The organism is Serratia sp. NA_13 (assembly GCF_052691735.1).
Genome location: NZ_JBQZFV010000005.1, coordinates 1 through 115,343, shown reverse-complemented (window position 1 = coordinate 115,343; position 115,343 = coordinate 1). Strand labels below are relative to the sequence as shown.

92 protein-coding genes, 4 pseudogenes and 1 riboswitch (1 of these 97 running past the window's edge) are annotated in these 115,343 nt (G+C 55.1%); of the genes and pseudogenes, 47 read left to right on the top strand and 49 right to left on the bottom strand.

Annotated features, from left to right (window positions below):
- Window positions 1-779 carry the start of an RNase E specificity factor CsrD gene (csrD, locus tag ACUTSU_RS10325; RefSeq protein ID WP_445652110.1) on the bottom strand. The gene continues 1,153 nt to the left of window position 1, outside the view, so 779 of the gene's 1,932 nt are visible here — the first part of the coding sequence; it begins with the start codon at window positions 777-779; the stop codon falls past the left edge of the window.
- A gap of 294 nt (window positions 780-1,073) precedes the next feature.
- Here csrD and acuI point away from each other — a divergent pair, with 294 nt between their 5' ends.
- From acuI to ACUTSU_RS10250, 15 genes and pseudogenes are all read left to right on the top strand, one after another.
- Window positions 1,074-2,051, top strand: coding sequence for an acrylyl-CoA reductase (NADPH) (gene acuI / locus ACUTSU_RS10320; RefSeq protein ID WP_445652111.1), 978 nt, complete (start codon window positions 1,074-1,076; stop codon window positions 2,049-2,051).
- A 119-nt stretch (window positions 2,052-2,170) separates the two neighbouring features.
- Entirely contained in the window at window positions 2,171-3,172 is a 1,002-nt protein-coding gene (msrP, locus tag ACUTSU_RS10315; protein WP_445654113.1) for a protein-methionine-sulfoxide reductase catalytic subunit MsrP, read from the top strand.
- Window positions 3,173-3,772 carry a protein-methionine-sulfoxide reductase heme-binding subunit MsrQ gene (gene msrQ, locus ACUTSU_RS10310; RefSeq protein WP_445652113.1) on the top strand — a complete coding sequence of 200 codons (600 nt, stop codon included), beginning with the start codon at window positions 3,173-3,175 and terminating at the stop codon, window positions 3,770-3,772. It abuts the gene before it with no gap.
- Between the two features lie 241 nt (window positions 3,773-4,013).
- The gene (gene aroQ, locus ACUTSU_RS10305; protein ID WP_012147111.1) at window positions 4,014-4,466 is read left to right on the top strand and encodes a type II 3-dehydroquinate dehydratase; all 453 of its coding nucleotides are present in this window, start codon (window positions 4,014-4,016) and stop codon (window positions 4,464-4,466) included.
- 32 nt (window positions 4,467-4,498) lie between these two features.
- Window positions 4,499-4,963 carry an acetyl-CoA carboxylase biotin carboxyl carrier protein gene (gene accB, locus ACUTSU_RS10300; protein ID WP_261431556.1) on the top strand — a complete coding sequence of 155 codons (465 nt, stop codon included), beginning with the start codon at window positions 4,499-4,501 and terminating at the stop codon, window positions 4,961-4,963.
- Window positions 4,964-4,973: 10 nt separating this feature from the next.
- A complete protein-coding gene (gene accC, locus ACUTSU_RS10295) occupies window positions 4,974-6,323 on the top strand; it encodes an acetyl-CoA carboxylase biotin carboxylase subunit (protein ID WP_261112235.1) in 1,350 nt (449 codons plus the stop codon).
- A 267-nt stretch (window positions 6,324-6,590) separates the two neighbouring features.
- A complete protein-coding gene (locus tag ACUTSU_RS10290) occupies window positions 6,591-6,833 on the top strand; it encodes a YhdT family protein (protein ID WP_445652114.1) in 243 nt (80 codons plus the stop codon).
- Window positions 6,823-8,268: a sodium/pantothenate symporter gene (gene panF, locus ACUTSU_RS10285; RefSeq protein ID WP_445652115.1), complete on the top strand. Its 1,446-nt coding sequence runs from the start codon at window positions 6,823-6,825 to the stop codon at window positions 8,266-8,268. Before ACUTSU_RS10290 ends, panF begins: the two co-directional genes overlap by 11 nt.
- Before the next feature lie 12 nt (window positions 8,269-8,280).
- Entirely contained in the window at window positions 8,281-9,162 is an 882-nt protein-coding gene (prmA, locus tag ACUTSU_RS10280) for a 50S ribosomal protein L11 methyltransferase (protein WP_445652116.1), read from the top strand.
- Between the two features lie 114 nt (window positions 9,163-9,276).
- Window positions 9,277-9,478 (top strand): annotated as a pseudogene (locus ACUTSU_RS10275) (carbonic anhydrase family protein); the annotation flags it as partial.
- Window positions 9,479-9,819: 341 nt separating this feature from the next.
- On the top strand, window positions 9,820-10,785 hold the full coding sequence (gene dusB, locus ACUTSU_RS10270) for a tRNA dihydrouridine synthase DusB (RefSeq protein WP_174354411.1): 966 nt from the start codon (window positions 9,820-9,822) through the stop codon (window positions 10,783-10,785).
- A 21-nt stretch (window positions 10,786-10,806) separates the two neighbouring features.
- Entirely contained in the window at window positions 10,807-11,103 is a 297-nt protein-coding gene (gene fis, locus ACUTSU_RS10265; RefSeq protein ID WP_000462905.1) for a DNA-binding transcriptional regulator Fis, read from the top strand.
- A gap of 356 nt (window positions 11,104-11,459) precedes the next feature.
- The gene (gene lpxP / locus ACUTSU_RS10260) at window positions 11,460-12,380 is read left to right on the top strand and encodes a kdo(2)-lipid IV(A) palmitoleoyltransferase (protein ID WP_445652117.1); all 921 of its coding nucleotides are present in this window, start codon (window positions 11,460-11,462) and stop codon (window positions 12,378-12,380) included.
- Window positions 12,381-12,502: 122 nt separating this feature from the next.
- Window positions 12,503-13,201 (top strand): CTP synthase C-terminal region-related (seleno)protein, encoded by a 699-nt coding sequence (locus tag ACUTSU_RS10255; protein ID WP_445652118.1) that lies wholly within the window; start codon window positions 12,503-12,505, stop codon window positions 13,199-13,201.
- Between the two features lie 674 nt (window positions 13,202-13,875).
- Entirely contained in the window at window positions 13,876-17,820 is a 3,945-nt protein-coding gene (locus tag ACUTSU_RS10250) for an amino acid adenylation domain-containing protein (protein ID WP_445654112.1), read from the top strand.
- 37 nt (window positions 17,821-17,857) lie between these two features.
- Here ACUTSU_RS10250 and ACUTSU_RS10245 read toward each other — a convergent pair whose 3' ends face one another.
- Together ACUTSU_RS10245 and ACUTSU_RS10240 are read right to left on the bottom strand one after the other, a co-directional pair.
- A complete protein-coding gene (locus ACUTSU_RS10245) occupies window positions 17,858-18,544 on the bottom strand; it encodes an LrgB family protein (RefSeq protein ID WP_445652120.1) in 687 nt (228 codons plus the stop codon).
- Entirely contained in the window at window positions 18,537-18,959 is a 423-nt protein-coding gene (locus tag ACUTSU_RS10240; protein ID WP_445652121.1) for a CidA/LrgA family protein, read from the bottom strand. The genes ACUTSU_RS10245 and ACUTSU_RS10240 overlap by 8 nt, the downstream gene beginning before the upstream one ends.
- A gap of 135 nt (window positions 18,960-19,094) precedes the next feature.
- On the opposite strand from ACUTSU_RS10240, the gene ACUTSU_RS10235 reads away from it, so the two are divergent.
- Window positions 19,095-19,982, top strand: a complete 888-nt coding sequence (locus ACUTSU_RS10235) for a LysR substrate-binding domain-containing protein (RefSeq protein ID WP_445654111.1) — start codon at window positions 19,095-19,097, stop codon at window positions 19,980-19,982.
- Window positions 19,983-20,011: 29 nt separating this feature from the next.
- On the opposite strand, the gene ACUTSU_RS10230 is transcribed toward ACUTSU_RS10235, so the two are convergent.
- The 5 genes from ACUTSU_RS10230 to ACUTSU_RS10210 all read right to left on the bottom strand — a co-directional run bounded on the left by ACUTSU_RS10230 (window position 20,012) and on the right by ACUTSU_RS10210 (window position 25,107).
- The gene (locus tag ACUTSU_RS10230) at window positions 20,012-21,661 is read right to left on the bottom strand and encodes a Na+/H+ antiporter (RefSeq protein WP_062868858.1); all 1,650 of its coding nucleotides are present in this window, start codon (window positions 21,659-21,661) and stop codon (window positions 20,012-20,014) included.
- A gap of 184 nt (window positions 21,662-21,845) precedes the next feature.
- Window positions 21,846-23,207 carry an NCS2 family permease gene (locus ACUTSU_RS10225; protein WP_445652123.1) on the bottom strand — a complete coding sequence of 454 codons (1,362 nt, stop codon included), beginning with the start codon at window positions 23,205-23,207 and terminating at the stop codon, window positions 21,846-21,848.
- 336 nt (window positions 23,208-23,543) lie between these two features.
- Window positions 23,544-23,951 (bottom strand): VOC family protein, encoded by a 408-nt coding sequence (locus tag ACUTSU_RS10220; protein ID WP_445654110.1) that lies wholly within the window; start codon window positions 23,949-23,951, stop codon window positions 23,544-23,546.
- 47 nt (window positions 23,952-23,998) lie between these two features.
- Complete coding sequence (locus tag ACUTSU_RS10215) at window positions 23,999-24,667, bottom strand: glutathione S-transferase family protein (RefSeq protein WP_445652125.1); 669 nt, start codon at window positions 24,665-24,667, stop codon at window positions 23,999-24,001.
- Window positions 24,664-25,107: a lipocalin-like domain-containing protein gene (locus ACUTSU_RS10210; RefSeq protein ID WP_445652126.1), complete on the bottom strand. Its 444-nt coding sequence runs from the start codon at window positions 25,105-25,107 to the stop codon at window positions 24,664-24,666. The genes ACUTSU_RS10215 and ACUTSU_RS10210 overlap by 4 nt, the downstream gene beginning before the upstream one ends.
- Window positions 25,108-25,318: 211 nt before the next feature.
- Between ACUTSU_RS10210 and bhsA the strand changes: the two genes are divergently transcribed.
- A complete protein-coding gene (gene bhsA, locus ACUTSU_RS10205; RefSeq protein WP_445654109.1) occupies window positions 25,319-25,579 on the top strand; it encodes a multiple stress resistance protein BhsA in 261 nt (86 codons plus the stop codon).
- A 112-nt stretch (window positions 25,580-25,691) separates the two neighbouring features.
- Here the strand turns inward: bhsA and ACUTSU_RS10200 are convergent, their stop codons facing one another.
- Window positions 25,692-26,627 carry a LysR family transcriptional regulator gene (locus ACUTSU_RS10200; protein WP_445652128.1) on the bottom strand — a complete coding sequence of 312 codons (936 nt, stop codon included), beginning with the start codon at window positions 26,625-26,627 and terminating at the stop codon, window positions 25,692-25,694.
- A gap of 130 nt (window positions 26,628-26,757) precedes the next feature.
- On the opposite strand from ACUTSU_RS10200, the gene ACUTSU_RS10195 reads away from it, so the two are divergent.
- From ACUTSU_RS10195 to ACUTSU_RS10180, 4 genes are all read left to right on the top strand, one after another.
- On the top strand, window positions 26,758-27,507 hold the full coding sequence (locus tag ACUTSU_RS10195) for a 3-oxoacyl-ACP reductase family protein (protein WP_445652129.1): 750 nt from the start codon (window positions 26,758-26,760) through the stop codon (window positions 27,505-27,507).
- A 1,206-nt stretch (window positions 27,508-28,713) separates the two neighbouring features.
- Window positions 28,714-29,865, top strand: a complete 1,152-nt coding sequence (locus ACUTSU_RS10190) for an EAL domain-containing response regulator (RefSeq protein WP_445654108.1) — start codon at window positions 28,714-28,716, stop codon at window positions 29,863-29,865.
- 106 nt (window positions 29,866-29,971) lie between these two features.
- The gene (locus ACUTSU_RS10185; protein ID WP_445652131.1) at window positions 29,972-30,598 is read left to right on the top strand and encodes a response regulator; all 627 of its coding nucleotides are present in this window, start codon (window positions 29,972-29,974) and stop codon (window positions 30,596-30,598) included.
- Between the two features lie 2 nt (window positions 30,599-30,600).
- Window positions 30,601-34,218, top strand: coding sequence for a transporter substrate-binding domain-containing protein (locus tag ACUTSU_RS10180; protein WP_445654107.1), 3,618 nt, complete (start codon window positions 30,601-30,603; stop codon window positions 34,216-34,218).
- 132 nt (window positions 34,219-34,350) lie between these two features.
- Here ACUTSU_RS10180 and ACUTSU_RS10175 read toward each other — a convergent pair whose 3' ends face one another.
- The 4 genes from ACUTSU_RS10175 to ACUTSU_RS10160 are packed head-to-tail and all read right to left on the bottom strand — an operon-like array spanning window position 34,351 to window position 39,248.
- Window positions 34,351-35,397, bottom strand: a complete 1,047-nt coding sequence (locus tag ACUTSU_RS10175; RefSeq protein ID WP_445652133.1) for a fimbrial protein — start codon at window positions 35,395-35,397, stop codon at window positions 34,351-34,353.
- 19 nt (window positions 35,398-35,416) lie between these two features.
- Window positions 35,417-37,909 carry a fimbria/pilus outer membrane usher protein gene (locus tag ACUTSU_RS10170; protein ID WP_445652134.1) on the bottom strand — a complete coding sequence of 831 codons (2,493 nt, stop codon included), beginning with the start codon at window positions 37,907-37,909 and terminating at the stop codon, window positions 35,417-35,419.
- Window positions 37,910-37,923: 14 nt separating this feature from the next.
- Window positions 37,924-38,619: a fimbrial biogenesis chaperone gene (locus ACUTSU_RS10165; protein WP_445652153.1), complete on the bottom strand. Its 696-nt coding sequence runs from the start codon at window positions 38,617-38,619 to the stop codon at window positions 37,924-37,926.
- Between the two features lie 50 nt (window positions 38,620-38,669).
- On the bottom strand, window positions 38,670-39,248 hold the full coding sequence (locus ACUTSU_RS10160; protein WP_445652135.1) for a fimbrial protein: 579 nt from the start codon (window positions 39,246-39,248) through the stop codon (window positions 38,670-38,672).
- 637 nt (window positions 39,249-39,885) lie between these two features.
- Here ACUTSU_RS10160 and ACUTSU_RS10155 point away from each other — a divergent pair.
- Window positions 39,886-40,560, top strand: coding sequence for a helix-turn-helix transcriptional regulator (locus ACUTSU_RS10155; RefSeq protein ID WP_445652136.1), 675 nt, complete (start codon window positions 39,886-39,888; stop codon window positions 40,558-40,560).
- Window positions 40,561-40,726: 166 nt separating this feature from the next.
- Window positions 40,727-40,798: pseudogene (locus ACUTSU_RS10150) on the top strand (hypothetical protein); the annotation flags it as partial.
- A gap of 20 nt (window positions 40,799-40,818) precedes the next feature.
- On the opposite strand, the pseudogene ACUTSU_RS10145 reads toward ACUTSU_RS10150, so the two are convergent.
- From ACUTSU_RS10145 to ssb1, 4 genes and pseudogenes are all read right to left on the bottom strand, one after another.
- Window positions 40,819-41,135: pseudogene (locus ACUTSU_RS10145) on the bottom strand (transposase); the annotation flags it as partial.
- Between the two features lie 313 nt (window positions 41,136-41,448).
- Complete coding sequence (locus tag ACUTSU_RS10140; protein WP_445652137.1) at window positions 41,449-41,631, bottom strand: transposase; 183 nt, start codon at window positions 41,629-41,631, stop codon at window positions 41,449-41,451.
- Between the two features lie 25 nt (window positions 41,632-41,656).
- Window positions 41,657-42,235: a hypothetical protein gene (locus ACUTSU_RS10135; protein WP_445654106.1), complete on the bottom strand. Its 579-nt coding sequence runs from the start codon at window positions 42,233-42,235 to the stop codon at window positions 41,657-41,659.
- A gap of 212 nt (window positions 42,236-42,447) precedes the next feature.
- Window positions 42,448-42,984: a single-stranded DNA-binding protein SSB1 gene (gene ssb1 / locus ACUTSU_RS10130; protein WP_017894189.1), complete on the bottom strand. Its 537-nt coding sequence runs from the start codon at window positions 42,982-42,984 to the stop codon at window positions 42,448-42,450.
- Between the two features lie 277 nt (window positions 42,985-43,261).
- On the opposite strand from ssb1, the gene uvrA reads away from it, so the two are divergent.
- Together uvrA and ACUTSU_RS10120 are read left to right on the top strand one after the other, a co-directional pair.
- The gene (gene uvrA / locus ACUTSU_RS10125) at window positions 43,262-46,093 is read left to right on the top strand and encodes an excinuclease ABC subunit UvrA (protein ID WP_445652139.1); all 2,832 of its coding nucleotides are present in this window, start codon (window positions 43,262-43,264) and stop codon (window positions 46,091-46,093) included.
- A gap of 12 nt (window positions 46,094-46,105) precedes the next feature.
- Window positions 46,106-46,249: pseudogene (locus ACUTSU_RS10120) on the top strand (zinc-binding dehydrogenase); the annotation flags it as partial.
- 19 nt (window positions 46,250-46,268) lie between these two features.
- Here the strand turns inward: ACUTSU_RS10120 and maa are convergent.
- From maa to ACUTSU_RS10095, 5 genes are all read right to left on the bottom strand, one after another.
- Complete coding sequence (gene maa / locus ACUTSU_RS10115) at window positions 46,269-46,826, bottom strand: maltose O-acetyltransferase (RefSeq protein WP_445652140.1); 558 nt, start codon at window positions 46,824-46,826, stop codon at window positions 46,269-46,271.
- A gap of 163 nt (window positions 46,827-46,989) precedes the next feature.
- Entirely contained in the window at window positions 46,990-47,343 is a 354-nt protein-coding gene (locus ACUTSU_RS10110) for an MmcQ/YjbR family DNA-binding protein (protein ID WP_135318239.1), read from the bottom strand.
- A 4-nt stretch (window positions 47,344-47,347) separates the two neighbouring features.
- Window positions 47,348-47,764, bottom strand: a complete 417-nt coding sequence (locus ACUTSU_RS10105) for a secondary thiamine-phosphate synthase enzyme YjbQ (protein ID WP_017894193.1) — start codon at window positions 47,762-47,764, stop codon at window positions 47,348-47,350.
- Between the two features lie 122 nt (window positions 47,765-47,886).
- Window positions 47,887-49,080 carry an amino acid aminotransferase gene (locus ACUTSU_RS10100; protein ID WP_445652142.1) on the bottom strand — a complete coding sequence of 398 codons (1,194 nt, stop codon included), beginning with the start codon at window positions 49,078-49,080 and terminating at the stop codon, window positions 47,887-47,889.
- An 81-nt stretch (window positions 49,081-49,161) separates the two neighbouring features.
- Window positions 49,162-49,629 (bottom strand): Lrp/AsnC family transcriptional regulator, encoded by a 468-nt coding sequence (locus ACUTSU_RS10095; protein WP_012147140.1) that lies wholly within the window; start codon window positions 49,627-49,629, stop codon window positions 49,162-49,164.
- Window positions 49,630-49,843: 214 nt separating this feature from the next.
- On the opposite strand from ACUTSU_RS10095, the gene ACUTSU_RS10090 reads away from it, so the two are divergent.
- On the top strand, window positions 49,844-50,611 hold the full coding sequence (locus tag ACUTSU_RS10090; RefSeq protein ID WP_445652143.1) for a transporter substrate-binding domain-containing protein: 768 nt from the start codon (window positions 49,844-49,846) through the stop codon (window positions 50,609-50,611).
- Window positions 50,612-50,653: 42 nt separating this feature from the next.
- Here ACUTSU_RS10090 and alr read toward each other — a convergent pair whose 3' ends face one another.
- Both alr and dnaB read right to left on the bottom strand, forming a co-directional pair.
- Entirely contained in the window at window positions 50,654-51,733 is a 1,080-nt protein-coding gene (gene alr, locus ACUTSU_RS10085) for an alanine racemase (protein ID WP_445652144.1), read from the bottom strand.
- Between the two features lie 17 nt (window positions 51,734-51,750).
- A complete protein-coding gene (dnaB, locus tag ACUTSU_RS10080) occupies window positions 51,751-53,175 on the bottom strand; it encodes a replicative DNA helicase (RefSeq protein ID WP_012147143.1) in 1,425 nt (474 codons plus the stop codon).
- Window positions 53,176-53,352: 177 nt separating this feature from the next.
- Here dnaB and ACUTSU_RS10075 point away from each other — a divergent pair, with 177 nt between their 5' ends.
- Window positions 53,353-54,336: a quinone oxidoreductase gene (locus ACUTSU_RS10075; protein WP_445652145.1), complete on the top strand. Its 984-nt coding sequence runs from the start codon at window positions 53,353-53,355 to the stop codon at window positions 54,334-54,336.
- 302 nt (window positions 54,337-54,638) lie between these two features.
- Here the strand turns inward: ACUTSU_RS10075 and pspG are convergent, their stop codons facing one another.
- Both pspG and dusA read right to left on the bottom strand, forming a co-directional pair.
- Entirely contained in the window at window positions 54,639-54,857 is a 219-nt protein-coding gene (gene pspG / locus ACUTSU_RS10070; protein ID WP_261092792.1) for an envelope stress response protein PspG, read from the bottom strand.
- A gap of 159 nt (window positions 54,858-55,016) precedes the next feature.
- Window positions 55,017-56,027, bottom strand: a complete 1,011-nt coding sequence (dusA, locus tag ACUTSU_RS10065) for a tRNA dihydrouridine(20/20a) synthase DusA (RefSeq protein WP_445652146.1) — start codon at window positions 56,025-56,027, stop codon at window positions 55,017-55,019.
- 205 nt (window positions 56,028-56,232) lie between these two features.
- Between dusA and ACUTSU_RS10060 the strand changes: the two genes are divergently transcribed.
- Window positions 56,233-56,460: a hypothetical protein gene (locus ACUTSU_RS10060; RefSeq protein ID WP_445654105.1), complete on the top strand. Its 228-nt coding sequence runs from the start codon at window positions 56,233-56,235 to the stop codon at window positions 56,458-56,460.
- A 226-nt stretch (window positions 56,461-56,686) separates the two neighbouring features.
- Window positions 56,687-57,199 (top strand): zinc uptake transcriptional repressor Zur, encoded by a 513-nt coding sequence (gene zur / locus ACUTSU_RS10055; RefSeq protein ID WP_012147151.1) that lies wholly within the window; start codon window positions 56,687-56,689, stop codon window positions 57,197-57,199.
- A 109-nt stretch (window positions 57,200-57,308) separates the two neighbouring features.
- Here the strand turns inward: zur and ACUTSU_RS10050 are convergent, their stop codons facing one another.
- The 4 genes from ACUTSU_RS10050 to ACUTSU_RS10035 all read right to left on the bottom strand — a co-directional run bounded on the left by ACUTSU_RS10050 (window position 57,309) and on the right by ACUTSU_RS10035 (window position 60,558).
- Window positions 57,309-57,518 carry a CsbD family protein gene (locus tag ACUTSU_RS10050; protein ID WP_017894203.1) on the bottom strand — a complete coding sequence of 70 codons (210 nt, stop codon included), beginning with the start codon at window positions 57,516-57,518 and terminating at the stop codon, window positions 57,309-57,311.
- A 283-nt stretch (window positions 57,519-57,801) separates the two neighbouring features.
- A complete protein-coding gene (gene dinF / locus ACUTSU_RS10045; RefSeq protein ID WP_445654104.1) occupies window positions 57,802-59,166 on the bottom strand; it encodes an MATE family efflux transporter DinF in 1,365 nt (454 codons plus the stop codon).
- A 292-nt stretch (window positions 59,167-59,458) separates the two neighbouring features.
- A complete protein-coding gene (lexA, locus tag ACUTSU_RS10040; protein WP_012147154.1) occupies window positions 59,459-60,067 on the bottom strand; it encodes a transcriptional repressor LexA in 609 nt (202 codons plus the stop codon).
- 122 nt (window positions 60,068-60,189) lie between these two features.
- Window positions 60,190-60,558 carry a diacylglycerol kinase gene (locus ACUTSU_RS10035; protein ID WP_012147155.1) on the bottom strand — a complete coding sequence of 123 codons (369 nt, stop codon included), beginning with the start codon at window positions 60,556-60,558 and terminating at the stop codon, window positions 60,190-60,192.
- A gap of 149 nt (window positions 60,559-60,707) precedes the next feature.
- On the opposite strand from ACUTSU_RS10035, the gene plsB reads away from it, so the two are divergent.
- Window positions 60,708-63,173 carry a glycerol-3-phosphate 1-O-acyltransferase PlsB gene (gene plsB, locus ACUTSU_RS10030; RefSeq protein ID WP_445652149.1) on the top strand — a complete coding sequence of 822 codons (2,466 nt, stop codon included), beginning with the start codon at window positions 60,708-60,710 and terminating at the stop codon, window positions 63,171-63,173.
- 218 nt (window positions 63,174-63,391) lie between these two features.
- Here plsB and ubiA read toward each other — a convergent pair whose 3' ends face one another.
- Window positions 63,392-64,285 carry a 4-hydroxybenzoate octaprenyltransferase gene (gene ubiA / locus ACUTSU_RS10025; RefSeq protein WP_445652843.1) on the bottom strand — a complete coding sequence of 298 codons (894 nt, stop codon included), beginning with the start codon at window positions 64,283-64,285 and terminating at the stop codon, window positions 63,392-63,394.
- A complete protein-coding gene (gene ubiC, locus ACUTSU_RS10020) occupies window positions 64,282-64,806 on the bottom strand; it encodes a chorismate lyase (protein WP_445652842.1) in 525 nt (174 codons plus the stop codon). Before ubiC ends, ubiA begins: the two co-directional genes overlap by 4 nt.
- Window positions 64,807-65,471: 665 nt before the next feature.
- Here ubiC and ACUTSU_RS10015 point away from each other — a divergent pair.
- From ACUTSU_RS10015 to ACUTSU_RS10005, 3 genes are read left to right on the top strand one after another with little or no spacing between them, the layout of a single operon-like run.
- Entirely contained in the window at window positions 65,472-66,854 is a 1,383-nt protein-coding gene (locus ACUTSU_RS10015; protein ID WP_445654147.1) for an MFS transporter, read from the top strand.
- Between the two features lie 22 nt (window positions 66,855-66,876).
- Window positions 66,877-67,878 (top strand): LacI family DNA-binding transcriptional regulator, encoded by a 1,002-nt coding sequence (locus ACUTSU_RS10010; protein ID WP_445652841.1) that lies wholly within the window; start codon window positions 66,877-66,879, stop codon window positions 67,876-67,878.
- A 22-nt stretch (window positions 67,879-67,900) separates the two neighbouring features.
- Complete coding sequence (locus tag ACUTSU_RS10005) at window positions 67,901-68,884, top strand: nucleoside hydrolase (RefSeq protein ID WP_445652840.1); 984 nt, start codon at window positions 67,901-67,903, stop codon at window positions 68,882-68,884.
- Between the two features lie 55 nt (window positions 68,885-68,939).
- Here the strand turns inward: ACUTSU_RS10005 and malM are convergent, their stop codons facing one another.
- The 4 genes from malM to ACUTSU_RS09985 all read right to left on the bottom strand — a co-directional run bounded on the left by malM (window position 68,940) and on the right by ACUTSU_RS09985 (window position 73,351).
- The gene (malM, locus tag ACUTSU_RS10000) at window positions 68,940-69,848 is read right to left on the bottom strand and encodes a maltose operon protein MalM (RefSeq protein WP_445652839.1); all 909 of its coding nucleotides are present in this window, start codon (window positions 69,846-69,848) and stop codon (window positions 68,940-68,942) included.
- Between the two features lie 95 nt (window positions 69,849-69,943).
- Window positions 69,944-71,248, bottom strand: a complete 1,305-nt coding sequence (locus ACUTSU_RS09995) for a maltoporin (protein ID WP_445652838.1) — start codon at window positions 71,246-71,248, stop codon at window positions 69,944-69,946.
- Window positions 71,249-71,277: 29 nt separating this feature from the next.
- Entirely contained in the window at window positions 71,278-72,387 is a 1,110-nt protein-coding gene (gene malK, locus ACUTSU_RS09990; RefSeq protein WP_445652837.1) for a maltose/maltodextrin ABC transporter ATP-binding protein MalK, read from the bottom strand.
- Entirely contained in the window at window positions 72,380-73,351 is a 972-nt protein-coding gene (locus ACUTSU_RS09985) for an alpha-amylase family glycosyl hydrolase (RefSeq protein WP_445652845.1), read from the bottom strand. Before ACUTSU_RS09985 ends, malK begins: the two co-directional genes overlap by 8 nt.
- 359 nt (window positions 73,352-73,710) lie before the next feature.
- On the opposite strand from ACUTSU_RS09985, the gene malE reads away from it, so the two are divergent.
- The 3 genes from malE to malG all read left to right on the top strand — a co-directional run bounded on the left by malE (window position 73,711) and on the right by malG (window position 77,450).
- Entirely contained in the window at window positions 73,711-74,904 is a 1,194-nt protein-coding gene (gene malE, locus ACUTSU_RS09980; protein ID WP_445652836.1) for a maltose/maltodextrin ABC transporter substrate-binding protein MalE, read from the top strand.
- Between the two features lie 63 nt (window positions 74,905-74,967).
- A complete protein-coding gene (gene malF, locus ACUTSU_RS09975) occupies window positions 74,968-76,548 on the top strand; it encodes a maltose ABC transporter permease MalF (RefSeq protein WP_445652835.1) in 1,581 nt (526 codons plus the stop codon).
- Between the two features lie 11 nt (window positions 76,549-76,559).
- Window positions 76,560-77,450 carry a maltose ABC transporter permease MalG gene (malG, locus tag ACUTSU_RS09970; RefSeq protein ID WP_012147168.1) on the top strand — a complete coding sequence of 297 codons (891 nt, stop codon included), beginning with the start codon at window positions 76,560-76,562 and terminating at the stop codon, window positions 77,448-77,450.
- Window positions 77,451-77,537: 87 nt separating this feature from the next.
- Here malG and psiE read toward each other — a convergent pair whose 3' ends face one another.
- The gene (gene psiE / locus ACUTSU_RS09965; RefSeq protein ID WP_445652834.1) at window positions 77,538-77,945 is read right to left on the bottom strand and encodes a phosphate-starvation-inducible protein PsiE; all 408 of its coding nucleotides are present in this window, start codon (window positions 77,943-77,945) and stop codon (window positions 77,538-77,540) included.
- 221 nt (window positions 77,946-78,166) lie between these two features.
- Between psiE and ACUTSU_RS09960 the strand changes: the two genes are divergently transcribed.
- Complete coding sequence (locus ACUTSU_RS09960; RefSeq protein ID WP_445652833.1) at window positions 78,167-79,600, top strand: capsule assembly Wzi family protein; 1,434 nt, start codon at window positions 78,167-78,169, stop codon at window positions 79,598-79,600.
- Window positions 79,601-79,663: 63 nt separating this feature from the next.
- On the opposite strand, the gene pgi is transcribed toward ACUTSU_RS09960, so the two are convergent.
- Window positions 79,664-81,310: a glucose-6-phosphate isomerase gene (pgi, locus tag ACUTSU_RS09955; protein WP_017894221.1), complete on the bottom strand. Its 1,647-nt coding sequence runs from the start codon at window positions 81,308-81,310 to the stop codon at window positions 79,664-79,666.
- Between the two features lie 272 nt (window positions 81,311-81,582).
- Between pgi and ACUTSU_RS09950 the strand changes: the two genes are divergently transcribed.
- From ACUTSU_RS09950 to ACUTSU_RS09930, 5 genes are all read left to right on the top strand, one after another.
- Window positions 81,583-83,391 (top strand): cation:proton antiporter, encoded by a 1,809-nt coding sequence (locus ACUTSU_RS09950; protein ID WP_445652832.1) that lies wholly within the window; start codon window positions 81,583-81,585, stop codon window positions 83,389-83,391.
- Between the two features lie 52 nt (window positions 83,392-83,443).
- A riboswitch (Lysine riboswitch) is annotated at window positions 83,444-83,637 on the top strand.
- Between the two features lie 109 nt (window positions 83,638-83,746).
- The gene (gene lysC, locus ACUTSU_RS09945; protein WP_445652831.1) at window positions 83,747-85,114 is read left to right on the top strand and encodes a lysine-sensitive aspartokinase 3; all 1,368 of its coding nucleotides are present in this window, start codon (window positions 83,747-83,749) and stop codon (window positions 85,112-85,114) included.
- A gap of 163 nt (window positions 85,115-85,277) precedes the next feature.
- Window positions 85,278-86,195 (top strand): ketopantoate/pantoate/pantothenate transporter PanS, encoded by a 918-nt coding sequence (gene panS / locus ACUTSU_RS09940; protein ID WP_445652830.1) that lies wholly within the window; start codon window positions 85,278-85,280, stop codon window positions 86,193-86,195.
- A 381-nt stretch (window positions 86,196-86,576) separates the two neighbouring features.
- The gene (locus ACUTSU_RS09935) at window positions 86,577-88,253 is read left to right on the top strand and encodes a ShlB/FhaC/HecB family hemolysin secretion/activation protein (protein ID WP_445652829.1); all 1,677 of its coding nucleotides are present in this window, start codon (window positions 86,577-86,579) and stop codon (window positions 88,251-88,253) included.
- Between the two features lie 43 nt (window positions 88,254-88,296).
- Window positions 88,297-93,120 carry a hemagglutinin repeat-containing protein gene (locus ACUTSU_RS09930; protein WP_445654103.1) on the top strand — a complete coding sequence of 1,608 codons (4,824 nt, stop codon included), beginning with the start codon at window positions 88,297-88,299 and terminating at the stop codon, window positions 93,118-93,120.
- Between the two features lie 52 nt (window positions 93,121-93,172).
- Here ACUTSU_RS09930 and ACUTSU_RS09925 read toward each other — a convergent pair whose 3' ends face one another.
- The 6 genes from ACUTSU_RS09925 to ACUTSU_RS09900 all read right to left on the bottom strand — a co-directional run bounded on the left by ACUTSU_RS09925 (window position 93,173) and on the right by ACUTSU_RS09900 (window position 99,467).
- Complete coding sequence (locus ACUTSU_RS09925; RefSeq protein WP_445652827.1) at window positions 93,173-94,822, bottom strand: Na/Pi cotransporter family protein; 1,650 nt, start codon at window positions 94,820-94,822, stop codon at window positions 93,173-93,175.
- 126 nt (window positions 94,823-94,948) lie between these two features.
- Entirely contained in the window at window positions 94,949-95,941 is a 993-nt protein-coding gene (locus ACUTSU_RS09920; protein ID WP_445652826.1) for an ABC transporter ATP-binding protein, read from the bottom strand.
- A gap of 3 nt (window positions 95,942-95,944) precedes the next feature.
- Entirely contained in the window at window positions 95,945-96,730 is a 786-nt protein-coding gene (locus ACUTSU_RS09915) for an ABC transporter permease (RefSeq protein WP_445652825.1), read from the bottom strand.
- A 17-nt stretch (window positions 96,731-96,747) separates the two neighbouring features.
- Window positions 96,748-97,587: an ABC transporter permease gene (locus ACUTSU_RS09910; protein WP_445652824.1), complete on the bottom strand. Its 840-nt coding sequence runs from the start codon at window positions 97,585-97,587 to the stop codon at window positions 96,748-96,750.
- Between the two features lie 9 nt (window positions 97,588-97,596).
- Complete coding sequence (locus ACUTSU_RS09905) at window positions 97,597-98,394, bottom strand: alkaline phosphatase family protein (RefSeq protein WP_445652823.1); 798 nt, start codon at window positions 98,392-98,394, stop codon at window positions 97,597-97,599.
- A gap of 11 nt (window positions 98,395-98,405) precedes the next feature.
- Entirely contained in the window at window positions 98,406-99,467 is a 1,062-nt protein-coding gene (locus ACUTSU_RS09900) for an ABC transporter substrate-binding protein (RefSeq protein ID WP_445652822.1), read from the bottom strand.
- A 191-nt stretch (window positions 99,468-99,658) separates the two neighbouring features.
- Between ACUTSU_RS09900 and ACUTSU_RS09895 the strand changes: the two genes are divergently transcribed.
- Entirely contained in the window at window positions 99,659-100,384 is a 726-nt protein-coding gene (locus tag ACUTSU_RS09895; protein ID WP_445652821.1) for a UTRA domain-containing protein, read from the top strand.
- A gap of 74 nt (window positions 100,385-100,458) precedes the next feature.
- On the opposite strand, the gene metH is transcribed toward ACUTSU_RS09895, so the two are convergent.
- On the bottom strand, window positions 100,459-104,154 hold the full coding sequence (gene metH, locus ACUTSU_RS09890; protein WP_445652844.1) for a methionine synthase: 3,696 nt from the start codon (window positions 104,152-104,154) through the stop codon (window positions 100,459-100,461).
- A 197-nt stretch (window positions 104,155-104,351) separates the two neighbouring features.
- Between metH and iclR the strand changes: the two genes are divergently transcribed.
- The 4 genes from iclR (at window position 104,352) to ACUTSU_RS09870 (ending at window position 108,840) form a co-directional block, all read left to right on the top strand.
- On the top strand, window positions 104,352-105,182 hold the full coding sequence (iclR, locus tag ACUTSU_RS09885; RefSeq protein WP_445652820.1) for a glyoxylate bypass operon transcriptional repressor IclR: 831 nt from the start codon (window positions 104,352-104,354) through the stop codon (window positions 105,180-105,182).
- Window positions 105,183-105,436: 254 nt separating this feature from the next.
- Window positions 105,437-105,976: a gluconokinase gene (gene gntK / locus ACUTSU_RS09880; protein WP_445652819.1), complete on the top strand. Its 540-nt coding sequence runs from the start codon at window positions 105,437-105,439 to the stop codon at window positions 105,974-105,976.
- Between the two features lie 351 nt (window positions 105,977-106,327).
- Window positions 106,328-108,142, top strand: coding sequence for a phosphogluconate dehydratase (edd, locus tag ACUTSU_RS09875; RefSeq protein WP_445652818.1), 1,815 nt, complete (start codon window positions 106,328-106,330; stop codon window positions 108,140-108,142).
- 56 nt (window positions 108,143-108,198) lie between these two features.
- Complete coding sequence (locus ACUTSU_RS09870; RefSeq protein ID WP_445652817.1) at window positions 108,199-108,840, top strand: bifunctional 4-hydroxy-2-oxoglutarate aldolase/2-dehydro-3-deoxy-phosphogluconate aldolase; 642 nt, start codon at window positions 108,199-108,201, stop codon at window positions 108,838-108,840.
- A gap of 30 nt (window positions 108,841-108,870) precedes the next feature.
- On the opposite strand, the gene aceK is transcribed toward ACUTSU_RS09870, so the two are convergent.
- The 4 genes from aceK to metA form a co-directional block, all read right to left on the bottom strand.
- Entirely contained in the window at window positions 108,871-110,625 is a 1,755-nt protein-coding gene (aceK, locus tag ACUTSU_RS09865; RefSeq protein ID WP_445652816.1) for a bifunctional isocitrate dehydrogenase kinase/phosphatase, read from the bottom strand.
- A gap of 193 nt (window positions 110,626-110,818) precedes the next feature.
- Window positions 110,819-112,126 carry an isocitrate lyase gene (aceA, locus tag ACUTSU_RS09860; protein WP_445652815.1) on the bottom strand — a complete coding sequence of 436 codons (1,308 nt, stop codon included), beginning with the start codon at window positions 112,124-112,126 and terminating at the stop codon, window positions 110,819-110,821.
- Between the two features lie 47 nt (window positions 112,127-112,173).
- A complete protein-coding gene (gene aceB, locus ACUTSU_RS09855; RefSeq protein WP_445654102.1) occupies window positions 112,174-113,772 on the bottom strand; it encodes a malate synthase A in 1,599 nt (532 codons plus the stop codon).
- A gap of 388 nt (window positions 113,773-114,160) precedes the next feature.
- Complete coding sequence (gene metA / locus ACUTSU_RS09850; RefSeq protein WP_445654101.1) at window positions 114,161-115,090, bottom strand: homoserine O-succinyltransferase MetA; 930 nt, start codon at window positions 115,088-115,090, stop codon at window positions 114,161-114,163.
- Between the last annotated feature and the right edge of the window lie 253 nt (window positions 115,091-115,343).

Here is a 115,343-nt window from a genome sequence, read left to right as displayed (position 1 = left end):
AATCGCACCATCATGACAATGCCGTGCGAACCTTCCTCTTCCAGCTGTGTGGTCAGTTGGTTATCAAAGAACAATCGGTTGTTCAACCCGGTTTTGGCGTCCTGCGCGGCGAAAGCGCGGATCAGAGTATCGACCCGGCTGCGCTCCTCGCGCGCTTCCGCCAGATCCGCCAACAGGCGATCGAGCGCACCACTGACGTTCGCTGGCCATTCGCGCACGTCGCCCTGCATCACGCTCTCTCGTTCGCCGTTAAGAATACGGCGCGCACGGCGCTCCAGTCTGTCCTCTCCGTCGGCCTGATCGCGCAGCCAACGCAGGCTGAACAGCAAGATAACCACCATCACGACGATCGACAAAGAGACAGCCGCAGTGGATTGCAACGAACGCACGTCGCTGGCGAAAGGTTCAATATAGGTAATGCGTAGCGAAGCGCCGGGATGCTGCATCAGCGGCAGAGAAACCTGCCGGTAGCCGTTGAGCGATTCCCAGGGCTGTTTTACCGTTGTCAGATGATAAGAAAGGAGGTTACTGCGGCTGGTATCCACGCTGACGGCCACGATACCGAGCGGACGCATCACCAGCGGTAACCATTGTTCCTGTTCCTGTGGAGACCCACGCAGCATCGCCTGATCGAGCGAGGTCATCAGCGAATCGAAGCGGCGATCGAGCCTCTCCTGAGTGACATAGAAGTAACTGTATGAGCAGCCCAACAGCATCAAAAACATCGCCAGAGCAACAAGCAGGGTGATCAATGCAGAGAGCTTGGAGGTGAATCGCATCCCTGTGCCTTGTCCGTTATGGTTACGTGAATTTTCACCTTTGGTCGTATAAAGGCCCCGAATTCGCTCAAATGAATCCAACACAATACCCTGATTTTTAATTAGTCGCTGGCGTATCCTTGAAGATCATCGCCGGCAGTTCATGCCGCTAAAACTACCAAGCATCATCAACGAAGAAAACCTTCAATCACCATTTTTTGCCTTTTATCAGGACATAAATTTCTTATATGCATATAGTCAATTAAATCGGGCCCAGCCATCCATGACAAAATTGCAAACAAGAGGAAGAGTGACATGCGTGCACTGTTATTGGAACAACAAGACGATCAAACTCTGGCTCGCGTCAAAAATATCAGCAGCGACCAACTGCCCGACGGCGATGTCACGGTAGACGTTAATTGGTCCAGCATTAACTATAAAGACGCATTGGCAATCACCGGAAAAGGCAAAATCGTGCGCAACTTCCCAATGATACCGGGAATCGATTTCGCCGGTACCGTGCGCCAAAGCCGCGACGACCGTTTTAAAGAAGGCCAAAGCGTGGTGCTTACCGGCTGGGGCGTGGGTGAAAACCACTGGGGTGGTCTGGCTGAGCAGGCGCGAGTCTCCGGGGAATGGCTAGTGCCGTTGCCGAACGGACTCGATGAGCGTAAAGCGATGATCCTCGGTACCGCTGGCTTTACCGCCATGCTGTGCGTGATGGCGCTGGAAGAAGGTGGCATACACCCGGATGACGGCGACATTCTGGTCACCGGTGCCAGCGGTGGCGTGGGCAGCACGGCGGTCGCTATTCTGGCAGCGCTGGGCTATCACGTTACGGCCATTAGCGGCCGTGAAAGCAACACCGATTACCTGAAAGCGCTTGGCGCCAAGGAAGTGCTGTCGCGTGACGGTTATCTCGAAGCTCCGCGCCCGCTGGAAAAGCAACTGTGGGCCGGTGCGGTAGATAGCGTCGGCGACACTATGCTGGCGCGGGTTTTGGCGCAAATGAACTATAACGGCACGGTCGCCGCCTGTGGATTGGCCGGTGGGTATCACCTGCCGACCACGGTTATGCCATTTATTTTGCGCAATGTTCGTCTGCAAGGTATCGACTCGGTACACACTCCGTTGCATCGCCGTCAAACCGCCTGGGAACGCCTGGCCGGTATCCTGCCGGAAAGTTTTTACCAACAGGCCCCCCAGGAAATCACGCTGGAACAGACACCGGCCACGGCTGCCGCACTGTTGGATAACAAAGTTACCGGCCGCACCCTGGTAAAAATCCGCTGAGTCTGACGGCCCCCCAACGGGGGCCTATCCCGTCTGCGAAATTTCATATTTTCCCGCTGCCTCTCGCATAAGGCCTGGTTTCACGCCATGCTTACACCATAAATTGCGGAGAAAATACCATGAGCAAACAACGTAAATTAACTGAGGCCGATGTCACGCCCGAAAGCGTATTTTATCAGCGGCGTAAAGTGTTACAGGCGTTGGGCATCACCGCCGCATCCCTGGCCCTGCCGCTTAATGCGCAGGCCGATTTGCTGTCATGGTTTAAAGGCCACGATCGGCCCAAGGCACCTCCCGGTAAACCGCTGGAGTTCAGCAAACCTGCCGCCTGGCAGGCCCAACTGGCTTTGACGCCGGAAGATAAAGTCACCGGCTACAACAACTTCTACGAATTCGGTCTGGACAAGGCCGATCCAGCAGCCAATGCCGGCGGGTTGAAAACCGAAGGTTGGCAGGTACGCATCGACGGCGAAGTCGCCAAACCGATCACGCTGGACATCGATGATTTAATCAAACGCTTCCCGCTGGAACAACGCATCTATCGCATGCGCTGCGTTGAAGCCTGGTCGATGGTTGTGCCGTGGATTGGCTTTGAATTGGGTAAACTGCTCAAGCTGGCAGAACCCAACAGCAACGCGCGTTACGTCGCCTTCCAGACGTTGTACGACCCGGAGCAGATGCCCGGCCAGAAAGACCGCTTTATCGGCGGCGGGTTGAAGTATCCGTATGTCGAAGGGCTGCGTCTCGACGAGGCAATGAACCCGCTGGCGCTGCTGACCGTCGGCGTGTACGGCAAAACATTGCCACCGCAGAATGGTGCGCCGCTGCGCTTGATCACTCCATGGAAATACGGTTTTAAGGGGATAAAGTCGATCGTCCATATCCGCCTGGTGCGCGAGCAGCCCCCCACCACCTGGAATGAGTCGGCACCTAATGAATACGGCTTTTATGCCAACGTGAATCCGCACGTCGATCACCCCCGCTGGTCGCAGGCTACCGAGCGTTTCATCGGCTCAGGCGGTATTCTGGACGTTAAACGCCAACCCACCCTGCTGTTTAATGGTTATGCCGAGCAAGTCGCATCGCTGTACCGCGGCCTGGATCTACGGGAGAATTTCTAAGTGCGTTTGACTCCAACTCATATCAAAGGGATCAAAATCGCCATTTATCTGGCGGCATTTTTGCCCTTTCTCTGGCTGGTGCTGTCGGTGGATCAGGGTTGGTTCAGCGCCGATCCGGCCAAGGATATCCAGCACTTTACCGGCAGGATGACGCTGAAACTGTTGCTGGCAACCTTAATGATCGCCCCACTGGCACGCTATACCCGCCAGCCGCTGCTGCTCCGTTGCCGCCGTCTGGTGGGACTGTGGTGTTTTGCCTGGGGCACGCTGCATCTGATAAGCTATTCTACGCTTGAATTGGGGCTGAGCAATATTGGCCTGCTGGGGCGTGAGCTGGTTACCCGCCCTTACCTGACGCTCGGCATTATCAGCTGGCTGATCCTGCTGGCGTTGGCGGCAACCTCGACGTTGTGGGCCATGCGCAAACTGGGGGGCAAATGGCAGACGCTACATAATCTGGTGTATCTGGTGGCCATCCTGGCGCCGATTCATTACCTGTGGTCGGTCAAAACCTTTTCACCACAGCCCTTCATTTATGCCCTGCTGGCCGTCGTGCTACTGGCGCTGCGCTACAAGAAATTCCGCAATTGGTGGCGTTAAAAGGCGGAACTTTTCTGTGTTCTACCCCTCATAATGCGATAACACTCTCACCAGTTTGCAGGTTTTGGGTTGAATATCTTCGCTGATAAGACCAGTATTTAGCTGCGAATTGCTACGATATCGTTATAATGCCCGACCTTGTTTCTGTTCTCAGGGTGAATTTTCTCCTTAACAGGTGACAAATCGGTGACATCGGGTTATTTTCTACGATGATGGTTTTATTGCCGGAGATACCAGCACAATGGCGGATAAGTTTCACATTTTGCTTCTGAACGGCCCCAATCTGAATCTGCTGGGGACGCGTGAACCGGAGAAGTACGGCAGCACGACGCTAACAGAGATTGTTAACGGATTGGAAAACCAGGCATCCGCACTGGATATTACCCTGAGCCATCTGCAGTCTAACGCTGAACATGCGCTTATCGACTGCATACATCAGGCACGCGGCAACACAGATTTTATACTTATCAACCCTGCCGCGTTCACGCATACCAGCGTGGCGCTGCGCGATGCATTGCTGGCGGTGCAGATCCCGTTTATCGAGATCCACCTCTCCAACGTGCATGCCCGAGAGCCTTTCCGTCATCACTCCTACCTTTCCGATATTGCGGTGGGTGTGATTTGCGGCCTCGGCGCAGATGGCTACACATTTGCTTTACAGGCAGCGGTTAACCGTCTGTCGAAAACCCACTAATTGCTACGCAAAAAGAGTACGGAATCACACTCATGGATATTCGTAAAATCAAGAAACTGATCGAACTGGTTGAAGAATCAGGTATTTCTGAACTGGAAATCTCTGAAGGCGAAGAGTCAGTTCGCATCAGCCGTGCCGCCCCGGCACAGGCTTACCCAATGATGCCGCAGGCATACGCAATGCCGGCACAGCCGCAGCCAGCACTGGCTACTGCCGTTGCTGCAGCGCCAGCCGAAACTCCTGCAGCACCAGCGGCCATGAGTGGCCACATCGTTCGTTCTCCAATGGTCGGCACCTTCTACCGCACGCCAAGCCCGGATGCGAAAGCCTTCATCGAAGTTGGCCAGAAAGTGAATGCCGGCGACACGCTGTGCATCGTTGAAGCCATGAAAATGATGAACCAGATCGAAGCGGATAAATCCGGCGTGGTGAAAGCCATCCTGGTAGAGAACGGCCAACCGGTAGAATTTGACGAGCCACTGGTCGTCATCGAATAACGAGGCGAACATGCTTGATAAAATTGTTATCGCCAACCGTGGCGAGATCGCGCTTCGTATCCTTCGTGCCTGTAAAGAGCTCGGTATCAAAACCGTTGCCGTGCATTCCACAGCCGATCGCGATCTGAAACACGTACTGCTGGCTGACGAGACCGTATGTATCGGTCCTGCGCCATCGGTAAAAAGCTATCTGAATATCCCGGCTATCATCTCTGCGGCAGAAATCACTGGCGCAGTGGCGATCCACCCGGGTTACGGCTTCTTGTCTGAGAACGCCGACTTCGCCGAGCAGATCGAACGCTCCGGCTTTATCTTCATCGGCCCGAAAGCCGAAACCATCCGCCTGATGGGCGACAAGGTTTCTGCCATCAACGCCATGAAGAAAGCCGGCGTGCCTTGCGTACCAGGCTCTGATGGCCCGCTGACCGACGACATGGATAAAAACCGTGCCTTCGCCAAGCGCATCGGCTACCCGGTGATCATCAAGGCATCTGGCGGCGGCGGCGGCCGCGGCATGCGCGTTGTGCGCAGCGACAAAGACCTCGAACAATCCATTTCCATGACCAAAGCTGAAGCCAAAGCGGCTTTCAACAATGACATGGTTTACATGGAAAAATACCTGGAAAACCCACGCCACATCGAAATTCAGATTTTGGCAGACGGCCAGGGCAACGCCATCTATCTGGCCGAGCGCGACTGCTCCATGCAGCGTCGTCATCAGAAAGTGGTTGAAGAGGCACCAGCACCAGGCATCACCAGCGAAATGCGCCGTTACATCGGCGAGCGCTGCTCGAAAGCCTGTATTGAGATCGGTTACCGCGGTGCGGGTACTTTCGAGTTCCTGTACGAAAACGGTGAGTTCTATTTCATCGAAATGAACACCCGTATTCAGGTTGAACACCCTGTTACCGAAATGATCACCGGCGTGGATCTGATCAAAGAGCAGCTGCGTATCGCTGCCGGTCAGCCGCTGTCGATCAAACAGGATGAAGTGAAGGTTCACGGCCATGCGGTGGAATGCCGTATCAACGCCGAAGACCCGAACACCTTCCTGCCAAGCCCAGGCAAGATCACCCGTTTCCATGCGCCAGGCGGTTTCGGCGTGCGTTGGGAATCTCATATTTACGCCGGTTATACCGTACCGCCGTACTATGATTCCATGATCGGCAAACTGATCACTTACGGTGAAAACCGTGACGTGGCGATTGCCCGCATGAAGAACGCCCTGGCTGAGTTGATCATCGATGGCATCAAAACCAACGTTGAACTGCAGCAGCGGATCATGAGCGACGAAAACTTCCAGCATGGTGGTACCAACATCCACTATCTGGAGAAGAAGCTCGGTCTGCAGGAAACCTAAGGCAGGCAATCCACCTCGCCTGACAGAAGGCCGGCTAATCACCGGCCTTTTTCTTTATTATTGCCGACAAGGTATACGACTTGGCAAACCGATGCCTTGCCGTAAAATTCTCGGCCATTGGTATAGGGTATAGCCAAAATAATTCGAGTTGCATCAAGGCGGCAACGCAGTGAATCCCCAGGAGCTTACTCAGGTAAGTGACTGGGGTGAACGAGGAAAGCCAACGCTGAGGCAGCTTGAAGCATGACGGATATATTGGGGACACTGATGGAAACTCGTTTTATTCAAGCCCATCGCGAAGCACGGTGGGCACTCGGCCTGACGCTGCTCTACTTGCTGGCCTGGTCGTTGGCGGCCTATCTACCAGACAGCGCATCTGGTATTACCGGCCTGCCGCACTGGTTCGAAATGGCCTGTTTATTGGTGCCACTGCTGTTTATCGGCCTGTGCTGGCTGATGGTACGCGGCATATTCCGTGATATTTCACTGGAGGACGGCGATGCAAACTGAAGTCATTTTGCCGCTGGTCGCCTATCTGGTACTGGTATTCGGGCTGTCGGTCTACGCTTACAGCCGCCGTCAGACCGGCAACTTTCTTAGCGAGTACTTCCTGGGCAGCCGATCGATGGGTGGCTTCGTGCTGGCCATGACGCTGACCGCGACCTATATCAGTGCCAGTTCGTTTATCGGTGGCCCCGGTGCGGCCTATAAATATGGCCTTGGCTGGGTACTGCTGGCGATGATCCAACTACCGGCGGTATGGTTGTCGCTCGGGGTGTTGGGCAAGAAATTCGCCATTCTGGCGCGCCGCTACAACGCCATCACCTTAAACGACATGCTGTACGGCCGCTATCAAAGCCGTCTGCTGGTCTGGTTGGCCAGTCTCAGTTTGTTGGTGGCGTTCCTGGGGGCCATGACGGTGCAGTTTATCGGCGGCGCGCGCCTGCTGGAAACCGCTGCCGGCATCCCTTACGACACCGGCCTGCTGATCTTTGGCATCAGCATCGCGCTATATACCGCCTTTGGCGGCTTTCGTGCCAGCGTGCTGAACGATGCCATGCAGGGCCTGGTGATGTTGATCGGCACCGTGCTGTTGCTGGTGGCGGTGATCCACGCCGCCGGTGGTCTGCACAGCGCAGTGGACAAACTCCAGCAGATTGACCCGGCGCTGGTGTCGCCGCAGGGGGGTGAGCAGATCCTCAGCCTGCCGTTTATGGCCTCATTCTGGATCCTGGTGTGCTTTGGCGTGATTGGCCTGCCGCATACTGCGGTTCGCTGCATCTCTTACAAAGACAGTAAGGCAGTACACCGCGGCATCATCCTCGGCACCATGGTAGTAGCGGTGTTGATGTTCGGTATGCACCTGGCCGGTGCTCTGGGCCGCGCGGTGTTGCCGGATCTGAAGATCCCCGATCAGGTGATCCCAACGCTGATGATCACCGTGCTGCCACCGTATGCCGCCGGCATCTTCCTGGCCGCACCGATGGCGGCCATCATGTCGACCATTAATGCCCAACTGCTGCAATCTTCCGCCACTATTATTAAAGATCTCTACCTTGGCGTACGCCCGCAGCAAATGCAGAACGAACGCCTGATTAAACGCTTCTCCAGCCTGACCACGTTAATCCTCGGGCTTTTGGTGCTGCTGGCGGCATGGCGACCACCGGAAATGATCATCTGGCTGAACCTGCTGGCGTTCGGCGGTCTGGAGGCGGTATTCCTGTGGCCACTGGTGCTGGGCCTGTACTGGGAACGCGCCAACGCACAGGGAGCACTTAGCTCAATGGTGACGGGTGCGGTATGCTATACGCTATTGGCCAGCTTCAAGCTGCAACTGGCAGGGTTGCACCCTATTGTGCCTTCGTTGCTGCTTAGCCTGCTGGCGTTTTATATCGGTAACCTCGTCGGCGAAAAACGCCGGACGGCGTCATCATTACCCTCTTAAAAGAGAATTGTTATGCCTTGGATCCAACTCAAACTAAACACCACCGGCAGCCAGGCAGAAGACCTGAGCGACGCGCTGGTTGAAAGCGGCGCAGTATCGGTGACCTTTCAGGACACCCACGACAATCCGGTGTTCGAACCGCTGCCGGGCGAAACCCTGCTGTGGGGCGATACCGATGTGATCGGGCTGTATGATGCTGAAACCGATATGGTAGAAGTGGTGGCAATGCTGGAACAGCATCCGCTGCTGGGCGTTGGTTTCCGCCACAAAATCGAACAGTTGGAAGACAAAGACTGGGAGCGCGAGTGGATGGACAACTTCCACCCAATGCGTTTCGGCGAACGTCTGTGGATCTGCCCAAGCTGGCGTGACGTGCCCGAGCCGGATGCGGTTAACGTGATGCTCGACCCAGGTCTGGCGTTTGGTACCGGCACCCACCCAACGACGGCGCTGTGTCTGCAGTGGCTCGATGGCCTGGATCTGGCCGGTAAGACCATTATCGACTTCGGTTGCGGTTCCGGCATCCTGGCGATTGCCGCCCTGAAGCTCGGTGCAGCGCGCGCTATCGGCATTGATATCGATCCCCAGGCCATTCAGGCCAGTCGCGACAACGCGCAGCGTAACGGCGTTTCAGAGCGTCTGGAGCTTTATCTGCCAAAAGACCAACCTGCCGATCTGCTGGCCGACGTGGTCGTCGCCAATATTCTGGCCGGTCCATTGCGTGAGCTGGCCCCGCTGATCGGCTGCCTGCCAAAATCCGGCGGTTATCTGGGCCTGTCCGGAGTGCTGGCCACCCAAGCAGCGAGCGTGGCGCAAGCCTATGAAGATAAATTCACGCTCGACCCGGTAGCCGAACGCGAGGAATGGTGCCGAATTACCGGTCAACGTAAATAATTCCCTATTTGTCTTGCTAAAAACCACCGATAACTTAACAAGTTGCGGTGGTTTTTTTTCGCGCCGTGATTCTACTGATTTATCCTGATAAAAAGCGAGTGTATTCTGCTGCAAGCGCAGGCCTGGCGGCAGATGCCGACCGCCGTCGATCAAACCGCCTTGCTGACTACGCCCCCTTGCTCCGAAAGGTTAAGCTGGATGGTGCTGGATAAGTTTGTCACCGCTTCTGCCGAGCAGATCGCCCAATTCCACCGTAGTTCATCATGCAAACAATCGTCCGCTACAGGCGCTGAACGGCCGCGTTATCATCGACTAATAAATCCATTTCCAGCCGAAATATTTCCCCTGTGATTTCAGCGTAATTGTGCCCCTTCTCAACGCAATACCCTGACAAATGGCCTATATTGCTGCCGATATCCAGCTGAATCGAGACTCATTACAGATAAAATTCTGTCGTGTTGGGAATATTTTATCGAGCACTAATCGACCATTTCTCTTCAACTCATTGTTAAATATATATAATATTTTCATAGATCCTGACGAGGTGCATTTTTATTGCCGAATAGCGCCTGATTGGTCAAAGTTTGGCCTTTCATCTCAACGCAAAAATGCGTAATATACGCGCCCTTGCGGACACAGTATGGTTACTCTTTGTCTATGCGCATTGGACACCACCAGCTTACAAATTGCTTGATTGCGGCCCCGATGGCCGGCATTACAGATCGCCCATTTAGAGCCCTATGTCATGCAATGGGTGCTGGAATGGCTGTATCCGAAATGCTCTCCTCCAATCCGGAGGTGTGGCGGACGGATAAGTCGCGTCTGCGTATGGTCCATAGCGATGAACCAGGGATCCGTTCCGTGCAGATTGCCGGATGCGATCCGGATGATATGGCCGCCGCGGCACGTATTAACGTGGCCAGTGGTGCACAGATCATCGACATCAATATGGGGTGCCCGGCCAAGAAAGTGAACCGGAAGCTTGCAGGGTCTGCCTTGCTGCAGTACCCGGATCTGGTTAAACAGATCCTCCACGCGGTAGTTAACGCTGTGGATGTGCCGGTAACACTTAAGATCCGTACCGGCTGGGAACCCGAACACCGTAACTGTGTAGAGATTGCCCAACTGGCCGAAGACTGTGGTATACAGGCCCTGACTATTCATGGCCGAACCCGTGCCTGCCTGTTCAACGGCGACGCGGAGTACGACAGCATTCGGGCAGTTAAGCAGAGTGTTTCCATTCCGATTATCGCGAATGGCGACATTACTGACCCGCATAAAGCCAGAGCAGTGCTCGACTACACTGGGGCTGATGCCCTGATGATAGGCCGCGCTGCTCAGGGGAGACCCTGGATCTTCCGGGAAATCCAGCATTATCTGGACACTGGGGAACTGCTGCCCCCTCCGCCACTTGGCGAGGTTAAGCGTTTGTTGATAGGGCATATTCGGGAATTGCACGGCTTTTACGGCCAAGGCAAGGGATTCCGGATTGCTCGTAAGCACGTATCCTGGTATCTCCAGGAGCACGCCCCGAATGACCAGTTTCGGCGCACATTCAACGCCATAGAGGATGCCAGCGAACAGCTGGAGGCGTTGGAGGCATATTTCGAAAATCTTGCGTAACAAAAAAGAGCTGACAGAACTATGTTCGAACAACGCGTAAATTCTGACGTACTGACCGTTTCTACCGTGAACTCACAGGACCAAGTGACTCAAAAGCCTCTGCGTGACTCGGTGAAACAAGCACTGAAGAACTATTTTGCTCAACTGAATGGTCAAGACGTTAACGATCTGTATGAGCTGGTATTGGCTGAAGTTGAACAGCCACTGTTGGACATGGTGATGCAATACACCCGTGGCAACCAGACCCGTGCAGCCCTGATGATGGGCATCAACCGCGGTACGCTGCGTAAGAAATTGAAAAAATACGGCATGAACTGATACTAGTCAGTTGGCATGTTGAAAAGGCGCAACCTCGCAAGAGGCGGCGCCTTTTTCTTCTCTGGTGTTTTATCAAAAGCAGCCCAATGCGAATGAGAATATTCGCATGCCAATCCTCCTTATCAGGCCGTATTGTGTGTTACAATATACATTCCTGGAGCCGCCTTCGCGGGCCTGCAGCCATCCCTCCGAAGCCTGATAGCAGCACGAACCGCCCTTCGAGTGTAAAGATTTGGTCAATTATGGAATCTGGCTAAACGATAGTGATGTCTGGGTGTCTGAATGGTCGTAACGCAATTGAGTGGATCCTTGTGCGTTACAGATTGCTGCCCCTTTTAATGCATAAATGAGTTCATATGAAGCGTCCGCAAAAATTCAAAATGGCCCTGCTACATCCTCGCTACTGGTTTACCTGGTTCGGGCTGGGCTGTCTGTTCTTACTGGTTCAACTCCCCTACCCGCTGCTGCACAAGCTCGGTATATGGATGGGCCGCACCTCGATGCACTTCCTGAAACGCCGGGTTTCCATTACTCGCCGTAACCTGGAACTCTGTTTCCCAGACATGGACGTGGCGCAGCGCGAGCGCAAAGTGACAGGTAACTTCGAATCCCTCGGCATGGGCCTGCTGGAAACCGGCATGGCCTGGTTCTGGTCAGATAAACGCGTTAAGCGCTGGTTCAACGTTTCCGGTATCAATCATCTGAAAGCGGCACAGCAAAACCAACGCGGTGTGCTGGTGATTGGCGTGCATTTTATGTCTCTGGAGTTGGGTGGCCGTGCCATGGGGCTGTGCCAGCCGATGATGGCGATGTACCGCCCGCACAACAACAAAGCGATGGAATGGGCGCAAACTAAAGGCCGCATGCGTTCCAACAAGGCGATGCTCGATCGCAAAGACCTGCGCGGTATGGTTCAGGCTCTTAAGCGCGGCGAAGCCGTATGGTTCGCTCCGGATCAAGACTACGGCCCACGCGGCAGCGTATTCGCTCCGTTGTTCGCCGTCGATCAGGCCGCCACCACCAGTGGGACCTATATGCTGGCACGTATGGCCAAACCGGCGCTGGTACCGGTGGTTCTGATTCGTCGCGAGAAAGGTCGGGGTTATGATCTGCTGATCCAACCGGCACTGGAAAATTACCCCATCGGCGACGAAGTCGCCGCCGCGGCTTACATGAATAAAGTGGTGGAAAAAGAGATCATGCGCGCCCCTGAGCAGTATATGTGGCTGCATCGTCGCTTCAAAACCCGACCGGCCGGTACCCCCTCGCTGTATTGAGCCAACACCTGATTTTCCAAGCCCGGCCAACGCCGGGCTTTTTCGTGCGCCCTACTTATAAAACTGCGGATTGACGATCGGCTTTACTGTAATATCCTTTTTTACCCGCACAGGAAAAGGAAATGATGAAATCTCAAGTCCGCATTGCTCTGGTCGGTGACTACAAACCCGAAGCCATTTCCCACCAGGCCATCCCTATTGCTCTCCAGCTTACCGCCAGCCACCTTAATGTCGATATCCAATCCCACTGGCTGCCCACAGAAACCATTACCACCACTTCGGTACTGCAAGACTATGATGCGATCTGGGTGGTACCCGGCAGCCCCTATAATCATGACGACGGTGCCTTTATGGCCATCCGCCATGCCCGGGAGCAGAATATCCCTTTCCTCGGCTCCTGCGGTGGCTTCCAGTATGCTATTGTGGAATACGCCCGCAACGTCATGGGATGGCATGATGCCGGACATGCGGAAACCGACCTTGGCGGCAGGCTGGTGATTGCTCCACTGAGCTGTTCGCTGGTCGAAAAAAGCGGCACCATTCTTTTCCAACCCAATACGCTGACCGCACGAGCCTACGGCAAGCTGGAAACGCACGAAGGTTACCACTGCAACTTCGGCGTTAACCCGGAATTTGTCGCCGACCTACAGCAGCATCCGCTGATTATCAGCGGCCACGACAGCGAAGGTGACGTGCGTTCGGTCGAGTTGCCAGGGCACAGTTTTTACGCCGCCACGCTGTTCCAGTCTGAACGGGCGGCATTACGTAACGAGCTTTCCCCGTTGTTGGTGGAACTGATCAAGACCGCCGCAAGTATCTGACAGAGGCGGATGATAAGGGCCATACCGACATGGCCCTATTATTAATAATAGCTTTATCCCCGAGCGCAGCGAATTGACTTATTATAGGCACAAAGAATTCATTCCAATTTAATTTAAATGTCACCCTATCTTCACACTCAAAACAACCATCCGTGATAAGTAAACTCAAAAATAAAATTATTGGAAAAAATTATTATTTATTTCCAAATAATATATCATTAGGGCCACTGTAGATTAGCGTTATGTTTCCGACAGCCAATTACCTTTCGGCAGGTTTGAAGATGGACCATTGACGTGAAATTCAGCTACCAAGACCGAGATAGGCACCCATACCATCACTGTAAAAAACCGCAAAAAAATAAAAATCAACACATTGAAAAAAAACAATTAAAAGCCAAAAAACCTTAAAGGAAAGGGCTTTCCGGAAGGTGATGAATGTCGCATTCCAAACCACGAAATCCTATTTTTCATCTCCTGATTAATGACATTTAAAAAAACATACCAAGCAAAACATTAAAAACAAAATGAATTAAATAAATATAATTACATCAGATCGTTAAAAATAGTTAATGTTAAATTGGGCTAATTCACCATCACCTTTTATAATGTTCGAGTACTTACCGACTGCTCATTTATTTAAGTCGATTCTTTCATATATTTATGGAGGTGTTTCCGTGTCTGCTTATTCTCTCACGACGGTACAACAGGCCGTATGGCTTGATCAAAGTTTAAACCCTGATATTCCACTTTATAATGTCGGATGCTTATGGCGTGTAGAACGGGAAATCTCATTCCCTCTGTTTAAACAAGCCATCCAATACGTACAGCAACAGCACGATGCATTGCAGACCGCCCTACAGGAAACGCCGCAAGGCGTTACACAGCGGTCGCTACCTCAAAAATCCATTGAGCTTCACTACCACGATTTTTCACAGCGGGAAGATGCCGCCAGCCAGGCGCATAACCACCTGCGTGAAATGTTTATCCAGCCATATCAACTGTATGAAGATCTGCTCTGGCGTTGCCATTTAGCCAAGATCGATGACTCCACGACGTTATGGCTATTGGCCTCCCACCACCTGATTGCGGATGGCACCTCGATCTCGTTATTAAGTCGCATGATCATGGATCGCTATAAGCAATTAAAAATGGGAGAAAAAGGTGATGCCAGCAACTCACGCTACCGTGATTTCGTGGCCAACGACCAGGCCTATCTTCAATCGTCCCGCTATCAGCGCGACCGCGACTGGTGGCTCGAACGTTTCGCAGCAGCGCCCCCCTCAGTTTTAGAACGGCGACAAAATTACACCGAGCAACAAACCTATCCCAGCACCCAAATCATCAAGCGCTTACCACAACAACGTTTCCTGCGATTAGAGCAATATGCGGCTCATCACGGCGGTTCAGCAATGCACTTTATGGTGGCACTGCTGGCCAGTTGGTTCGCACGGATTTGGCAGGTGGACAGCGTCACCTTGGGTGTCCCGGTGCATAACCGCAGCACCAGCGATCATAAGCAGACGCTGGGTATGTTCTCCTCCATGATCCCGCTCAATATTAACGTCGACTTACAGCAACCCTTTGCCCACCTGCTGCAACAAGTGGGCAGTGAACTGCGCAAATGCTATCGCCACCAGCGCTTCCCCATCGCCGACCTCAACCGCCAACTGAACCTGCATCAACAAGGGCGACGCCAGCTTTTTGATATCAGTTTTTCTCTGGAGGTTTTCCCAACCGATATTGAACTGGAAGGAAGCCAATTCAAGGTCGAGAACATGCACCATGGCTATGAGCAACTGCCATTAGGCATTTACCTGCGTCACTACCATCCGGGCGATGATCCGGTGCTGGAGTTCAACCTCAACCAGGCCTGGTTTAGCCACCAGGACGGTGAGCGCATTGCCAGCCGCATCGTGCAAATGCTCGATAATCTGTTGGAAGGCGATGCCAATTTACCACTGGAGCAACTGCCGCTGTTGCTTCCCGCTGAGCATCAACATATTTTCCACGAATGGAATAACACGCAACAATCTTGGGTCATGCCGCAGGGCATTCACCAATTTTTAGAACAACAGGTATTGCGTACGCCGAACGCCCCAGCAATTTGCTATGAGCAGCAGCAGACAAGTTATTTGCAATTGAACCAGCAGGCTAACCAATTTGCCGGTTTTCTACGCCAGCAAGGAATACAGCCTGATGATCGCATCGCGGTTTGCGTCAACCGCAGCCCGGAAATGGTGATGGCCCTGTATGCTATTTTGAAATCAGGCGCAGCCTATGTGCCGATCGACCCCGACTATCCGCAAGATCGTTTACGACATATGTTGCAGGACTGCGGCGCGAAATACGTGTTGATCGACGAAGCCGGAGAGCAGGCATTGCATTCAATCCGTGACATCGTTATTCCGCGTCTGCACCTGCAGCACGATAGTCATCTGTGGCAACAGGAACCCAAGAGTAATCTTGCGCCGCTGGCTGACGACCCGCAGCGCAGTCTGGCCTATGTGATTTACACCTCCGGCTCAACGGGGAAACCCAAAGGGGTGATGAATGAACATCGGGGTGTCATCAACCGTCTGCTCTGGATGCAACAAGCCTATCCTCTGACGCACGACGACGTGGTGCTGCAAAAAACCCCGTTCAGCTTCGATGTTTCGGTCTGGGAATTCTTTTGGCCATTGATGGTGGGTGCCCGTCTGGCGATTGCCAAACCTGGCGGCCATCAAGATCCCGATTACCTTGGTGCCTGCATTGCTCAGCACCAGGTCACCACACTGCATTTTGTCCCCTCGATGCTGCAATTATTTTTACGCCATGGCGAAATGGCACAGTGCGCCCCCTTACGCCGCATAATATGCAGCGGTGAAGCCTTGCCTTTGGCCACGGTACAGCGTTGTTTGCAGCAGTTGCCACATGCAGAGCTACACAATCTTTATGGCCCGACAGAAGCGGCAGTGGATGTCTCCAGTTGGCAATGCATGCCAGACGATGAGCGAGCGCTGGTGCCGATCGGCAAGCCAATCGCCAATACGCAGCTCCATATTTTGGACTCTCGGTTACAGCCGCTACCGCCCGGTATTGCCGGCGAGCTGCATATTGGCGGTATTCAGGTCGCTCGTGGCTATCTGAATCGTCCCGAGTTAAACGCCGAGCGCTTTATTGCTGACCCATTCAGTCACGATCCCCAGGCCCGTTTGTATAAAACCGGCGATCTCGCCCGCTGGCTGCCGGATGGCAACATCGAATATCTGGGGAGAAATGATTTCCAGGTCAAGATCCATGGGGTACGCATTGAGCTGGGTGAAATAGAGCAACAGCTACGACAGTGTGAAGGGGTCGAAGATGCCGCAATACTGGCAAGAGAAGATGAACACGGCGGAAAACGTCTGGTGGCCTATGTGGTGGCGCCAGACGAGAACATAGGTTCAGCGCAGTGGCGTGGTCAACTACAACGGCATTTGCCGGATTTTATGGTGCCTTCCAGCTTTATCAGGCTGAAGGCTTTGCCACTTTCCCCCAACGGCAAACTGGACCGCAAGGCTTTGCCTGCCCCCGCACCGGCTAAGCAGGTTTCGCGACAGCATCAAGTACCGCAAACGGCGCAGGAGCAGTTGCTTGCGGGCTTGTGGAGCGAATTGCTCGGTGTCACGCAGATTGGTCTGGATGATGATTTCTTTGAACTCGGTGGACATTCGCTGCATGCCATCCAACTGTTGGTCAAACTGAAGCGCCGTGGTTATCCGGTGGTGATAAAAACCTTGTTTGCTCACCCCACGTTGCGCGCCCAGGCCTGTGCGCTGGCCGCCGAAAAGGGACCTGACGCCGCTGCCCCGCCAGTGGCTGCGCCACTGCAGCAGTTATTGGCCCGTCTCAATCACACCAACTTTACCTTTAAGCAGATACTGCGCCTAAACCGAACCGTGGCTGCCGATGATATCTGGATGGTTCACCCTGCAGTCACCGGTTGCGAAATTTATCACGATCTGGCCAGTTCACTGGAGGGGGACTTTAACGTTCTTGGCATTAACAATTACAACCTGTTTATCCACCCGCACATCACGTCATTACGCGAGTTGGCGTCACATTATCTCGACCATATGAAGCTGTCGCCTGCCCGCCCAGTGCGCCTGTTGGGTTGGTCGCTCGGGGGTTTGATTGCCCTTGAAATGGCGGCACAGCTTGAAAACAGAGGGGTTCGTGACATTCAGGTCTTCTTGCTGGACACCTTTTATCAAACGGACTTCCAAATCCGCAGCGAGCCTGGCCTGCTGGCAGCCATGCTGGTGATGTTGGGCATAGAAGGTGAAGCCGCCGACAGGGCGTTACGGGCGGAGCCGACTGAGTTATCCCTGAACAAGGAAACTCTCAGCGGGCCGTTACTGCACTCGCAGGTCACGCTATTGAAAGCCACGGAGGATGTGAATTTGAGTATGACCGAACAAGGGGATGGGCAAGAACTGCTGGCAATTGCAGACAACGGACTGTCATCGATTTGCCGTCATTTGCATATCCAGTCTTTGGCCTGTAACCATCACTCGATTATTTTCAGTCATGATGAAATCGGACATGTGTTACGCGCATCATCAAAAACGCCGGCCATTTCGAGCGGGATCCGTTGAGTTTACCCTGCCTGCGGCACTCGTTGCCGCAGGCTTACTACATCAGTTGCCCTATCAGCGGCGCGGCAATCACCGTGATAATCCCCGCCAGCATCATCACCAGGCTGGAAACCACACCTTCTTCCTGCCCCATCTCATAGGCTTTCGCCGTGCCGGCACCGTGCGACGACGCCCCCAGCCCGGCGCCCTTGGCCAGGCTGCTGCGCACCGCCAGCCGCAGGAACAGAATATCCCCCACCGCCATGCCGAAGACCCCGGTAATCACCACGAACAACGCCACTAAATCCGGCTGACCGCCCATCTGTTTGGCGGCCTCCAGCGCAAACGGCGTGGTGATGGAACGCACCGCCAGGCTGCGCTGTACCTCTTCAGGGAGCGTTAGCAGCCGCGCCAGCCACACCGAGCTGTAGACCGCCACCAGCACCGCCGTCAACACCCCGGCAGTGAGCGACAGCCAGTGGCGGCGGATAATATGCAGGTTTTCATAGACCGGCACTGCAAACGCGATAGTCGCCGGCCCCAGCAACCACAGCAGCCAGTGCGTTTCACCGATGTAATCCTGATACGAGATATGCGTCACCACCAGCAACAGCACCAGGATCATTGGCGTCAGTACCAATGGCATCAACAGCAAGGTGCGGCGGCGGCGGTAGAGTTTTTTATTGGCAAAATACAGCGCCAGCGTCGCCACAAAGCAGACGATGCTCAGGATAAAATCATTCATCGCGCTGTTTTCGCTGTTGTAACCAGACTTCAAGTCGATAGACCCGGTCGACCACCAGCCCCGTCGCGCCCAACGTCAGCGTGGTGCTAATCGCAATCACCAGGAAAATCTTCCAGCCCTCTACCATCAGCAACTGGGCATAGTTGACCACCGCCACTACCGCCGGGACGAAAAACAGCAACATCTCTGCCAGCAGCCAGCGTGAACCGGCCCTGACCCAGCTCAACGGTAAAATCCTCAGCAGGATCAGCGCCAGCAGCATCAGCATGCCGACAATGTTGGCGGGCAGCGGCAGATGAAATTGCTTTACCAACCGGTCGGCAATCAGAAACAGCATCGCGTACAAAACAACCTGAACTGGCACCTGCAGGCGGGTCAACAGAGAGGGGGCTGCGCGGCGTAACGCCAATGACATGGAAGATAACCTCAAAAAAATTCAAGGTTTGCAGTATACGCGGCCAGGAAACCTTGCCTGAAATGAATTAAAATCATCAATATCATGCCATCAGGGAATAGTTTCCCGCCGGTATTGCCCTGAGGAGAGCCCAACGTGGATGTCCGCACCCTACGTTACTTCGTGGAAGTCGTGCGCCAGCAAAGCTTCACCCGCGCGGCGGAGAAACTGTTCGTCACCCAGCCGACCATCAGCAAGATGCTGCAGCATCTGGAAGAAGAGTTGGAGTGTACGCTGCTGATCCGCGAAGGACGCAAGCTGCACCTGACCGACAGCGGCCAGGCAGTGTACCAGCGTGGGTTGGCGATCCTGGATGAGTTCCGCCAACTGGAGGCCGAACTGGAAGACATCAGTTCGGTGAAAAAAGGCGTGTTGCGGCTGGGTATCCCGCCGATGGTCGGCCGGCAGATTGCCGATTTGATCCAACAGTTCCGCCACACCTACCCTGGTATCGAACTGAAAATTTCCGAGCTGGGCGGGTTGTCGGTCGAGCAGGCGGTGATGTCCGGCGAACTGGATCTGGCGATGACGATATTGCCCGTCGACCTGGATCAACCGCTGACTTTCTTGCCGCTGCTGAGCCATCCGATGTGCGTGGTTGCGCCACGTACGCCGCACTGGCTTAACCGCACCAGCATCGATATCGCCGAATTGGCCAACTGGCCGATCCTGATTTATAACGAGGATTTCTCGCTGTACAAAATGCTGATGAAGGCGTTCTGCCTGGCCGGTTTTGAACCGCAGATTGCGGTACGCAGCGGGCAATGGGATTTTCTGGCATCGATGGTGCAGGCCGGGGTCGGCATCGCTACCCTGCCGGAGCCGGTTTGCCAGTGGCTGGATAAAGAAAACCTGATCTGGCTGCCGCTGGAGCCGCGGATGGAATGGCGTGTGGGGCTAATCTGGCGCCAGGGCAGCTACCTGTCGCACGGCGCCCAGGCCTGGATCGCCTGCTGCCGCGACTACTGGCCGCCGGTCAAATAACTGGGGCCGCTTCTGCGGCCCCGTTGGCATTACCCTTCGCGCTCTATCAGCAGCGCTTCCAGCAGGTCGAGATCGTGCAACAGCTTTTGCAGCGTCTCGTTGCTGATTTTCTGCGTTGCGCGCAGGTGATACAGCTCCCCGCGCTCGGCGCGCAGCGCGGTCAGGCGGAAGCGTCGCTCGAGGTTCTCCAGCATCAGCGCATTTTCGATATCGTCTTTGGTGGTGATGCGCCGCCGCAACGTGCCCACGACCCGTGAACTGATCTCTTTCAGCACCTGCGGGTCGATGTTTTCTTCCACGTCGACGGCCAGGCGTTCTTCCATCTTGTTGATGCTTTCGATCGCCACTTCCGCCGCCATGGCAATCGCCATCCGCTCCTCGCTCTTGCTGGCGCTCTTGTCCGCCACCACTACGCCGCGCAGCAGCAACGGCAATGCCATCACGCCGACGATCAGTGAAAGCAGGATCACGCCGGCGGCGATGAACACCAACTGATAGCGCGCCGGGAAGGCGGTGCCGTCACTTAACAGCAGCGGGATCGACAGCACGCCGGCCAGTGTGATTGCCCCGCGCACCCCAGCGAACGACGCTATCCACAGCTCACGCGTACTGTAATCGCCAAACTGCAATGGCCGTTTTTTCATAAAGCGTCGGCTGGCGTTTTTCATCAGCCACAGCCAGGTAAAGCGCAGCAACAACAACGCTGCGTAGATAATCGCCACGTCGGCGAACAGGTACCAGGTCTGAATGGTCGGATCCAGCTCCGCCTGCAGGATTGAGGTTTCCAGGATCCCCGGTAGTTGCAGGCCCAACATGATGAACACCATGCCGTTAAACACGAACTCCAGCATCGCCCAGACGCTGTTGGCGCGCAGGCGCATCGCCAGTGGCGCATTGCGGATCACACCGGACTGGCTGATGGTCATCCCCGCGGCAACCGCGGCCAGAATGCCGGAGACGCCGATATGTTCGGCAATCAAATAGGAAGCGAACGGCAACAGCAGCAGGAACACGATCTGCGTGGCCGGATCATCGCCGCTCCAGCGGCTCATCATCCGCAGCGATTTGCTGTAGCACCAGGTGACAGCCACACCGGCCAGCAGGCCGCCGATAGCGACCTTCAGGAACTCCAAGGTAGCGCCGCCCACGGTAAACACCATGGTGCCCATCGCCACCGCGATGGCGAACTTGAGCGAAACCAGGCCGGACGCGTCGTTCATCAGCGCCTCGCCTTCCAGCACACCCATGATCGGTTTCGGAATACGCCCTTTACCGACGATGCCGCCCAGCGCCACGGCGTCCGTTGGCGACAGCACTGCCGCCAGCGCAAACGCCGCCACCAGCGGGATACCCGGTACCATGGCGTAAATCAGGTAACCGACACCGACCACGGTAAGCAACACCAGCACCAGCGCCAGCCCCAGGATTTCACGGCCGTGATGCAGAAATTCGCGCGTTGGGGTTTTCCAACCGTCGGCAAACAGCAGCGGCGGGATAAACAGCACCAGGAACAGTTCGGGGTCAAAGTCGACATGCAGCCCGAAATGCGGCCAGGCCAGTAGAGCCCCGATGGCAATTTGCATTAACGGCAGAGGTATCTGGAACGGCAACATACGTGTCACCACCCCGGACAGGGAAACCACCAGGATCAAAATGAGGATTGTAAAAAATATTTCCATGCTTTCCTTAGACTCTCGGGTTCAGACTACATCTCTGATATATACCCCGATAGTAGATCACTTTTTTTACAGCGATTAAAGCTTGTTGTACCTTTCAAAACGCAGCACAGAAAGAAGAAGACTTTTCTGAAGGGGAAGAAGGTCAGGCTTTCCCCCACCCAACGGGTGGGGGAAACACAGCGGATTAAATCGCCCAACCGCCGGCATAGAACGCCACCAGCGCCACCGCGATCAGCACGGTGCCGATATTCAGTTTGCGCCATTCACCGGAGCAAATGCGGCCAATCACCAGCGAGCTGAAGCCCAGCATGATACCGGTGACGATATTGCAGGTCAGCACGATAAACACCGCGCACAGCAGGCCGGACATGGCGTCGACAAAGTCGTTGAAGTCCAGCTTGGTGACGTTGCTCAACATCAGCAGGCCGACGTACATCAGCGCCGGTGCAGTAGCGTAAATCGGCACCAGATAAGACAGCGGCGACAAGAACAGGATCAGCAGGAACAGCAGGCCGACCACGGTTGCGGTCAGGCCGGTTTTACCGCCCGCCGCGGTGCCCGCTGCGGATTCGATATAGACCGCCGCCGGGGCCGCGCCCACCAGGCCGGAGAAAATGCTGCTCAAGGAATCCGAGGTCAGCGCCTTGCCGCCGTTGATGATCTGCCCGTCCTTATCCAGCAGGTTGGCCTGGCCGGCCACCGCGCGAATGGTGCCGGTAGCGTCAAACACCGCCGTCATCACCAACGCCAAGACGCTCGGCAAGACTACCGGCTGCAAGGCCCCCATAATATCCAGACTGAAAATCAGCGAATTGCCGTTAGCGTCCGCCAGGCTTGGCATGGCGAACAGTCCCTGATACTTCACTGCCGGGTCAAACACCAGACCAATCACCGAAATGGCGATAATCACCAGCAGGATACCGCCAGGAACGCGCAGCTTTTCCAAACCGAAAATCACCGCCAGCCCGAGCAGTGTCATCACTACCGGGAATGAGGTGAAGGCGCCCAATGCTACCGGCAGGCCGTCCAGCGGGTTCTTCACCACCAGGCCCACGCCATTAGCGGCAATCAGCAACAGGAACAGACCAATACCGATACCGGTGCCGTGTGCCACGCCCATCGGCAGATTGCGCAGGATCCAGGCGCGGATACCTGTGACCGAGATAATGGTAAAGAGCACGCCCATCAGGAATACCGCCCCCAGCGCCACCGGAATGCTGATCTGCTGACCCAGCACCAGGCTAAAGGCGGTAAAGGCGGTCAATGAGATCGCGCAGCCGATAGCCATCGGCAAATTAGCCCACAGCCCCATCAGCAACGAACCCAGACCGGCAACCAGACAGGTGGCAACAAACACCGCCGTTGGCGGGAAACCCGCCTTGCCCAGCATACTCGGCACCACAATCACCGAGTAAACCATCGCCAGGAAGGTGGTTAACCCTGCCACCACTTCCTGCCGCACGCTGCTGCCACGCGCAGAAATATTAAAATAACCATCAAGCCCGCCTTTTGGTTTAACGGCGTTGTTCGCTTGAGAATTCGACATGTTGCTGTCCCCTGTGTTTCATTGCCAGCCCGTTGCAAGGCTTGTTATTCCGCCCACACCTGTTTGGTAGGGTATCGTTTGCTTTTCGGCCTTTCAGTCACGTCGCCAACTGGCGGCGCTTATTAAGGCAAACGATTAACTCTCATGGCGTGAGGCGGGTGCTTTATGGTGGTTTATTCAAGGCAAACGATTATCCAGCCTTCCATACCCTCCGATCAACCAAAGATCGCGGTAATTCATGCAGAAAAGTAGTGGGCCCATCATTATCGAAAATATGAAATTTGTCACATAGGGAAATCTGATGGGAAAGCCCCCCGATCGGAGGGCAAAAAAGGGTCACTGGGACTGTGCGGCCTTTTCATCCATGTACATCAGTTCCCAGATATGACCGTCCAAATCCTGGAAGCCGTGACCGTACATAAAACCGTAATCTTGCGGCTGATTATAGGTATTACCGCCGGCAGCGATCGCCTTGCGCACCAGTGCATCCACCGCAGCCCGATCGGGCTGCGACAGACACAGCAAAACCTCGGTCGATTTTTTGGCATCTACAATCGGATTCGGGGTGAACATTTTGAATTTGTCGTGGGTCAGCAACATCACATAAATACTGTCGCTAACCACCATGCAAGCGGCGGTATCGTCGGTAAACCGGGGATTAAAGCTGAAACCCAGTTCGGTGAAAAATGTCATGGATGCGGGCAGATTGCCCACCGGCAGGTTAACAAAGATTTGCGTAGCCATGGGCTACCTCCGATGAAGAGTGACCTCATCGAGTATAGCCCATCGCCTCAGTTCAGCAGGTCATAAGGCCCACCCTGCTCCAGCGCCCGCTGGTAGGCCGGACGCGTATGAATGCGCTGTAGATAACCGCGCAGCTTGGGGCAACCGTCCAGTGCACCGCGTGCCGCCATCGCCTCCAGCGGGAAACTCATCTGGATATCCGCCGCGCTGAATTCATTGCCGACAAACCAGGTACTTTTGCTCAGGTGCTGTTCCAGATAATCACAGTGTGGCGCGATCTGTTTGTCCAGATATTCACGCTGCACGCCTTTGCCAATCGCCCCCGCCACCGGCCGCAGCAACCAGGGGATCGGCGGTTGGCCCAATCGGCTAAACACCAGCTTCATCACCAGTAATGGCATTAGTGATCCCTCGGCATAATGCAGCCAATACCGGTACTGCTGACGGGCGTGGTAGTCGGTGGGAATAAACTGCCCCTGCGCGTCGTACGCTTCCTGCAGGTACTCAATAATGGCACCGGACTCCGCCAACGTCAGATCGCCATCGACAATCACCGGCGACTTGCCCAACGGATGAATTTTCTTTAATTCCGGCGGTGCCAGCATAGTTTGCGGATCGCGCTGGTAGCGCTGCACCTGGTAGGGCACTGTCAACTCTTCCAAAAACCACAGGATGCGCTGCGAACGCGAGTTATTCAGATGGTGAACAATGATCATGAGGGCGCTCCTATCCGTTGCCATACCAATTCGCCGATTTGCACACCGTTGCCAAGCTGCAGCGGTACCGTACGCAGTTGGAGACGATCGCCGGAAAAATGATAAAAGCGCACCTGCCGGCTACCGATCCAATTGGGGAACGAACTGCCTTCAACCTGATGCACTATCCGCTGGTCGCTCTCATCCACCTGATAGCGCCCAAAATAACAAATCATCTTGATAAAGGCGGCGTGGGTTTCCTGGTCGGTGCCCTGCGCCAGATCGTCGGCGGCAAAGCGTGGCCGGGTAGCACTATAGAGCTGCGCCGCCATGGTGCCATTGGGCTCGTAGTTAAGGCGACCCAGCACCTGCTCGCCCAGCGGGTGATTGACCCTGCCGTCCTCCCCTTTGAAGACAGAAGACACCAATGACCAGCTGCCGATAAACGCGTTGACTGACATATCATTTACTCCTCTAAGGTTCCTGCTTACTCAAAGGGTAGTGGCGATTTTTCCAGCACGCCAGCACAAACCGCACCGCTCAAAAATAAATCAATTTATTTGATAGAGATTATCAAAACCCTCCAATTTCCTATTCAGCCGAGCCAGCCTATTATCTACAACATCGAGAGACAACAAGCTCTCACCTAAAAAACGCCCTGAGGATTGAATCATGGAAAACATCAAAATTTTTGCTAATGCTCTGCTGCTGACTACCGCCTCTTTCGCCAGCGTTGCTGCCGATCAGCCAACCAGCCAACCTGCCGCCGACACCCAGAAAATCGGTGTGGTGTCCGTTAGCGGTGCCTCTAACCTGAGCGCACTGGAAACTGAACTGGCCAACAAAGCCGCCGCATCAGGCGCCAGCTCTTACCGCATCATCTCCGTCGGTGGTCAGAACAAACTGTACGGCACCGCAGAAATCTTCAACTGATCGTCAGACAGTAAGCTGACGAAAGAATGAAGCCCCGCAAGGGGCTCAGACTGATGACAAACCTCATTCCTGCCCAGAGCGAGTAGAGGCCGATAAACAAAAATCCGGAAAATCAATTTATTGATTTTCGGCTGCTCACAACAAAGCGAGCGGCCAGCTTCTGCAGGCGAAATTGTTCGGTAATGAAATCGACAAATACCCGGGTTTTAGTGGGTAGAAATTTGGTGGTGGCGAAATACAGGTGCACGCTACCGCGATCGACATACCAGCCTGGTAATACTCGCACCAGGCGACCGCTCTCCAGATAAGGTAACGCGTTCGGCATGCTGATCAACGCAATACCTAACCCCATTTCCGCCGCCCGTGCCGCCGCTTCCGGCTCGTTTACCCTCATTTTTATCGCCATGCTCGGCGCTCGCTGCTCGTTATCCGCATTGCGCAGCGGCAGGTTGCGGACTCGCCCGGTTTGCGGTGAGCGAATAAAAATGCCCGCATGACTCACCAACTGTTCCGGCTGCTGGAGCGACGGGTATTGTTGCAAATACTGCGGCGAAGCCACCAGCACGCCGTGTGCCGGTGCCAGTTCGCGGGCGATCATCCCCTGCGTCAGTTCGATACCCCCACCCATTGCCGCATCGAAATGCTCGCCAATTAAATCCACCTGACGATTATCAAAATGCCAGTCTGGAATAATCGACGGATAACGAGCCAGAAAGTCCGGCAACATCGGCAGCACAAAATGCAGGCCAAAAGCGGTACCCATGCTGACCTTTAAAGTCCCCCCCGCGACCCCACCACTGCTACTCAAACTTTTCAATGCGCACTGGATCGACAGCAAACCGCCGCTGACCTCCTGTAAAAAACGTTCGCCCTCTTCGGTCAACGTCAATTTACGCGTATTGCGCTGGAATAACCGCACGCCCACCAACGACTCCAGTTTGGTGACATTCTTTCCCACCGCCGCTGAACTGATCCCCAACTTGCGGCCGGCGGCGGAAAAACTGCCGCTCTCTGCGCTGCTGACAAAACATTCCAGGTGGCCGAGCATGATTTTTCTCCGACGATTTCAAACCCCTGGTTTAAGCTGATTACAGCTCTTTATGGATAGCTACCGATCTGCGTTTCTCCGATACTGAACCAATAGCGTTATTAACCCAATCCCACTCTGGAGAAACATCATGTCCGCAACTCTCTCTCTACAAGGCAAAGTCGCATTCATTCAGGGCGGTTCACGCGGCATCGGTGCCGCCATCGCCAAACGCCTGGCGCGTGAAGGCGCCGCCGTAGCTTTCACTTACGTCTCTTCCGCCGGTAAAGCTGATGCACTCGTCAGTGAAATCACCGCTGCCGGCGGCAAGGCGCTGGCTATCAAGGCCGACAGTGCCGATGCAACAGCGCTGCAGCAGGCGGTGCGCCAGGCAGTCAATAGCCTGGGCAATCTGGATATTTTGGTGAACAACGCCGGTGTGCTGGCGATGGGCAGCACCGAAGAACTGCCGCTGGAAGATCTGGACCGCACGCTGGCGGTAAACGTCCGCAGCGTGTTTGTCGCCAGCCAAGAAGCCGCCCGCCATATGAATGACGGCGGTCGCATCATCAATATTGGCAGCACCAACGCCGAACGCGTGCCATTTGCCGGCGGCGCGGTATATGCGATGAGTAAAACTGCGCTGGTCGGCCTGACCAAAGGTATGGCACGCGATCTCGGCCCACGCGGCATTACCGTCAACAACGTGCAGCCCGGCCCGGTAGATACCGATATGAACCCGGCCGACAGCGATTTCGCCGAGCAGTTGAAAGCGATGATGGCGATCAGTCGTTACGGCAAGGACGAAGAGATCGCCAGCTTCGTCACCTATCTGGTTGGCCCTGAGGCGGGTTATATCACCGGAGCCAGCCTGAGTATCGACGGCGGCTTCTCGGCTTAATTTCAACGATCATGTTTAAGCTATCGACACGTTATTAATACGTGTCGATTTGCTGTGCACAAAAAAAAGCCCCTTTTCGGGGCTTTAGGTTGCTGACAAAGCAGGAAAAAGCGTGGTTTTTCCTGCTTTGTGGTGAGCAGCCGAAAATCAATAAATTGATTTTCCGGATTTTTATTTATCGGCCTCTACTCGCTCTGGGCAGGAGTGAGGTTTGTCATCTGTCTGAAGCCCCTTTCGGGGCTTTTTCATCGGCTTTAGACAACCCGATATCAGAACGGTAGTTCACATAAGAACCGCTTAAAAAAATAAAATTTCTCTATAGCCCTTACACCACGAGGGGCACAGCGAAATTGGTAAGCGCAGAATACTGTAAAACGTAAAGAACGACACGGCATCCTCGGTCGAACGGTGCCACTTACGCTTATCTGACAAATCGCTGTAAAGATCACGCTTTACGTTTTTTCCCGCAGATGGCTGGTCAATTCAGAAATAAACCATGATTTCGACTTTGTGTAATGCTAAGTTTTCGCGTAACGGACGGTACGTTACGCAAAAAATCAGTGTTATCTCAGCAGTGTTCATCACCCTTTCCGCCGCTACCAAAGTCGACCTAACATAACTGTCCGCTAGGAGTCAGAAACGGCCCCGCTCGCAAATTAGCCAGCTTCCTGATCCTTTTCGATAGGCAAATCTCTCCGTCCTACTGCGGCAGAGCGGGTATTGCACATCTATGCCATGGTGACTTTTAATTGGGACTCAGAGGCGTAATGCCTGATAAGAGCTAGCCTGTGTATCACGATCTCGGAGTTAGCATATGTCTAATACGCAGGAAGACCTGGAATATAACGAGCAAACACGCCCAATCACCTTTTTTGAAATCTGGGGCCCCTGGCGAGAGTCAGTTATCGAACAACATCGTTTTTATGTCGACCAAGGCAAAAATAAGCTGCTTGCTCAATTCAATAACTGTGATGTCGTGATGGCAACGGTGCTCGTGTGCGTGAGGTGGTCCAACCGCAGGCCACCTTACTGATTGTTGAGTTTCTGGCGCGGTAACGAAGGTTGCCTTTGGGAAATTTCCTACATGCCGGAAGGACGTTTCTCTAAGGGCGCAGGACAGTTAGTCGGCTAAATTCTACCCATTAAAAATGGGCAGGTTGAAGAGATGGTTGAGGGGTGTGTGTTCTCGTCATAGAAAGTCATGCATTGCAACGCAGTGTATTGGTCAAAGGGTTGTTGAATCTGCAGGTGGCGTGTGTTCTTTCGGCAGAAAATGCAATGCAGGCCGTGGATCATATCTTCTGTCAGGAAGTGATCGACATAATCTTTTTTGACTTGGGTGACGGCTCGATCAATAACCTTGATTTTCTGAGCGTCGTCAGAGAGCAGGGTAACGTCCGGACACTGGTGGTGTATGGCGAACTGCCATTGGCCTTGCGGCGTTCGGTCGAGAAGATGAGCACGTTGTCTTCTACCCGTTTACTAGGCGTATTGGATAAACCCTTTCAACTGAAAGCGTTGCAAAAGATCCTGTGTGATTTCAAATCGCTGGATTGTTCTGCAGTGGGGCAGCCTCTGGCCGCGCTTGGGTTGATCCCTCACCCACAGGTTCTAAAAGGGTTGATGGCTGGGGAGTTCCAGGCCTGGTACCAGCCCAAGTTCAACTTGCACGATGGCCGACTGTTTGGTGCCGAGGTGTTGGTACGTTGGAATCATCCACACCGCGGGCTTTTATTGCCCCGGGATTTATTGGCGGCGGTGGTGGCCTATGACTTGATCGACGAAATGTTCAAGCAGCTCTTGGATCAGGGGCTTGAATTCATGAGCCGTCTACGCGGGCAAGGGCTTGACCTAGGGCTCGCATTCAATCTGACGGTCTCGCAATTGGTAAGCAGTGACTTTGCCGAACACGTTATCCAGCGCCTGCATCAATATGAAATGCCTGGTGATGCACTGACGTTCGAGGTCACCGAGAACGGCCTGCAGGATTTGCCAGCCTCTGCTTTGGACAGTTTGTTGCATCTGCATCAAGCCGGCTGTAGTTTGTCGATCGATGACTTCGGCGTTGGTTTTTTCTCATTGAGGCAGCTGGCGCATCTACCCTTTGACCAACTCAAACTCGACGGTGCATTTGTCCGTGATGTTGACGACTTGGGGAACAGAGCGGTCATTTCAAGTAGCGTGGCGCTTGCCAGGGAGCTGAGGATGGATCTGGTTGTCGAGGGTATTGAAAATGGGCATACGCTCAACACCCTCATTGATCTGGGCTGCTCATTTGGCCAGGGCTTTCATCTGGCGCTCCCCATGACTGCTGTCGACTTTGCCGTGTGGTTGCAATGTCGTGTATCGGTCGTATAAGAATAGATGCCCTAATTTTTCCAGGCTCGTTTTGAGCTACTTTATATAAAGCTTAAGGTCGGAGTGCTCTGGTGATGGTGTGTTGTTGTCTCCCGAAGAGGTTTATATGTTCAAAGCGTTAGTTGTTGATGATCATCCGTTTATTCGCGCCTCTGTAAAGGTGTTGCTGGGTGCCGAACAGTTTGAAATTGTGGCGGAGGCGGCTAATGGTGTGGAGGCTGTGCGCCTGGCGCGCGAGCATGTCCCCGATCTGATCCTGCTTGATATCGCCATGCCGTTGCTCGATGGCCTGGAGGTAATCAGTCGCATCTCGGCGCTTGGATTGCCCTGTAAGATCCTGGTGCTGACGTCCCTAGAGGCTTCTTTTTATGCCATGCGCTGCATGAAAGCCGGAGCCTCCGGCTATGTCTCCAAAGCTGGGAGCCTTGAAGAGTTGACTCGAGCGATCAAGGCGATCAAAGCTGGCTACAGCTATTTCCCATTGCTCGCCAACAGCTCGGTACGCGCCATTGATAATCAGGCCAGCGAACGTGAATTGATTGAAAAACTGTCCGACCGTGAGCTGACCATTTTGCAGCAGTTGGCTCGGGGCTTCAGCAACAAAGAAATTGGCGACTCCATGCTACTGAGCAACAAAACCATCAGTACATATAAAACCCGGCTGATTGAAAAGCTCAACGTCAAGTCAGTTGTCTATCTAGCCGAATTTGCCAAACGCAACAACCTCCTTTAAACATGAAGCGGCCAATCGGATTTCTGATTTTTCTTCTGTGTATCAACACCTTTGTTCAAGCAGGGCATTTTCAAGACCATATCGAGCCGTTGAGGCTGTCCGGACGTTCCCAACTCACCGGATTCAACCTGAAACTATCGGACGCCGATAGCCGTTTTTTGCGCGATAAAAAGATCCTGCGGGTCGGGATTGCCACCACCGACTCTGCGCCATTGGGGTTGAGTACAAGTACCCACGATTACGAGGGGTTGACAGCTGACTACGTGAAGCTGATTGCGGACCTGTTAAATATCGAAGTCCAGGTTGAACGCTATCCAGACCGCACGCAGGCGATAAAGGCGCTTAAAAGAGGCGAATTCGACCTGCTAGGGATCGCCACAAATGTTGACGAGGCAGACCCCGAACTGATTCTTTCAAGATCTTACTTCGAGGACCAACCGGTTTTGGTCAACCGTCGAAACACCGCGCCGTTACCTAAAGATCTGGGGGGGCTGCGATTGGCCATAGCTAGGAATAGCCACTCCGCTTCGGAGGTCATCTCGCATTATCCGTTGGCAAAACTGCAATTTTACCCAACCGACCTGGATGCCCTCAACGCTGTGGTTTTCAACCAGGCTGACGTGTACCTTGGAGGGGCAATGACCTCTAACTACCTGATCAGCCGAAATTTCCTGACCGACGCTCAGCTAGTGGACTTCGCAAGTCTTGAAGTGAGCAGCATTGGTTTTGCATTACGGGGTGAAGATCGGCAGCTTCTTGAGCTCATCAATCGGACGTTGGTCGCCATCCCACCAAGAGAAAGCATGACGATTGTGCGGCGCTGGGGGGGAGATAGCATAATCATAAGCGACCGTGGCCAAGCTGACCTCAGCCCCAAAGAAAGGCGCTGGCTCGCGAATCATCCGAAGCTAAGGGTCGGTATATTGGATAACAATCCACCGCTAGCCTTTTTCGATCAGCAGGGTAATTTTCGCGGCATCAGCGCTGATTTGCTAGCGATAATTCGTCGCCGTACTGGCCTTACCTTCGAAATAGTACGGGCTGATACGCTGGAGGACCTTGTTGCTTTGATAAAGGATGGTAAGGCCGATTTCATTACTGCGTTCCACAAAAACTCCAATAACAGCGACTTGCGTTTTACCCGAGCCTATTTGACCAACCCTTATGTGTTGAGCATTCCTAACAATAGTGAGTCATTCACCCGCTTGGAGGAATTGACCGGTAAGCGCGTGGCAATGAGGTACGACAGCGACATCCGGGATTACATCGAACGATATTACCCGCAAATTATTGTGGTTGAGACGAGAGAGTCCAGTGACGCCTTGTCGATGGTCGCGCAGGGTAAGGCAGATGCCGCTGTCACGGCCCTAGTCAATGCCCGTTTTGTGATTGCTACCCAGTATCCATCCCGGTTGCACGTGAGTGGCGCTGTGGGTACTCAAACCGCGCAAATGGCAATTGCCACTGATCGAGGTTCCTTGGAGCTGTACTCGATCCTAGACAAGGAAATGCACAGTATTACCCCGCACGAGTTGGACGACCTCACCAATCGCTGGCGGGGTGAGGTCGCGGTGGACAATAAACGCACGTACGCCAATCAATCGGAAATCATCCGCGGTTCGGCTATCGCTGTGATCTTGTTACTGGGGGCATTCGGCTGGATTGTCTATTTGCGACGGCTGATTCAGAAACGTGACGTGGCCGAACAGGCATTGAAAGAACAAATGGAGTTCATGCGCGTACTGATCGATGGGCTACCCCACCCAATCTATGTACGGGACCGCCAAACTCGGATGCTCTTATGCAATCGCCGTTATTTGGAGGCAATTGGCAGCACTCGCGAGAAGGTCATTGGTACGCGACCTTCTGAGATCGTAGGTAGCGCACCAGACCACGGGGCATTGTTTGAACAGCAGTATTTGGAAGTCATGGATGGTGGTAAAGAGTTGCTGGCTGACCGCCAGATGATGTTGTACCGCGGCGAGACCATTACAGCCTATCACTGGATCCTTCCGTTCCGTGATAACGCGGGTGAGGTCAAGGGCATCATTGCTGGCTGGATCGATATCAGTGAGCGCGAGCGTTTACTTGTGGAACTCAAGGACGCCAAACAGGATGCCGAGAAGGCTAATCGGGCGAAAACCACCTTTCTGGCCACCATGAGTCATGAAATCCGCACACCAATGAACGCAGTGGTGGGGATGCTGGAGTTGGCCATGAAAAAGGCAGACCAAGGCATTCTTGACCGTTTTGCCATCGAAGTGGCGTCGGACGCTGCGCGTGGGCTTCTGGAGCTGATTGGTGACATTCTGGATGTGGTGCGTATCGAGTCCGAGCGCTTGACGTTGGCGCCACAACGGGTGGCATTCAAAGACATTGTGGTGTCGGTTGTACGAGTATTCGAAGGGTTGTCCCGGCAGAAGCAACTCAATCTTGTGTTGTCATTCGATGAAGGCGCCAACCAGGATGTATTGCTCGACCCGCTACGGTTCAAACAGGTGCTTTCCAACCTGCTTGGTAACGCCATCAAGTTCACGGACGTTGGGCAAGTACAGGTCTGTGTAGAGGTCACGCATGCGGCCGCAGGCGAAAGCATGGGTGTTCGTGTGCTGGTGCGCGATACCGGCATTGGCATTTCCCAGGACGATCAGCAGAGGCTGTTCGTACCGTTCAGCCAGGCCACTCATGTGGGTGCTGGAGGTTCAGGCTTGGGGCTGGCGATTAGCCGCAAGCTGTGTTCGATGATGCAGGGTGAGTTGAACTTGAGTAGCGTGTTGGGGCAGGGTACGGAGGCCGAGGTGTTATTGGAGCTGGTGGTTCTTACTCCATTGCCGCTCACCCAGCCGGAACCGGAATCGCCCGAAGTCAGCCAGTCGCTAAACGTGCTGGTGGTTGATGATTATCCGGCCAACCGTCTGCTGTTGTCACAGCAGTTAAGTTATCTGGGGCATACGGTCGCTGACGAGTCGGACGGAGCCCATGGCTTGCTTGCCTGGCGCAATGGTCATTTCGATGTGGTGATTACCGACTGCAATATGCCGGTGATGACAGGCTACGAACTGGCTAGGGCGATCCGCGCCGAGGAGGCTGATTCGGGCGCGGCGCCTTGCTTGATCCTGGGGTTCACTGCCAATGCGCAACCGGAGGAAAAAGATCGGTGCCTGGAAGCGGGCATGGATGATTGCCTATTCAAGCCAATCAGTATGAAGGACCTGACTGCGCGCTTGTCCGGCGTGGAGTCGATATTCGACGAAACAGGGGACGCTGATGCATCGGTACCACTGCTTGACGACATTGACATCAGCAGCCTAGAACAACTGGCCCATGGTGACCGAACACTGGTTAACAGCTTGTTGCAGGATCTGGCCAGTAGCAATGAAGAAGATTTGTTACGGCTGCTCAAACTCTTCAGTGATCACGACTTGACCGGGCTGTCCGACTTGGGGCATCGGGTCAAGGGGGGGGCACGCATCATCAAGGCGCATCGACTGATCCAGTGCTGTGAGCAGTTACAAGCCGATTGCAACGGGCATGATGTGGCGCGTTTGACCCACTCGGTGGATGCTCTGCACGAGGCTATGGAGGCATTGGCGCAGCGTCTGGAGGCGTTCATCGGCTAGGTCGAGGGCTTCAGGAGAGCCTGGTGCGTTTGCACATGGCGGGGAACGCTTAGGGAATGGCCAACGACCCAGTTGTATCAATGGGTCGCTGGCGTTGTAGATCGTGAGTCGCTTATCGAGCAGGGCTGATGCTCACTGATAAACGATGTTCAGCGTGGCGGTTGCCCTTATCTCGCCGCTGGTAAGTTGAGCGGGGTTGTAAGGGAAGTAGTAGGCGCCCATGCCAACCGAGAAATTGCTATTAACCACAGTATCTGTAGCGGCACTGAAAATGGAGGTAGCACTTCCCCGGTTTAAGGTGGAGGTGGAAAAGACAACCGGTGCGTTGGGAGTCTCGCGTTTGGCTACCTTAATACCGACACCTTTCGCCGAGCCCGGCGTGCTGTCCATCAATACGCTGTTGTCGGATGGAAGCAGGTTATTGCTGGATAAAAACATGTCGATTGCACGGTCGGTGCTGCCGTTACTTTGCAAGTTTTCACAACTGAAATTCAGCGTAAAGGGTGTATAGCCCGGCTGAGGGTTTTGTTTGAGTTGAGCGATACCGGTCTTTGGCAAATTAACCATCAAGCCAGCGTTATTAAAACTGCAGGTGGTCATTTTAGGCGCATACGTAATTGTTATTGCCTGGCGAAACATATCACTTTGATCATATGTCCAACCTCGAAAAAATTTACCCGCCCAGACTAAATATTTCCAAGCTGTAGCCCACATACTTAAACCGGTAGCGTCTGATACGATCACGGCCTCTGTATAATTAGCGGTGTTGCCGGGAACTTTATCGGTATTTTTTCCAGCGGTGACTAATGTATATGTAATGGTTGCTGGAGTGTTCAATATGCTAGGTGCGTACTCACCACTCTTAATAGAGTCAGAATATTCTTTTACGCTGATATCGATTTTTATCCAGTGTTTTCCATTTTCGAAGCCAATATCTCCTGTTTTTTTAAAGTAGTATCTAAACTTATTTCCGTATGAGTTGCACGTAAACGTTGGGTTTGCAGGAAAGTTTAAAAAGGTTTGCTGTGTCCATGTTTTGTTTCGCTCATTTAGCTTGTCAGATAGATCTACTGAGATGTTCGGAAGGTCTAATAGGACAGTGTTGGGGCCTGAGCACTTTGCAAGGGCAGAGTTGGCATACAAACCAAAAACAATTGTGATAATAAAAAGTTTATACATGGCAATTGAGGGTCTCATGTTATTTGCAAATATGCGCAGATGTACTTGTGGTTATTTCAGGGCTTCGAATGATGCAGTTGCCGTTACTCATTCGAACCTCAAGTTGCTCTGGTTTTTCTTCGGTTTTTATATACAGGGCACTGGCCTGACCAACAAAGCCGACAGACCTGCCTGTTTTATCCAATACCTCAGCACCAAATGGAAGAGGGGCTCCATCGGTCTTGCGCGCCTGTATGATGTAAGACTGGCGTTGGTCAGTCTCAAATTTTACATGGTTGACCGTGCCGGCAAAGGGCACTGCGTTGGCGATGTTTCCGACAATCTCTGCGCCGGAACTATTGCCCGTATCGGACAACGTCACTGAGTTAAGCCGATAAGGCGTGGCGTACGGGACTAGCGCCAAGCCATCTTCGTTGGTGACGATGCTTTGATCACCATTGACCATCAGCCCTTTGGCCTTGGGGGCCTCGACGACCATCATGGTGCTGCCGACTTCATTGGAGGCCAATATATGCCCAGGAATCATCACGACACTGCCTCGAGCACCGAGGCCGGTTTGCCGATAATCGGACGACTCACCATAAGAGGCACCTACTGTTGAGACATTACTGCGGTAGGAGGTATTGACGCTGGCGGTGTTATTCCCTCCATTTTGATTGCTGGCAGCTACGGTGTAACTCAGGCGGTTCGATTCCAGTACATTGCCACTTACGCTAACGTTACTTTGCTGATAGCGCGAGTCCACCAGTGACGCGCCACTGTTGAGATACGCCCTGTTGCCGGCGATATCAAAGGGCATTGTCATTGAGAGATAGAAGCGCGTCTCTTCGTCACGGTTGGAGTTTCTGACGTGGTTGGCAGAGAGGCTGTAGGTAACCTGCCCCACAGCGTTTGTGTAGCCAAATTGATACTCACGACTTTTTGTGTTATTTGTCCAATAGTCGCGTTGTGTTCCGGAAAAAAACACGGTGCCCCAGTTGTCTTTCAAGCGTTGGTTCAGACTTAAATTGAAGGTGTTGCGTGGGCGTGCGCTGCGTAAGGCGTCCCAGGTATTCAAGTCGAGGACCGGAGCATTATCTTCGTCAAGTGTGTTTCGATAGTCGTTGATTTGTCTTTCGAGTTCACGGTATCCCTGCTGGGAATAAATGGCATCGCTGAAGCTGTAGTAGTCTTCGGTAGAATAACGATACGCTGCCAAGGTAAAGTTGGTGGCCGTTGTATCCAGGAATTTACTGTAGGACACGCGCACACTTTGCCCGCTTTTGCTTTGGTTCTTTAACTGAGTATTCGACTGGGTCACGTCAACAGAGACTGCACCTATCGGCAGGTTTAAGCCGCTACCGACAAGATAGGCGCGGTAGTCATTACTGAGGGTTGTGCCTGCGTATCCGGTTAACAGATTGTTGAACCCATACTGCAACGTACCCTGCATAAAACCAGGGTTATAGTCGGTATTGGTCTGATTTACTTTACCGGCCACCAGGCTGTACTTACTGATCCCTTCCTTGAGCATATTAGGCACGGCAGAAAACGGCACGTTGAACGACTGCTCGCGACCATCGGCCTCGCGCACCACCACCGTCAGGTCGCCAGCGGACCCGGTGGGCTGGATATTGTCGAAGGTAAAGGCGCCAGGCGGTACGCTCTCCTGATAAACCACGGTGCCGTTCTGTATAACTTTTACCAAGGCATTGGTTTGTGCGACGCCACGTACAATGGGCGAAAACCCTTGCTTGGAGTTGGGCAGCATATTGATGTCGGACGTCAACGACACACCGCGAACTCTGATCGAGTCAAAGAGATCACCTGCTGAGTAGAAATCACCGAGCTTGAAGTTGGACGTGATAGAAGCAATGTTCTTCTGAAGATAGCGTGTGTTGTTTTGATACTGAAAGTTTTTCGAGGAGCTTTTTCTTAACGAACTACTTTCTCGGAACTGCCAGCCAGAAAAGTTAATTCCAAAATCTAGGCCAGAATACAACTCGTCATTGGATGAGCCGCCATTTTTCGATTGTATGCTGTAATGCATGGCGTTGTAGCCAAATAAAAATGCAGGTACACCATGATCCCAGAATTTCGGGTCGACATAACCGGCTTCCGAACGATTCACATAAGACTGGGGCACAGTCAGCTTCAGGCTCAGGGTACTGATATCTAAAAGAAAAGAACCTCCTTGAACCAATTGGCTGATTTGTAGACTGTCCGTGCCTGGCGGCACAGCCAAGCCACTCATGTTAATCCCAAGAAGTGCGCTATCTTCATAGCTGATCTTGATATCGTCTTTTATGTCGCCAAACACTAATGAATAACGACCTTTCCAGGTGTTATTGACATAAATGTCAATATCTTGCTTGCCCATCGGTATCTCGAAGTTTGCATAAAAACGTGAAAGATCGGATTCCCGGGACTTGCCGGCCATCAACGAGGTGTCAAAGGTTTCAGCATAGGCTTTTGCCAGTAGAAACAGCGAGGACACCGTGAGGACTTTAATAAGAATTTTGTGCTGTTTCATTCTGGATCTTCACCTTAGTGCGATGTGACAGTTTTAGTTTTATAAGCACCCAAATCATCGATATACATCATGGTGTAGGCTGTATTTTTATTAGTGGACTCTTTGCTCTCGACGAATTCAGAGGAAAAAGGAGCGACCATGACGGAGTCAACGAGCAGGTGTTTTTTGTCGTGTTGGTCAACGTTGGCAAGCGTGAAGAAGTACGCACTTTTATTGATCACGTTAAAACCTTTCGCGACCGCTTGCAGTTCGATTTTTTCAACGCTGCTACTGGCCTTTTCCTTTAGTCCGACCGGGCGATATAACATTTTTATGCGAGACTTGATCGCCAGCTGCAGTGTGTTTGCCCCCTGTAAGTTTTCTGGGGTTGGAGGGATATCCAGCACGTTTAAAAAGAAAACAGACTCCCGATCCGCAACGAGTGGAGCGCGGGTTTTTGTAATTCTGAGTTGTTGACCACTGTCTCCGGAAATTTTGACAACCGGCGGTGACAGGAGGAACGGTACATTGGCTGTTTCCGGCGTGGAATTGATGTCGCCATCATCTATCCATGCTTGCACCAAGGACGAGTCACTTCCGTTATTAATTAGTTGAACTATCACATCTTTGTTTGCCTCAGGATAAATTACACGAGTGCCATTGATGACAATATTGGCTTGTGCAGACACAGAGCTAAGTAGTAAGCCCGCTAACAGTAGTTGCTTTATCATGACGTCTTCCAGAACCAGGCCCATAGGATGAGCCTGGTACACAGGTTGTATTACAAGTAGGAAATGGTGTAGGTCAGGTTGGAGCTAAGAGCACCAACTTTGGCGGAGGCGGTATTGGTTTTGTAGTAGTACGCATCCAGTACGAGTGTTTCAGGTGTTGCACCCGCCCCGCTGATGCCAGTGTCGAGCGGCACGTTCAATTGGATTGGTGCGGTGGAGCCTGGCTTCGCCAACGAGAAACCGACGTTTTTGGAAACAGCGGCATCACTTTCGTTGACTGTGTTGTTCAGCAAAAACTTACCATCGGTGGAAATGTTGTCAGCGGACGAGAAATACATTTTCAACGGAGTACCAGCGGTTCCTGCGGCCGGGGTGCAACCCGAGAAGCTCAACGAAAACGATTTTTTGTTTTTGGTCAACGGGCCAACAGTGGTGCCGGCGTCAACAACAGAAATAGGCGGTAGAGCAACAGTGAAGTCTGCACTTTTACCGCCATTGATAGTGCAAGTAGTGTCGGTAATCGCGCCACTGAAGGAAATAACACCACCGGCAGCATTATCGGCAGCCATTACGTTTGCAGAGGTCAGTGCGGCGGTCAGTGCTACCAGGGAGAAAGCGTGCTTGATCATAAAAATTCCATTGCTTATTTAAGGTGCGTACTCGTTTTTACCTTGCAAGACAAGTGAGTCTTTGCAGAGTAAAAGCCAACTTCGATGAGCACTAACGTTGCGTAGTGGTTATAAGGTGCAGATCGAATTGGGCATAGTTTGTCTTGGGGGGCGGAAGGATTGTGTAGTCCCGTTCCCACTGCAATGTAGGAAATTTCCGACGACAAAAACATTGGAAGAGCCCGCACAGAGCACTCGGAAATTTCCTACATTGCAGTGGGAAATTTCTAGGGTTTTATACGCAGAAGGATAGCGATAATAAGGCATCCAGCTAGATAGTGATAAAACACTCAGTTGCGCATTTAAATAGGAAGTGAAGATGCTTCTAGCTTTAACCAGTGTGTAATACGTCATATTTAGGGGAAAGGATGTGTCTTATATAGACACTTGTGAGTAAGGAGGATCGAAAATTTAAGTTTACAGTATCCCGGAGAGCCATTCATGCAAGTGCTGCAATTACGCGTTCTGGTCTTGAACGACAATTTTTTTCAACGAACAATCTCCGTCAATATGTTACGGCAATTGGGTTGTGAGTCGGTGTTCAGTGCATCATCTGCCCCGGATGCGCTGCACACCCTGCAAAGGGTAGGGCCAGTAGATGTTGAGTTGTGCGATCTGCGCATTGTTTAAGTCAGTTACGAGAAAAATTGCCATCTTCAGTCGTTGTAATTTTACCCTTCACGGGATGTCTTGCATTGCACATGAAAGTGAATATTTAACGTTTTTATTTAAAACAAATAATTTTTTAACGCGGCATTCAAACTTTAACAGCCATATTGAGTTTGATGATGTATTTGTACACGTGCAATCAGGTGTGAGCGAGGAGCTAAGATTAATACAGCGTTTTATAACATCGCGCTCGCCGCCACGAGTCTTTATCTTGGTGGACAATGCACATGCACCCACTCTGAAATTTCTGTGCGCTATGGGGGTAATTTCTATTGTTTCACTGCATGATTCATTGAGCAATATTGGCAAGCTCCTGCAAAAGTCTTCAGAGACTCATTATATGAGTCCGGACTTACGTGCGGTGATCAAGGCTGTTCAACCAGCACCAGCCAAGGTTTCGAAATGGGACGCGTTCGATGGTGTTCAGTATTTAACACTTACGGAAACGGAAATCATGCTGGATTTACTTCAGGGCATATTACCTTGGCAGGTAGCGAGAAAACGGTTTATCTCAGTCAAAACCGTCAGTACACACAAGCTTAATGCACTGAAAAAAATGGAGCTCCGAGGTCTCAATGAATTTTTTATCCCGCCTCGCCGTTAAATAACGCGAGGTCGCTAACCGCGGATGAGGATGTTCCTCACCGCAGCTGCCGGTCAAGAATGTTCTGCCGGTTTTATCCATAAACCCACATGAAAGGGAAATATCATGATGATATGTAGTCAAGAAAACCGCCTGCGCACTTGCTGTGCTGGCTACCACCGCCGTCATGGCCGAGAGCATTGATGTGAAAGTCATCGGTACCATCACCCCAAAGGCCTGCAAACCAACGCTGACCGGGGGCGGAACCATTGATTACGGCACCATTCCTCCTGCCTCTTTATTTCGCTCATCAGCACGGCAGCCTGCTTTAGTATTTCTTTTTCCATCTCAAGACGCTTTATCTGTGCTTTAAGCTGCTGAATTTCGCGTTGTTCAGGTGTGATAGCATTGCCAGCTGGCTCAATTCCCTGAATTTCCTGCTTATACAGCCGTATCCATTTGCGCAGATGATCAGGATTGAGTTCGAGTGCCTGCGCGACTTCCCGTACATCTCGCTGGTATTTAACAACCTGCTCGATAGCTTCGAGCTTGAACTCCGGGGAAAAGGTGCGTTTAGTCCGACGAGTTTTGATCATGCATCACCTCATTTTCACTGTTTTAACATTAACAGGATTTCGAGGTGTCCTGAATGACTGATCCACTACACTCGGGATCGATTATATAGAGGTTCAGCCAGAGGATACCTCGATTGTTCGGGCGGTGCAGAAGCGCTACTCCATCTTAGACATTCATTTGATCTTCGAACGGCTTCAGGCGCTGGCAGAGAATCAAGCCAGATATCAATAGCGACCGCTCCGGCGTTCGAACGCGCCGTGCTGGCGCAGCTACGCAATCTCATCCAGGACGTATAGGAAACCGACGACTACTCTGCCGTCTGTGCGCTAGCTGTCATTGCCTAGTGCCAAGCATCGTGGATCCGGTGCGCTCTTTGCGCACCTGCTCGACCCAGCGGCGCAAAGCCGTAGGGCCGATATCCAAACTGGCGCAAATTTCGGGAACAGGCAGGTTTTGATCAAGCACCATGCTTACGGCATTGAGTTTGAACTCGCTGGAATAGGACTTTCGCATCATCTGCACACCTCAGGTTTGGGCACCATCATAGCGCCCTATTGATGTGTCCAAATTCATTAGGCCAGTTCACCCGTAGGCCTTTAGTAATAGATTTATTCTGGGGAGGATTACTGATTTCTTGATCGCTGAGAACTTTATCGACATGCTCTTTGTGCGCTTGAACTCTGAGAAGCGCTGGATCTCCAGACGCCATCGCCCCCATCTTGAATCGGAAACACCAACCCATAAATTGCCGCACAGTGATCAAGCGCATTTTATATGTCAGAGGAGACACAGCTACTTTCTTGCCCTGTTTTATAGAAATGCCCCCCGCTTGCAAGACCGGGACCTTCACCGCTATGCGTAGGTGCTCACAGAGACTTCCCGCTAATTCAGCCTCGGTAAACATGCGGTCACCAGCCATACATGCACCAAAATCAATGCGGAGGGAATCCAGCCAAGCAAATAGAATCGCCAACTCCCTGAGATTTCTCGTGAGAGTGTTAGGGCTTAGACCTCGCCTTTGCAAGACCCACTCATTTGCAAGCGGAATCGGCAGGCCATCATCGTCAAGGAGGATTGGCAGGTTCCACCCGGAAGGATGTCGTACCATTTTCACATCCATAGCACACTCCTCCTTTACGTTTAGTTATGTAGACTTTTATCTCTACACTCCTTTCTTGTGTAGTTAAATTATTGATAGCTTTACATAGGCCCAAAAAAAACCCTCTTAGCTTTACAGCAAAGAGGGCTTTGGCTTACTCACGCAAGGCAGTGAATTAGGCACTTAAAGCCGCCGGGCCAATCAATCACCTTTACGTTTTAATTTTATGTAGGTTAGAAAGGAATGTCGTCGTCGAAGTCCATTGGCGGTTCGTTGCTGCTGGCTGCTGGCGCATTGTTTTGCGCTGGGCGAGCCTGCTGGCCACCGCTGAACTGGTTGCCGCCTTGCGGCTGTTGAGGCTGACCCCAACCGCCCTGGCCGCCGGAAGCCTGGCCACCGCCTGCAGGTGCGCCGCCGCCTTGACGGCCGCCCAGCATCTGCATGGTGCCGCCCACGTTCACAACAATCTCAGTGGTGTATTTTTCTACGCCAGCCTGATCGGTCCATTTACGGGTTTGCAGAGCGCCCTCGATATACACCTGGGAACCTTTACGCAGATATTCGCCCGCCACTTCAGCCAGCTTGCCGAACAACACAACGCGGTGCCACTCGGTCTTTTCTTTCTGCTCGCCAGTCGCCTTGTCACGCCAGCTTTCGGAGGTCGCCAGGGTAATGTTGGCCACTGCGCCGCCATTCGGCATGTAACGGACTTCTGGGTCTTGGCCCAGATTCCCGACCAGAATTACTTTGTTTACGCCTCTGCTGGCCATGAGAACTCTCCTGAAGATTGATTTTTACACAGTATAAACGAGTAAGTTTAACACGCTCAGCCCGAAACGACACCCGTGTTGATAACTGCGTATTGTATTCCAGAATTGTCGTTTCGATCGACCTTGTTGCATTCGTATACTGGATATTCATTCAGGTTTTTTTGTGTCATAATTATGCGTTTCGTACTGGCTGTGCCGGTTTTTTGCGCGTTCGATCACAAAATCGTCCGTAAATCACCCAGACAGGCGCGGTGTATCATCAAGACGGGAAGTGTAAATGGACAATATCGAAGTTCGTGGTGCTCGAACCCATAATCTCAAAAACATCAACCTGATTATCCCGCGTGACAAGCTGATCGTCGTCACCGGTTTGTCCGGTTCAGGCAAGTCCTCGCTGGCCTTTGATACTCTGTATGCCGAAGGGCAGCGTCGCTACGTCGAATCGCTCTCCGCCTATGCACGCCAGTTCCTATCGCTGATGGAAAAACCGGACGTCGACCACATTGAAGGCCTGTCACCGGCGATCTCCATCGAGCAAAAATCGACCTCACATAACCCGCGATCTACGGTCGGCACCATCACCGAGATCCACGATTACCTGCGCCTGTTGTTTGCCCGCGTCGGCGAACCGCGCTGCCCGGAGCATCATGTCCCGCTGGCGGCGCAAACCGTCAGCCAAATGGTGGACAACGTGCTCAACCAGCCGGAAGGCAAACGCCTGATGCTGCTGGCTCCGGTGGTAAAAGACCGCAAGGGCGAGCACACCAAAACGCTGGAAAACCTAGCCACCCAGGGCTATATCCGTGCGCGTATCGACGGTGAAGTCTGCGATCTTTCCGATCCGCCAAAGTTGGAGCTGCAGAAAAAACACACCATCGAAGTGGTGGTCGATCGCTTCAAGGTGCGTGACGATATGTCGCAGCGTCTGGCGGAATCGTTCGAGACCGCGCTGGAGCTGTCTGGCGGCACGGCCGTCGTCGCCGACATGGACGACGAGAAAGCCGATGAGTTGCTGTTCTCAGCCAACTTCGCCTGCCCAATCTGCGGCTACAGCATGCGCGAACTGGAACCGCGGCTGTTCTCGTTCAATAACCCGGCCGGCGCCTGCCCGACTTGTGACGGCCTGGGCGTACAGCAGTTCTTCGATCCTGAACGTGTGGTACAGAATCCTGAGCTTTCGCTGGCCGGCGGTGCGATCCGCGGCTGGGATCGCCGTAACTTCTATTACTTCCAGATGCTGCGTTCATTGTCGGAGCATTACGCGTTCGACGTCGAAGCGCCGTTCAACAGCCTGGATGCCAACGTGCAGAAAGCGGTGCTCAGCGGTTCCGGCAAAGAGACCATCGAATTCAAATACATCAACGATCGCGGTGATACCACCGTGCGCCGCCATCCGTTCGAAGGCGTGCTGCACAATATGGAACGCCGCTATAAAGAAACCGAATCGAGCGCGGTACGCGAAGAGCTTGCCAAGTTTATCAGCAACCGTCCTTGCGCCTCGTGTCACGGCACCCGCCTGCGTGAAGAAGCGCGCAACGTGTTTGTTGAAGACACCACACTGCCGGAAATATCCGATCTGAGCATCGGCCACGCCATGAGCTTCTTCCAGAACATGAAGCTCAGCGGCCAACGCGCCCAGATTGCCGAGAAAGTGCTGAAAGAAATTGGCGATCGCCTGAAATTCCTGGTGAATGTCGGCCTGAACTACCTGTCGCTGTCGCGCTCGGCGGAAACCCTGTCCGGCGGTGAAGCACAGCGTATCCGTCTGGCCAGCCAGATTGGCGCCGGTTTGGTGGGCGTAATGTACGTACTGGACGAGCCGTCAATCGGCCTCCATCAGCGCGACAACGAGCGCCTGCTGGAAACGCTGATCCACCTGCGCAACCTCGGTAACACGGTGATCGTGGTTGAGCATGACGAAGACGCCATCCGCGCCGCCGATCACGTGATCGACATCGGCCCCGGTGCCGGGGTGCACGGTGGTCAAGTGGTGGCAGAAGGTACCGTCGAAGACATCATGGCGCAGCCGGAATCACTGACCGGCCAGTTCCTCAGTGGCAAACGTGAGATTGCCATTCCTGAGCAGCGTGTACCAGCCGATCCGACCAAAGTGCTGAAACTGAGCGGCGCACGCGGCAACAACCTGAAAGACGTAACGCTGACTTTGCCGGTGGGACTTTTCACCTGTATTACCGGGGTTTCCGGCTCGGGCAAGTCAACGCTGATCAACGACACGCTGTTCCCGATCGCCCAGCGCCAGCTCAACGGCGCCACTCTGGCCGAACCGGCACCGTTCCGAGAAGTGACCGGCCTGGAGCATTTCGACAAGGTGATCGACATCGATCAAAGCCCGATCGGTCGTACTCCACGTTCCAACCCGGCGACTTACACCGGTATCTTCACCCCGGTGCGTGAACTGTTCGCTGGCGTGCCTGAGTCGCGTAGCCGTGGCTACAACCCAGGCCGCTTCAGCTTTAACGTCAAAGGCGGCCGCTGCGAAGCCTGTCAGGGCGACGGCGTGATCAAGGTTGAAATGCACTTCCTGCCGGATATCTACGTACCGTGCGACCAGTGCAAAGGCAAACGCTATAACCGTGAAACGCTGGAAGTGAAGTACAAAGGCAAAAGCATTCACGAAGTGCTGGAAATGACCATCGAAGAGGCGCGCGAGTTCTTCGACGCGGTGCCTGCATTGGCACGCAAGCTGCAAACTTTGATGGAAGTGGGCCTGTCGTACATCCGTCTCGGCCAGTCGGCCACCACGCTGTCCGGCGGCGAGGCGCAACGCGTCAAACTGGCACGTGAACTGTCGAAACGCGGCACCGGCCAAACGCTGTATATCCTGGATGAGCCGACCACCGGTCTGCACTTCGCTGATATCCAGCAGTTGTTGGCGGTACTGCATCAGCTGCGCGATCAGGGCAATACCATCGTGGTGATTGAGCACAACCTGGACGTGATTAAAACCGCGGACTGGATCGTCGACCTAGGGCCGGAAGGCGGCAGCGGCGGCGGTGAGATCCTGGTTGCAGGTACGCCGGAAACCGTAGCCAACTGCAAGGCTTCGCATACCGCGCGCTTCCTTAAGCCATTACTGAAGAAGAAGTAATCCTAGCCCGGCGGGCCCGGTAAAAAGGTCGGCACCGTCGGTCTGGGCGGACTGGGGCATATGGCGAGCAAATTGGCCCGGGCGATGGGCGCACATGTGGTGCTGTTCACGACCTCCGAGTCCAAAGTCGAGGACGCCAAACGCCTCGGTGCCCACTGTAGCGCCCGATTTTTTCTCACAGTTGTTTAATCACCCGTGCCGGGTTGCCGCCTACCACGGTGTTGGCGGGTACGTCTTTAGTGACCACCGCCCCGGATGCCACCACCACGTTATCCCCCAGAGTCACGCCAGGGTTAATCACCACCCGACCGCCAATCCACACGTTATCGCCAATGCGCACCGGCTTGCCGAACTCCGCGCCGCCGACGCGGGTTTCCGCATCCAGCGGATGGGTGGCGGTGTAGATATGCACTCCTGGTGCCAGCATGCAGTTATCACCGATATGCACTTCACACACGTCGAGGATCACGCAGTCAAAATTGGCGTAAAAGTTTTTACCCAGGTAGATGTTATAGCCGTAATCGCAGCGAAACGTCGGCTCGATGGTTCCACCCTGATACTGGCCCAATAGCTCCGCCAGCCACTGTTTCCGCAGCTCAGCCTCATCCGGGGAAGAATGGTTGTAATGGTGTACCAACTGACGTGCATGCTTACGCTCGCTGCGCAGTAGCTCGTCACCGGCATCATACAACTCACCGGCAATCATCTTGCGTTTCTGTTCACTCATGGCCATCTCGCGGCATCCTTTGGTCTGGCTGTTTATGGCTCAAAAGCCTAGTCGTTCCCGTGGAACAATGAATCGGGAACGTTCCCAAAATCAAATAGCGATCACAATATGACAGGGAAATGGGGAGATGGATGCTCAAAAAGGCAGGCGGTGTGCCTGCCCTCAACGCTTAAGCGCGCAATTCCTGACGCACGTGTTCAGGCAACCCTTCCAACACCAACTGATAAGAACTGTCGATCAGGGTATAAAACTGCGAATTCGGCAGGTTGCCGTCAAGAAACACCGTATTCCAGTGCGCTTTGTTCAGCCGCTCACAGGCGACGATCTCCGGATGGTGTTCCCGCAGGCTCTCCGCCAGTTCCGGGCTGGATTTTACCGCCAGCGCCGGCCGCCCCTGCACCTCGCACACCATGGCGAACATCACGTCGCCAACCTTGATCTGACTGGCCTGCCACTGGTTCTGGTCGCTCTGTTCCGCGCCCGGCTTCGCCATGCAGTACTCCAGCAGTGCTGTGTTATTCATTGGGTTATTCCCCCTGTAAAGTGGCCACAACTCGGCGTGAACCGCCGTGGATGCGGTGCTCTCCCAGCCAAATTCCCTGCCATGTGCCCAGCATCAGCCGCCCGTGACCGACAGGCAACGTCAGGGACGTGCCCAACAGAGAGGATTTGATGTGTGCCGGCATGTCGTCCGGCCCTTCGTAGTCATGCTGATAGGGTGCGTTCTCTGGCACCTGACGCAGGAAATGCTGTTCCATATCGGCTCGTACCGTAGGATCGCAATTCTCGTTCAGCGTCAGCGAGGCTGAGGTATGTTGCAACAACAGATGCAACAGGCCAGTTTGCAGGCGGTGTAAGTGGGTTAGCTGGTCGGTAATCTCTTCGGTAACCAGATGAAAACCACGCGCTTTTGCGCTGAGGATTAGCGTTTGCTGATGCCACATGAGTGAGCGCCCCTCAATCAGTATATTCTCTATCCAGTTTGCAGCAACTCCGGCGGCAAACCGACAACAAAAAGGGAGCGATATCGCTATCGCTCCCTTGCGAACCTCAAACCCTAACAACATTATTGCACTGCGGCAAACGCCTCGGCCACCTGATGCACGTTATTGTGGTTCAGACCGGCCATGCAGACACGGCCGCTGTGGATCAGGTACACGCCGAACTCTTCACGCAGGCGATCAACCTGTGCCGCGCTGAAACCGGTGTAGCTGAACATGCCGCGCTGCTGCAGCAGGTAATCGAAGTTACGCTGCGGCAGAGCAACTTTCAGCGCTTCCACCAGCGTTTTGCGCATCTCAAGGATGCGGGTGCGCATGGTTTCGACTTCTGCCAGCCACTGGGCTTTCAGTTCGGTCTCGTTCAGCACCTTCGCCACCACCTGCGCACCGAAGTTCGGCGGGCTGGAATAGTTGCGGCGAACCGTAGCCTTCAACTGACCCAATACGCGCCCGGCCGCCTCTTCGCTTTCGCACACCACCGACAGACCGCCGACGCGTTCGCCGTACAGCGAGAAGATTTTCGAGAACGAATTGCTCACCAGGCATGGCAGACCGGCCGCAGCAATAGTGCGGATGGCATAGGCGTCATCGGCAATCCCACCGCCAAAGCCCTGATAAGCGATATCCAGGAACGGGATCAGTTCACGTTCAGCAATCACTTTGACCACTTCATCCCACTGAGCATGGGTCAGGTCAGAGCCGGTCGGGTTATGACAGCACGGGTGCAACAGCGCGATGCTGTGCTTCGGCAGCTGTTTCAATGCGTTCAGCATAGCGTCAAACTTCACGCCCAAGCTTTCGCTGTCGAAGTAGGGGTAGGTATTAACCTTGAAACCGGCACCGCCAAAGATGGCGATGTGGTTTTCCCAGGTCGGGTCGCTGACCCACACCTGCGAATCCGGGAAATAGCTTTTCAGGAAGTCGGCACCGACCTTCAGCGCGCCGGAACCGCCCACGGTTTGAATGGTGGCGATACGCCCCTGTTGCAACATCCTGTGCTCGGTGCCAAACAGCAGGTGCTGAATCGCAGTACGGTAAGGCAGCAGACCTTCCATCGGCAGATACACTGACGCGCCGTGATCCACGCTGCTCAGTTGCGCTTCTGCGGCGGCAACCGCCTTCATCTGCGGGATAATGCCCTGCTCGTCATAGTAAAGGCCGATACTCAGGTTAACCTTGTGCGAACGGGGATCTTTTTTGAATTTTTCCATCAGCGACAGGATCGGGTCACCTGCATAGGCATCAACGTTCTGAAACACGGGTTGTTCTCCTGTATTATTAGGGTTCGGGGGCACAGCACCAGGCTCTAATATAGACGGAAACGGCGTTCGGTTTTAGCTTTATCGCGCAACCGGCAACAAACCGTTTTCCTTGATTCGGTTGAGCACCACCGCCGTTTTGATATGTGCCACGCTTTTATGCCGCGATAGCGTCTGACTGATAAAGTCGTCCAGCGCCGGCAGATCCGCCACCGCCACCTTCAGCAGATAATCAGCATCGCCGGTGGTTTTATAGGCGTCAAGAATGGCGTCAACTTCTTCCAGCATCTGGTGGAAACTGTCGATCTGCTCCTGAGCATGATGTGTCAGGCTCACTTCTATCAGCCCCACCAGCCCCAGCCCGACGGCCTCCGGTGCCAGCCGTGCATGGTAGCCGCGGATCAGCTGTGCCTGCTCCAGACTGATGCGCCGCCGGGAACACTGGGAAGCCGACAACCCCACCAGATCGCTCAGTTCCTGATTGGTCAGACGGCCATTGGCCTGTAACAGCGTCAGGATTTTCATATCAAAATCGTCAATGTTGTACATAGCCACCTGTAAACTGTGTTAATAAATGTTGACGTTACAGCCTATCAGTTTTTTGACTGTGGATACCTTTCCCCCACCGAGGTTGTGAAGCGCGCAGCAGCAATGCCGAACGTTTCTACCTGCTAATGGCATAAAAAGTGGGTAACTCGCGCAAGTCAGCAACAATTAACGGCTAAAGAGCGCATAAAACCACGAATGTATAAAAAGGACGCCGATGAAAAAATTATTACCTCTCGCACTGCTGGTCGCCGCCGGGAGCGCCAGCGCTCAATCGCACCTGGATAAGGTGATCCAGCAGGGCACGCTGGAAGTGTGTACCACCGGCGATTACAAGCCTTACACCTTCCTGAAGGAAGACGGCAGCTATGAAGGCATTGATATCGACATGGCGGAATCGCTGGCCAAAAGCCTGGGCGCCAAAGTGAAATGGGTAAAAACCAGTTGGAAAACCCTGACGCCGGACTTCGTCGCCGGTAAATGCGACATCGCCATGGGCGGGATCTCGGTCACGCTGCAGCGGCAAAGGCAGGTCTTCTTCGCCGACATGCTGGATACCGACGGCAAGATCCCATTGGTACGCTGCACAGACGTGAAGAAATACCGTACCATCGACCAGATCAACAAACCCTCGGTGCGTCTGCTGGAGCCGGCGGGAGGCACCAACGAAGCCTTCGTGCATACCTATCTGCCCAAGGCAAAACTGACGCTGACCCATGATAACGTGGGAATTTTCCAGCAGCTGGTCGACAAGAAAGCCGATGTCATGATCACCGACGCCTCCGAGGCGCTGTATCAGCAAAAACGTTTTCCGAAACTGTGCGCAGTGAATCCCAAAAAACCGATGCAGTACGGCGAGAAAGCCTACATGCTGCCGCGTGATGATTTAAGCTGGAAATTGTATGTGGATCAGTGGCTGCACCTGTCCAAAGCGACCGGTGAGTATCAGAGCATTATTGATCGGTGGCTGGCGGTAAAGAAATAACGCGTTAATGATTGGGGCCGGCAGGTGCTGGCCCCTCACAGGCTATTCGCCGATGTATTCCATCGACACGCGCTGCGTCAGTTTGGTAATCAGTTCATAAGCGCTGATGCCGGTACAGTCGGCAATTCGTTCGACCGGTAAAGCCTGGCCCCACAGCACCACTTCATCGCCAACCCTATCGGTAGCCTCCGGCCCCAGATCGACCGACATCATGTCCATCGACACCCGACCTACTATCGGCACTTCACGGCCGTTAAGCCACACCGGTGTCCCGGTAGGTGCACTGCGCGGATAGCCATCGCCATAACCCATTGCCACCACGCCCAAACGGGTATCCCCTGCGCTAATCCAGGTGCCACCGTAGCCCACCGACTCACCGGCTTTGTGTTCACGCACCGCGATCAGGTTGGATTTAAGCGTCATGGCCGGTTGCAGGTCATACTGACAGCCCTGAGAGCCTTCCATCGGTGAAACACCGTACAGGATAATGCCTGGGCGAACCCACTCGTTGTGCGCATCCGGCCACAGCAGAGTGCCCCCGGAGGCGGCGATCGAACGCTGCCCTGGTTTACCGGCGGCAAAGCTTTCAAAACATTGAATTTGCTTGAGCGTGGTGTCCGACTCAGGCTCATCGGCGCGGCTGAAATGGCTCATGATATTGACCGGCTGTACCACGTTACGGCAAGCTCTCAGGCGCTGATAGAACGCCTCTGCCTGCTCCGGACGCACGCCCAGACGATGCATGCCGGTATCGAGTTTCATCCACACCGGTACCGGTCGCGCCAACGTGGCCTGCTCCAGCGCTTCAAGCTGCTCGATGCTATGTACGGCGGTTTCGATGTTATTGGCCACCAACACCGGCAGGTCTTCGGCACAGAAGAAACCTTCCAGCATCAGGATCGGTTTGACGATACCGCCGGAACGCAGCATCAGCGCCTCGCCAATGCGCGCCACGCCGTAACAGTCGGCATCTTGAAGAGTGTGCGCTGTTTCCAGCAGGCCATGTCCATAAGCGTTTGCTTTCACAACGGCAATCAGGCGACTTTGCGGCGCCTGACGGCGCACCTGTTGCAGATTATGTCGCAGAGCGCGGCGGTCGATTACAGCGGTTGCCGCTTTCATTTCAGTTCCTTAGCTGATTATTCGTCATCATATTGTGGTCCCGCGTAGTTATCAAAACGCGACCACTGGCCGTTAAAGGTCAGACGCACAGAACCGATTGGGCCGTTACGTTGCTTACCTAAAATAATTTCGGCAATCCCTTTCAGATCGCTGTTCTCGTGATAAACCTCATCACGGTAGATGAACATAATCAGGTCGGCATCCTGCTCGATAGAACCGGACTCACGCAGGTCGGAGTTGACCGGGCGCTTGTCGGCACGCTGCTCCAGGCTTCGGTTCAACTGCGACAGCGCCACCACCGGCACCTGAAGTTCTTTCGCCAACGCCTTGAGCGAACGGGAAATTTCAGCAATCTCCAGCGTACGGTTGTCGGACAAGGACGGCACGCGCATCAGTTGCAGGTAGTCGATCATGATCAGGCTCAGGCCGTCATGTTCACGGAAAATACGGCGCGCACGGGAGCGAACCTCGGTTGGCGTCAGGCCGGAGGAGTCATCAATGTACATATTGCGCTTCTCCAGCAGGATACCCATGGTGCTGGAAATCCGCGCCCAGTCCTCGTCATCGAGCTGACCGGTACGAATGCGCGTTTGGTCTACACGCGAAAGCGACGCCAGCATACGCATCATGATCTGGTTGCCTGGCATCTCAAGGCTGAAGATCAGCACCGGTTTTTCCTGCGTCATTGCGGCGTGTTCGCACAGGTTCATGGCGAAAGTGGTTTTACCCATCGAAGGACGAGCGGCGACGATGATCAGATCCGATTTCTGCAAACCGGCGGTTTTCTTATTGAGATCCTGATAGCCGGTATCTACCCCGGTAACACCATCGTGCGGCTGTTGATAGAGCTGTTCTATGCGCGCAACGGTATCTTCCAGGATACGCTCAATACCTTTCGGGCCTTCATCTTTGCTGGCCCGGTTTTCCGCGATTTGGAACACCCGGGATTCGGCCAGATCGAGCAAGTCTTCACTGCTGCGACCCTGTGGATCGTAACCGGCGTCGGCGATTTCATTGGCTACCGAGATCATCTCGCGTACTACCGCACGTTCACGCACGATATCCGCATAAGCACCGATGTTGGCAGCACTGGGGGTGTTTTTCGATAACTCGGCTAGGTAGGCGAACCCCCCGACGGAATCGAGCTCACCGCGCTGTTCCAGTGATTCGGACAGGGTGATCAGGTCGATCGGTCGGCTCATTTCCAGCAGGCGCTGCATCTCGGTAAAGATCAGGCGATGCGGGCGGCTGAAGAAATCGTTGGAGACTACGCGTTCGGACACGTTGTCCCAACGTTCGTTATCCAACATCAAACCGCCCAACACGGACTGCTCCGCCTCCAGCGAATGTGGCGGCATCTTCAGCCCTTCCATCTGGCGGTCTCTTGGGCGCTCTTTGGCTTCGTCTGCGTTTGTTCTGTTGGTTGGTTTTTTTCCTGCCATGAAACGTATTCTTTATCCGGTGGCGAATGGAGGATCCTGACGCGAGAGTATACGTGATTTTTAGCTGTGATTCCTGCGCATAACAGATGCAAAAAGTATCAATCCGTCCCAGGGCAAACTGGATCGCCGATGCTAAAACGCGTAGGGTGAAATCAGACCCCCACTCGAGGTAATGAAATGGCAAAGCGCATTCAATTCTCCGCCACCGGCGGCCCGGAAGTCTTGCAATACGTTGATTTTACCCCCGTAGACCCGGCAGCCGGTGAGGTGCAGATCGAGAACAAGGCGATCGGCATCAACTATATCGACACCTACGTACGTAGCGGTCTGTACCCGCCCGCTAGGCTGCCGAGCGGGTTGGGCACCGAGGCTGCCGGGGTGGTCACCAAGGTCGGTGCCGGTGTCAGCGTGCTAAAACCAGGTGACCGGGTGGTGTATGCCCAGTCGACACTGGGAGCCTACAGCGAAGTGCACAATGTTTCGCAGGAAAAGGTAGCATTGCTGCCGCATAACCTGAGCTTTGAGCAAGGCGCGGCCTCTTTCCTGAAAGGGTTGACGGTGCATTATTTACTGCGCCAAACCCATGAGGTGCAACCGGGTGAAGTGTTCCTGTTCCATGCCGCCGCGGGCGGTGTCGGGCTGATTGCCTGCCAGTGGGCTAAAGCGCTTGGGGCAAAACTTATCGGTAGCGTTGGCTCCGACGAAAAAGCCGAGCTGGCGAAGCACGCCGGCGCATGGGCAACCATCAATTACCATAAGGAAGATATCGCCCAGCGCGTGTCTGAACTGACCCAGGGCGAGAAAGTCGGCGTCGTTTACGACTCGGTAGGCCAAAGTACCTGGCAAGCCTCGCTTAACAGCCTGAAACGCCGTGGGCTAATGGTGAGTTTCGGCAATGCCTCCGGCCCGGTCACCGGGGTTGATCTGGCGTTGTTGAACCAAAAAGGCTCGCTGTACGTCACCCGCCCTTCGCTTAACGGCTACATTACCAACCGTGCTGAACTGCAGTATGCCAGCAATGAGCTGTTTTCATTGATCGGCAGCGGGGCAATCAAAGTCGATGTGAAGGAAGAGCAAAAGTTTGCGTTGGCCGATGCTCAGCGCGCGCATCAGGTGCTGGAAAGCCGTAACACCAGCGGTTCAAGCTTGCTGATCCCCTGATCACCGGCAAAAGCAAAGGGCCCCATAAGGAGCCCTTTCTATTACTGCGTTTGTAGGGGTAGAGCAGAGTCCGCCCGAGACAGCGGGTTGCTTGAGCAACACTCGTATTAGGTCAATGTCTCTTGCGGTGATGAAATCGGTCGCATCGCTGTATCGGCAAATATCCTAACAGCCCAGAAACGTAAAAAACATGGCTAATGCGCCGTATTAGCATTTAAAGCACCAAGCTGTGATCGCTGCCGCATTCAGCACAAGTCTGTTGCGTAGATTTCAGTGTGACCGACTGATTATTCAACAAAAAATCAGTAGCGGCGTATTTGTGGTTTCTGCATCGAACGGTAAATCCAGACAGCTACCACAGCCAGAATCAACCACGGCAACAGCTTAATCACCATCGCAAACAGCCCACCGAGTAACATAAACGCCGCCGCCACCACTATCGCGGCGAATACGCCCAGCAGCGAAATCCCGGTCACCATCAGCATCACAACAAAACCGACCAGAAAGAAAAGTTCCAACATGATTTTGCTCCTTCGCAAAACAAAGTATCTGCTGAGCTATTACAAGAAGCGTGCCAGACCGGCGTTGAAACTAACTGATTGAAATTAAAAAAAAGGCACATCACATAATGCGACATGCCTGGTCAAAAACGCTAACTTTTAGTCAGATATTTATGTCGATTACGCCATTTCGGTACGCGGTAAGCGCACTAAATCCAGTGCTTGTTCAACCACGCGCGTATCGGCCCCTGGCTTATGGGCATTTTCGCTCAGGTGACGGCGCCACTGACGCGCCCCCGGCACGCCCTGGAACAGGCCCAGAATATGGCGGGTAATATGGCCCAAATAGGTACCGTTCGACAGTTCGCGTTCGATGTAAGGATACAGCGCCTCAATAATCGCCACGCTGTCCATCACCTCAGTCTGGCGGCCAAACAGTTCACTGTCGACCCGCGCCAGAATTCCCGGGTTCTGATAGGCTTCACGCCCCATCATTACGCCGTCCAGATGCTGCAGATGCTGCTTCGCCTCTTCCAAAGTTTTCACCCCGCCATTAATGGCAAGAGTCAGTTCTGGGAAATCACGTTTTAGCTGATAGACACGCGGATAATCCAGCGGTGGCACTTCGCGGTTCTCTTTCGGGCTCAGGCCCGACAGCCAGGCTTTGCGCGCATGAATAGTAAACATATCGCACTCGCCGCGGCCAGCAACGGTGGCGATAAAATCACACAGAAACTCATAGCTGTCCTGGTCGTCAATGCCGATACGGGTTTTCACCGTCACCGGGATCGACACCACGTCACGCATCGCCTTGATGCAGTCGGCAACCAGCGTTGCCTGCCCCATCAGACAGGCACCGAACATGCCGTTCTGCACCCGATCTGACGGACAACCGACGTTAAGATTAATCTCGTCGTAGCCGCGCTGCTCAGCCAATTTGGCACAGTGCGCCAACGCAGCTGGATCGCTGCCGCCCAATTGCAGCGCCACCGGATGTTCTTCTTCGCTGTAGGCCAGATAGTCGCCCTTGCCGTGGATAATCGCGCCGGTAGTCACCATTTCGGTGTACAGCAGCGTGTCTTTGGTCAGCAGGCGGTGGAAGTAACGGCAATGACGATCGGTCCAGTCGAGCATCGGCGCGATGGAGAAACGATTGGCGGCGTATTTTGAAGCGTTGTTGTCTGTCGTCATGCTGGGTTACTGGCTACCTGATTCTGTCTGGTTTCAACGAACGGCGTACTGCCGCAAACGCCTATTATAACGACAATCGACAGCGTTGGGAAAACCACTGTACCGCCCGGTTAAAAAAGTCCTCGAAAAAACGAATAAAAAAGCGTGGTCAGGTGTTCTCTCAACACGGGTGCAGTTGTGCACCTTTATCAATGAGGAAACAACCATGAACAGTTTCGTTAAACGCCTGCTGCCAGTCATTGCCGGTTCTCTGCTGTTCTCCGGTGCGGCCCTGGCGATGGGCGGTGACAGTCGGCGTAGCCTGATCGCCGCCGCCGTTGGTTTTCTGGCACCGGCATCGCAGGCGATCGCGCCTATTAAGCGAGCGTCGCCAGGGGATGAACGCGGTCTACTGGGCCGATGGCCGTCATGGTTTTATGCTGATTGGGCATAATCCTGCGCCGGAAATGGCCGCGTTGGCAGAGCGCTTTCAACGCTCACTTGCCGGCTAAGGATCCACTGCCTCCGGCTCTCGAAGTGTGAACATCGTCACGCTAGTGACGGACGGCAGACGGCAAACCAGTCGATTAGTGCGCCATATCAGAGGAAAAGGGGCCGACTCTCGGCGATTTGACTGAAGCATGGTAAAATCGGCTTTTTTACGTACCGGGAAATTTGCCATGAACTCAAGCACCCAGGAAAAGCTGCTGGCGCAGGCTGAACAACTCTGTCAGCAACGCAATGTGCGTCTGACACCGCAGCGGCTGGAAGTGTTACGCCTGATGGCACAGCAGCCCGGTGCCATCAGCGCTTACGATCTGCTGGATCTGCTGCGCGTCGCCGAACCTCAGGCCAAACCACCGACGGTGTACCGAGCACTGGATTTCCTGCTGGAACAAGGCTTTATTCACCGGGTGGAGTCAGCCAACAGCTACGTGCTGTGCCATCACTTCGAACAGCCGACGCATACTTCCGCGTTGTTTATCTGCGATCGCTGTGGTCAGGTGACCGAACGCACTACCGAAGGGGTCGAAGAGACACTGCAGAAACTGGCGAAGGAGTCTGGTTTTGTTCTGCGCCATAACGTGGTGGAGGCGCATGGCCTGTGTGCGGGGTGCGTTGAGGTAGAAGCCTGTGACAGCAAGCATGACTGCGGCGAACACGATCACAGCATCGCCATCAAGAAGAAATAGGTTGGGTTTTCAGGTACTTCCTTGTACCTGCAGGTTTAGCGTCAAGGGGATAAAAACGCCGGACCTTTAAAAGGTAGCTTGTGGCCGCAATCCGCTGCGGCCCAGCGCGCTACCAACGATACTTGTTGTGGTCTTCCCAGGATTTAACTTCTTTCTCGGCCGCCTCTTTCTGGTAGCCGTAACGTTCCTGAATTTTACCGACAAGCTGTTCACGTTTCCCTTCAATGACCGTCAGATCGTCATCGGTCAGCTTGCCCCACTTTTCCTTCACTTTCCCTTTAAACTGCTTCCAGTTACCGTCGGCTTGATCTTTGTTCATAACCTCTCCGTTACCTGTGATTAGTCAGTTTTAAACGCCTGTGGCCGGACTTAACTGAGTAATTATTTCGGTCAATTGACCTGAATAAAAGGATTGTCAGTTCCAATTCATTCCGCCAGCCACATGATTAACTATAGCTACAGATAGCGAAAAAAATAAAAACTCAGGATAAAAATTCACAAAAACAATAAAACACAGTAAAAACACCAAAATAACAGCAAGTAAGCGGAAACAATTTCGCTCAAGAAAATGTAACTTAATATGAATTAAAATATAAATAAAACTAATGATTAATCATTTTTGATTGCGCCACATCCGCTGCAAACCAGGTCCCTCGCACCCTGTGGCAATGCCAAATCCACCCGAGAGCAAGACCACGTAACGCAAGAAATACCGCCAACGCCAGCCACAATCCATGGTTGCCTAATACAGGCAAGGTAAACAGCGTCAGCCCATAACCGGCGGCGGCTACTGCCATGCTGTTACGCATTTCTGCGCCGCGGGTGGCCCCAATAAACATGCCGTCCAACAAATAGCACCATACTCCCACCAATGGCAGCACTACCTGCCACGGCAGATAGTGGCTCGCCAGCGCGCGCAGTTCCGGTAAAGAGGTCAACGCCGCTATAATTTGCGGCCCGGCAACGGCATAGAGCAGCCCAAAGCCCAACGCCACCAGACAGGCTTGCCGACAAGCCGCACGCCATACTTTGCGCAGTTGGCTATCGTCACGGGCTCCATAGGCATGCCCCGAATGCGCCTCTACCGCGTAGGCAAAACCGTCCAGCGCATAAGCGGTGAAGGTCAGCAAATTCATCAGCACCGCATTGACCGCGACCACCTCGCCACCAAGCCGGGCACCGAAGATGGTCAGCGAGGCAAAACACAGTTGCAGCAGCAATGAACGCAGCATAATGTCGCGATTCAACGCCAGCAGACGCCGCAAATTACCGCGCCAGGCTTGGCGCAGCATCGGCACAGAAATGCCGCGTATGCGCATCACGCGCCAGGCCAGCCATAATCCCAACAGCAGCGTGGCATATTCAGAAATGGCAGTCGCCGTAGCGGCCCCCTGCACGTTCCAGCCCAGTCCCATCACCAGCCAGATATCCAATACGATATTCAACAGGTTGCCGACAATCAGCAGGATCACCGGTGCGCGCACATATTGCACCCCGAGCAACCAACCCAGGATAACCATATTGGCCAGTGCCGCCGGGGCACTCAGCCAACGGATCTCGAGGAATAAGCGAGCCTGTTCCAGCACCGTCCCATCGCCACCGACGATTCTTAGTGCCAACTCAATCAGCGGATAGCGCAGTAACACAATCGCCGCCCCAGCCAACACTGCCAGCAGCAACGGCTGCATAAAGGCTCGTGCCAGACCCTGCGGATTTTGCGCCCCCAACGCCTGTGCGGTCAGCCCGGTGGTACTCATACGCAGAAACAGCAACAGCATAAACAGGAAGCTGGTCGCCATGGAGCCAACCGCTACGCCCCCCAGATAGGTAGGGCTGTCGAGGTGGCCGATCACTGCGGTATCCACCAGCCCAAGCAGCGGCACGGTGATATTGGAGAAAATCATGGGCAGCGCAAGGCGCCACAGGGCTTTATCGGTATCGCTGGTGAAGGCAGAAAGCAGGCGCATAGTGAAATGTTCCCGTGTATACCCGTCATCTTTCAAGTTGCAGTGTTGTTATCTGCACTCAGTTATGTGGCCCGTCCATGGGCCACACCCCTTTGGGGCCGCTGCGAGCAGCATTCAAATCTGCTCCCGGCAGATTTGTCACCCCAGTTACTTACCTGAGTAAGCGCCTGGGGATGAGCGAGTTGGCCGCTTAGCTGCAACTTGAAAGCTATAGGGTATATAGTGAATCAGATATGACATCGCCCCAGAGCTGGGGCGACTTGAATCAGAGGACGATGTTTAGGCGCGAGGATTAAACCCAGTCGCCATTGCGGATCACACCGACCGCCAGACCTTCAATGGTGAAATTCTGCTGACGCAGATCGACCACAATCGGCTGGAATTCACTGTTTTCCGGCAACAGCTCAACCACGTTACCGTGCTTTTTCAGGCGTTTGACCGTGACTTCATCTTCAATGCGTGCCACAACCACCTGGCCATTACGCACGTCCTGAGTTTTATGCACTGCCAGCAGATCGCCGTCGAGAATACCGATGTCACGCATTGACATGCCGTTGACCCGCAGCAGGAAATCTGCGCTCGGTTTGAACAGGGAAGGATCGACCTTGTAGTGCCCTTCGATATGCTGTTGCGCCAGCAGCGGCTCACCGGCGGCGACACGGCCAATCAGCGGTAAACCCTCTTCATCTTCCATCAGCAGGCGAATGCCGCGCGAAGCGCCGGAGATAATCTCGATAACGCCTTTACGCGCCAGCGCTTTCAGATGTTCTTCTGCGGCATTTGGCGAACGGAACCCCAGACGCATGGCGATCTCGGCGCGCGTTGGCGGCATGCCAGTGGACGAAATATGATCGCGAATCAGATCATAGACCTCTTGCTGTCTGGTAGTTAGTGCTTTCATTCCGCCCCCCTGTTTGTTTATACAGTCTTGCTGTGAGTATATACAGGTAACTGCAGCTTGGGAACCGAAGAGTGAATAAAAATCAGGGATTAGCGACACGGGTCGCAATGCAATGCCGCCACTCAGGCAAAGTGCTGCCACAGCACCGAACCCCAGACGAACAGCGCCAAAATAATCGCCAGTGAGACCGCCGCCGAGCCCATATCCTTTGCCCGACCGGAAAGCTCGTGATGCTCGGTCCCCACTCGATCGACAATCGCCTCAATCGCGCTGTTGAGTATTTCGACGATCATCACCAACAGCACAGATCCGATCAGTAAAATGCGCGCTATCGCACCTACGTCCAGCCAAATCGCCAGTATGATAGCCAGCACGGTCGCCACCAATTCCTGGCGGAATGCCGCTTCGTGCTGCCAGGCAGCGGAAAAGCCTTTATAAGAGTAGCCGGCGGCTTTAATAATACGGGTCAGGCCGGTTGCTTGGTTTGCCATGTTTTTGAGTGCCTTTAGCAGAGATAAGTCATAATTAAACAGTCTAGGCCAGGAAACTCTCCCGGCTCACGGTTTTCCAACACCACAGATCTGCTACCCGGTTTCTGGTATGCTTGCGGCGCATTGCTAACAAGAGGCTTCACGTTGTTATGTCAGGTTGGCGTAAAATTTATTATAAACTATTGAATTTACCACTTAAACTGTTGGTAAGAAGTAAGGTTATCCCTTCAGATCCGGTCACGGAGTTAGGGTTGGATCCCTCACGGCCGATTTTGTATGTTTTACCTTATAATTCCAAGGCGGATTTGCTGACGCTGCGCACCCAGTGCCTGGCGCAAGATCTGCCCGATCCCCTCGATCCGCTGGAGATAGACGGCACCGTGCTGCCAAGCCACGTGTTTATTCACGACGGGCCGCGCGTATTCCGCTACTACACGCCGAAAGAAGAGTCGGTAAAGCTGTTCCACGACTATCTGGATCTGCACCGCAGTAATCCGGATCTCGACATTCAGATGCTGCCGGTTTCGGTGATGTTCGGCCGCTCTCCAGGGCGCGAAGGTCATGGTACCCCACATCTGCGTCTGCTGAACGGCGTGCAGAAATTCTTCGCCGTGCTGTGGCTCGGCCGCGACAGCTTTGTCCGTTTTTCCAATACCGTTTCGCTACGCCGCATGGCCACCGAGCACGGTACGGACAAAATCATTGCGCAGAAACTGGCTCGCGTAGCACGCATGCACTTCTCGCGTCAGCGTCTGGCCGCCGTCGGCCCAAGCCTACCTGCCCGTCAGGACCTGTTCAACAAGTTGTTGGCGTCCAAGGCGATCGAAAAAGCGGTCGAAGACGAAGCGCGCAGCAAGAAAATCTCCCACGAAAAAGCCCAGCAGAACGCCATTGCGCTGATGGAAGAGATCGCTGCCGACTTCTCTTACGAGACGGTGCGCCTTTCCGATCGCGTGCTGAGCTGGACCTGGAACCGATTGTATCAAGGCATCAACGTCACTAACGCCGAACGCGTGCGTCAGTTGGCGCAGGACGGGCACGAGATTGTTTATGTGCCCTGCCACCGCAGCCACATGGACTACCTGCTGCTGTCCTACGTGCTGTATCACCAGGGGCTGGTCCCGCCGCACATTGCTGCCGGTATCAATCTCAACTTCTGGCCGGCTGGGCCGATTTTCCGTCGCCTGGGTGCTTTCTTTATTCGCCGTACTTTCAAAGGCAACAAGCTGTACTCGACGGTATTCCGTGAATACCTCGGCGAGCTGTTTACCCGCGGTTACTCGGTGGAATACTTTGTTGAAGGCGGCCGTTCCCGCACCGGACGTTTGCTGGAGCCGAAGACCGGCACCCTGTCGATGACCATTCAGGCGATGCTGCGCGGCGGTAGCCGTCCTATCACCCTGGTGCCGATTTACATCGGTTACGAACACGTAATGGAAGTGGGCACCTACGCCAAAGAGTTGCGTGGCGCGACCAAGGAAAAAGAGAGCCTGCTGCAGATGCTGCGCGGCCTGCGTAAGCTGCGCAATCTCGGCCAAGGTTACGTCAACTTCGGTGATCCACTGCCGTTGACCGCTTATCTGAACCAGAATGTGCCACAGTGGCGCGAATCCATTGACCCGATCGAAGCCCAGCGCCCAAGCTGGTTAACGCCGACGGTCAACGATTTGGCGGCCAAGATTATGGTGCGTATCAACAATGCCGCCGCCGCCAACGCCATGAACCTGTGTTCCACGGCGCTGCTGGCCTCACGTCAGCGTTCGCTGACCCGTGAGCAGTTGCTTGAGCAGTTGGAGTGCTACCTGCAACTGATGCGCAATGTGCCTTATGCCGGTGACGTTACCGTACCCACCCAGACGCCGGATGAGCTGCTGGACCACGCGCTGAACATGAACAAGTTCGAAGTGGAGAAGGATAACATCGGCGATATCATCATCCTGCCGCGTGAGCAGGCGGTGTTGATGACCTATTACCGTAACAATATCCATCATCTGCTGGTTCTGCCGTCGCTGATCGCCACTATTGTGATGCATCACCGCCGGGTATCGCGCGCCGAACTTCTACGGCAGATTGGCCTGATTTACCCGATGCTGAAGGCCGAGTTGTTCCTGCACAACGACAAAGAACAACTGCCGGAAGTGCTGCGGCCACTGATCGACGAGATGATCCGTCAGCAGCTGATCTGCGACAAGGGTGACAGTCTGGTACTGAATCCAGTCCGCATCCGTCCACTACAGTTGTTAGCCGCCGGTGTCCGTGAAACGCTGCAGCGCTATGCCATCACCATGTCGATCCTCAGTGCCAACCCAAGCATCAACCGTGGGGCATTGGAGAAAGAGAGCCGCATTATGGCCCAGCGTCTGTCGGTGCTGCATGGCATCAACGCGCCAGAGTTCTTCGACAAGGCAGTGTTTTCCACTCTGGTGGCGACGCTGCGTGAGGAAGGTTACATCAATGACATCGGCGATGCGGTCCGTGAGCACACCATGGAGGTCTACAACATGCTGAGCGATTTGATTACCCCGGAAATCAAGCTGACCATCGAGAGCGTCAGTATGCCGGCGGAAACCAACGCGTTGCCGGAAACGGTCGCAGCGGAAGAGAAAGAAGACTAACCCATTGCTACAAAAACAAAAAGGCACCCTCGGGTGCCTTCAAACTGATGACAAACCTCATTCCTGCCCAGAGCGAGTAGAGGCCGATAAACAAAAATCAGGAAAATCAATTTATTGATTTTCGGCTGCTCACCACAAAGCAGGAAAAACCACGCTTTTTCCTGCTTTGTCAGCAACCTAAAGGCACCCTCGGGTGCCTTTTTTACTGAGGTAACGCCTTAACCCTGCCAGTAACTCAACGCGATGCCGATAAACAGCACCAGCCCGACATAATTGTTATCCATGAACGCCTTGAAGCAGGCGTCACGCTCACGGGTGGCAATCTGTTTTTGCTGATGGATAAACAAGGCGCCCGCCAGCAACAGTGACCAGTAAAAGGCCCCGCTCATCTGCGTCAGATAACCTACCCACAGCAGCAGCAGCAGCGTAGCGAACTGCAGCAAACCAACAATCAGCTTGTCGTAACGACCAAATAAAATGGCGGTAGATTTAATGCCAATCTTCAGGTCATCGTCACGGTCAACCATCGCATACAGCGTGTCGTAAGCCACCGTCCAGCAAATATTGGCCAGCAGCAACACCCAGCAACTCAATGGCAAGGATTCACTGACGGCGGCATAGGCCATCGGGATACCCCAGCCGAACGCCGCGCCAAGAACAAACTGCGGCAGATGAGTGACCCTTTTCATAAACGGATAGGCCCACGCCAGCGCCAGCGCCGCCAGTGACAGCCAGATAGTCATCGCATTGAGCGTCAGCACCAGCCCGAACGAGACGAGCACCAATACCACAAACAGCACCTTGGCCTCTTTCTCGCTCACCCGGCCACTCGGCATCGGACGAGTGGCAGTTCGCTTCACGTGGCCATCTACAGCACGGTCGGCATAGTCATTCACCACACAACCGGCAGCTCGCATCATGAAGACCCCAGCCACAAACACCACCAGGATAGACAGCGACGGCACGCCCTGTCCCGCTATCCAAAGTGCCCACAGCGTCGGCCACAGTAATAACAAGGTACCAATAGGTTTATTAATGCGCATCAGATGGCTGTAAGCCTGCCATTTGCTTTGAATCACGCTTCCTTCCAAGGTCTTTTCTCTCCTCATCATTCGGGAACCGAACTTCCTGTCGCGTACAGCGGTGAAGCCGGTAAAAACAGTTCGGTCAGTAACAGCGGCTTACCCGCCAGCCGCAGGCGGGAACGGCGCGCCCACAGTGCATCTTGCCGTCCAATATGAATGTAATCGCGAGTCAGTTCATCGCTGCTGAACAGATAGCGGCCCAGTGGCAAGGTGCCCAAATCCACCAGTGCCAGATCAGGGCCTGTCAGCGTTTCCAGCGGAATCACCGTACGCCCCAATAGCCAGGGCTGGTTGTCGCCCAACAACACAACTTCACGCAGCCAATAGCGCGGACTGTCCGGCAGATGTTCCCCCTCTTCCCCCAGTTGGTCGCAGGTAACAAAACATTCGCGTTGTGGTTCGACATGTACCCGTCCACAGTGGCGTTCAAAGCGGCGCGTCATGGAACCTGGCTCCATCAACCAGTCACTGACGGCGGCGGGTGCCGGAGGATGTTGCGCGGTTAACCACTCCAGCGGCGGTAGGATCGAATCCCTATTGCCTGACATTGTTCTACTCCATGCCTGACACCGCGCCCTGCGGCTGCGCCAGACCAGACAAACTGTTAACAGGCGCTCATTGTAACGCAGAAATTCAAAAGCGGCAGGCTGATTCGAGGGGGGCCACACAGCAAAACTTCGTGCCTTAAAAGCACCGCTTTGTCATCTTTCTGCCATCTGTTTTCTTTACCTTCATTCTCCGGCGCGATGGGGATTATGTGATCCTCAGCAAAATTTCACCCCTGCAGCATTGTTTTATCTACGCGCGTAGATACCCTTGTACTGCAGCGTTGAATCGCCAACAGTCAAAAACTTTGTCAGCAAACCTTCTTGCCGACATAAGGCTGCGTCCCGCAATAGTTCGTGAGCGCCTCTGGCGGTCATTTGAGTGCGCAACAAGGCGCGAATCGTGAGGTTTGGTGGGCCAAATAAGCGGCTCGTAACACAGATGCGCGCTCAAATGGCCCCAACCCTTCGGGTCGCTCCCCAAAAGCCCGTACTCTGCGTTGTCAGGCTTGAACGTAGGCCCGCTATGCCCTGCACCCTCCGCCTTGATTACGGGCTTTTGGAACTGCGACGGCACCACGACCTATTGCGGGGCACAGCCTCTGGAAACCATCTTTACCGCGTTCACGCTACAGGTGTGGCGCAGAAGAAAAGAGGATATCAATGCCATGAGCGAAACAACGCTTGCAACCCCACAGGCCACCGCCGAAACCTTGGCAGCCGATGAACGTTTGACCACCAAAGAAGGGCGCTGCCAATTCTGGCGCGCCACTTTCTCGTGCTGGCTCGGCACGGCAATGGAATATGTCGATTTCGCCCTGTATGGCCTGGCGGCCGGCATGGTGTTCGGCGACGTGTTCTTCCCCGAAGCCACCCCGCTGGTGGCGTTGTTGGCCAGCTTTGCCACCTACTCCGTCGGTTTTATTGCCCGTCCTGTCGGCGCGTTGGTTTTCGGCTGGATTGGCGACCGTAAGGGCCGCCGCGTGGTGCTGCTCACCACGGTAGCGCTAATGGGTGTCTCTACCACTTTGATCGGGCTTATCCCTTCCTACGCCCAAATCGGTGTCTGGGCCCCCACCTGTCTGGTGATCCTGCGTTTTGCCCAGGGCTTCGGTGCCGGGGCAGAGCTTTCCGGTGGCGCGGTGATGCTGGCAGAATACGCCCCGGCCAAACGCCGTGGCCTGGTTGCCTCGATCATTGCGATAGGCTCCAACAGCGGCACTCTGTTGGCCTCGTTGGTATGGTTACTGGTGTTGCAGTTGGACAAGGCCGATCTGATCGCCTGGGGCTGGCGTATCCCGTTCCTCGCCAGCATCCTGATCGCCGGGGGCGCTCTTTACCTGCGCCGTCACGTACGTGAAACCCCAGTATTTGAACGCGAACTGCAGCAAAACCGTCAGCGCATGCTGGACAACGTTCCCGTGGCAGCGGATAACCGCAGCTACCTGCAACGCACCAAAGCCTTCTGGATCATGCTCGGTCTGCGTATTGGTGAAAATGGCCCGTCCTATCTGTGTCAGGGTTTTATCGTGGGCTACGTTGCCAAGGTGCTGATGGTAGATAAATCGGTGCCGGCGCTGGCGGTGATGATCGCCTCGTTGTGCGGTTTCCTGGTGATCCCGCTGGCGGGTTGGCTTTCTGACCGCTTCGGCCGCCGCGTCACCTACCGCTGGTTCTGTCTGTTGCTGGTGCTGTACGCCTTCCCGGCCTTCTGGCTGCTCGACAGCCGTGAACCGGCGATAGTGATTTCGGTGATTGTAGTCGGCATGTGCATCGCATCTCTGGGCATTTTTGGCGTGCAGGCGGCCTATGGCGTGGAACTGTTCGGCGTCAAAAACCGCTACTCAAAAATGGCATTCGCCAAAGAACTGGGGTCGATCCTCTCCGGCGGGACCGCACCGCTGATCGCTACCGCACTGCTGGCCGGTTTCGGTCACTGGTGGCCTGTCGCCTGCTATTTTGTTGTAATGGCGGGCATTGGCTTAATCACTACCTTTTTTGCACCGGAAACGCGCGGCCGCGATCTTAACCTGCCGCAGGACGCGGTGTAATCAGGGCGTACAGGAAACCAACTTGGATAATCAATCCGCGCGGCGCATCACCCGCGCCGACGTCGCCCGCGTCGCGGGCACCTCGGTCGCGGTAGTCAGCTATGTGATCAATAACGGCCCGCGCCCAGTGGCAGAAGCCACCCGTCTGCGGGTGCTGGCGGCGATCGAGCAAACCGGTTACCGACCGAACGACATCGCCCGGGCGCTGGCTTCCGGCAATACCCTGACTTATGGATTAGTGGTTCCCGATATTTCCAACCCGTTTTTTGCCACAATGGCACGGGCGCTGCAACGCGAAGCCTTCAAACACGGCCGCGTGCTGCTGTTGGGGGACGCCGGCGACGACCGCCAGCACGAACACGATCTGATTAATCACCTGCTGCGCCGTCAGGTTGACGGCCTGCTGTATACCAGCGTCGATCGCCATCCCTGGTTTGATCTGATCCGCTATTCCGGCACCCCCTGCGTGATGATCGATACTATCGACAGCCATGCCGGCATCAGTACCATCCGCGTTAATGAACGCGACGCCGCTTGTCAGGCCACGCGCCACCTGTTGCAACACGGCTATCGGGCTCTTGGCATTTTTGTTGGTCCGCTAACCATGCTCAACGCACAAGATCGCCTTAACGGCTGGCGTGACGCGCTGATTGAAGCGGGTATTACGCCGCGTGAAGAATGGATTTTTGAAGCCCCCTATACCCGCCAGGGCGGCTATCAGGCCAGCCAGAAAATGCTGCAAGGCCCCCGCCCACGCGCCATATTCACTTCCAACGAACAGCAGGCACTCGGCTGCCTGTCAGCGCTGGCGGAACATCAGCTGCGCGTGCCGGACGATCTGGCTATCATCTGTTTTAACGGCACCCAGCAATCCGAATTCAGCGTGCCGCCGCTCAGCGCGGTCGAACAGCCAATCGACGCCATGGCCAGAAAAGCCATCGCCATGTTGGCCACCGGTACCGCGCAGCCAGAGCTGCACGAATTTACCTTCCAGTTGCATATCCGCCGATCGTGCGGCTGCTAGTTTATTGATTCAGGTAACTGCTATGCGTTTGATTATTGATTGCGATCCTGGCAACGGTATTCCCGGTGCCAACGTTGACGACGGGTTGGCCCTAGCCCTGGCTCTGGCGGCCAAACCTCAGCTCTCACTGGAGCTTGTCAGCATCGTGGCCGGCAATACGCCACGCGACGTCGGCTTTGCCGTGGCCAGCCATCTGTTGCAGCAAACCGGTTATCAGGTACCGGTAGTGGCAGGTGCAACGCGAGCATTGAGTGAAGCGCCAGAACCCTGGCGCATCCATCTGGATCGGGCGATTACCGAGCCGCAGTTGGCTGCCCTGTGGCGTAATACGCCTTATCCGCAAGCCGCCACAATACCCACACCCAACGCCGCCATAGCGATCGGGGAGTTGATCTGCAGTCACCCCGGCGAGATCACCCTGGCGGCAATCGGCCCGCTGACCAACGTCGCCCATGCCCTGCAGTTGTACCCACAGATGGCGCAGGCGGTGAAGGAAATCGTGATTATGGGTGGGGTGTTCAACGTCGAAGGCTACATCAAGGACACCAATTTCGGACTGGATCCGGAAGCGGCCAGGCAGGTGCTGACCAGCGGTGCCAATATCACGCTTGCCCCGCTGGACGTCACCACGCAAACCATGCTGACTCAGACCGATCTGATACAGATGACCCAGCCGGACACGCCGCTGTGCCGCTATCTGCGAGCCACCACCCAGCCCTGGATCGACTACTCCCGCCATACCCGCCATCTGCCGGGCTGCTGGATCCATGATGCACTGGTGATTGCCTGGCTGCTGGAGCCGCAGTTGGTCACCACGGAAGAGTATTTTGTTGATGTCGCGCTGGAAGGTGCTATGACGCGCGGCAGCTCTCGTCGCTGGCGACCGCAAAGTCTGCGCCTGACGGTCGGTATGCCGGAAGTCGAAGGTCGGCCGGTGCGGATAATGCAACAGGTGGATAATGCTCGCCTGCTGGCGCTGATCGGCGAAACGCTGGCCCGCGAATGAAAAAAGGTGCGCCGGGGCGCACCAATCATCAAGCCAGCATCGGCAGCGTCGGGTACTACCCCTTGCCTTTCACGCTGCCAATAAAGGTTTCACGCGCTGTGGTAGAACCCAGTTTTTCAGCCTCATTCATCAGTTTCAGCGCTTTATCGATATCCCCCGCCTTCACTGCCTGTTTGATGCCGTTGTTAAAGTAAGTTTCGGTGTCATTCAACATCGGTTCCGCCGGTTGGGTTGGAGCCGGTGCCGAAGTCGGTGCTGCAGCAACCGCCGCGGCTGATCCCACCACCACTGGCGTCGCCGCCGGTGCCGGCTGCAACATGCCGATCATGATGTTGCCGCTGCCCTGCTCTGCCGTGACCTTCAGTTTGATGGTGCCGCTGGTGCTATGCCGGGCGATCGGATCCGGAATATCCGGTACTGCGTTACCCACGCCCTGCGCATAAGCCTTCGCCGGGTTGGTCAATTGAGTGGTTTTCGCCAGATCCTGACGAGTGGTATACACCAACAGATAGATTTGCTTCTGACCCAGCGCCGGTGTCAGTTTCAGCGTGCCCTCAAGGCGATCGGATGACATCGCACCCGGTGGCTGATAAGGGAAATAGCTGCTCGGGTAATAGGCTGCCGGTCGCAGGTGTTCATCCAGCACCAGGACGCTAGGTGCATAAATTGAGTTGTTCTTGCTGATGCTGCTCAGTGTGACTTCCAGCGAACCGCGATCGGCCGGCAGCGTATAGGCGGCGATAGCGCCCTGAATATCGCCCTGATTAACTTGCGGGCTGACATTATCCAGTTTCACCTCCTGGCTGACCGGCGGCACCAGCGGTTGCCATGGCAGGCTTTGCAGCGTGCTGGCACTAATAGCTGGAGCGATGGATACATTGGCCGGCGTATCGGCATTGGCCACCAGTGGCGCACCCACGGCAAGAGCCAGTGACAGGCATAGAGACAGCAGATTCTTTTTCATTGTTATACCCCAAGGTAACCGACGCGGCTCAGGCAAGAGAGACAATGTCGGCGAATACAGGTTGGGGAGAGCGGTTGGCTCCCCCCGTTATCTCATTACCACCAGATTTCCATCTGTGCGCCGAAGGTGACTTCATCGTCATTGCCACGGCTGAAGCTGTGCATGCTGGTGTCGTTATACGCGGTGCCAGCTTTCAGAGCCGGATTGCCCTCTGCGTCGCTGGACGTAGCGTAGCCCCATTTCTCATCCCACTTGGCGTAGGTCGCAAATACGCGGATAGCCGGGCGTGACCAGATGCTGTTGCCCGCCTGCCACTGTTGCGCCAGGGTGACCTTGTACTGGCCGTTGCGATCGCCGGTACGCTGAGATTTCACGTTGTCGTAACCGGCTTCCAGCAGAGTGCTCATGATTGGCGTCCATTTGTACATTGGGCGCACGCCCACGGTGTACCAGGTGCTGCCGTTGTTGTTGTCGCGATCGATGTCCTGGAACATGGCGACATACATCATCGCCCATTGATCGTTGAAGTCGATGGCACCGTGATCCAGCACGCGGATCATCTTGCCGTTGTTGTCGATGGTTGAACCCAGGCTACGGCCGTTGTTCTGTGAGGTCATCGAATCGGTGGCGTATTGCAGCACGAACTTGTTGTAGCCGGTCAGGATGCTCTGGGTATGTTCCGCAGTTACCAACCAGCCGTCTTTACTGGCACCGTCAGCCAGGTGGTAGCCGTCCTGCGCGTTAGCCCGACCATAGTCCAGACCCAGCTCCAGGGTACCGCCCGGGTTCAATTCCAGACCGGCCAGACGCACGTCGAAGGTGTCATTGACGGTTGGGCGTTGGTCCAGTTCATTATCCAGATAACCGTAAGAACCACCGGATTCGGAGTTACGGGTCACGGCAGCAGACAGCTTGCCGAAGCCCAGATCGATATTTTCCAGACCGGCACCCGGACCGGAGATATCCCAGTAGTAGAAGTCAATCATGTGAACATCATGACGCTGATAGAAGCGCTTACCGGCCCACATATTGGCACCCGGCAGCCAGTCGATCAGGTTTTTACCCTGCACGTTCACTTCACGGAAGCCTGGCGTCACGTCTTCCCAATCGGAACGTTGTGAAACCGAGTAAGCCAGGTTGGTATCGAAGTAGAAGCTTTTGTCGCCCTCTTTCCACACTTCCTGACCCAGCTTCAGTTCGGCGTAGGTTTCACACTCGTTACCGAGACGGTATTTGCTGTCGGCGCCGGTGGCCTTGAAGCACTGTTGCTCACCACCACTGCCGGTCCAGCCAATGCCGGAACGGGCATAGCCTTTAAAATCAAGGGCCATAGCCTGAGTGGTGAGAACACCAGCGGCGATTGCCAGTGCCAGAGGAAGTTTGCGCAGAGTAGTCATCATTATTCTCCTGTTATACAGACTGTGATGCTTTAAACGCCCGGCTCCTGGTGCAGCCGTTTACATGCCGTACCGTCTTCACGGAACAAATGGCAGCGGTGAGGCGGCAGGCCAATAGCGAATGTTGCACCTTCTTCTACCAGCACCACGTCGTTCTGGCGGTAAACCAGGTTTTGACGAATTGCCGGGATTTGGATGTGGATTTGCGTCTCGTTGCCGAGTTGCTCCACCACCTGTACGTCACCGGTCAGCCGAACTTCAGAGGCCTCACCAGGCAACAGATGCTCCGGGCGAATGCCCAGTGACATATTCGAGCCGGCCTGCACCTGCGTGCCTTCCACCGGTAACCACACCAGTTGATTGTTAGGCAGTTCAACCTGGACCTGTTGCGGCTCTACGGCGGTCACTTTGACCGGCAGGAAGTTCATTTTCGGCGATCCGATAAAGCCGGCGACAAAGCGGTTGGCTGGATAGTGGTACAGCTCCAACGGCTTGCCGATCTGAGCGACGCGCCCGGCATCCAGCACCACGATTTTGTCGGCCAGCGTCATCGCTTCGACCTGATCGTGGGTAACGTAAATCATGGTGCGCTGCAGGCGCTTGTGCAGGCGGGAGATCTCAATGCGCATCTGTACCCGTAACGCGGCGTCGAGGTTGGACAGCGGCTCATCAAGCAGGAACACGTCCGGTTCCGCCACCAGCGTACGGCCGATCGCCACCCGCTGACGCTGCCCACCGGACAGCGCTTTTGGCCGCCGGTCGAGCAGATGGGCCAGTTGCAGTACTTCCGATACCTGATTGACCCGCTGATTTATTTCCGCTTTTTTAGCCCCTGCCAACTTCAGGCCGAACGACATGTTGTCGGCCACCGACAAGTGCGGATACAGCGCGTAAGACTGGAATACCATGCCGATGCCGCGCTCGGAGGGCGGCACCTCATTCATACGTTTATCGCCGATCATCAGCTCACCGGAGGTGATGTCCTCCAGCCCGGCGATCATGCGCAGCAGCGTCGATTTGCCGCAGCCCGATGGCCCGACAAACACCACAAACTCGCCGTCATTGATCGTCAGATTGACGTCTTTGGAAATCACCGTTTCGCCGAAAGCCTTATAAACGCTGCGCAATGTGACGCTAGCCATGCGTTACTCCCCTGCTTTCGCAGTTAACATTTCGTGTAAAAATGGCGGACGCAAAACCCGCCAAAACCCATTGATGACCCTCTTGCTGCGCACCGTGCTGCCAAGCCAGTGGCAAGGTCGCCTCAGACGGTGCGGCCGCCTGAGTATAAGGCTGCAGGTTAATCAGCGCTTCAAGGCATTGATCCTGATGGGTAATAAGTAATCTAACTACACCATTACTCTGGCTGACCGCGCTCAGTTCCCCCTGCTGGATCACCGCTAAACGGCGCAGCGCCAGCAAGGACTGGCAGTAACGCAAGGTGGAGTAGTGGTCATGCTGTTGGCGACTGATAGCCAGCGCGCGATGTTCGATCGCCACCTGCTGATACCAGTGGATTTCACCGGCGGTCACTTGCTCAGGGGCTTCATGCCATGGCATCGGCGTTTGCGCGCCGAGCGGATCCTGCAGAGCGGCGGCATGCGGCAAGCCCAGCTCTTCCCCCTGATACAGGCAAATGGGCGCGGGCAGCATTGCCAGCAGCGTCAAAAAGGCATCGGCGGAGCGCAAGTTGCCCTGCCCCCAGTGGCTGACCACCCGAGGCTGGTCGGCATCACCGGTGCTCCACAGGCTTTCTGCCAACGTGGTGCGGCGAGTATTCAACACCTCAACCAGCCTCTCCACGCTGAAGGGTACGACCTCCAACGCCAGTGGGCTGCGCAGATACTGTTGCGGAGCAGCGGCGCGACGAATGTGGTTTGGCCCGTCGCAGTACCACAGAGCCAACCCCTGGGCATCGACCGCCGCTTCCTCCTGGGCCGCCAAGCCCTGTGGCAACACCAGGCCGTCAATCGATAGCGTGCTCAAATAGGGCAAGGCCGCAATCATGCCGTGAGTGTCGCCCATACCATCCCCGTTTCCATCACGGAAACTGACCGGATGGATCCGGTACAGGGTGGGGTGAGTGGCGGTAGGCATTGGCGACATAAATCCGGTTCCCTGCTGCTCATGGCGATGAAAATCAATGTGGCCGATAGTGCGGTAAACCCCACAAAGGGTAATCATCCGTAACAGGATTTTTCATGGGGGAGGAGATGGGAGGATGAGGGAACGACCGCGGCGGTGAGAAGTTCCACGCTTAAGACAAATCTGTGATCTGTCTGGCAAAAATCGTCCCCCTATTTTGTGTCTGACGCCACAGAATAGAGAGCAATGTTAACTGGATCACACTACGTAGGCGTGGGGCGTAGAGGGGGGGAGGATGAGAATGTGTCGCTTTGTGACCCACTATTACCGCGAAACCTCTCTCCTTGATTTACATGCCCATAAAAAAGAAGGATTGGATTATGACTCGCAGCTTTACCATCGCCCATACGCTGGTGCTTTCCGCTCTGACCACCTTGGTGCTTTCTTCTTCCGCCTTTGCCAAGATCGAGGAAGGGAAACTGGTTATCTGGATCAACGGCGATAAAGGCTATAACGGCCTGGCCGAAGTCGGCAAAAAATTTGAGAAAGACACCGGCATTAAAGTCACTATTGAGCACCCGGACAAGCTGGAAGAAAAATATCCGCAGGTAGCCGCCACCGGCGACGGACCGGACATCATCTTCTGGGCTCATGACCGCTTTGGCGGCTACGCGCAGTCGGGCCTGCTGGCCGAAATCCATCCTTCCAAAGCCTTCCAGGACAAACTGTTCCCCTTCACCTGGGACGCAGTGCGCTACGACGGCAAACTGATCGGCTACCCGATCGCGGTAGAAGCGCTGTCGCTGATTTATAACAAAGACCTGATCAAACAGGCGCCAAAAACCTGGGAGGAGATCCCGGCGTTGGACAAAGAGCTGCGCGCCAAAGGCAAGAGCGCCATCATGTGGAACCTGCAGGAACCCTACTTCACTTGGCCGATTATTGCCGCCGACGGCGGTTATGCCTTCAAGTATGAGAACGGCAAATACAACATCAAGGACGTTGGCGTCGCCAACGCCGGTTCACAGGCCGGCCTGCAGTTCATCGTCGATCTGGTGAAAAACAAACAGATCAACGCCGATACCGATTACTCGATTGCCGAAGCCGCCTTCAACAAAGGCCAGACCGCAATGACCATCAACGGCCCTTGGGCGTGGGCAAACATCGAGCAAAGCAAAATCAACTACGGCGTTACCCTGCTGCCGACCTTCAAAGGCAAGCCTTCCAAACCTTTCGTCGGCGTACTGACCGCCGGGATCAACGCCGCCAGCCCGAACAAAGAACTGGCGACCGAATTCCTGGAAAACTACCTGCTAACCAACGAAGGGCTGGCGGACGTCAACAAGGACAAACCGCTGGGTGCGGTGGCGCTGAAGTCCTATCAGGAGCAACTGGCGAAAGATCCAAAGATTGCCGCCACCATGGAGAACTCACAGAACGGCGAAATCATGCCTAACATCCCGCAGATGAGCGCCTTCTGGTATGCCGAACGCAGTGCGGTTATCAACGCCGTCAGTGGTCGCCAGACGGTGAAAGCCGCGCTGGATGACGTGCAAACTCGTATTACCAAGTAACACACTATGTTGTGCGGGGTACAGACAGGTACCCCGCTGTGGCTTCACAGAAAGGAACGCCCTATGCAATTAGCTCACGCCGGTTCACCTGCGCGCAAAAAGTCGAAGTGGTGGCAGAGTGACATACTGAAATGGCTGGTTATCGGCCTGTTCAGCCTGGTAACCTGCTACCTGATTGTGTTGATGTATGCACAGGGTGAATACCTGTTTGCCATTCTGACGCTGATTCTGGTCAGCGCCGGGCTTTACGTCTTCGCCAACCGTCGTGCCTACGCCTGGCGCTACGTTTACCCTGGCATCGCCGGCATGGGGCTGTTTGTCCTGTTTCCGCTGATTTGCACCATCGCCATCGCCTTTACCAACTACAGCAGCACCAATCAGCTCACCTTTGAGCGTGCCCAGTCGGTGCTGATGCAGCGTCAGTTCCAGACCGGCAAGACCTTTACCTTCGGCCTGTATCCAGCGGAAAATCAACGCTGGCTTCTGCAGCTAACTCACCCGGACAGCGGTCGGCAGCTGATTTCCCAGCCTTTCAGCTTTGATGCCAACGCACCGCAAACGCTGAAGCTGGTCGAAGAAAGCGCCGAACAACCGGCAGGCGAACGCGCTACGCTGCGAGTGATCACGCAAAACCGTCAGGCACTGAGCCAACTGGTGGCACAGTTACCGGACGGCGGCGAGCTGCGTATGAGTTCTCTGCGCCAGTTTTCCGGTACCAGCCCGCTTTACGCTCTGGATAAGGACAGCAATGCGCTGACCGACCAACAGACCCACATTCAATACCGACCCAACCCGGAGATTGGCTTTTATCAGGCGGTGAATGCCGACGGCAATTGGGCTAAAGAAACCCTTAGTCCGGGATACACCGTCACCATTGGCGGAAAAAACTTCCTGCGCGTGTTGCAGGACGAAGGTATCAAAAAGCCGTTCGTGTCGATCTTCATCTGGACCATCGTGTTCTCGGTGCTGACCGTGATCCTCACCGTGGCCGTGGGCATGGTGCTGGCCTGCGTGGTGCAGTGGGAAGCGCTGAAAGGCAAAGCCGTGTATCGCGTTATGCTGATACTGCCCTACGCGGTACCGTCGTTTATTTCGATTCTGATTTTCAAAGGGTTGTTTAACCAAAGTTTCGGTGAAATCAACATGATGCTCAGCCATCTGTTCGGTATCAAACCGGCCTGGTTCAGCGATCCCATTACCGCCAAGAGCATGATTCTGATCGTCAACACCTGGCTGGGTTATCCGTACATGATGATCCTGTGCATGGGGCTGTTGAAAGCGATCCCCGACGATCTGTACGAAGCCTCGGCAATGGACGGCGCCACCCCGATGCAGAACTTTTTCCGCATCACTCTCCCGTTATTGATCAAGCCGCTGACGCCGTTGATGATTGCCAGTTTCGCCTTTAACTTTAACAACTTCGTCTTGATTCAACTGTTGACCAACGGCGGGCCGGACATGATCGGCACCACCACGCCGGCCGGTTATACCGACCTGCTGGTCAGCTACACCTACCGCATTGCCTTTGAAGGCGGCGGCGGGCAGGACTTCGGTCTGGCGGCCGCGATTGCCACGCTGATCTTCCTGCTGGTAGGCGCTCTGGCGATCCTGAATCTGAAAGCCAGCAAGATGAACTTCGACTAGGGAGAAAAATAATGGCTATGGTCCAACCCAAATCCCAGCGTCTACGTCTGTGGATAACCCATGCTCTGATGCTGTGCTTTATCGCCCTGATCATGTTCCCGCTGCTGATGGTCGTCACTATCTCGCTGCGGTCTGGCAACTTCGCCACCGGCAGCCTGATACCGGAACAAATTTCCTGGGATCACTGGCGGTTGGCGCTCGGCATGAGCGTGACGCACGCCGACGGCAGCGTCACCCCACCGCCATTCCCGGTCCTGCTGTGGCTGTGGAACTCGATCAAGATCGCGGTGATCACCGCCATTGGCATCGTCACGCTTTCTACCACCTGCGCCTATGCCTTTGCTCGCATGCGTTTTCGCGGTAAAAGCACGCTGCTGAAAAGCATGCTGATTTTCCAGATGTTCCCGGCGGTATTGTCACTGGTGGCGCTGTACGCCCTGTTCGATCGCCTGGGTCAGTACATTCCGTTTATCGGCCTGAACACCCACGGCGGGGTAATTTTCGCCTATATGGGCGGCATCGCGCTGCACGTCTGGACCATCAAGGGCTATTTCGAAACCATCGATAACTCTCTGGAAGAGGCGGCGGCACTAGACGGGGCCAGCCCGTGGCAGGCTTTCCGTTTGGTGCTGCTGCCGCTGTCAGTACCGATTCTGGCGGTGGTGTTTATTCTGTCATTCATCGCCGCTATCACCGAGGTGCCGGTGGCTTCACTGCTGCTGCGCGACGTCAACAGCTATACGCTGGCAGTTGGGATGCAGCAATATCTGAACCCGCAGAACTATTTGTGGGGCGACTTTGCCGCTGCGGCGGTGCTGTCGGCAATTCCAATAACCGCCGTCTTCCTGCTGGCGCAGCGCTGGCTGGTCGGTGGCCTGACGGCCGGTGGGGTGAAAGGTTAGTTTTGTGCCACTGCAATGCGATTGATGTACTTCGTTCTATAACCTGTGTCTTCGGCGGCCCCTTACGGGCCGCCATTTTTATGTCATTTATTCTCGTTTTAAGCGGTCGGTATTCGCCAGATAAAGCGTCACCACCAGTAACAAGATCGCGGCAGAATAAATTAACGTGTCTATTGGATTTTCATGATCCACGATGATCAAACGAATAATCGCGGTAATACCGATATAAATAAAGTAGCGCAGAGGGAAGTGATAACCCGATTCAAAATACTTCACAATCAAAGCGATAAATTCAAAGTAGAGAAAGTAAATCACTATCCCTTCAATCAGCAAATAGGACGTCGACTCCTCGTTGTTTACAAATAAGACTTGCGCCAAATGAATGGTCTCTTTCACCAAAAAGACGATCAGGATCGCCGCCAGCAGCAACAGTCCCACGTTCAACACCCGTTGCAACCCCTTGGCGATCATCACCGAGCGAGAGGTTTTTGCCATAAATATTCCCCATCAATACCACTGTAGTTATTCGCGCATCCTAACATAGGCATTATCTTAAAAATTAACATCTGCGCAGGGTCTAAAAAAAATAAGTATTATTCAAACAGTTACATTTTAATGTTTCATATGGATATATTTGTAGCAAATTGAAATGTCCACTATGATGGGTTATAGATCTTTACATAAAACAAACAACTCGAATTAACAAGGGAATATTTATGCGCGCTAAACTTAACGGACTGGTCGCCGCAGGCTTGTTTACCTGTGCATTGGGCGGTCATGCCAGCGGATTGGTAACCCCTGATAATGACCTGCGTAATGACCTCGCCTGGCTGTCCGACCGTGGCGTCATCAACGTTAGCCTGTCCACCTGGCCACTGAGCCAGGAAGAAATCAGCTCTGTAATTTCACAGGCCAAACCGGTAACCAATACCGAGAAAAACGTTCTCGACCGCGTTCAACGCCGCGTCGGTAACTTAAAAGCCAATATTCGCGTCAGCGGCTATGCAGCCACAGACAAACCTGGCACGCCGCAGGGCTTCGGCCAGAACCAATATGCTGACCAAAGTCTGACTATCGGTGCCGGTGCCAACGGCGAGTTCTGGGACGTGCGACTCCAAGGATCAGTCGAGGGCGATCAACGCGTCAGCGACGGCTCCAAATTCAACCTGAATGGCTCCTATGGTGCAGTGAAAATCTGGAACCAATGGCTGTCCTTCGGTGAGGTATCCCAATGGTGGGGGCCGGGCTATGACGGCAGCCTGATTCGTTCCGATGCCGCACGCCCGGTTGCCGGTTTTATGCTGCAGCGCGCCGACCAATCGCCGTTTGAAACCCCTTGGTTGTCGTGGATTGGCCGTTGGCAGTACCAGCTTACCGCCGGCCAGCTGTCGCAATACACTGCCGTGCCTGATACCAAACTGATTGGCGGTCGTTTTACCATGATGCCGACCAACTTCCTCGAGCTGGGCGCTTCACGCGTCATGATGTGGGGTGGCGATGGCCGTCCGCACTCCTGGAGTTCGTTCTGGGACGGTGTGACCGGTAACGACAACACCGGCGACCCGAAAAACGATCCGGGTAACCAGCTTGGCGGGTTTGACTTCAAGCTGAAAATGCAGCCGCTGATTGGCCTGCCGGTCAGCTTCTACGGCCAAATCACCGGTGAAGATGAAGCCGGCATGTTGCCGTCGCACAATGCCTATCTTTTAGGTCTGGAAGGTCACCCAGAATGGGGCCCAACCACCATCAACTGGCACATTGAGGGCAGTGATACTCGCTCCAATGGCAATGCCAACAACGTTATGTATAATCACTACATTTACAGAGGCGGCTACTACCAGCAAGGCTACCCACTGGGTCATGCCATGGGTGGCGACGGGCAAATGCTGTCCGGCCGAGTAGAAATGGTGTTGGATGATGGTCAGCGTTGGAGCACCCGCTTGGTGTACGCCAAAGTGAACCCAAATAATCAGTCTATCAACCATGCATTCCCGAAATCCGACACGCTGAAAGGCATTCAGTTGGGCTGGGGCTACAACTTCGACTCGCAGGTCAAGTTCGATACCAGCCTGTGGTACACCGATAACAACGCCAGCACTGCCGATGACGTGGGCGCAGGCATCAGTTTCGAAGTGCCTATCAATCTGTAATCATTCAGATGTAAAAAAACCCGCCGTGGCGGGTTTTTTATTGGCATCAATTCGGGGTAGTACTTAACGCCATTCTTTAAAGCGGTTGATCAGCGCATTGGTTGAGCTGTCATGGCTGCTGACCGCTTCATCACCCGCCAACTCCGGCAAGATGCGGTTAGCCAGCTGTTTGCCCAGCTCCACGCCCCACTGGTCGAAGGTGAAGATGTTCAGGATCGCGCCCTGGGTGAAGATCTTGTGTTCATACAGAGCAATCAGGCTGCCCAGGCTGAACGGGGTAATCTCACGCAGCAGGATGGAGTTGGTCGGACGGTTGCCTTCAAACACCTTGAACGGCGCCACGTGCTTGACCTCTTCCGGCGTTTTGCCCTGTGCAGCAAACTCGGCCTCTACCACCTCCAGCGATTTACCAAACGCCAGCGCTTCGGTCTGTGCGAAGAAGTTCGACAGCAGTTTGGCGTGGTGGTCGCTCAGCGGGTTGTGGCTGATGGCCGGTGCGATAAAGTCGCAAGGCACCAGTTTGGTCCCCTGATGGATCAACTGGTAAAACGCGTGCTGACCGTTGGTGCCTGGCTCGCCCCAGATGATCGGGCCGGTCTGGTAATCCACCGGGTTGCCGTTGCGATCGACATACTTACCGTTGGATTCCATGTTGCCCTGCTGGAAGTAAGCAGCAAAACGATGCATGTACTGGTCGTAAGGCAGGATAGCTTCGGTTTCTGCACCGAAGAAATTGTTGTACCAGATACCAATCAGCGCCAGCAGCACCGGCAGGTTTTTCTCTGCCGGGGTTTGTGCAAAGTGTTGGTCCATCGCATGCGCGCCACTCAGCAGCTGTTCAAAGTTATCAAAGCCCAGTGACAGGGCAATCGACAGACCAATCGCCGACCATAGGGAATAACGACCGCCGACCCAATCCCAGAATTCGAACATGTTGGCAGTATCGATACCGAACTCACCCACCGCTTTGCCGTTGGTCGACAGCGCCGCGAAATGCTTCGCCACGTGTTTTTGATCGCCAGCAGTGCTCAGGAACCAGTCGCGCGCGCTGTGGGCGTTAGTCATGGTTTCCTGGGTAGTGAAGGTCTTGGACGCCACCAGGAACAGGGTGGTTTCCGGGTTCAGTGGCTGCAGTGTTTCGGCGATGTGAGTGCCGTCAACGTTGGAGACAAAATGCATATTCAGGTGGTTTTTGTATGGGCGTAGCGCCTCGGTCGCCATATAAGGGCCGAGATCGGAACCGCCGATACCGATGTTCACCACGTCGGTAATGGCTTTGCCGGTGTAACCTTTCCAGTCACCGCCAATCACGCGGTCGCAGAACTGTTTCATTTTGGCCAGCACCGCATTCACTTCCGGCATCACGTCTTTGCCGTCCACGATAATCGGGGTATTGCTGCGGTTGCGCAGAGCAACGTGCAGCACCGCACGATCTTCGGTACGGTTGATTTTCTCACCGGCAAACATGGATTTGATCGCGCTTTGCAGATCGGTTTCTTTCGCCAGTGCCTGCAGCTTCTCCAGGGTCTCCGCGCTAATGCGGTTTTTAGAGTAGTCCACCAGCATCTGATCGTTGAAGGTGGCAGAGAACTTGGAGAAACGCTCTTTGTCCTGAGCAAACAGATCGCTGATCTGTACATCTTTCATCTGTTCGAAATGTTGCTGCAGGGCTTGCCAAGCAGCGGTTTGACTAGGATTGATATTTTTCATAGCAACACTCTTAGGCTTGAGAATAAAGATGACGTGGTTGTCCGATTGTAGCCTGTTCGACTGTGATTATGATCTCTTTTCTTGCGATAGGCGCTAACGATCAAACGCTGCCGCATCGTTTCAGCTCTTCCCCTATACTTTTGGATAACAGCCTGTTATCAGGGTGAGTTAACTGTCACCAAACTGTGTCAGATTATCACCACGTCATTGACGTAATTAGGCTAAGGATGCGCGCCAATCAGGCTGCGGTTTGAAACACGAAGGACATTACTATGGAATTATCTGCCCCGTTGATGTTGGTGGTTATTGGATTGAGTTCGCTGCTGGCGCAGTGGCTGGCCTGGCTATTACGCCTGCCGGCGATCCTGCCGCTGCTGGTGTTTGGCGTGGTGCTGGGCCCGGTGGTACATCTGGTCCAGCCGGACGCGCTGTTTGGCAATTTGCTGTTCCCACTGGTGTCGTTGTCGGTGGCCATTATTCTGTTCGAAGGCGCGCTGACGCTGCGGGTCGAGGAAATACGTGGCCTGGGTGGCGTGGTACGCAACCTGGTGACCATCGGCATGCTGATGACCTTCTTGGTGATTGGCGTGGCCTGCTGGTGGCTGCTGGACTTTCCCCCCGAATTGGCGGCGCTGATCGGCGCAGTCACCGTGGTCACCGGCCCGACGGTGATCGCCCCGCTGATGCGGGTAGTGCGGCCCAACGCCAATATCAACCAGGTGCTGCGCTGGGAAGGGATAGTGATCGACCCGGTCGGCGCTATCTTCACCCTGCTGGTGTTTGAATTTATCGTTCTGAAACAGCATTCGGAGTCTTATACCCACCTGTTCTACACCCTGGGCATTACCGCCGCCGTCGGCCTGATGGCTGGCGCACTGTTTGGTTACCTGCTGGGCCTGGCGCTGCGCCGTGTCTGGCTACCCCGCTACCTGCAAAACCTAGCGGTGCTGGCAATTATGCTCACCGCTTTTGGCGTATCCAACGCCATTGCCGACGAGTCCGGCCTGCTGACCGTCACGGTGATGGGGATCTGGCTGGCCAATATGCGCGATGTCGATACCAGCGACATCCTGGCGTTTAAGGAAGAACTGTCGGCGATCCTGATTTCGGCGCTGTTTATCATTTTGGCAGCACGGCTTGATATCCAGGCGCTGTGGAATATGGGCTGGCCGCTGCTGGGCCTGCTGTTGGTGGTGCAGTTTATCGCCCGGCCGCTGTGTATTGCGGTATCGACCTGGCGCTCCTCCCTGCACTGGCGCGATCGGCTGCTGCTGTGTTGGATCTCGCCACGCGGCATCGTCGCCGCGGCGGTCAGTTCGCTGTTCGCCCTGACCTTGCAACGCAGCGGTTACCCAGGGGCCGATCGGCTGGTGACAGTAGTGTTCGCCGTGATCATCGGTACCGTGGTGCTACAAAGCCTGACCAGTAGCCTGATGGCGCGCTGGTTGCGGGTACAGCAGCAAAAACCGCGCGGCGTGCTGATTGTCGGTGCCAACAGCGTGGCACGCATGCTAGCGCAGGCGTTGATCAAAATGAATATCCCGGTGCTGGTCACCGACAGCAGTTGGGAATATTACCGCCAGGCACGCATGGAGGGCATCCCCGCCTATTATGGGCATGCTTACTCCGAGCATGCCGAGAACTATCTTGATCTCAGCGATACCGCGCAGGTGCTGGCACTGTCGCCCAACCGCCATCAAAATGCGCTGGCGGTCTACCACTTCGGCCATATTTTTGGTGAGGGAAAGGTGTTCGCCATCCGTTCCGGCGCACCGTTGAAAGGCCGAGGCAACAGTGGGGAAAGCTCTCGCTTTCGTCGGCATGAAGTTTTATTTAATCAAGAAGCCACCTACGCCCGCTTGAGCAGTCTGATCGCCCATGGCGCCACCATCAAAGCCACCAAGCTGAACGAAAACTTTGGCTGGCTGGAATATATTGAAAAAAATCAGGGGATTATTCCGTTATTCAGCCAACGGGAGGATGGCGCACTGCACCCCATCGGAAACGGTTTCGTTCCGGCGATGCCCTGTACGCTGATTGCACTGGTACAAGATGAAAATCCCTCAACGTCCGGACGTTGACAGCAGCGTGATTACCGGCTATTCCTAACAGCCTACTTGCGCACCCGGTGTGCAAGCCAGAAGAGGTGCGTCGCCCAGGTAGAGTGTCAGAGGAGCCGTTGTCCAATGACGGCACTTGAGGGGGAGCGACGCCGAGGTAAGGTGATGTGCGGCATTCATCGTATCGACTACAGGGGCTGAATCCCCTGAGTTGTCACCAGGGATTGTCCGTAGGGGCAATCAGCAAGGTGGGGCGCTTCTGGGTGTATCGTAGCCTTAACCTCTACGTCTGCCCCCTGCTTATCGCTCCTCCCTTGTGCCAAGGCTATGAAAAAAGCGCTCTCTGAATAGAGCCACCCTGACACGAGGTTTTTACATGAACCAAGCAGCACCCCAGAATTCCACCGTTGTCGCCAAATTCGGCGGCACCAGCGTTGCTGACTACGAAGCCATGAACCGCAGCGCCGACGTCGTACTCGCCAATCCGGACGTACGCCTGGTGGTCTTGTCCGCTTCTGCAGGCGTCACCAACCTGTTGGTGGCTCTGGCCGAAGGCAGCGATGCCGACAAACGCCATTTCCAGCTCGATGAAATCCGTCGTATCCAATACGCTATCCTTGATCGTCTCGACAATCCGGCGGTTGTGCGCGAAGAAATCGACCGCATGCTGGAAAACATCGCCATGCTATCCGAAGCGGCATCGCTGGCAAATTCAGCGGCATTAACCGACGAACTGGTCAGCCATGGCGAACTGATGTCTACCCTGCTGTTTGTGGAGATCCTGCGTACTCGCAAGGTGCAGGCGGAATGGTTTGACGTGCGAAAAGTAATGCACACCGATGACCACTTCGGGCGTGCCACACCGGACAGTGCAGCACTGAGTCAATTAGCCCAATCGCTGCTCAAACCGCGTCTGCAAGAAGCGCTGGTGGTCACCCAGGGCTTTATCGGCAGCGAGCCGAAAGGCCGTACCACTACGCTGGGCCGTGGCGGCAGCGATTACACCGCCGCCCTGCTGGGTGAAGCGCTGAGCGTCAGCCGGGTGGATATCTGGACCGACGTGCCGGGCATCTACACTACCGATCCTCGCGTGGTTCCGGCGGCTAAACGCATTGACCGAATTACCTTCGAAGAAGCGGCAGAAATGGCGACCTTCGGTGCGAAAGTATTGCACCCGGCGACCCTACTGCCAGCCGTGCGCTGCGATATTCCGGTGTTTGTCGGCTCAAGCAAAGATCCGGCCGCCGGGGGCACCCTGGTGTGTAATACCACCGAGAATCCACCGCTGTTCCGCGCGCTGGCGTTGCGCCGCAAGCAAACCCTGCTGACACTGCACAGCCTCAACATGCTGCACGCACGCGGTTTCCTGGCCGAGGTGTTCAACACTCTGGCACGCCATAATGTCTCTGTGGATCTGATCACCACTTCCGAAGTCAGTATCGCGCTGACCATGGACACTACCGGCTCTACCAACACCGGTGGTAGCCCGCTGACCACCTCGTTGCTGACCGACCTGTCATCACTGTGTCGAGTGGAAGTGGAAGAAAACCTGGCGCTGGTGGCGTTGATTGGCAACAAACTTTCCCAGGCCTGCGGCGTCGGCAAGGAAGTGTTTGGCGTGCTCGATCCGTTCAATATCCGCATGATTTGCTACGGCGCCAGCAGCTATAACCTGTGCTTCCTGGTCCCCGGCAACGACGCCGAGCAAGTGGTACGCACCCTGCATCACAATCTGTTCGAATAGTTTTATTAATACCTGCGCTAATAGGCGTATATCGTCGCAGTCAATTTGGGTTCGGACAGCGCACAGGAACCGGAGCGTACGCAAAGTACGTGAGGATTCCGAGCACTGCCCGGGCTCAAAGTGGCCAGTAAGATAGCCTACTAACTGAAGGAAAACCTCATTCATGCTGGCACGATTTACCCGATTATTCCCCTTGTGGGCGGTGCTGCTCGCCGTCGCCGCCTACTTCACCCCCACCACCTTTACCGGTATCGGCCCCTACGTCAGCCCGCTGCTGATGTTGATCATGTTCGCCATGGGCGTCACGCTGCGGCTGGATGACTTCAAGCGCGTGCTGTCGCGACCAGGCCCGGTAGCCGCCGGGATCTTTCTGCATTATCTGATCATGCCGCTAGCCGCCTGGCTGCTGGCGATGCTGTTCCACATGCCGCCGGATCTTTCCGCCGGCATGGTGCTGGTTGGCAGCGTGGCCAGCGGCACCGCTTCCAACGTCATGATCTATCTGGCAAAAGGTGATGTAGCACTGTCCGTCACCATCTCAGCGGTTTCCACTCTGGTGGGCGTTTTCGCCACGCCGCTGCTGACCCGCTTATACGTCGATACCGAGATCAGCGTCGATGTGATGGGCATGCTGCTGAGCATTCTGCAGATCGTGGTGATCCCGATTGGTCTGGGGTTGATCGTCCATCACACCTTTACCAAAACCGTCAAACGCATTGAGCCTATTTTGCCGGCGCTGTCGATGGTGTGCATTTTGGCGATCATCAGTGCCGTAGTGGCAGGCAGCCAAAGCCATATCGCCTCAGTCGGGCTGGTGGTGATCATCGCGGTGATCCTGCATAACGCCATCGGGCTGCTGAGCGGTTACTGGGGCGGCAAGCTGTTTGGCTTTGACGAGTCCACCTGCCGTACGCTGGCGATTGAAGTCGGCATGCAGAACTCCGGGCTGGCGGCAACGCTGGGCAAAATTTACTTCTCACCGCTGGCCGCGCTGCCGGGCGCCCTGTTCTCGGTGTGGCATAACCTGTCCGGTTCGCTGCTGGCGGGTTACTGGTCCGGTCGGCCAATCGGCAAAAAATAATCTCATCCTGGGGCGCAAATGACTGCGCCCCAACCTTCTGCGAAATTTCGTATTTCCCACTGGTCGGATTGTCAGAATTACCCTCACCCTCTATTATCCTAGGACAAAATAAAAATTCAGATACTTCCAATCCGTGCCGATAAGATTTAAATAACGGAAAAGTTAATTACTTATTTAGTTAATTAACTCAACGGAACTGAAAATTAAAACAAGCAGCCTAATTATTATTTAGATATATACCCATCGTCTTAATTTGCCTGCGGCAAATCGAGATATCGCAATGTGCTTGTCGCTCGCTGTTTCGGGCCGGCCTCTGGCCGTCCGTTTCTTGACCTCATGGATTGAGCAGGCCACCCCGCTGGCTTCTCATAATGGATTAAAATGATTAAAAAAACCGCCGCCCTGGTGCTGCTGTTCAGCACTGCGCTCCCCGCCGCTACCCTGCCGGAAATGGAGCATTTTTCGCCGATGGGCGAATCACGCCGCGCCCTGCAAGACGGCACGCGTGAGGTGAATCAGCAGATAGAGCAACGACGCTATCAACAGCTTAAACAACAGCAATTACTGGCAGACCCCGAACCCGCGCCCCCGACATTGCCGCGTTCAGCCCAATGTTTGCCGATTGATGGCGTCTATCTGCAAGGCATTACCCTGTTGTCTGAGAAAGATTTGGCGGCGCTCAGTGCACTGCCACCACGTTGCATCAGCAGTAATGACATCAACCGTCTGACGCGCGAATTAACCCGTTTATACCTTGATAAAGGCTATATCACCGCCCGCGTACAGTTTATTCGCCCTAATGCCGAAGGGGAATTGGGTCTGCGGGTCATCGAAGGATTTATCGAGAAAATAGAGGGTGGCGATCGTTGGGTTAACAGCAAATTATTATTCCCCGGACTGGAAGGCCAACCGCTGAAATTAATCCAGCTCGATCAGGGATTGGATCAGGCCAATCGTTTGCAATCGAACAAAACTCGCCTGGATATATTACCGGGCAACCAAACCGGCGGCTCTATTATTCGGTTGCATAACCAACATACCAAGCCCTGGCTGCTATCCGCCACCCTGGACAATTACGGCCAGAAAAATACCGGCCAGTGGTTGGCTCGCAGCACGGCAACGCTGGACAGCCCGTTTGGGCTGTCGGACTTTGTCAGCCTGAACGTCGCCGGTACCTTGAAAGACCCGTCGCAGCGCTATAACCGCGCCTATACCCTGCTCTATTCCCTGCCCTATGGCGCTTTTACCTTCAGCGGTTTTGCCAGCTATTCGCAATACATGAACCGCCAGCAGTTGGTTTTCAACAGCTATAAGCTGCACGGCCAGACCCAGCAATACGGCCTGCGCGGCGATTATGTGTTCTACCGCGATCGCGATCAAATCAACGCCCTGAGCGGCCAACTGACCCATAAACGTATCAATAACTACTTCGACACCGTGCGCATCAGCCTCGGCAGCCCGACGCTCAGCCTGTTCGAACTGGGGGTGAATCACCTGCAGATCCTGCCTGCCGGGCTAGTCAGCGCCAACCTCAGCGTAGAACAAGGATTGCCGTGGTTTGGGGCCGATAGCCACGGCGGTGCCGGCCTGCCCGATGCCCAATTCACCAAAGGCAAGCTGTTCGCCAACCTTACCCAACGCTTCACCCTGGCCGGTTCCGGTTACCAGCTCAGCAACCTGCTGTATGGGCAATATAGCCGCGATCGGCTGCCCGGCGTGGAATGGCTCAGCCTGACCGACCGCAGCGCGATCCGCGGCTTCAGCCGCAGCACGCTGTCCGGCGATAACGGCTGGTACCTGCAAAATACCCTGTCCCGCAGCTTCAACCTGGGCCAAAGCACCCTCACCCCACGCCTCGGCGGCGACGTCGGCCGGGTGCTACCGCGTGACAACCGCCCCTCGGGTTGGCAAAGCAGTGCAGGTTTGAGCGCCGGGGCCACCCTGCGTTATCAGCGGGCCATCATCGACGTCGAGGCCAGCCGAGGCTGGCTACTGTCCAGCCACGCCATGCCGGACGATCCGATCCAGGTGCTGGCCCGCTTCTCGTACACCTTTTAGTCACTTTCTGCAGTACCACACGGCGATATATGGAGATACATGGATGAAAAATAATAACTTCAGGCTTTCGGCGGCGGGTAAGTTGGCCGCTTCACTGGCGATCATTCTCGCTTCACTTGGCAACGGTTACGCCGGCGAGATCGTGGCGGCTAACGGCGCTAACGGCCCCGGCGTTTCCACCGCCGGTAACGGCGCGCAGGTGGTCAATATTGTTACGCCGAATGACCACGGGCTATCGCATAACCAATATCAGGATTTCAACGTCAACCAGCCCGGCGCGGTGCTGAATAACTCGCGCGACCCCGGACTGTCACAGTTGGCCGGTCAGTTGGGGGCCAACCCGAATCTGAACGGCCAAGCGGCCAGCGTGATCCTCAACGAAGTGATCAGCCGCAATCCGTCGCTGTTGCATGGCCAGCAGGAAATCTTCGGCATGGCGGCCGACTATGTGTTGGCCAACCCGAACGGCATCAGTTGCAACGGCTGCGGTTTTATCAATACCAGCCGTTCGTCACTAGTGGTGGGCAACCCGCTGGTGGAAAACGGCATGCTGCAGGGCTACAGCACCCTGGGTAATCGCAACCCCCTGAGTCTGGATGGCAAACTGAACGCCGGTGGCGTGCTGGACTTGATCGCCCCACGCATCGACAGCCGGGGCGAAGTGCTCGTCACACCGGTATTCGATAAGAAAAGCAGAACAATGGTGGCGGATATCAACGCTATCAGCGGTAATAACCGTGTCTCACGCGAGGCGAAAGTGCTCAGCAGCGAGCCCCCCCTGAGCGCGCTGGACAGCTACTATCTTGGCAGCATGCAGGCCGGACGTATCAACATCATCAACACCGCAGCCGGCAGCGGTGTGAAATTGGCAGGCAAACTGCAGGGCAGCGATGAGATCCGGGTGAAAGCCTACGACATCCGTGCAGAAAGCCAGGTTCGTGACGACAGCAGCAACCGCAACAGCGGTAAGAACTACCAAAACTATCGCGGCGGCATCTATATCAACAACCGCAGCACCAGCCAAAAGCTGGCCCGCACCGAGCTGACAGGCAAAAATATCAGCCTGCTGGCCGATAACAGCAACCACCTGACCGCCACCGATATTCGCGGCGAAGAGGTAAATTTGCAGGGTGCCAACCTGACGCTCGACGGTCAGCAACTCAAACAGACTCAGAGACATACCAATGACCAATGGTTCTATTCCTGGCAGTACGACGTCACCCGCGAAAATGAGCAGCACCAGCAGGTCGGCAGCAGCGTCAGCGCCAGCAAAAACGCCACGCTGACGGCCACCGCACAGGATGTGAAGCTGCTCGGGGCCACGGTCGGAGCCGGTAACTCGCTGAAAATCGATGCCAAACGCGATGTACAGATCGCCGGACTGGTCGAGAAGGATAAAACCAGCGAACGCGGCTATCAGCGTAACCATACATCCCGCCTGCGCACCGGCCGTTGGAACAACAGCAATGAAACCGAAAGCCTGAAGGCCAGCGACCTGCATGCCGGTGGCGATTTGACGCTGAGCGCCGGTAATAGCCTAGTGGCACAGGGAGCCAAGGTGTATGCCGCAGGTAACCTGAAGGTCAATGCCAACGATCAGATCAACATCGACGTGCAAAAAACCGCCAATGCCAAATCGGTGCGTGATAATAAAACCTCTTGGGGCGGTATCGGCGGTGGCTCTAACAAAAACAACAGCTACCGCCGTGAGGTCAGCAACGCTTCCGAGCTGACCGCCGACGGCACCCTGTGGCTGAACGGTAAACAGGGCGTGACCATTACCGGCAGCAAGGTAAAAGGCAACCAGGGCGGTTTTGTTACCGCCAGCAATGGTGGCCTGCGGATTGATAACGCGATTAGCACCAATATCGACAAGGTCAATGCCCGCAACGGTACCGTCTTTAACATCACCAGCAGTTCGCAAAAGTCCAACAACAGCCACCAGCAGTCCACCGCCAGTGAACTGGTTTCCGATACCAACCTGCAACTGGTCAGCCAACAGGATACCGACGTGGTGGGCAGCAAGGTCACCAGCACTGGCAAGCTGGACATCCAGGCCGGGGGCAATATCAATGTCAGCGCGGCAGAGCAACAGCAGCGTATTGATGAGCAGAAAACGGCGCTGTCTGTCAACGGCTACGCCAACGAGAAAGGCGATAAGCAATACCGCGCTGGCTTGCGTATTGAACATACCAGCGATAGCGAGAAAACCACCCGCAGCGAGCAACAGTCTTCAATGCTCAGTGGCGGCAGCGTAGCATTGCAAGCGGATAAAGACGTGACCTTCAGCGGCTCCAAACTGGTGACCACTCAGGGTGATGCCAATGTCAGCGGCAACAACGTCGCCTTCCTGGCGGCGAACAACAAGACCACCAGCGACATCGAGCAAACCAAAATTGGCGGTGGGTTCTATTACACCGGCGGCATCGATAAAGTCGGTTCGGGCATCGAAGGCGGCTATAAGAACAGCAAAACTCAGACGCAAAGCAGCAAGGCCGTTACCTCGGGCAGCGACATCAACGGCAATCTGACTATTAACGCCAAAGACAAGCTGACACACCAAGGCGCGCAGCATCAGGTCGCTGGCAAATATCAGGAGGATGCCAACAGCGTTGCCCACCTGGCCACCACTGACAGCAATAGCAGCAACACCCGCAAAATGGAGGTTGGCGTGGATATCGGTGCTAACGTCGATTACAGCGCCATCACCCGTCCGGTTGAGCGTGCAGTGGGCAAAGCCGCCAAGCTGGACGCCAACGGTGTAATCAACGATATCGGCAGCATCGGCTTGCCGAACGTCGGCATCGACGTGGGTGCCAATGGCGGCAGCAGCGAACAGCGCAGCAGTAGCTCGCAGGCGGTGGTCAGCAACATCAAGGCCGGGGAGATTGAGGTTAAAGCTGCCGGGAAACTGCAGGATCGCGGCACTCAATATCAGACTACCCAGGGTAGCGTGACGCTGAAGGCAGACAGCCACCGCAGTGAAGCGGCGGAAAACCACCAGCAGCAGAACCAAAGCGATACCCATGGCAACGCCAGCGTGCGCGTTTACACCAACACCGGCAACGACCTCAACGTCGACGCCAAAGGTGACGGCGGCAACAAGCATAGCGAAAGTCGCGCCAGCCAGGCCGTCACCGGCGGCATCTCCGCAGCCAACGGCATCGACATCCAGGTTAAGCAGGACGCGGTTTACCAGGGCACTTCTCTCGATGCCGGCAAGGGCAAAGCACAGGTGAAAGCCAAAGACGGCAACCTACATTTCGAACAGGCTACCGACCACAGTCACGAGAGCCACAGTGACTTTAATGTCAAAGTGTCGGCCAAAGGCGGATCCACTCCGGAGACCAAAAACTTCGGCGGCGGGCTGGGAGGCGGTCGCAGCCTGGGCGAAAGCGACAGCAGCAGCGCACAGATCAGCAGCATCGGCGGCCAACAGGGCGTGGAGCTGGAAGCCGGTCGTGGGCTGACGCTGCAAGGCAGTCATGTCACCAGTCAGGGCGACGTCACGTTGCAAGCGGGCGACAAGGTGGCGCTACAGGCAGCCAAATCGCACCAGACGCGCAAGGACGATACGCTGTCAGGCAATATCGATCTTGGCGGTAACAGCACCGACAGCGACAAAAAGAGTGCGGGCGGCATTTCCCTCGGCGGCGCATTTGACATCGCCAAGGTCGATGAATCCTCCACCACCCACCAGGGCGGTAAAATCACCGGCGGTGGCGCAGTGAACATTACCGCCAAAGGCACTGGCGACCAGGCACTGCATCTGCAAGGGGCAGAGATCCAGGGCAGCAGCGTCGGCCTGAATACCGAGCATGGCGGTATGGTGCTGGAGTCGGTGCAAAATCAGGAACAGAAAAACAACTGGAACCTCGGGCTGAAAGCGAACGCCAAAGGTGGCCAATCCTTCAACAAGGATGCCAACGGCAAGGTTGACGCCACCAGCGGCAGCGACACCCATACTCTGGGTGCCGGGGTAAAAGTCGGCGTCGATAAGCTGCAGAAAACCACCCAGGGCAACAGCCTGATTAACGCCAACGAAGTGACGATCAACAGCGGTAAAGACACCTCTCTAGCCGGTGCCCGGATCGATGCCGATAACGTACAGGGCAACGTCGGCGGTGACCTGCGCGTCGAGAGCCGTAAAGACAGCGAAAACAGCGTGAAGGTCAATGTGGATGTCGGTCTGAACCACACCAACGATCCGGCCAGCAGCATCACCTCCAAACTGTCGAAAGTGGGCACGCCGCGCTATGCCGATAAAGTGAAAGAGAAGCTGGAGGACGGGATCAACAAGGTTGCTGACGCCACTACCGACAAGTACAACAGCGTGGCCCATCGTCTCTATCCCAAACAGGACACCACCGGCGCGGTTAGCTTCAACAAGGCCGAGGGCAAAGTAACGTTGCCGGAAACTCTGGTGGGTGAAAAAGAACAGGCACCGCTGTGGGATCGCGGCGCTCGCTTCCTCGGCAACAAGCCCAAAGAGAGCCTGACCGGCCCAGCCGGGCTGCAGGGTCTGTTCAAGGTCAAAGCCGACGTGGTCAATAACGATGCGGTGAACGTGCAATCCGCTATCAGCGGGAAAAATGGTGTGGCGCTGAACGTACAGGGCAACACCCAACTGACCGGTGGGAAGATCCGCAGCCAACAGGGTGAAGTAATACTGGGTAACGGCAAACTGGAACAACAGGACGTGGCGGGCAGCCGTTATCAGGGTGGCGGTCACCTTGATGCGGCAGCCTCTGCCGGTGGCCTGCTGGGGATCGTCGGTAAAAGTGTGGCGAATCTGGAGACCCCGATCGGCGGCTATATCAATAGCCAGGCCGCCGATGCCAAGGCAGGTGTTTTTTCGGGTCAATAACTGGTGGTAAATAATCAAAATCAATGCCCCCGGTTCAGCCGGGGGCATTTTTTTACAGTGTGCTCGGGGTGTCCTCCCATTCGCGCTCATCATCCTTCTCATCCTGATCCAGCACGTTATACGCCACTGCGGCGAACAGGGAGTTCAGACGTTTCATGTCACCCAGCAATCCCAGATGCAGCGAACTGGTTTCGATGCTTTGCACGTTCTGTTGGTGCAGGCGATCGACGTGCGCATGCGCGTAGCGGCGATCCAGAATACGGAACCGGTGCTTGGAGCGTCGCAGCCGCTTGGCGCTGGTGAGGTCACCGGACAGGAACACCGACAGGCTTAGCCGCAGGTTGCCAATCAGTCGCTCATACAGCGTGTCCAGCTCCGCCAATCCTTCGGCCGAAAATGCCCGCCGCGCCGCATGTGACTTCGACGCGATATCGCCGGTCATGCGTTCGATGATGTCCCCGGCCTGTTCCAGGTTGAGCGCCATTTCAATGATTTCTGCCCAACGGCGCGAATCTTCTTCGCCCAGATCCTCTTTTTGGATCTGCGCCAGATACAGCTTGATGGCGGTGTACAGCACATCGACGTCATCGTCCAACCGGCGCACCTCTTTATCCTGCCCAATCTTGCCGTGCAGCACTTCGCGGTGCAGGATCATCATATGTTCCACCACGTCCCCCATGCGCAGAGTCTCACGCGCCGCATTGGCTAGCGCCAGCGTCGGCGTATCCAACGCACTGGCATCCAGATGCCGTGGTCGCAAGCGGGGATCGTCAGCCGCCACGTCGGCGATCAGCGTTTCGCACAGCCGCGCCATCGGTCCGGCCAGTGGGATCAGTACCAGGCAGCGGATCAGGTTGTAGAACACGTGGAAATAAATCACCAGCTCTTCGTTGCCACCAGGCAGCCGGGCCATCGCATCGGCCAGGTAAGAGACAAAGGGCAACACCAGCACACAACCGATCAGCTTGAACAGCAGGCTGCCGAGCGCCACCCGACGGCCGGCGGCATTCTGGCCGCTGGTGTTAATCACCGCCAACAGACCGCTGCCAAGATTGGCACCGATCACCAGACACAACGCCACTTTCAGTGAAATCACGCCGGAGGCGGTCAGGGTTGCCGTCAGCAGCACCGCCGCCAGGCTGGAATAGCTGACAATGGCGAACAATGCGCCGGTCAGGGCATCCAGCATCACATCGCCGGTCAATGACGAGAACAGGACCTTCACCCCCGCGCCCTGGGTAATTGGCGTTGCGGCAGCCACGATCAGCTCTAGCGCCAGGACAATCAGCCCCAGACCAATGCACACCCGGCCCATTTGGCCCACCCGAGTTTGCTTGCGGCTGAGAAACAGGAATACGCCGACCAGGATCAGCAGTGGAGACAACCAGGAGAGATCAAAGGTCAGTATTCGCGCCATCAGCGCGGTACCGACGTCGGCACCGAGCATAATCACCAGTGCAGGCGTCAGCCCCACCAGCCCTTGTGCGACGAAAGAAGTCACCAGCAGCGCAGTAGCGTTGCTGCTTTGCACCAGCGCGGTCACGCCGATGCCGGAGATGAACGCCAGCGGCTTTTTCTGCACGCTGTCGCTCAATACCCGACGCAAATTAGCGCCATAGACCCGCATAATCCCCGTGCGCACGATGTGGGTACCCCACACCAACAGCGCCACAGCAGAAAGCAGATGAAGAAGGGTCAACACGGAAAATACGCTCCATAAACGCCAGCAAGGCAACCGTTCTGCCGGGCGTTAAAGAACAGAACAGCGGCAACGGGGGGCAGACTGCCGCTGAAGGGAAGGGAAATTCCGTTTGTCAGCGGGAAAATGTCATGCAACTTCCCGTAATGTAACAGTTTCTAAGTGTAGTCCAATTTCACTGCCGTCGGGCCGCAAATCCTCGACCGAGCGGTTGAGCACGTCGACCAGCAACTCCACACCGCGGGCCTGAATCCGATAGCGCACCACGTTGCCCAACAGGCTGTGGTTGAGGATAGTGGCAGCAATACCCTGCCCGGCAGGCAGTAAAGTCATGGATTCCGGGCGAACAGCCACCTTACCGCGATAAGTGCTGCCGGTCAAAACCGACGCCTGCTCGGCGCTCAGCAGGTTGTAGTTGCCGATAAACCCGGCGGCGAAAACATCGGCCGGTTGGGTGTATAAGGTTTCCGCATCGCCGCTTTGTACAATTTGCCCCTTGTTCATCAGCACAATGCGATCCGACAACGTCAACGCCTCCTCCTGATCGTGGGTGACAAAGATCGCCGTCAGGTTCAGTTCACGCTGGATCCGACGGATCTGTTCGCGCAGGTGTTTACGAATGCGGGCATCGAGTGCCGAGAGCGGTTCATCGAGCAATAACAAGCGCGGACGGGTCACCAGGGATCGCGCCAGCGCCACCCGTTGGCACTGGCCGCCGGAAAGCTGATGCGGATAGCGCCTGGCCAGTTCGGTCAGTTCCACCAGGGCCAGCACCTCCTGTACCCGCTGCTGGATCTGCCCGATCGGCAGCTTTTGCATTTTCAGGCCAAACGCCACATTGCCTTCAACCGTCATGTTCGGGAACAGCGCATAGCTCTGAAACACCATACCGATACCGCGGTTCTGCGGGGATACCGGCACCAGATCCTGCCCCTGCAGCAGGATCTGCCCACTGTCGACCGAAGTCAGCCCGGCCAGACAGCGCAGCAGCGTAGACTTGCCGCAGCCGCTCGGCCCCAGCAACGTGACAAACTCGCCTTCTTCGGCAGTAAAATCGATCTCCTGAAACACCTGGGTCTGCCCATAATGTTTGTTAAGGCGAGTAACGTTGAGATAAGCCATGGGTTAGCCCTTATTTTTATTCAGTAAATTCGCCAACCAGGTGACGATAAGCACCACGGCGAAATATGAAATGACCAGTGCGCTGGTGAAATGGCCACTGCCGTTGCGCATGTTAAACAGGTAAACCTGCAGCGTTTCGTACTGGCTGCCTACCAGCAGGTTGGCGAAGACGAATTCGCCAATCAGGAAAGAGAACGACAGCAGCACGGCAATCATTCCACCCTTGCGCAGGTTCGGCAGCACCACCAACAGCGCCGCTTTCCAGGTGCTGGCACCCAACAAATGGGCGGCGTCCATCAGGTCACGCAGGTTAATCGCCTGCATGTTGTTGCTGATAGCGCGGTAAATAAACGGCAGCGCAATCGAGAAATAGCAGCCGATCAGGATCCATGGCGTCCCCAGTAACGGCAGCGGATCGGCGGCGAACAGTTGCATCAACCCCACCGCCGATACCACCGGTGGCACGGCGAATGGCAGCAGGATCAGCACATTCATCACCGCATCCAGCTTGGGGAAATAGTAAGCAATCACAAACATCATCGGCAAAATCACCATCACCGCCAGCACCAGAGTGCCAAAGCAGATCAGCAGCGAGTGCCATAGCGCCAGCAGGAAGCGCGGATCGCGCCATAACGCCACCAGCCATTTCAGGGTAAAACCGTCCGGCACTATGGTCGCGCCCCATTGGGTGGCCAGCGCATAAATCAGCGTCGCCGCCAGCGGTAACAGCAGGATCAGCAGCAGCAAGCCGCTCACTACGCGGTGATAGCCGGTTTCAAAACGCGACATGGCCGCCCTCCGCAATATTATGAGCGTGCATTAAGGTAACTCCTGCGCAGCAGCCACTGATGAATCAGAGTGATAAATGCCATCATCGCCACCAGCAGCATCGCCAGCGCACTGGCCAGGTTAGGTTCGAGGGAGATATCCCCCGCCACCAGTGCCGAAATACGTATCGGGATCACGTTGAAATTGCCGGTGGTCAGCGCATAGACCGTGGCATAGGCACCCAACGCATTGGCCAACAGGATGACAAAGGTCCCCATCAGGGCCGGTGCCAGCACCGGCAGGCCGATATGCCGCCAATAGCGCCACGGGCTGGCACCGAGCAAGGATGCCGATTCGCGCCAGTCTTCACGCAGCGCATCAAACGCCGGGTACAGCAGCAGCACGCCGAGCGGGATCTGGAAGTAGGTGTAGAGCACGATCAGCCCGGTTTTGGAGTAAAGGTTAAAACTCTCCATCAGGCCGTACTTGCGCAGCAATAGCGTCAGGCAGCCGTTTAACCCCAGCAGGATGACAAAGGCGAATGCCAGCGGCACCCCGGCGAAGTTGCTGGTCATGTTGGTAAACGACATCACAAAGTCATGGAACCGCGTCTGACCCAGTTGACGCAGTGAGTAACTGCCCACCAAGGCGATCAACAATCCATAAACGCTCGACCAGAGGGAAATCTCCAGCGAGAACTGAAACGCCTGCAGATAGAACGGCGAGGTCAGCACATCAACATAGTTGGCCAGCCCCCAGCCGCTGCTCTGGCTGAAAAAGCTGCTGACCGCAATCCACACCAGTGGCGCGATTTGGAACGCACCAAACAGCAGGATGAACGGCAACAGGCACAAAGCGGCAATCCACTTGGCTTTCATTAATCACCCTTATGCCAACAGCGCACGGCAACGCGGCTTGTTGTGTGCCACCTGCAGCACTTCGCACAGCGTGCCGCACAGGTCGGTTTGTTGCGGGTCGGCATCGTTTTGGCTAAATGCACTGCCGAAGACAAACAGCGGTACCTGACGTTCTTCCGCCAGCACGCCGCCGTGGCTGCGATCGTCATTCATGCCGTGATCGGCGGTGACCATCACCTGATAGCCGTCCGCCAACCAATCAGCCAAATAGCGCGACAGCACGCCGTCGGCATTACGCGCCGAATTGCGGTATTGCGGCGAAGACAGGCCGAAGCGGTGCCCGGCATCATCAATATTCATCGGGTGGATCAGCAAGAAATCGGGCTGATGACGACGGCGTAGGCTTTCGGCATCGTCAAACAGATGGGAATCCGGGTAGCGGTCGTCGTAATAAAAATGGCCGTGCTGGATCGGCAGCTCGGTATCGTCGGTATGGCGATCGCGGGCGGCATCAAACGGGGTGCGGTTATACAGCTCACTGAACCAATAGTAGGCCGCCGCCGCGGTAGTCAGCCCTGCGGCACGCGCATAGTGAAACACGCTTTGCTGCTGCGATAGGCGTGATACCTGATTATGCACCACGCCGCTCTCCACCGGCGGCACGCCGGTGAGGATGCACTCATACAGCGGCCGGGAGAGCGAGGGTAGCTCGCTCTCCAGCTGATACAACCGCCCGCGCCCTGCCGCACATTCGGCCTGCAGGTAGCCCATAGCGTCATGCGCCACCTGATAGTTCAGACCGTCCAGCAGTACGAGGATCGTTTTCATAAAGGCTTAGCTCACTGCTGCATAAACATAATGACGTTTTCCTGCCACATACGCGGCAGCGTTTTGGCGCTTTGCTCCCAGGCCGCTGGATCGGCGATTGGGTGAGCGTTTTTATACTGTTCGGCCGGCAGCAGCTTGGCTTTGACATCGTCTGGCAGCGTCAGATGTTCGGCACGGATAGGGCGGGCATAGCCACGCGCCAGGTTGATCTGGCCGGCGTCGGAGAAGATGTATTCACGCGCCAGTTTGGCGGCATTCGGGTGCTTGGCGTATTTGTTGATGATAGTGGTGTAGCCGGAGGTGATTGAGCCGTCGGACGGGATCAGCACTTCAAAACGGGTTTTGTCGATCTGGTCACGGTAGTTAAGGCCGTTAAAGTCCCAGACTACGCCGACCTGCACTTCGCCTTTTTCCAGTGAGGCGATCACCGGGTTGCTCAGGCTCAGACGTCCGGCTTTCGCCAGCTTGCCGAAGAATTCCAGGCCCGGCTTCAGGTTCTTCTCATTGCCGCCCATGGCGTAAGTTGCCGCCAATACGCCGCTGGCCGCCTGCGAGGCGGTACCTACGTCACCGATAGTGACCTGATAAGTTCCTTTCAGCAGATCCTCCCAGCTATGCGGGACCTCTTTCACCTGTTGCTTGTTGATGATGAAAGCAATGGTGCCGGTATAGGCCAGCGCCCAATGACCGTCTTTGTCTTTCGCCCAGTCAGGCACCTGATCCCAGGTGGATGGCTTGTACGGCTGGGTCACCCCTTTTTGTACCGCGATCGGGCCGAATGCTGCGCCCACATCACCAATATCCGCCGTAGCGTTGCTCTTTTCGGCATCAAACTTGGCGATTTCCTGCGCCGAGCTCATGTCGGTATCGGCATGCTTCAGGCCGTACTTGCTCAATAGATCCTGCCAGGTGTCTTTCCAGTTGGCCCAACTGTCCGGCATACCGACGCTATTGACTTCCCCTTCCTTCTTGGCAGCCTGTGCCAGCGCCGCCAGATCGGAATCGGCAGCCCAGCTCGCTTGGCTGGACAGGATAATGGCACTGGTTAACACAGAAGCGCACAAACGTTTCATAACTGATGCTCCGGGTGGTAGTGTGGAAGTGGCTGGACTAGTCCAGCAAGAACCAAGCCAATCTAACGGACGAATGTGATAATTATATGTCAGTCTAAAAAAGCAGCATTTTTATTGCATTCGGGCGTCACCGGAGCTTGCGTTGGTCTACCTTTAGCGGGGCAAAGCGCACTCAATTGGGGCAACTGTGCATGAATGATGTACCGACCACGGTGGCGGCGATCTGCCGGACGCTAACCGCCCGCATCGCCGACGGGGAGTTCAACGCCGACGGCAAACTGCCTTCCGAGCGAGCCCTGAGCGAACAGTTTTCCACCACCCGCATTACGCTGCAGGAAGCTCTCGGCCAGTTGGAGGCGCAGGGAGTGATTTACCGTCAGGTCAGGCGGGGCTGGTTTATTTCGCCGCCACGGTTGGTGTACAACCCGTTGCAGCGCAGCCACTTCCACGCCATGGCGCAGCAGCAAGGGCGCGATGCCCATACCGAAGTGATCGACGCCACCACGCTGCCGCTGTACGGCAGCCTGTGCCAACGGCTGGACCTGCCTTCCGGTAGCGAGGTCTACCGCATTCGCCGGTTGCGATATATTGACGGGCGGGCAGTGCTGTATTGCGAGCACTACCTCAACCCGACCTACTTTGCCGGTATCCTGGATGCCGATTTGACGCAGTCGCTGACCGCACTGTACGCGGAACGCTACGGCATTCGTTATGGACGGGTACGTTTCGATATGCTGCCCACCCTGCTGCCGCAGGAAGCAGCCACCATGCTGAAAGTGACCTACGGCAGCCCGGCGCTGTTTATTACCCGGGTTAACCGCGATCAGCACGATCGGGTGATTGATTGTGATTTGGAATACTGGCGTTACGACGCGCTGCACATTGACGTAGAGGTGGTGGCGAATGACGCGGGGTAAAAAAGTGGGCCAACGTGTTGGCCCCTGCGGAGAAATTAGCCGGTAGGGGTGCCGCATGCTGCGCCCTCACTGATTTAGTCGGCGTCGTAGCCGAGGTTGGGTGCCAGCCAGCGTTCAACCTCACTGACGCTCATGTCCTTACGCGCCGCATAATCTTCCACCTGATCACGCTGGAGCTGCGCTACCGCAAAATACTTGCTTTGCGGATGGCTAAAGTACCAGCCGGACACTGCCGCTCCTGGCCACATGGCGAAGGATTCGGTCAACACCATACCGGTGTGGCGATTCACATCCAGCAGGCGCCAGATTTCCGCTTTCTCGGTGTGTTCCGGGCAAGCCGGATAGCCCGGTGCCGGGCGGATACCCTGATAGTTTTCGCGGATCAGCTCTTCGTTACTGAGGTTCTCTTCAGCCGCGAAGCCCCAGTGCAGCTTGCGCACCTGCTCGTGCAGATACTCGGCGAAAGCCTCCGCCAGGCGATCCGACAGCGCCTTCACCATGATTTTATTGTAATCATCGTGCTGTGCATCATAGGCCGCCGCCAGTTCATCCTCTTCCAGACCGCCGGTCACCGCAAAAGCGCCGAAGTAGTCGGCCTTGCCGCTGCTTTTCGGCGCGACAAAGTCCGCCAGGCAGTAGTTCGGGAAGTCGGTTTTTTCCGTCTGCTGGCGCAGGTGGCGGCTGACCACCAGCACCTCTTCGCGGTTTTCGTCGCGATACACCTCAATGTCGTCACCGACGCGGTTGGCCGGGAACAAGCCATACACGCCGCGCGGATTGAGGCTGCTGTTGGCGGCCAGCATGTCCAGCATCTGGTTGGCATCGGCGAACAGACGCTTGGCCTCTTCACCCACCACCTCGTCTTCCAGAATCCGTGGATATTTGCCTGCCAGCGACCAGGTCATAAAGAACGGTGTCCAGTCGATGTACTGCCGCAGCGTCTCGATGCCGGCCTCTACCGCATGTACCCCAAGCTGCTTCGGCACCGGCGGCTGGTAGTTTTCCCAATCCAGCGCCATGGCGTTATCGCGCGCTTTTTGCAGGCTGACCGGTGGGGTGCGCGGTTTTTTACGCGCATGCTGGATACGCACGGTTTCGTATTCTTTGCGGGTGCGCGCCACAAAATCGTCGCGCTGAGTATCGGACAGCAAGGCCGACACCACGCCCACGGTGCGTGAGGCATTTTGCACGTAGGTGGTCGAGCCGCTGTAGTTCTGTTCAATCTTCACCGCCGTATGCGCCTTGGAGGTGGTCGCCCCGCCAATCAGCAACGGCAGGGTAAAGCCCTGGCGCTCCATCTCTTTGGCCACGTTGACCATTTCATCCAGCGACGGAGTGATCAGCCCCGACAGGCCGATGATGTCCACGTTCTGCTCGCGTGCGGTTTTCAGGATTTTCTCCGTCGGCACCATCACGCCCAGATCGACGATTTCGTAGTTGTTGCACTGCAACACGACTCCGACGATGTTTTTGCCGATGTCATGCACGTCGCCCTTCACCGTCGCCAGCAGGATTTTGCCCGCCGTGGTGCCTTTCTGCTTGCTGGCCTCAATGTAAGGCTCCAGATAAGCCACCGCCTGCTTCATCACGCGGGCGGACTTCACCACTTGCGGCAGGAACATCTTGCCTTCGCCGAACAGGTCGCCGACGACGTTCATGCCCGCCATCAGCGGCCCTTCGATCACTTCGATCGGGCGTTCCGCCCGCTGCCGGGCCTCTTCGGTATCCAGCTCGATAAATTCAGTGATCCCTTTCACCAGCGAGTATTCCAGCCGCTTTTCGACCGGCCAGCCGCGCCATTCCGCCTGCTGTACTGCCACTTCATTATCTTTGCTACCACGGTATTTTTCCGCCAGGTCCAGTAGCCGCTCTGTACCGTCGTCGCGGCGGTTGAGGATCACATCTTCTACCGCATCGCGCAGTTCTGCCGTCAGATCATCGTAGATCGCAAGTTGCCCGGCATTAACGATCCCCATGTCCATGCCGTTGCGGATCGCGTGATAAAGAAACACCGCGTGGATCGCCTCGCGTACTGGATCGTTACCGCGGAATGAGAACGACACATTGGACACTCCACCGGAGATCATCGCATGCGGCAGGTGGGTTTTGATGTCGGCACAGGCTTCGATAAAGTCGACAGCGTAGTTGTTATGCTCTTCAATACCGGTAGCAACGGCAAATATATTCGGGTCAAAAATGATGTCTTCCGGCGGGAAGCCGACGCGCTCGGTCAGAATTTTATAGGCACGGCGACAAATCTCGAACTTGCGCTCGCGGGTATCAGCCTGGCCCACTTCGTCAAACGCCATCACCACTACCGCCGCACCGTAACGACGCACCAGTCTGGCGTGATGAATAAAGGCTTCTTCGCCCTCTTTCATCGAGATCGAGTTAACGATACCTTTGCCCTGGATGCACTTCAGCCCCTTTTCTATCACCGACCATTTGGAGGAGTCGATCATGATCGGCACACGGGCAATATCCGGCTCACCGGCGATCAGGTTGAGGAAGCGCACCATCGCCGCTTCGGCGTCGAGCATCCCCTCATCCATGTTGATATCGATAATCTGTGCGCCGCTTTCCACCTGCTGACGGGCAACGTCCAGTGCTTCGCTGTATTTCTCTTCTTTGATCAGCCGCTTAAAACGGGCGGAGCCGGTGACGTTGGTGCGCTCGCCGACGTTGACGAACAGCGTTTTGGCGTCGATATTCAACGGCTCAAGGCCGGCCAGGCGACAGGCTACCGGGATCTCCGGTAGTTGGCGCGGTGGTACGCCCGCCACGGCCTTGACCATCGCGGCAATGTGTTCCGGCGTGGTACCGCAGCAACCACCGATAATATTCAGGAAGCCGGCCTGCGCCCACTCGCCGACCTGTTTCGCCATCTCTTGCGCGTCCAGATCGTATTCGCCGAAGGCGTTGGGCAACCCGGCGTTGGGATGAGCGGTGACGTAACTTTCCGAGATACGCGACAGCTCAGCAACGTATTGGCGCAGCTCGTCCGGGCCCAGCGCACAGTTCAGGCCAAAGCTCAGCGGTTTGACGTGGCGCATCGAGTTATAGAAGGCTTCGGTGGTCTGGCCCGACAGGGTACGACCAGAGGCGTCGGTAATGGTGCCGGAAATCATGATCGGCAGCGCCACGCCCAGGGCTTCAAATTCGGTTTCCACCGCAAAAGCGGCGGCTTTGGCGTTCAGGGTATCGAAGATGGTTTCGATCATGATCAGATCGACGCCACCTTCCACCAGCGCGCGCGTTGATTCGCGGTAGGCTTCCACCAGCTCATCGAAAGAAACATTACGGAACGCCGGATCGTTGACGTTCGGTGAAATAGAGGCGGTACGGTTGGTCGGGCCCAGTACTCCGGCCACATAACGTGGCTTTTCTGGCGTGCGTGCGGTCCATTCATCGGCACAGGTACGCGCCAGGCAGGCGGCCTGATAGTTAATCTCGGCGGACAGCGACTCCATATGGTAGTCGGCCATGGCGATGGACGTGGAGTTGAAGGTATTGGTTTCGAGAATGTCGGCCCCCGCTTCCAGGTAGCCGTAGTGAATGGCGGTGATCACTTCTGGTTTGGTTAACACCAGCAGGTCATTATTGCCTTTCAGATCGCTCCGCCAGTCGGCAAAACGCTCGCCACGAAAGTCACTTTCTTCCAGACGATAGCTCTGGATCATGGTGCCCATGCCGCCGTCCAACACTAAAATTCGCTGCGCTAACTGCCGGCGCAGTTGTTCTACTCGATTTGTCACTGTAGCCCCTTCAATTACCGATCCAGCCCATCGCTCAATTGCTGCAAAAACCAACGAGCCATCCTAGCACAGGTGCAATGGCAAAGGGGTGAGCGCTAATTGAGAGTTTTTCAGGTTGCCGAGCAACAGATCCGATGAGCTGACTGGCGGCTTGCAATTCACACGTAAAAAACGAAAATGAATTCCATCATACGGAAAAAGGAACATGAATTATGGTCACCCCTGCTCCTGCCAAACGTGGCAAAAAGCCCCGTACTGCATCCCCGACCGCCAGTGCGGCGACCGGTCAGGTACAGTCGCTGACCCGTGGTCTGAAATTATTGGAATACATTGCCGAAGCCCAGGGCAATGTCGCGCTAACCGATCTGGCCCAACAGGCCGGCTTGCCGAATTCCACCACCCACCGCCTGCTCACCACCATGCAACAGCAAGGGTTCGTACGGCAGGTGGGCGATTTGGGCCTGTGGACCATCGGTTCACACGCCTTTGTGGTCGGCAGCAGCTTTTTGCAGAGTCGTAATCTTTTGGCGATGGTGCACCCAACGCTGCGTCGCCTGATGGAAGAGTCCGGCGAGACGGTTAATCTGGCGGTGCTGGATACCAGCGAGTATCAGGCCATTATTATCGATCAGGTACAGTGCACCGCGTTAATGCGCATGTCGGCACCGATCGGCGGTAAACTGCCGATGCACGCTTCCGGCGCGGGGAAAGCCTTTCTTTCCACCCTGCCGGATGAGCAGGTCACCAAACTGCTGCATAAAAAGGGCATGCAAACCTACACCCAACATACCCTGACGCCGCACAACCTGAAAGAAGGGCTGGCGCAAATTCGCAAGCAGGGCTTTTCCTTTGACGACGAAGAACATGCGCTCGGCCTGCGCTGCGTAGCAGCCTGCATCTTCGACGAGCACCGTGAAGCTTTCGCCGCCATCTCCATCTCCGGTCCGGTGTCTCGTATCACCGACAACCGCGTGACTGAGCTGGGCGCGCTGGTGATCCATGCGGCGAAAGAGATCAGCCTGGAATATGGCGGCGTGCGTTAAACATAGCCCTCTCTGGGGTGCAATTTCTGCGCCCCGGCCTGTTTCGCCCTCTGCTGTTGTCAGCGTGTAAAATGCTGTGCCGATCCTGTTTCCCTCCCCCAATAAAAACTTGAAGCCGATCACAGTTACCGATCCTGCCTGCGAAAGCCCATTGCAACCGGTGAAACTTCCTCCGACAATGTTACCGATAACATGTTACCGGTAACATATCAATTTAAAGCCTGTGACGCCACCCGGTGTTTTGGAGCCAAACCATGAGCAAGAATCAAAATCGTATTTACGTTGTGATGGGTGTGTCCGGCAGCGGCAAGTCCGCTGTCGCCGCCGCCGCCGCTCGCCAACTGTCCGCTAACTTTCTCGACGGCGATTTTCTGCATCCGCGCAGTAATATCCTGAAGATGGCCTCCGGCGCAGCACTGAACGACGAAGATCGCGCCCCGTGGTTGGCCGCGCTCAACAATGCCGCTTTCGCCATGCAGCGGACCAACAGCGTGTCGCTCATCGTCTGCTCCGCGCTAAAAAAACATTACCGCGACCGTCTCCGTACTGGCAACGATAACCTGTCGTTCATCTATCTGCATGGCGACTTCTCGGTTATCGAGTCTCGCCTGGCGGCACGCAACGGTCACTTCTTCAAACCGCAAATGCTGATCACCCAGTTTGCCACTCTGGAACAACCGGGTGCTGACGAACCCGATGTGATAGCGGTCGACATCAACCAACCGTTGGCAGCAGTGATCGCCGATACCGTACGCCATATTCAGAGCTCCCTGCCGCAGGATGTGTGCGCGTGAACACTCTGATGTTGGCTGGTACCGCAGCAGGCTCGGCTTTACTGTTGTGATTCCTGGTCATGAGGGCACGCCTGCACGCTTTTGTCGCACTGAAGTTGGTATTCATCGTCACCGACATCTTCTCCGACACGCTGCAAGTTCACATTACCAACACCGTGTAAAAAAGCATGAGCTTCCTGTCAGGCTTGGTAACGCTGGGTGAGGCGCTGCTCAGCCTCGACGTTCTCGGTCTGCTCGCTTTCACGGTATTTTAAGCCCTAAATCGCCCCGCTCTTGCACACCAGGGTTGCAATTCATCACCGGGGGCACCGCCACAGGCGGCAACAATAACAATAGCAATGTGAGGAAGGCATGATTAATCCCACCCTATCCCGTGTCACACAACGCATCATCGACCGTTCCAAATCGAGCCGCGCCACCTATCTGGCGCGCATCGAAGCGGCCCGTTCCCAAACCGTACACCGCGCGCAATTGGCCTGTGGCAACCTTGCCCACGGCTTCGCTGCCTGCCAGCCGGATGACAAAACTGCGCTGAAGAATATGGTGCGCAGCGATATCGCCATCATTACCGCTTATAACGACATGTTGTCTGCCCACCAGCCCTACGAAAACTACCCACAAAAGCTGAAACAGGCACTGCACGCGGTAGGGGCTGTCGGCCAAGTGGCTGGCGGCGTCCCGGCGATGTGCGACGGTGTGACTCAAGGGCAGGACGGCATGGAGCTGTCGCTGATGAGTCGTGACGTGATCGCCATGTCGTCCGCCATCGGCCTGTCGCACAATATGTTCGACGGCGCGTTGTTCCTCGGCATCTGCGACAAAATCGTGCCGGGACTGGTGATGTCCGCCCTGTCCTTCGGCCATTTACCGGCGCTGTTTGTCCCCGCCGGCCCGATGAGCAGCGGCTTGCCGAACAAAGAGAAAGTCCGGGTGCGCCAACTGTATGCCGAAGGCAAGGCCGACCGTCTGGCACTGCTGGAGGCCGAGGCCGCCTCCTACCATGGCATCGGCACCTGCACCTTCTACGGCACCGCCAACACCAACCAAATGGTGATGGAAGTGATGGGGCTGCACCTGCCGGGGGCCTCTTTCGTCCACCCTGATACACCGCTGCGCGATGCATTGACCGACGCGGCCGCACGTCAGGTCACTCGCCTGACCGAAACCGCCGGTAACTATCTGCCGATCGGCCGACTGGTGGATGAGAAGGTGGTGGTGAACGGTATCGTTGCGCTGTTGGCTACCGGTGGCTCCACCAATCTGACCATGCACATGGTGGCAATGGCGCGCGCCGCCGGCATCATTATCAACTGGGATGACTTCTCCGAACTATCGGACGCGGTGCCATTGTTATGCCGCATCTACCCGAACGGCCCGGCGGATATCAACCAATTCCAGGCCTCGGGCGGCGTAGCCCTGGTGGTGCGCGAACTGTTGAAACACGGGCTGCTGCACGAAGACGTACATACCGTGGCCGGTTTTGGCCTGACCCGCTACACCCAGGAACCCTGGCTGGATAATGGTCAACTTGCCTGGCGTGAGGGCACGGAAGTGTCTCTCGACGCCAAAGTTATCGCCAGCGTGGCCGAGCCTTTCGAGCACCACGGCGGTACCAAGGTGCTGGCCGGTAATCTCGGCCGGGCGGTAATGAAAACCTCGGCTGTCCCCGCCGAAAACCAGATTATCGAAGCGCCGGCGGTGGTATTTGAAAGTCAGCATGACATCGTTCCGGCGTTTGAAGCCGGCAAACTGGATCGCGATTGTGTGGTGGTGGTGCGCTTCCAAGGGCCACAGGCCAATGGCATGCCAGAACTGCACAAACTGATGCCGCCGCTGGGCGTATTGATGGACCGTGGCTTTAAAGTGGCCCTGGTAACCGATGGCCGTCTGTCCGGCGCTTCCGGCAAGGTTCCGTCCGCCATTCACGTGACCCCGGAAGCCTACACCGGTGGCATGCTGGCCAAGGTGCAAAACGACGACCTGATCCGCGTGAACGGCCGCACCGGCGAGCTGGCATTGTTGGTCGATGCCGACCTGCTGGCCCAGCGCGCACCTTATCAACCTGACCTGAGCGCAGAACATATCGGCTGTGGCCGTGAACTGTTCGGCGCCTTGCGCAGCCAGCTTTCCGGTGCCGAACAGGGTGCCTGCTGCATTAAATTTTAACCGAAAGCATGGCCACACAGCCTGACGGCGGCGGCCATAACTGGAGAAAAACGTTAATGAACAATTGGAAGACAAGCGCAGAGCAGATCCTGATGGCCGGACCTGTGGTCCCGGTGATCGTCATCAGCAAACTGGAACATGCGGTACCGTTGGCGAAAGCCCTGGTCGCCGGTGGCGTGCGGGTATTGGAAGTGACGCTGCGCACCGCCTGCGCGATGGACGCGATCCGTGCGATTGCCAAAGAAGTGCCGGACGCAATTATCGGTGCCGGTACCGTCATTAATCCACAGCAACTGCAGGAAGTGACCGACGCCGGCGCACAGTTCGCCATCAGCCCAGGCCTGACCGCCGATCTGCTGAAAGCGGCCACTACCGGGTCTATTCCGTTAATTCCCGGTATTTGTACCGTGTCGGAACTGATGCTGGGGATGGATCACGGCCTGCGCGAGTTTAAATTCTTCCCAGCGGAAGCCAACGGTGGCGTGAAAGCGCTGCAGGCCATCAGTGGCCCGTTCCCGCAGGTACGCTTCTGCCCAACCGGCGGCATCTCACCGAACAACTACCGTGACTATCTGGCACTGAAAAGCGTGCTGTGCATCGGCGGCTCCTGGCTGGTACCGGCAGATGCACTGGAAAGCGGTGACTACGCACGCATCACCGAATTGGCGCGCGCCGCCGTTGCGGGTGCAAAAGCGTAATCTTGTCGGGCGCGGTAATCAACCGCGCCCTTATGCAGTCGCCGATGTCGCGGGCAGCGCCGCACCACTACGCTGGCTGAAACGCCGCTTTTTGCGGTAAGCAAACACGTCTTCCACATGCCCATCGCGGATGCGCTGTTGCAACCCGCGCCAGTAATCGGCCTCGAACAGGTCACGATGCATCTCTTCAAACACCTGCCGAATGCGCCGATCGCCACACAGGAAATGCCTGAACTCCTCCGGGAATACATCATTGGGTGACACGCTGTACCAGGGTTCGCTGGCCAACTCGTCTTCCGGATAGCGCGGTGGTGGAATATCGCGGAAGTTGACCTCGGTCATGTAGCAAATCTCATCGTAGTCATAGAACACCACCCGCCCGTGCCGGGTCACACCAAAATTTTTGAACAGCATATCGCCGGGGAAAATATTGGCGGCGGCCAGCTGCTTGATGGCATTACCGTATTCTTCTATCGCATCGCGCATCTGCTGTTCATCGGCCTGCTCCAGATATAGATTCAGCGGCGTCATGCGTCGTTCCATATACAGATGCTTGATCGCGATGCGATCGCCCAGATCCTCCAGTTTGTCCGGCACCTCCCGCTGCAGTTCCGCCAGCAGCTCGGGACTGAGTCGCGCCTTGTCGACGACAAAGTTTTCGTACTCCTGGGTATCCGCCATGCGCCCTACGCGGTCGTGTTCTTTCACCAGTTGGTAGCAGGCCATCACCTGCGCCTGCGTCACCTCTTTTTGTGGCGCAAACTCATCCTTGATCACCTTGAATACCCGATCGAAAGAAGGCAGGGTAAACACCAGCATCACCATGCCCTTCACCCCCGGCGCGATGATGAACTGCTCCTGCGAGCCACTCATAAACGTCAGGTACTCACGGTAACATTCTGTTTTTCCATGCTTCTGGCAACCAATCGCCATATACAGCTCGGCGGTGGTTTTGCCCGGCAGTATTTCACGCAGCCACTCGACCAATGCCGCCGGCAGGGGCGCGTAAACCATAAAATAGGAGCGGGCGAAGCCGAATACGATGCTGGCCTCAGCCTTGCTGGTCAGGCAGGTATCAATAAACAAGGCGCCGGAATCACTGTGATGGATCGGCAGCAGGAAAGGATAGACCCGGCCTGTCACTCGCAATTTCCCCACCAACCAGGCCGCCTTGTTGCGGTAAAACAGCTCATTGGCGATCTGGAACGTCGCGCCGGCCAATTGCTGCGCGCTAAAACTCTGCTGCAAGGCCAGCGTGATGTAATCAATATCGCGCGATAAATTTTCCCATGGCAACCGCAGAGGCAAGTCGGTCAGCAGGTTGTACAGCATTGCCGAGACGTCACCGTTGGCGGTGAAATCGCGTGATAGTGGACGTGGGATATCACGAAAGCGCCCTTCTGGCTGGGAGCTGAAAACAAACAGTTTTTCCGGCGTCAGATCGCGATGCCTAAACAGCCGACAGTAGACCGAATTGAAGAAGCTTTCGGCAATCTCAAAACGTGGGTACTCCGGCAGCAGATCGGTATACACCGCCTTCACCCGGCTGGGGAAGTCTGCATCAAAATACTGTTGCCCGGTGATGCACTTCAGTTGCTCCACCACCAAGCCGACGTGATGATCGTACAGGTGGATTCGTTTTTTCATTGCCTGCTGTACTGCCGGCCAGTCCGCCCGCTCAAAACGCTGCTGCGCACCGGCGGTCACCTCCAGAAAGCGGCCGTACTGTGCATCAAAGCCCTGCAAGATCGTCTGCGCAATCAACAGCTCCAGTTTTGCCGCCATCCTTACCTCCCGCCAGAAAATAGAGCCTGCATAAGCAGGCCGAGACTGCTGACAAAGTCCACTGCGGTTAAAAGTTCTGATCTGAGAGCGAATAAAAACAAAGGATTATATCTTCTGATTTACCCCAAACACCCGAAAACCACGTTTTTCGGGTGTTTGTCATCAATCTGGCCCTGGTTTACGCGTGGCAGTATCAGAACTGCTGTTCTTCCGTAGAACCGGTCAATGCCGTCACTGAGGAGGCTCCGCCCTGAATAATGGTGGTTACCTTGTCGAAGTAACCGGTACCCACTTCCTGTTGGTGTGAGGCAAAGGTATAACCGCGAGCCACGGCGTCGAATTCCGGCTGCTGTACTTTTTCGACGTAGTGCTTCATGCCCTCACCCTGTGCATAGGCGTGTGCCAGGTCAAACATGTTGAACCACATGCTGTGGATGCCCGCCAGCGTGATGAACTGGTACTTGTAACCCATCGCCGACAGCTCTTCCTGGAAGCGAGCAATCGTCTGGTCGTCCAGGTTCTTTTTCCAGTTGAATGACGGCGAGCAGTTGTACGCCAGCAGTTTGCCCGGGAATTTGGCATGGATTGCATCGGCAAAGCGCTTAGCTGCCTGCAAATCCGGGGTGGAAGTTTCACACCACACCAGGTCAGCATATGGGCAATAGGCCAGTCCACGGCTGATCGCCTGCTCAACACCGGCGTGGGTGCGGAAGAAACCTTCGGCAGTGCGTTCACCGGACACAAATTCGCGATCGTACGGGTCGCAGTCAGAAGTCAGCAAATCGGCAGCATCAGCGTCAGTACGCGCAATAACCAGCGTCGGCACGCCGAGCACATCGGCTGCCAGACGTGCAGCAACCAATTTCTGGATCGCTTCCTGGGTCGGCACCAGCACTTTGCCACCCATATGACCGCATTTTTTCACCGCCGCCAGTTGGTCTTCGAAGTGCACCCCGGCAGCACCGGCTTCAATCATCGCCTTCATCAGTTCGAAGGCATTCAGCACGCCACCAAACCCGGCTTCGGCATCGGCGACGATCGGCAGGAAGTAGTCGGTGTAGCCTTTGCTGCCCGGTTCAATTTTGTTGGCCCACTGGATCTGATCGGCACGGCGGAAAGTATTGTTGATACGCTCAACCACACCCGGTACAGAGTCAACCGGGTACAGCGACTGGTCCGGGTACATCGCAGACGCCGTGTTGGCATCCGCCGCCACCTGCCAGCCAGACAGATAAATTGCCTCGACACCCGCCTTGGCCTGCTGCAACGCCTGGCCGCCGGTCAGCGCCCCCAGGCTGTTGACGTAGCCTTTGCGTGATTTACCGTGCAGCAGTTCCCACAGCTTGGCGGCACCGTTCTGTGCCAGAGTGCAAACCGGGTTAACCGAACCGCGCAGGTTGATGACGTCTTCCGCGCTGTACGGGCGGGTGATACCTTCCCAGCGATCTGATTTCCATTCCTGTTCCAGTTGTTGAATCTGTTGAGCACGAGAGGTAGACATAATTTTTATCCTTTTCAATAATGTAGGGTTAATGGTCAGGAACGGATTCAGGCCAGCAGCTCATAGCCAGGTAAAGTCAGGAAATCGATCAACTCATCTGAAACAGTGATTTTCTCCATCAGACGAGCGGCCTCGGTAAAGCGCCCATGACTAAAACGTTGCTCACCGAGCTCTTCTTGAATAACGAGAACTTCTTCGGCAAGCATTTGACGGAACAGTGCTTTAGTGACTAATTGCCCATTGCTGAGAGATTTTTCATGATGGATCCATTGCCAGATTGAGGTACGGGAAATTTCTGCCGTTGCCGCATCTTCCATCAGACCGTAAATCGGTACGCAGCCATTGCCAGAGATCCAGGCCTCGATGTATTGCACCGCCACGCGAATGTTGGCGCGCATGCCAGCTTCCGTCCGCTCGCCGTCGCACGGTTCCAGCAGTTGCGCAGCGCTGATCGGCGCATCGTTTTCACGCAGCACTTCCAGCTGGTTGCGGCGCTCACCGAGCACCCGGCTGAACACCTCCATCACGGTATCTGCCAGCCCCGGATGCGCCACCCAAGTGCCGTCATGACCATTATTGGCCTCCAGCTCTTTATCCGCCCGCACCTTGTTCAGCACCCAGGCATTCTTCTCTGCATCTTTGCTCGGGATAAACGCCGCCATACCGCCCATGGCAAAGGCACCGCGCTTGTGGCAGGTCTTGATCAGCAACCGGGAATAGGCGCTGAGGAATGACTTGTCCATGGTGACCGACTGACGATCCGGCAATACCCGGTCAGCATGGTTTTTCAGCGTCTTGATGTAGCTGAAGATGTAATCCCAACGGCCGCAATTCAGACCGACGATATGATCGCGCAGGTGGTAGAGGATCTCGTCCATCTGGAATACTGCCGGCAGCGTTTCAATCAGCACCGTGGCTTTGATCGTGCCGCGTGGCAGAGAGAAACGATCTTCGGCAAAGCTGAAGACTTCGCTCCACCAGGCCGCTTCCTGCCAGGACTGGGTTTTAGGCAGGTAGAAATAAGGGCCGCTGCCTTTAGCCAGCAGTTGACGATAGTTATGGAAGAAATACAGCGCAAAATCGAACAGGCCACCGGGGATCGCTTCCCCCTGCCACTGCACGTGTTTTTCCGGCAAATGCAGGCCGCGTACGCGCGCAATCAACACCGCCGGGTTCGGTTTTAACTGATAAATCTTGCCGGCTTCATTGGTGTAAGAAATGGTGCCGTTCACCGCGTCATGCAGGTTGATTTGGCCGTCGATGACTTTGTCCCAGCTCGGCGCCAGTGAGTCTTCGAAGTCAGCCATAAACACCTTCACATTAGCGTTCAGGGCGTTGATGACCATCTTGCGTTCAACAGGGCCAGTAATTTCCACGCGGCGATCACGCAGATCATCAGGAATACCACGAACTTTCCATTCACCGTTACGAATGGAACTGGTTTCCGAAATAAAATCAGGAAGCTCTCCTTGATCGATCTTCTGCTGCCAGCAGACACGCGCAGCCAACAGTTTGTTGCGCTGTGGAGTAAATTTACTCACCAATTCCACCAGGAATTCGACTGCGTCATCCGTCAACACCTGCCGTTCAGCAGCGCTAAAACCCTGCGTAAACGTTAATTCCGTGCCTACTATCTGTTGCGTCATTGTCTTGCTCCTTCCTATCGTTGCGCACCGCCGTTGCCATTCAGCCGGCGCATCTTCATCAGAAATCAGTGCGGATCAGGGCATATAAAAACGATCCCTAACTGGTCAGATCTCTTCTCTCTGAATCTAAGAATACTCAACTAAAAATAAAAATCAAAAACCATTTCCATTTTATTATAAAATATTTTATTAACCTTTTATTATCAATTAGTTAATAATCATAACAACAGACACTGTTAAGGAAACCGGTTCCACAGTAGCGTTGAAATTAATTTAAGTCTTTGTAAGAAAATGGTTTTTACTATAGAAAGTGTGAAATGAGGAAGACAGGTGGGGGAAGAGATGACGTCGGCGGCCTCGATTCAGCCGCCGATTAGGGTAAAAAGGATTACTCGAGGGTTGGGTTCATATGGCGCAGATCGTACGGCGTGATCTGGTAAACATAGTAGTTGAGCCAGTTGGCAAACAGCAGATGGCCATGGCTTCGCCAGGAGGCTTTGGGTGTGAGTTCGGGATTATCATCGGGGAAGTAATTCAGCGGTACCACAGGATTAAGACCTGCATCGTTATCGCGACTATACTCGCCAGCTAACGTTAGCGCATCATACTCCGGGTGTCCGGTCACAAACGCCAGCCGCTTGTCCTTACTGGCGAACAAATAGGCCCCGGTTTGCTCTGATTCAGCCAGGATATCCAGATCCGTATACTGACGGATAATTTCTGTCGGGAAGTCCGCATAGCGTGAATGCGGAGCCAGGAAGGTATCATCAAAGCCACGGGTCAGCAGCGTATGCTGTTGCAGTGTTTGATGCTGATAAACCCCCGACAGTTTCACTTCACGCGTCATCTTCGGAATACCATACAGAATGTTCAATGCCGCCTGCACCGCCCAGCATACAAACAGTGTGGAGGTGACGTGATTCTTGGCCCAGTCGATGACACGCTCAATCTGCGGCCAGTAGGCAACGTCACAGAAATCAACCAACCCTAGCGGTGCACCAGTGACAATCAATCCGTCGAAGTTCTCATCCTGAATATCTTCAAAATCACAGTAGAAGTTGTTCAGATGCTCCGCCGGCGTATTCTTCGACTCACGGCTATCGATACGCAACAGTTGGATGTCAATTTGCAGAGAAGAGTTGGAAAGCAGGCGTAAAAACTGATTTTCCGTCTCGATTTTCTTGGGCATCAGGTTAAGGATAAGCACTTTCAACGGCCTGATTTCCTGTGTTTTTGCCCGAGAGGATGTCATCACAAAGACATTCTCGTTGCGCAAAAAACTAACCGCAGGTAACTCATCAGGAACACGAATCGGCATTACTTAATCCTCATATATCCGCTTAAACGTTTAGACATCCAGATGCCCGAAGATAGCGTTTTTTTAGCAAGATGTCGAGTGTTCAACCGGAAGGTGAAAATGTTTCATTGCCTTGGCATAGACAGGATTTATACGTTTTAGGAAAGCACAAAGCAAAAAGCCCCATGCTTTCGCATGAGGCTTCTTACTTTTTTTGATGCTTGGCAGTGTCCTACTCTCGCATGGGGAGACCCCACACTACCATCGGCGCTAC

Excerpts from the sequence above, each read along its gene's own strand:
- acuI (WP_445652111.1), top strand. The coding sequence starts at position 1,074 with ATGCGTGCACTGTTATTGGAACAACAAGACGATCAAACTCTGGCTCGC.
- msrP (WP_445654113.1), top strand. The coding sequence starts at position 2,171 with ATGAGCAAACAACGTAAATTAACTGAGGCCGATGTCACGCCCGAAAGC.
- aroQ (WP_012147111.1), top strand. The coding sequence starts at position 4,014 with ATGGCGGATAAGTTTCACATTTTGCTTCTGAACGGCCCCAATCTGAAT.
- accB (WP_261431556.1), top strand. The coding sequence starts at position 4,499 with ATGGATATTCGTAAAATCAAGAAACTGATCGAACTGGTTGAAGAATCA.
- accC (WP_261112235.1), top strand. The coding sequence starts at position 4,974 with ATGCTTGATAAAATTGTTATCGCCAACCGTGGCGAGATCGCGCTTCGT.
- ACUTSU_RS10290 (WP_445652114.1), top strand. The coding sequence starts at position 6,591 with ATGGAAACTCGTTTTATTCAAGCCCATCGCGAAGCACGGTGGGCACTC.
- panF (WP_445652115.1), top strand. The coding sequence starts at position 6,823 with ATGCAAACTGAAGTCATTTTGCCGCTGGTCGCCTATCTGGTACTGGTA.
- prmA (WP_445652116.1), top strand. The coding sequence starts at position 8,281 with ATGCCTTGGATCCAACTCAAACTAAACACCACCGGCAGCCAGGCAGAA.
- dusB (WP_174354411.1), top strand. The coding sequence starts at position 9,820 with ATGCGCATTGGACACCACCAGCTTACAAATTGCTTGATTGCGGCCCCG.
- fis (WP_000462905.1), top strand. The coding sequence starts at position 10,807 with ATGTTCGAACAACGCGTAAATTCTGACGTACTGACCGTTTCTACCGTG.
- lpxP (WP_445652117.1), top strand. The coding sequence starts at position 11,460 with ATGAAGCGTCCGCAAAAATTCAAAATGGCCCTGCTACATCCTCGCTAC.
- ACUTSU_RS10255 (WP_445652118.1), top strand. The coding sequence starts at position 12,503 with ATGATGAAATCTCAAGTCCGCATTGCTCTGGTCGGTGACTACAAACCC.
- ACUTSU_RS10245 (WP_445652120.1), bottom strand. The coding sequence starts at position 18,544 with ATGAATGATTTTATCCTGAGCATCGTCTGCTTTGTGGCGACGCTGGCG.
- ACUTSU_RS10240 (WP_445652121.1), bottom strand. The coding sequence starts at position 18,959 with ATGTCATTGGCGTTACGCCGCGCAGCCCCCTCTCTGTTGACCCGCCTG.
- ACUTSU_RS10230 (WP_062868858.1), bottom strand. The coding sequence starts at position 21,661 with ATGGAAATATTTTTTACAATCCTCATTTTGATCCTGGTGGTTTCCCTG.
- ACUTSU_RS10225 (WP_445652123.1), bottom strand. The coding sequence starts at position 23,207 with ATGTCGAATTCTCAAGCGAACAACGCCGTTAAACCAAAAGGCGGGCTT.
- ACUTSU_RS10220 (WP_445654110.1), bottom strand. The coding sequence starts at position 23,951 with ATGGCTACGCAAATCTTTGTTAACCTGCCGGTGGGCAATCTGCCCGCA.
- ACUTSU_RS10215 (WP_445652125.1), bottom strand. The coding sequence starts at position 24,667 with ATGATCATTGTTCACCATCTGAATAACTCGCGTTCGCAGCGCATCCTG.
- ACUTSU_RS10210 (WP_445652126.1), bottom strand. The coding sequence starts at position 25,107 with ATGTCAGTCAACGCGTTTATCGGCAGCTGGTCATTGGTGTCTTCTGTC.
- bhsA (WP_445654109.1), top strand. The coding sequence starts at position 25,319 with ATGGAAAACATCAAAATTTTTGCTAATGCTCTGCTGCTGACTACCGCC.
- ACUTSU_RS10200 (WP_445652128.1), bottom strand. The coding sequence starts at position 26,627 with ATGCTCGGCCACCTGGAATGTTTTGTCAGCAGCGCAGAGAGCGGCAGT.
- ACUTSU_RS10195 (WP_445652129.1), top strand. The coding sequence starts at position 26,758 with ATGTCCGCAACTCTCTCTCTACAAGGCAAAGTCGCATTCATTCAGGGC.
- ACUTSU_RS10185 (WP_445652131.1), top strand. The coding sequence starts at position 29,972 with ATGTTCAAAGCGTTAGTTGTTGATGATCATCCGTTTATTCGCGCCTCT.
- ACUTSU_RS10180 (WP_445654107.1), top strand. The coding sequence starts at position 30,601 with ATGAAGCGGCCAATCGGATTTCTGATTTTTCTTCTGTGTATCAACACC.
- ACUTSU_RS10175 (WP_445652133.1), bottom strand. The coding sequence starts at position 35,397 with ATGTATAAACTTTTTATTATCACAATTGTTTTTGGTTTGTATGCCAAC.
- ACUTSU_RS10170 (WP_445652134.1), bottom strand. The coding sequence starts at position 37,909 with ATGAAACAGCACAAAATTCTTATTAAAGTCCTCACGGTGTCCTCGCTG.
- ACUTSU_RS10165 (WP_445652153.1), bottom strand. The coding sequence starts at position 38,619 with ATGATAAAGCAACTACTGTTAGCGGGCTTACTACTTAGCTCTGTGTCT.
- ACUTSU_RS10160 (WP_445652135.1), bottom strand. The coding sequence starts at position 39,248 with ATGATCAAGCACGCTTTCTCCCTGGTAGCACTGACCGCCGCACTGACC.
- ACUTSU_RS10155 (WP_445652136.1), top strand. The coding sequence starts at position 39,886 with ATGTTGAGTTGTGCGATCTGCGCATTGTTTAAGTCAGTTACGAGAAAA.
- ACUTSU_RS10140 (WP_445652137.1), bottom strand. The coding sequence starts at position 41,631 with ATGATGCGAAAGTCCTATTCCAGCGAGTTCAAACTCAATGCCGTAAGC.
- ACUTSU_RS10135 (WP_445654106.1), bottom strand. The coding sequence starts at position 42,235 with ATGGATGTGAAAATGGTACGACATCCTTCCGGGTGGAACCTGCCAATC.
- ssb1 (WP_017894189.1), bottom strand. The coding sequence starts at position 42,984 with ATGGCCAGCAGAGGCGTAAACAAAGTAATTCTGGTCGGGAATCTGGGC.
- uvrA (WP_445652139.1), top strand. The coding sequence starts at position 43,262 with ATGGACAATATCGAAGTTCGTGGTGCTCGAACCCATAATCTCAAAAAC.
- maa (WP_445652140.1), bottom strand. The coding sequence starts at position 46,826 with ATGGCCATGAGTGAACAGAAACGCAAGATGATTGCCGGTGAGTTGTAT.
- ACUTSU_RS10110 (WP_135318239.1), bottom strand. The coding sequence starts at position 47,343 with ATGAATAACACAGCACTGCTGGAGTACTGCATGGCGAAGCCGGGCGCG.
- ACUTSU_RS10105 (WP_017894193.1), bottom strand. The coding sequence starts at position 47,764 with ATGTGGCATCAGCAAACGCTAATCCTCAGCGCAAAAGCGCGTGGTTTT.
- ACUTSU_RS10095 (WP_012147140.1), bottom strand. The coding sequence starts at position 49,629 with ATGTACAACATTGACGATTTTGATATGAAAATCCTGACGCTGTTACAG.
- ACUTSU_RS10090 (WP_445652143.1), top strand. The coding sequence starts at position 49,844 with ATGAAAAAATTATTACCTCTCGCACTGCTGGTCGCCGCCGGGAGCGCC.
- alr (WP_445652144.1), bottom strand. The coding sequence starts at position 51,733 with ATGAAAGCGGCAACCGCTGTAATCGACCGCCGCGCTCTGCGACATAAT.
- dnaB (WP_012147143.1), bottom strand. The coding sequence starts at position 53,175 with ATGGCAGGAAAAAAACCAACCAACAGAACAAACGCAGACGAAGCCAAA.
- ACUTSU_RS10075 (WP_445652145.1), top strand. The coding sequence starts at position 53,353 with ATGGCAAAGCGCATTCAATTCTCCGCCACCGGCGGCCCGGAAGTCTTG.
- pspG (WP_261092792.1), bottom strand. The coding sequence starts at position 54,857 with ATGTTGGAACTTTTCTTTCTGGTCGGTTTTGTTGTGATGCTGATGGTG.
- dusA (WP_445652146.1), bottom strand. The coding sequence starts at position 56,027 with ATGACGACAGACAACAACGCTTCAAAATACGCCGCCAATCGTTTCTCC.
- ACUTSU_RS10060 (WP_445654105.1), top strand. The coding sequence starts at position 56,233 with ATGAACAGTTTCGTTAAACGCCTGCTGCCAGTCATTGCCGGTTCTCTG.
- zur (WP_012147151.1), top strand. The coding sequence starts at position 56,687 with ATGAACTCAAGCACCCAGGAAAAGCTGCTGGCGCAGGCTGAACAACTC.
- ACUTSU_RS10050 (WP_017894203.1), bottom strand. The coding sequence starts at position 57,518 with ATGAACAAAGATCAAGCCGACGGTAACTGGAAGCAGTTTAAAGGGAAA.
- dinF (WP_445654104.1), bottom strand. The coding sequence starts at position 59,166 with ATGCGCCTGCTTTCTGCCTTCACCAGCGATACCGATAAAGCCCTGTGG.
- lexA (WP_012147154.1), bottom strand. The coding sequence starts at position 60,067 with ATGAAAGCACTAACTACCAGACAGCAAGAGGTCTATGATCTGATTCGC.
- ACUTSU_RS10035 (WP_012147155.1), bottom strand. The coding sequence starts at position 60,558 with ATGGCAAACCAAGCAACCGGCCTGACCCGTATTATTAAAGCCGCCGGC.
- plsB (WP_445652149.1), top strand. The coding sequence starts at position 60,708 with ATGTCAGGTTGGCGTAAAATTTATTATAAACTATTGAATTTACCACTT.
- ubiA (WP_445652843.1), bottom strand. The coding sequence starts at position 64,285 with ATGATGAGGAGAGAAAAGACCTTGGAAGGAAGCGTGATTCAAAGCAAA.
- ubiC (WP_445652842.1), bottom strand. The coding sequence starts at position 64,806 with ATGTCAGGCAATAGGGATTCGATCCTACCGCCGCTGGAGTGGTTAACC.
- ACUTSU_RS10015 (WP_445654147.1), top strand. The coding sequence starts at position 65,472 with ATGAGCGAAACAACGCTTGCAACCCCACAGGCCACCGCCGAAACCTTG.
- ACUTSU_RS10005 (WP_445652840.1), top strand. The coding sequence starts at position 67,901 with ATGCGTTTGATTATTGATTGCGATCCTGGCAACGGTATTCCCGGTGCC.
- malM (WP_445652839.1), bottom strand. The coding sequence starts at position 69,848 with ATGAAAAAGAATCTGCTGTCTCTATGCCTGTCACTGGCTCTTGCCGTG.
- ACUTSU_RS09995 (WP_445652838.1), bottom strand. The coding sequence starts at position 71,248 with ATGATGACTACTCTGCGCAAACTTCCTCTGGCACTGGCAATCGCCGCT.
- malK (WP_445652837.1), bottom strand. The coding sequence starts at position 72,387 with ATGGCTAGCGTCACATTGCGCAGCGTTTATAAGGCTTTCGGCGAAACG.
- ACUTSU_RS09985 (WP_445652845.1), bottom strand. The coding sequence starts at position 73,351 with ATGTCGCCAATGCCTACCGCCACTCACCCCACCCTGTACCGGATCCAT.
- malE (WP_445652836.1), top strand. The coding sequence starts at position 73,711 with ATGACTCGCAGCTTTACCATCGCCCATACGCTGGTGCTTTCCGCTCTG.
- malF (WP_445652835.1), top strand. The coding sequence starts at position 74,968 with ATGCAATTAGCTCACGCCGGTTCACCTGCGCGCAAAAAGTCGAAGTGG.
- malG (WP_012147168.1), top strand. The coding sequence starts at position 76,560 with ATGGCTATGGTCCAACCCAAATCCCAGCGTCTACGTCTGTGGATAACC.
- psiE (WP_445652834.1), bottom strand. The coding sequence starts at position 77,945 with ATGGCAAAAACCTCTCGCTCGGTGATGATCGCCAAGGGGTTGCAACGG.
- ACUTSU_RS09960 (WP_445652833.1), top strand. The coding sequence starts at position 78,167 with ATGCGCGCTAAACTTAACGGACTGGTCGCCGCAGGCTTGTTTACCTGT.
- pgi (WP_017894221.1), bottom strand. The coding sequence starts at position 81,310 with ATGAAAAATATCAATCCTAGTCAAACCGCTGCTTGGCAAGCCCTGCAG.
- ACUTSU_RS09950 (WP_445652832.1), top strand. The coding sequence starts at position 81,583 with ATGGAATTATCTGCCCCGTTGATGTTGGTGGTTATTGGATTGAGTTCG.
- lysC (WP_445652831.1), top strand. The coding sequence starts at position 83,747 with ATGAACCAAGCAGCACCCCAGAATTCCACCGTTGTCGCCAAATTCGGC.
- panS (WP_445652830.1), top strand. The coding sequence starts at position 85,278 with ATGCTGGCACGATTTACCCGATTATTCCCCTTGTGGGCGGTGCTGCTC.
- ACUTSU_RS09935 (WP_445652829.1), top strand. The coding sequence starts at position 86,577 with ATGATTAAAAAAACCGCCGCCCTGGTGCTGCTGTTCAGCACTGCGCTC.
- ACUTSU_RS09930 (WP_445654103.1), top strand. The coding sequence starts at position 88,297 with ATGAAAAATAATAACTTCAGGCTTTCGGCGGCGGGTAAGTTGGCCGCT.
- ACUTSU_RS09920 (WP_445652826.1), bottom strand. The coding sequence starts at position 95,941 with ATGGCTTATCTCAACGTTACTCGCCTTAACAAACATTATGGGCAGACC.
- ACUTSU_RS09915 (WP_445652825.1), bottom strand. The coding sequence starts at position 96,730 with ATGTCGCGTTTTGAAACCGGCTATCACCGCGTAGTGAGCGGCTTGCTG.
- ACUTSU_RS09910 (WP_445652824.1), bottom strand. The coding sequence starts at position 97,587 with ATGAAAGCCAAGTGGATTGCCGCTTTGTGCCTGTTGCCGTTCATCCTG.
- ACUTSU_RS09905 (WP_445652823.1), bottom strand. The coding sequence starts at position 98,394 with ATGAAAACGATCCTCGTACTGCTGGACGGTCTGAACTATCAGGTGGCG.
- ACUTSU_RS09900 (WP_445652822.1), bottom strand. The coding sequence starts at position 99,467 with ATGAAACGTTTGTGCGCTTCTGTGTTAACCAGTGCCATTATCCTGTCC.
- ACUTSU_RS09895 (WP_445652821.1), top strand. The coding sequence starts at position 99,659 with ATGAATGATGTACCGACCACGGTGGCGGCGATCTGCCGGACGCTAACC.
- iclR (WP_445652820.1), top strand. The coding sequence starts at position 104,352 with ATGGTCACCCCTGCTCCTGCCAAACGTGGCAAAAAGCCCCGTACTGCA.
- gntK (WP_445652819.1), top strand. The coding sequence starts at position 105,437 with ATGAGCAAGAATCAAAATCGTATTTACGTTGTGATGGGTGTGTCCGGC.
- edd (WP_445652818.1), top strand. The coding sequence starts at position 106,328 with ATGATTAATCCCACCCTATCCCGTGTCACACAACGCATCATCGACCGT.
- ACUTSU_RS09870 (WP_445652817.1), top strand. The coding sequence starts at position 108,199 with ATGAACAATTGGAAGACAAGCGCAGAGCAGATCCTGATGGCCGGACCT.
- aceK (WP_445652816.1), bottom strand. The coding sequence starts at position 110,625 with ATGGCGGCAAAACTGGAGCTGTTGATTGCGCAGACGATCTTGCAGGGC.
- aceA (WP_445652815.1), bottom strand. The coding sequence starts at position 112,126 with ATGTCTACCTCTCGTGCTCAACAGATTCAACAACTGGAACAGGAATGG.
- aceB (WP_445654102.1), bottom strand. The coding sequence starts at position 113,772 with ATGACGCAACAGATAGTAGGCACGGAATTAACGTTTACGCAGGGTTTT.
- metA (WP_445654101.1), bottom strand. The coding sequence starts at position 115,090 with ATGCCGATTCGTGTTCCTGATGAGTTACCTGCGGTTAGTTTTTTGCGC.